Source organism: Xanthomonas sp. 3075 (assembly GCF_014197275.1).
In the GTDB taxonomy this organism is placed as follows: Bacteria; Pseudomonadota; Gammaproteobacteria; order Xanthomonadales; family Xanthomonadaceae; genus Xanthomonas; species Xanthomonas campestris_B.
Window position 1 is genome coordinate 169,805 of record NZ_JACIFI010000004.1, and the last position, 96,352, is coordinate 266,156.

A 96,352-nucleotide genomic window follows, 5' to 3' on the forward strand; every position below is an offset into this window, starting at 1 on the left:
ATGCCACACTGTTCTACAACACCGGCGGGTTGGAATTGCGTGCGGCCTACAACCGTCAGGGCAAGGCCTTGCGTTCCATCGTCAGCAACATCGACTGGCAGGATCTGTATTGGTCGCCGCGCTCGCAGCTGGATTTCACCGCGACGTATGCGATCAATAAACAACTCAGCCTGATCGGCCAGGTCAGCAACATCACCCATAGCCGCATCACCAGCGTGACTGGGCCAGGGCAGAACCTGCTCAAGGATAGTTATTCGGTGCCCACCACGTACTGGTTTGGTCTGCGCTTCACACCGACGTTCTAAGCGCAGCGCTTGAACTAACGCAGTCATCGGCCAGATACCGGTGCCGCGCTAGATCGGAAGTGCGAGCGGTGCTGACCGCATCCAGCTTGCATGTGCTTCGCCTGGCGCAGACGCCGCCAGGCGATCCGTCACCTACTTGAGAGTCGTTCAATGACACTACGTTCTGTTGCCACTGTCGCCGCCATGCTGTGCGCGACGCTCGCCAGCCCTGTGAATGCAGCGCCCACCGGGGTCGCGGCGATCCAGGCCCGCTTGACCAACCCGCAGGGCGGTATCGTGGTGGTCGCCCATCGCGGTTGCCACGCGGCCGCGCCGCAGCATGGCTTCACCGACACCGCGCCGGAGAACTCGCTGGCCGCCTTGGAGCGCTGCATCGCCATCGGCGCCGACGTGATGGAAACCGATGTGCGGCGTGCCGCCGACGGCACCCTGGTGATGCTGCACGACGCCACCGTGGACCGCACCACCGATGGCACCGGCAAGCTGTCCGAACTGACCTTGACCGATCTGCAAAAGCTGCGGCTGCGCAGCGACGAAGGCGGCGCGGAGGCGCCGCTGACCGACCAGCGCGTGGTCACGCTGGAGCAGATGCTGGCCAAGTCCAAGGGACGCATCCTGCTCAATCTTGATGTCAAGGATGCGATCTATGTGCAGGTGATCGATGCGGTCGCACGTGCTGGCATGCAGCACGAGGTGATCGTCAAGGCCGAAGCCGGCATCGCCACGCCGCCGCTGGCCGCGATGCTGCCGTTCGACAAGGTGTATTTCTTCCCGATCCTGATCAATGCGCATGGCGATGCCGATCTTGCAGCCATCGCCGCCGCGCAGACACGCAATGCGCATCCGGTTGCGTTCGAGTTGCCAAGGATGTCGCCGACGCAATTGCCCGCACTGGTGGCCGTGAGCAAAACGCACAAGGTGCGACTGATGGTCAACTCCTTGTGGGAAGGTTTTATCGCCGGCTACGGTGGCGACGCCGATGCCGAACGCGACCCGGACAAGGTCTGGGGGCGGATGTACCGCGATGGCGTGTCGATCATCCAGACCGATGCGCCGGAAGCCTTGCTGCGCTATCGCGCGAGTCTGGAGAAGCGCTGAGCGCGGCGTTACATCGCTCCATGCAGCAGGTGCGCCACGGATGCGCACTGTCGCCGCACAGCATGACCCATGGCACTGAGGGGTCCCTGCCGCCTCCGCTATAGTCAGGCGCTATTGCACGCACGGACGTCTGCATGCCACTCGATACACGCCAGCGCAAATTCAGTCCGCATGTCGTCTGGTTGGTGGTGCTGCTGGTCGCGCTGCAGATCCGCGATCTCGCCAAGGCGGTTGGCCTGCCCATCCCGAAAATTCCGCTGCCCTACGGCGGCGGGATGCTCGACAATCTGCTCAGCGTAGTGGTCGTGCTCGTTGCCGCCGCATTGCTGCGTCCGGGCACGCCAGGCGAGCTCGCGGCGCGTCTGGGGCTGCGTTGGAACGGTTTGCGCGGCCCGACGCTGACGCTGTTGGCCACACTGCCGTGCTGGCTTGGACTATGGACGCAGGCCACCTCGGTGGGCACCGACGATCTGCTCGGCCTGCTGTGGTTGGCGCTGCTGTTTCCGCTGGCCGAAGAAATCGTCTTTCGTGGTTTCGGCTTCGTGTTCGCCTGCCGCGCACTGGCCTGGCGTCCGGCGCTCGCCGCGCTGGTGCAGGCCATGGTGTTCGGCGGCGTGCATTGGCTCGGTGCAGGGGGTGGAGGCGGCGAGGCGTTATCGATCTTCGCCATCACCGGCATCGGTGCACTGCTGTTTGCCATTGTGGACGCGCAGGATGGCTACACGATCTGGAGCGGCTGGGTGTTGCATGTCTCGCTCAACGCGGCCTGGACGGTGTTTGCGGTGTCCGATTCGGCCGCCAGTGGCTGGCTCGGCATGGCATTGCGCCTGTCTGCGGTGTTGCTGGCGATGGGGTTGCTGCGGCTGTTTGTAAGGCCGCGTCGCTCGGTGCGAGCAGACCTCGCAAGCTAGGGCGCTCGTCGTCACGCAGTGCAGGAATGTGCAGGTGATCTGACCACCCGAGGCGCGTCGCTTGCAGCGCGCCACAGTGGCCGAAAAGCGTTTTGCCCTGCATGCTTCACGGAATGGACAGGCAGCAGCACGCGCAATCAAAGACCGCCCGGATGCAGAAACGCGCTGCTGGCCAGTATGGTATGGCTCGCCGCCGCCGCTGGTTGACGTGGCTGCGTTGGAGCGCAGTGGCGCTGCTGTCTGCCATCCTGCTACTGGACCTGGCCTTTCCACTGCCGCTACCCAAATCGCGCGACACCTCCACGCTGGTGGTCGCACGCGACGGCACGCCATTGCGCGCCTTCGCCGACCGCAATGGCGTGTGGCGCTATCCGGCCAGCCCGGACACGGTGTCGCCGCTGTATCTGCAGGCGTTGCTGAATTATGAAGACCGCTGGTTCTGGCGGCATCCTGGCGTCAATCCGTGGGGCCTGCTGCGTGCCGGCGGGCAGTGGCTGGGGCAGGGACGCATCGTCTCCGGCGGTTCGACGCTGACCATGCAGGTGGCGCGCATCCTTGACCCGCATACGCGCACGCCCTGGGGCAAGGCCAAACAGGTGCTGCGCGCGCTGCAGCTGGAAGCGCACTTGAGCAAGCGCGAGATTCTCACGCTGTATCTGCAGCGCGCGCCCTACGGCGGCACCATCGAAGGTGTGGAAGCGGCCAGCTGGGCGTATCTGGGCAAGCCGGCCAGGGCCTTGTCGCAGGCAGAAGCTGCGTTGTTGGCGGTGTTGCCGCAGTCGCCAAGCCGCTTGCGCCCGGATCGCCATCCCGAGGCCGCGCAACGTGCGCGCGACAAGGTGCTCGATCGCATGGTGGAACTGGGCGTGTGGTCGCGCGCGCAGGTGGACGATGCGCGCATCGAACCGGTGGTGACGCGTTCGCTCAAGCCACCGCTGCATGCGGCCTTGCTTGCACAGCGGTTGCACAGTGCCCAACCGCGTGCCGCACGCATCGTGACCACGCTGGATGTGGAATTGCAGCGCACGCTGGAAGAACGCGTGGCCACATATTTTTCGCAGTTGCCCGAGCGTACTTCCGCAGCACTGCTGGTGGTGGACAACGCCACGATGGAGGCGCGTGCGTATGTGGGCTCGGCCAGCTTCGGCGATCGCAAGCGGTTGGGGCATGTGGACATGGTGCAGGCCTGGCGCTCGCCCGGTTCCACGCTCAAGCCGTTTCTGTATGGCATGGCGCTGGACGATGGCCTGATCCATTCGGAAAGCCTGCTGGTGGATGCGCCGCAGAGTTTTGGCAGTTATCGGCCCGGTAATTTCGATGCGGCCTTCAATGGGCCGGTGAGCGCCGCGACCGCGTTGCGGTTGTCGTTGAACGTGCCGGCAGTGGACCTGCTCGATCGTATCGGCCCGGCGCGGTTTGCCGCGCGGCTGTCCAATGCCGGCATCGATCTGCGTTTTGCGCGCGGCAGCGTGCCCAATCTGGCGCTGATACTGGGCGGTACCGGCGCGCAGTTGCAGGAGTTGGTCGGTGCATTTGCCGCGCTCAATCGCGGCGGCATCGCCGGGCGCGTGCGCTATACGCCGGACGATCCGCGCATCGAGCGGCGGTTGATGTCGCCGGGTGCGGCCTGGATCGTGCGCGAGATCTTGCAGAGCAATCCGCGTCCCGGCTATGGCAGCGGCAGCTTCGACACTGCCGCGCGCCCGGGCGTGGCCTGGAAGACCGGCACCAGCTACGGCTACCGCGATGCCTGGGCGATCGGCGGGACGCGCCGTTACACGGTGGGAGTGTGGGTGGGACGGCCGGATGGCACGCCGCTACCGGGCCAGTACGGTGCAGTCACTGCATTGCCGCTGATGTTCGAAGTCATCGATGCGTTGCCGCGCAGCGCCGGCGATAGCGCGCCGGTGCCGATGCCGGCCAACGTGCAGGCGTTGGACATCTGCTGGCCGCTCGGTCGCGCAGCCGAGCAAACGCCCGCCGATCAGTGCGCGCGACGTGCCGACGCCTATGTGCTCGATGGTGCAGTCCCGCCCACCTTCGCCGAACGTGATGCGCGGCTGTGGCAGAGTGGGCAGCTGCATTTCGAGGTGGATGCGCGCAGCGGTCAGCGGCTGTCGCAGGAGTGCACGCAGCCGCATCAGCGCGTGCCGCGCGCGGTGGCGCGCTGGCCGGCATTGGTCTCGCCCTGGCTCAGCACCGCCGAACGCACTGCCGCGCAGCTGCCGCCACTGGCACCGGACTGCCTGCCGGACGGGCGCATGACCGGCGGCGGCGTGCTGCGCATCGACGGGCTGAGCGACCGCGCCACATTGGCGCGCGCAAACGCCACCGCACGCCCGGTGCGCCTGCAGTTGCGCGCGCTGGGCAGCGAGGCGCGCATCGACTGGCTGCTGGACGGTCGCTGGATTGCGCAGACCGACGGACGCCAGGGATTTCAGCGCGACTTTGCCGAAGTGGGAACGCACACGCTCACTGCCATGGCCAGTGACGGTGCATGGACCCAGGTGCGGTTCCGCGTCTTGCGTTGAAGCAGAGATTCAAGAGCGGCTGATCTGCGGCTCGGCTGCAGGGCCCTTGCCCCCCACCATCGCAGGACACGCCGCAAGTACGTCCGTGATGGCCCTTACGCGGCATCGATGCCACGTAAGGTCCGGCGACAGTGGGCTGGCAAGGACCAGTCGAGATGGTCGGCATGCATGGGTTTAAACCAAGCAACCAGCGGAGTCTCTGGTGCGGTGTCCTCGCCGCTGGCGGGACCGTGTGGCGGCATGGATGCCGCCACCGAGCCTCCATGGATGGATTCACGGCGTGTCCCGCGAGGGGCGAGGGCACCGAGCCTTCGACCCACTAGACAGTCGACATGGCATTCGACTGCATCCAAACGGCGCAACGACGCGATATCAAGGCAGGTTCGGTGCACGACACATCAACCACCATTAGCTCACTCGCCAATCCAGCCTTCCAGCAGGTCGGCGAATTCATCGGCATGCTCTTCTTCCTGCGCAAGGATGCCTTCCAGGATGCGCTTGGTGGTGGTGTCCTTGTCGCCGATGAAATCGATCATCTCGCGGTAGCTATCGATGGCGATGCGCTCGGCGATCAGGTTTTCCTTGACCATGTCGCGCAGGTCGGTGCCTTCCTTGTATTCGGCGTGAGAGCGCTTGGTCAGCGTGTCCGGGTTGAGGTCCGGTTCGCCGCCCAGCTGCACGATGCGCTCGGCCAGCTGGTGCGCGTGCGCCTGTTCCTGCTGCGCATGCTCCAGGAACTCGCCCTTGACCGCGTCGGCAAGCATGCCCTTGGCCATGAAGTAATGGCGGTAGTAACGCAGCGTGCACACGTACTCGGTGGCAAGCGCGGTGTTGAGCAGCGCGATCACCGCTTCGCGGTCGGCGTGGTAGCTCTCGGTGATGGCGCCGTCTTCGATGCGCTTGCGCGCGCGGGCGCGCAAGGTGGCGGTATCGGTGATACCTGCGGGGGTTTTGGTGGCTGGCTGATCAGACATGGCTGGCCGTTTTCCTTCTTCAGTGGGCGGGGGAATCAATGCATCAATCGGGCAGATGCTGCAGCACGTAATCGGCCGCAGACACCTTGAACTCGCCGGGCTCTTCGACAAACAACGCCTTGACCACGGCATCGTCGGCATACAGCGCGTAGCGACGCGAGCGCAGGCCCATGCCCGACCCGCTGGCGTCGATCTGCAGGCCCAGCGCGCGGGCCAGCTCGGCGTTGCCGTCGGGCAGCAGGTGCAGGCCATCGGGAACCAGCTGGCTGCGGCCCCAGGCCTGCATCACGAACGGGTCGTTGACGGCCGTGCACAGCACTTCGATGCCGCGTTTGCGGAACTGGTCGAAGTGCTCCACATAGCCCGGCAGGTGCTTGGCCGAGCAGGTCGGGGTGAATGCGCCCGGCACCGCGAACAGCAGCACCTTGCGGCCTGCGAACAGGCTGTGGGTATCGACCGCTTCGATACCCTCGCGCAGGCGCTTGAGCACGACTTCGGGAATACGGTCACCAACGTGGATGGTCATGCGGGCGGGCTCCTGTGGCTGAACGAATTCTAGAAAGGGGCGCGGAAACAGCGCGTCAACGCGCTTGAAATCCACGGCGCAACGCCTATCTGACGCACATGGCCGGCGCGAGGGCGCAACGCCGCCGCAGCCGGCCCGTCACCCAACCTTCAGGAGGCTCGCAATGAACATCGTTCGTTATCCCCAGTGGCCCACCCACGCGCTGCAGAACGAAATCAAGCATGTGTTCGACCGCTTCTTCGAGCAGAACAGCGACACCGACGAATCGGCGGTGGTCACCGCGCAGTGGGTGCCACGCGTGGACATCAAGGAAGAACCCAACCACTTCGTGTTGTACGCCGACCTGCCGGGCATCGACCCCAGCCAGATCGAGGTGCAGATGGACAAGGGCATCCTGTCGATCAAGGGCGAGCGCAACAGCGAGTCCAGCACCGAGACCGAGCGTTTCTCGCGGATCGAGCGCCGCTACGGCAGCTTCCATCGCCGCTTCGCGCTGCCCGACAGTGCCGACGCCGACGGCATCACTGCTGCCGGACACAACGGCGTGCTGGAAATCCGCATTCCCAAGCGCCCGGCAGCCACCCCGCGCCGCATTCAGGTCGGCAATGGCCAGGATGCCAGCGGTAGCACCGTGCAGTAAGCATGTTTGAAGTGCCGGCCGTGTGGTCGGCAGAGGGGCGGTGATGCGTGGAGTCGGCAGGCTGTCGCACCTGCTGCAGTTGCGCGTCTCGCCGCCCCCATGTGCGGCGGCGCACCGGCTGGTCTCCGCCGCTCAAGACAGGTGGATCTGGAGTAGCGTCATCGGCGCTTCGCTCCCCGGCGACGGCCGCACCGTAGAATAGGTGCGGTCGCCCGCCCGGCTGCGAATCGATCAGTTCTCACACCTCCTGTTCGGCCGTCAGGCCGGCGCGGCGGGTGCACGGATCGGCATGTACTCTTCGTACACTGCAGGTCCATTGCACCATCTGCGCTTCCGGCGACCGCTGGTGTCTTGGGAGCTGCTCGAACTGGCTCGTGGCCTTGGCTGCGGGCCGTTTTTTTTCCAGAGGTGATTAGATGGAATTCAAGGATTACTACGCAACGCTGGGCGTCGAGCCCAGCGCAGGCGACGCGGAGATCAAGACCGCGTACCGCCGGCTCGCGCGCAAGTACCACCCCGACGTGAGCAAGGAAGCCGGCGCGGAAGACAAATTCAAGGCCATCAACGAGGCCTATGAAGCGCTGCGCGACCCTGCCAAGCGCAAGGCCTACGACCAGCTCAAGGCGCAGGGCTTCCGCCCGGGCGACGAGTTTCAGGCCCCGCCCAATTACAACGGCGGGCAGGGCTTCGACTACGAGGAAGTGTTCGGTAACGGCGGCGCAGGCGGCGGCTTCAGCGATTTCTTCGAAAGCCTGTTCGCCGGTCAGCGCGGCGGCCGGCCGCGTGGGCCCGGTGCTGGCCCGGGCGTAGGCGCAGGTCCCGGCGCGCAGGCGCGCGGCGACACCCGCGCCAAACTGGCGGTGCCGCTGGAAGCGGTGCATGCCGGCGACAGCGTGCGCATCACCATCAATGGCAAGCAGCTGGATGTACGCGTGCCCAAGGGCGTGCAGCCCGGACAGGTGATTCGCCTGAGCGGGCAGGGCAATGGTGGCGGCAACCTGCTGCTGGAAATCGAATACGCCGCGCATCCGCAGTTCGAGGTGGACGGGCGCAATATCCTGTACACCTTGCAGGTCATGCCCTGGCAAGCCGCGCTGGGCACCACCATCAGCGTGCCGACCCTGGGCGGCTCGGTGGAGCTGAAGGTGCCGGCCGACTCGGACGCCGGCCGCAAGCTGCGCCTGCGCGGCCGCGGCCTGCCGGGCGCCACGCCGGGCGACCAGATCGTGGAACTGGAAATCCTGGCCCCGGCCCCGACCGACGACGCGCAGAAGAAGGCCTATCGCAACCTGGCCAAGGCATTCGGCGAGACAGTGTGAGGGGGCCGGGTCAGGGCAGGCGCGCGTTGGGCCTTCTTCCTGAGGGAAGGTGTGGATCGCCCGGCGCGATCGCTGCCCCCATCCGCCCTGCGGGCACCTTCCCCCGCTCGCGGGAGAAGGCCGGCGGTTGCACGCGCGCGACGGCGGGCGGTTGATGGTGCGGTCGAGCCCCACTGGCCAGCGGCAGACGAGCTTCTTGCTACGCCTGCGGGAGCCAAGCCCCCCTGTGTACGCCAGCCGGAGACAATCCCGCTCCACGCCAGCGGGAGACGGCCCCTCTCTCGCTCGCGGGAGAGGGGTTGGGGTGAGGGGTCACAAGGCAATCGGCGCATCCGTCAGGATCGACTTGCCGCTTTCCTGCTGGCCGCAGCCTCATCCGGCGCCTTCGCCACCTTCGCCTGCAGCATAAGGGGGAGCAGAACCCCGCTCGGTTGCATCCAATCGCGCCCATCCGACGTAATCCCTCAGCATGCGTCCACGGCGGACGACAACGCGCCACCCACCGCATTGCCCGGCGTCCAGCGCCCTGCCTGGCACCCGCTACCGAAAGCGCGGCTGGCGCACTACACTCGCTGCGCATACTAGGAAAAACGCATGGCACGCATTCTGATCGTCGACGACTCGCCGTCGCAGCTGCTCGGGATTCAGCGCATCGTCGAGCGTCTGGGGCACGAGACCATCACGGCCACCGACGGTGCCGCAGGGGTGGAAGCGGCCAAGTCGTCGTTGCCCGACCTGGTGCTGATGGACGTGGTCATGCCCAACCTCAACGGCTTCCAGGCCACACGCACGCTCAAGCGTGAGCCGACCACCCAGCATATTCCGGTGATCCTGGTGACCACCAAGGACCAGGACACCGACCGCATGTGGGGCATGCGTCAGGGCGCCCGCGCGTACATCACCAAGCCATTCTCCGAAGACGAACTGCTGGAAGTGATGGAGCGGGTGTTCAACCAGAAGGACGAACCACCGACTGCCTGAGCACGGCACTGGCCGGTAGCACAGGGTGTGACAGCGCGACGCGAGGCCGATGGTCGAAGGTCCAACTGCGCTGGTGGCATGCGTCATCGCGCCAACCATCGGGTGCGTCCGGCAGCGCCGCGGGTTCCAGAGGTGTCGTCGGTCGTCGTCATTCGCTCGCAGCGGTGTTACGCCCCTGCCGGTGGGCCTGTGCCGAGACCGCATCTGCGCATTCACGTGTGGGCACATGGGATCAGTTGACCGGCAACCGCTGTGTTGCCGGCAGGCACTACCGTCGCCATTTCTACCCGTGGTGGCCGCATTGCCGACATGGCCGGCTCCCGCTTCCCCGATCATCAGCGGCATATGCCGGCTGCGCGACCGCATTGCAGGCGGCCGGGAATCTTAGCGACACCTGGCTCCGGTCCACTCCCGAACCTGGCCATCCCTCCAATTCGCCTCACCGGCGAATAGCGGCTGACAAAACGACTGCGCCGCCGCCAGGCGGCTGCGGCCGGTGCTCGGAATCGGCATGTCCCACACGTACACTCCGGTTCCTCCGCGTCGTCCACACCCACCTGACCACCGCTCGCTCCGTTTTGTTAGCCGCTCTAAACCGCAACGCACCAGAACCGGACCTTTCAAAACGGCCGGTCTGCCCCATCTAGTAGAATCAGCGAATCAAACAACACGGTGGCACTGCGGGACTGGCCCGCACCGCCCCTCGATCATGGAGCGTGCATGGCCTGGAACACACCCGGCAACAAGGGCGGAGACGGCCCGGATCCCAACCGTCGCAGGTCCTGGGGCCCGCGTGGTGGTGGCAACGGTGGTGGTTGGGGCAACCTACCCGGTCCGTTGAAGGAGCTGTTCGATGGCGGCGTGGGGCGCTGGATCCTGGTCGCGGTGGTGCTGATGGTGCTGTTCTCCAGCTTCCAGCTCATTGGCGAGCAGCAGCGTGGTGTGGTGCTGCGCTTCGGCCAGTTCTCGCGCATTCTGCAGCCCGGCCCGAACTTCAAGCTGCCGTGGCCGATCGAATCGGCGCGCAAGGTCAACGCCACCGAGATCAAGACCTTCAGCAACCAGGTGCCGGTGCTGACGCGTGACGAGAACATCGTCAACGTCTCGCTCAACGTGCAGTACCGGATCAGCGACCCGCGCAAATACCTGTTTGGCTCGCGCAATGCCGATCTGGTGTTGGAGCAGGCGGCGCAGAGCGCGGTGCGTGAGCAGGTCGGTCGTTCCGATCTCAATACCGTGCTCAACAATCGCGGCCCGTTGGCGATCGCGTCCAAGGAGCGCCTGCAGGTGGCGCTGGATGCCTACAACACGGGGCTGCTGGTGACCGGTGTGACCCTACCGGACGCGCGCCCGCCGGAAGAAGTGAAGCCGGCCTTCGACGAGGTCAACGGCGCCCAACAGGTGCGTGAGCGCCTGATCAACGAAGCGCAGGCCTACGCCGCCAAGGTGGTGCCGGAAGCGCGCGGTCAGGGTGCACGCATCCGTACCGGTGCCGAAGGCTACAAGGAAGCGGTGATTTCCAAGGCCGAGGGCGACGCCGATCGCTTCACGCTGTTGCAGGAGCAGTACGCCAGTGCCCCCGAGGTCACGCGCAAGCGGCTGTGGCTGGAAACCGTGCAGAAGGTGTTGTCGGAAAACCGCAAGGTGATCGGCAGCGATGGCCGCCAGGTCATCTATGTGCCGCTGCCGGCAGACGGCAAGTCCGCCAACAGTGGTGGCAACGGCAATACGGGCAATGGCGGCATGCCGTCGATGGTGCCGCAGGATGTGCTGTTGAATCCGCCGCAGAACAGCAGCGGTAGCGAAAGCATCCGCAACCCGGAGCGCGGCCCGCGCCCGACCGGCCGTGAGGGGACCGAATAATGAAGAACTCGCTAGGTATCGGCCTGCTCGTCGTCATCCTGCTGGGCCTGATGGGCTCGGTGTTCGTGGTGCGCGAAGATCAGACCGCCATGGTGCTCAACCTCGGCCGCGTGGTGCGTGCCGACCTCAAGCCCGGTCTGCACTTCAAGATTCCAATGGTGGAATCGGTGCGTATGTTCGATCGCCGCTTCCAGGTGCTCGATACCGCCCCGGCGCGCTACTTCACCGCCGAGCAGAAAGACGTCAGCGTGGACTTCTTCGCCATCGGTTACATCTCCGATGTGCGTGCGTTCTACCGCGCCACCACCGGCGGCGACGAGAAGGTGGCCAATGCGTTGCTGACGCCGATCATCACCGACTCGCTGCGCAACCAGATCAACTCGCGCACGTTGCAGCAGCTGGTCTCCGGCGACCGTAGCGAACTGATTGCCGGCCAGCTCAAAGGCATCAACGCTGCGATCAAGGGCCTGGGCATGCAGATCACCGACCTGCGCATCAAGCAGATCGACCTGCCGACCGACAGCCAGGTGATCACCGATGTCTACGAGCGCATGCGTGCCCAGCGCAAGCAGGAAGCCAGCAAGCTGCGCGCAGAAGGTGAAGAGCAGGCGCTGACCATCCGTGCCCAGGCCGACCGCGAGAGCACCGTGATCAAGGCCGATGCCGAGCGCGATGCGCAGAAGCTGCGTGGCGAAGGCGATGCCGATGCGGCGCGTATCTATGGCCAGGCTGGCTCGAAGGATCCGTCGTTCTATGCCTTCTACCGCAGCCTGGAGGCGTACCGCGAGTCCATGGCCGACGGCAACGGCGTGGTGGTGCTCGACAAGAATGATCCGTTCCTGCAATACCTCAAGAGCGATCGTTGATTGCTCGGCGTGAGCGTGATGCGCGAGGGCTGGTCGTCGAGCGAGCGGTGAGGAATGGCCGCCTTCCGCAAGCTCAAGCTTCCGGAGGCTCTCAACTTGCGTGGCTGCGACCAATGTTGCAGATGTTGAAAATGCTCCAGATATTGAAAAAATTGTGACCACTACGCCCGCCTTCGCGGGCGTAGTCGTTCTGGCCGGGGCGTGGATGTTCGTGGAAAGACCTGGGGCGTTGCGTTGTGGTGTCTTCACTGTGTTTTCCTTTATCCGGCGGTGGTGTTGGCCCTCATCCGGCGCGTTGCGCCACCTTCTCCCGCGCGCGGGAGAAGGGCGTTTTCCGAGGGCTTCGGGATGTGCGTACCGCGCACGCGGCCCGACCCTTCTCCCGACCAGACCCTTCTCCCGCACCCGACCCGACCCGACCCTTCTCCCGCGCGCGGGAGAAGGTGCCCGAAGGGCGGATGAGGGCGAACAAGAGAAGGCAGCCAAGCCCACCCTCCACACATCAACCATCTAACCCGGGCACACTCCACGGTTCCCCAGTGCCACGGCCCCGTCGATGAATGACTTCCTCACCGCCCTGTGCCTGATCCTGGTGATCGAGGGCTTGCTGTTGCTCACCGTGCCGACCGCCTGGAAGCGCATGGTCGAGTACGTGTTCAGCCTTCCCATTGCCCAACAACGCGCCATTGGCGGCGTCACCCTGGTGCTGGGCGCAATCGCGCTGTGGATCGTGCGCCACTGAATGCCGGTCGCGGTGACATGGGTGCCACTGCCCGCCGTCGCCGTCGCCGTCGCCGTCGCAGCCGGTTCCCAGCCGGCAGCCGGTCTGCTGCGGTGGTTTGCCAGGGCTAGTGCCCGTCACCGGAAACCCGGATAATGCACAAAAGCCGGCCGGGCACGCTCCAACCAGAGCACTCGGTTCGGCTTTTTCCGTGTCAGGGCTGTCGCGCCACTGCAACGCTCCCCGATGGAGCCGCGCGCCCGGTGTCGCCGCCAGTCCTGCATCGATCCCATCCCGCGGCCCCGATGGCCGCCGCAAAACTCAGGAGTTCACCCGTCATGGGTCAATCAGTTGTCGTGCTCGGTGCCCAGTGGGGCGATGAAGGCAAAGGCAAGATCGTCGATCTGCTCACCGAAGAAATCGGTGCGGTCGTCCGCTTCCAGGGCGGCCACAACGCCGGCCATACGCTGGTTATCAACGGCAAGAAGACCGTCTTGCATCTGATTCCGTCCGGCATCCTGCGCGACGACGCGCTGTGCCTGATCGGCAATGGCGTGGTGATCTCCCCGGCCGCGCTGATCAAGGAAATCAGCGAGCTGGAAGGTGCCGGCGTGGAAGTGCGCTCGCGCCTGAAGATCTCCCCGGCCGCACCGCTGATCATGCCGTACCACATCGCCTTGGATCAGGCCCGCGAGAAGGCCGCTGGCGGCAAGGCCATCGGCACCACTGGTCGCGGTATCGGCCCGGCGTACGAGGACAAGGTCGCCCGTCGCGGTATCCGTATCGCCGACCTGCATTACCCGCCGCAGCTGGAAGAACTGCTGCGCACCGCGCTGGATTACCACAACTTCGTGCTGACCAAGTACCTGGGCGTGGAAGCAGTGGATTTCCAGAAGACCTACGACGAAGCGCTGGCCTTCGGCGACTACGTGCAGCCGATGAAGTCCGACGTCGCCGGCATCCTGCACGACCTGCGCAAGCAGGGGAAGCGGGTGCTGTTCGAAGGCGCGCAGGGCGCCTTGCTGGACATCGACCACGGCACCTATCCGTACGTCACCAGCTCCAACACCACCGTGGGCGGCGCATTGGCCGGCACCGGCGTGGGCGCTGACGCCATCGACTACGTGCTCGGCATCGCCAAGGCCTACGCCACGCGCGTGGGCGGTGGCCCGTTCCCGACCGAACTGGACGACGAAGTAGGCCAGGGCATCCGCGACCGCGGTGCCGAATACGGCGCCTCCACCGGCCGCCCGCGTCGTTGCGGCTGGATGGACATCGTCGCGCTCAAGCGTGCGGTGGCCATCAACGGCATCTCCGGCCTGTGCATCACCAAGCTCGATGTGCTCGACGGCATGGAAAAGCTCAAGGTCTGCATCGCCTACGAATACCGCGGCAAGCGCACCGAATACGCCCCGCTGGACGCGCAGGGCTGGGAAGAGTGCACCCCGGTGTACCTGGAGTTCCCGGGCTGGACCGAGAACACCCACGGCATCACCGAATGGGACAAGCTGCCCGTCGCCGCCCGTGCCTATCTGCGCGCGCTGGAAGAACTGGCCGGCTGCCCGATCAGCATCGTTTCCACCGGCCCGGATCGTGACCACACGATGGTGCTGCAGGATCCGTTTGCCTGATCGAGTGACGTCCAACACGTGATCGCACAACGGCCCGGCTTGTCCGGGCCGTTGGCGTTTGAGGATTGCTGATTTGCCATGATTTCCAGCGGTGCAGGGGCGCAGCTGGCACGCTCACGCCAGTGCATTGTTATCGTTGGGCCGGTTCGGTTACTGCGGATAGGCGCATACCTGCACTCGCTGGTTCGCGGTATGGTCCGTGCCGAGCGTTATGCACCGAGATCGGCCGAGATGGGCAGGTACGTGATCTCCGCAGCGTTGCCTTTATCCCATGCGCATCGACGCGCTCTCACGCTGCCGGTTGTCCATCTCCTGCTGCTGGCTCTGCGCCAAGGCCTGCTGGCGATCTGCGCCGGCGACTTCCAGCCGCTGCAGTGATTGCTCCACCGGCGTCTGTACGGCCACGTCGGTCGGCATGTGGGCGCGCAGGTGCGCCGGGTTGTTCAACTCGCCCTGCACCACAAACACGTTGCGGCCCGCCGGGCTGTCGGCGGTCTGTTCGCTCAGCACCACGTGGTCGGCCCGGTCCAGAGCGTTCTGGCGGGCGAGGGTCATCACGCTGGCGATGAGGCGCTCGCTGTTCTCGTCGGGCGTGCGCCCGGCTTGCGCATCGATGGCGTTGACACCCGCGCGCACCTGCTGCAGCAATGCGTAGTCCCGGTGATCAGGGCCGATATCGGCCAGTTTGGTAGGCGCGTGCGTCCGCTCGGGCAGGCCGTCGGTCGAAGCAGTGAACGGGCTGCGGGTGATGGAGCGGTGCGGATCGTCTTGGTGGAACTGCGTGGCTTTCTGCTGCCGCTCCAGGCGGACGGCGCGGGCATCGTCGAGTTCGGCGATACGGCCGGGATTTGTTTCTTCGCGCATGGAAAGATGCCCGCCGCCTGCGCTGACGTTCACCCATTTCTGCTCTTTTTCGAAGTACATCGCGTAGAAGCTGTTGCTGCCGATGACGTTGGGGTCGACGGCTGAGCGGCCTTCCAGCATCTGGATCGCCTCGGTGGTGCCGAGCTTGGCCAGGTACTGGCTGCCGGCCGCCAGTCCCATCTGCGCAAATGTCTCGTAGCCCGTGTTGCTGATACGGGCAGCGCCGGCGTACTCGTTGTCGAGCATGTTGGTCCAGATCTGTTTCACCTTCTGGGGGCCGCTTTTTTCCAGGGCTGCTTGCAGGAGCACGCGGGGCGTCCAGCAGTTGGGGTCGAGACGATGCTGCTCAAATGCGCGGTCGTGCGCGAGCATGACGGAGGCGCCCGGTAGGTTCAGTGCCAGATCTGGGCGATCTCGACGGAACCAGCTTTGCCTAAGTTCCAGGTCCTTTGTGAGTAGCGTCTGTCCGAACTCTTCCCACTGCCGCTCGGTTAGGTCAGCATTGGCAAATCGTGAGCCATTATCGTGTTGCGACCTGGCGTGGTCTTGCGCGTAACTGTTGGCGACCTGGCCGGGCAAGCTGTCGTTTCTCACTACGCCCAGCGCCAGCGTTCCGTAGCCGTCTGCACCATCTAGCTGCGAAAGATAGTTCCAATACAGCTCGCGGTTGCCTCTATCCGCATAGTTGGAAAGGATTCTGAGATCGTCCTCCGTCATCCCACTCATATTTCACTCATTGTCAATGGGCCGGTCATCTGACCTTGGTTCGTGCCAGTACGTCCTTCATCGCGTGTTCCATGCGCTCCCAGTCCTTCAGAAATGCCCGGTAGTAGTGAAGCGTGATGGACAGCTTGTTCTCTACATCGACAAGGTAGTGAGTGCAATCGGCGACAACCGGGCCTTCCTCGTCAATAACCTGGTTGCCCTCAATCCGGATGCCGTCCTTGCGAAATTTGGCGCTGTCGCATTTGATAAACGTCGTCAAATTACCGCCGTCGTCTCGTGCCACATACCAGTCATACTCAAGCGCAGGGTTGCGCGCTGGAGGCTTGCCGTAGTGGGCTTTGTACGCTTTCACATACTCATCCATCTTCTCCTCATCGATGGCATAGGGAATCAGTCCCAGTGTTTCAGGCTGTGCAATCCGGAGATCGAGTCTCTCCACAGGATTACCTCGTTCGACCCAATCAGCCTTGGTAAGCGCGTCGTTGGATGAATAACGTGCCAGCAATGCCTCAATAGGGACCCGGTCAACGTAGTCAATCGATGCGTGTATCTCCTTGCGGAAATCATTCGTACGCGGGTTGGCCCGTGCCCCGGGCGGGGTGGGGGTCATATCTGGCCATTCGATGACCAGCGTGACGCCTTCGCCCGGCCATGGTGCGATCTGGCTGTCCAGATAGTTGGCGGGGATGCGGAAGGTGTTCGGCCCCAGCTTTACGTCAACCGGCGCGTCCGAATAGGTGTGCCCGTTGATGGTGCGGCCTGTGGTAACGGTGCCTGACATGGGGGAAGTCCTTTTTTGTTCGGGTGATGGCGTCCGTGCACAGGCACTGCCGGTCACGGCGACGGCGAGTGCAAGAGCCAGGCACCGGCCGGATGACATCATGTGCATTGGTCAGTCCATTGCAGGGTTCGCCGCAACTATAGGCAACTTGGGATCAGCGCGACAGCAAGGGCCAAGCCTGCGATTGTCCTTGCCATGCGCCGCACGACATGGGAATGCGATCACGCTCTGCCGGAACGAAAGGCGCGTGGATCAAAGCGCGGGCGGTGCAACGGCAGCTCGCCACGTGTGCCGAAGAAGGACGTTTGCCGCCCTTGATCGCACTAAGTGTCGAGCTGCAACGTGGTCAACGCAGACGCCGCCGCGTCATGCTCCAAACGCACCATCGATCGTGTGCATCGCCCCGGTGACAAAGCTCGCTTCCGGGCCGGCGAGCCATGCCACCATGCCGGCCACTTCGTCGGCGCGGCCGTGGCGTTTGATCGCCATGAAGCTGTGCATCAGGTCTTTCATCGGCCCGTTTTCCGGGTTGGCGTCGGTATCGATCGGGCCCGGTTGCACCACGTTGATGGTGATGCCACGCGGCCCGAAGTCGCGTGCCAGCCCGCGTGCCAGCCCTTGCAGCGCGGATTTGCTCAGCGCGTAGGACGCCATGCCGGGCAGCGGCATGCGGTCGCCGTTGACCGAGCCGATCACGATGATCCGCCCGCCGGGTGGCATCTGCCGCGCGGCCTCCACGGCGGCGTGGTAGGGCGCGTGCACGTTGATGCGGAACAGCCGGTCCACCGCGTCCGGATCCTGGTCCAGCGCATCGCCGAACAAGGCGATGCCGGAGTTGACCACCAGCACATCCAGCGGCCCGCTGCGGCGCACCGTGGCGATGACCGCATCGCGGTCGGCGCTGTCGGCCAGCACCGCAGTGCTGCCGGTGTCACCGGCCAGGCGCTGCGCCGCCTCGGCAGAACCGGCATAGGTAAACGTCACCCGCGCGCCCTCGGCCACGAAGCGCCGCACGATGGCGGCCCCAATCCCCCGGCTGCCACCAAGCACCAACACCGACTTGTCTTTGAACGCGGACATGCACTCACCTCACAATTAATGTAGCGAGTAATACAGAATAGATTTCGTCTGCCGTCAAGGATTTTGTAACAATGACTACAAAAAACTCCCGGGCCCGCGGGCGGCCGCGGGCATTCGACCCGGACCAAGCGGTCGCCACCGCGCAGCAGCTGTTCCATGCGCGCGGCTACGACGCACTGAGCGTGGCCGACCTTACCCAGGCGCTGGGCATCAACCCGCCGAGTTTCTATGCGGCCTTCGGCAGCAAGGCCGGCCTGTATGCGCGCATCCTCGACCGCTACGCGCAGACCGGTGCCATCCCGCTGCCGCAAATTCTGGACGCCAACCGCCCGCTAGCGGACGCGCTGGCCGACGTACTGGAGCAGGCCGCCCGCTGCTACGCCGCAGACCCCGCCGCCACCGGTTGCCTGGTGCTGGAAGGCACGCGCAGCAACGACGCGCAGGCGCGCGAGGCGGCCTGCGGCTTTCATGTCGCAGCCCAGGAGTTGATCCGCTCCCACATCGCCAAGCAGTGCCCGCACGACGCAGACCGGCTGGCCGATTTCGTCAGCACCACCATGGCCGGGCTGTCCGCCAGTGCCCGGCATGGGCAGAGCCTGGAGCGACTGCTGGCCAGTGCGCGGTTGGCGGGGGAGGCGCTTCGGGCGGCGCTGCGCGGGTAAACAGGGTGCGAGCGGGCAGAGGGCTTTCGGTGGCGTGAGCGCACCTGCTCGCTAATCGAGGCGCGCTTGCCGCTACCCAGTACGTTCAACGAGATGGTCGTGATCGGCCGTCGCTCAGGGGAAGTCGTTGTCGGATGACTGGTGCGGTAAATCAGGAAGTGACGGGGCAGCGCCTGTGGGCCATCCATGGTCTAGGCTGGCTTTAACACAGGCCACTTCGACCTCTTTGTGCAATGCTGGCGATCACATGGAGCCGCACGCAGCGTGTTGGTTGAACGTTCCGAACCATCCGAATTGCTGTTCGCCCCGGACAGTCGCGCTGACTCCATACCAGGTGGCGTCTTTGCGGGATGTAGCGTCTATTTCGGTCCCGAAATGAGAGTGTCGCCGAACCGTTTTCGTCTGCGCTCAGTCACTTGACCGAGCCTGCTCATACGGCCACAGTCCGGGACGTTCGCCTCTTCGTTCAAGGATGCCCGTGAAGAAGCTGACGCATTGCATTGTGGCGACCGCGCTGGTGCCCATCATGACGCTTGGGTGTGCACGGCTTTCGATGGAACAGGCTGCTGCAAATCCCTCAAGCGCTGCACACGAAGCATCGTCTTTTCCTCAGGCGCCTGCTGCTGCGCCTTCACCTTGGGTGTCCTTCAAACTGGAACGGCAGATGGGCGCCGTCTGTGTCGACCGTACGCAATCACAGGGTTCCTCGCCTGCGCCTTTGCTAAGGGACGGGTTCTGCAAAGGCCCGGCACCTGCGCATATGGCGGCTGCATTGCTCGCCCTGCCTGCAGATGCGGGCGATGCCTCGCCGCAAACGCGCGAGGCGAGCCTGCGCGATGCGGTGTACGTGGCCGCACCCGGCCTGGGACGGCGCGCCGACTTCACCGTGGTTGCGGGTGATCTGACAATCCGTTCGTTTGAAAGTGCTGATCCCGACAAAACGGCGTACTTGGTCTGGTCGGTGAAGTGCGGTGCGGACGAGGCAGGTCTTGCGTGCCAGTCAGGCAAAGGGCGAAAGGCGTATCGCGTCACCAAGGACGGCACCGCACGCGATGTCAGTGCAGCGGTGTTTCCGCCAGCGCCTAGCCTGACTGCAGAAGATATTGCCAGGCAAAACGACCACGGCGGCTCGGAGCTTTTTCTGTTCGACGACAAGCTGCCCTTGGCGCCGACGATGCGATGGTTGATGGAATTTGACCCCGACCAGCCGCTGGCCACCGATGACCCGAAACGTGTCGGGTCTTACGCCCATTTTGGTTTTCTCCGGTGGACGGGCGAACGCTTCGAACTTGTGGAACGGGTTTCCGGGGCGCAGTGGCCATGTCGCCAGCAACGCACAGGCCAACCCGCAGGTGTGGACTCTCCTGATGGTGAGGACCGTTTCGTTTCCCATTAATGCAGCGTGGCAACACCGATTGCCAAGCGATGACGTGCGGCCTCAGGTGAACGGCTTGCGCACGGGTCGCAGCAGGCCAGAACAGTGGCCCGTGGGGCAGAGCACTACTGATGCAGTGTGATAAAAATCAGGTCGATCGTGAGCTAGGCCATCCAGACGGAAGCCAGGCCATCCAGACGGAGCAGAGCATGCATCATCGCCAATTAAACGGACTGGTCATGGGTGCCGTGCTTAGCGTCGTAGCTGGATGCGCCCAAGACAGCGCCCGCTCGGCAACACGCTCCCCTGCGACCTCACCCGCCACCGAGAATGTCTATCCCGCAGTGCCCTCGTTCTCTCCAAAGCCTTGGAAGCGCTTCGCGCTGGAGCAAGGCATGGGAGCAGCCTGTTCAACCCGATCGCAGCGAACCTCCTCTGGCCGCAGCGTCCTGTTGCCCGCTGACGAATGCATTGGCCCTGCGCCGCGTCCCCTGGCCGAGGTCATCTTGTCGCTTCCATCCGCTGATCTGGGCGTTGCCACCGAAGCACGCGGCGAGGCCTTGAAGCATGCTGCGTATGTTGCGTCTCCGGGTTTGGGCGCGCGCGCCGATTTCATGTTGGCTGCAGATGCATTCTGGGTGCGCTCGTTCGAGTCGCGCGATTCACGTCATACCGTCTACCTGGTTGGCGGGGTGAGGTGCACCGATCGGGCATTGGACTGCAAGAATTCAAGAGGCGTGCGGGCATTTCGGTATGAAGAGAAAGGCCAGCTGGTGGATGTGAGTGGAGAGGTGTTGCCCCCTGCGCCCGCATTGTCCGAAGACGAGGTCCGGCACTATCAGGCCTATGCGGAGCCGATTCCCTTCCTGGATGTATCGCGCCTGTGGCAAGTTCCCGTGTTGCGCTGGGTCATCGAGTCAGATCCGGATGCCCCGCTTGCCGATGACCCGCGCTATTACAACGACTGGGCATATCTGCACTTTGGATTTCTGGTCTGGACCGGACAACGCTTTGAGTTGATGGACAAGGTTGATCGCGCGCGATGGCCATGCAGGCCTGTGGCCGAGGGAAGGGCTGCTTGTTCGGATCCACTGGACAACAGGGGCGATCGTTTTGTCACTCCTTAATCGATGCAGGGAGAGCGCAGATGGCTCGGGTCATAGAGGTCAGTATCAAAGAGCGCGCAGACGAGGCGGTTGCGCTGTTCAACGCAAACCGTCCTGCAGATGCGGTGGCATTGCTGGAACGGCATCGGCAGGGGCAGGGGCAGCCAGAGGTCGTGCAAGAAGGCATGTATCGCGATGTCAGCAGCCAGGCCCAGCGCAGCATCGCCGCCAGTGCAGAACGCGCGCAGGTGCAGGTCACGCCCCTGGTCGGCCAATTGGTGGGCAGCATCGGAAGGTGCAGCGATGCGCACAGCGAGCGGATGAGCGCCAGCCTGGCCATTTGGCGAAGGAGCACAGGCTTGCGCGGATCCATCATGTGCTACTGAGCAACCGGACATCGCGTGCAGCGGCCGGTGCCACCGTGTTCGTGGTGCAGGGCGAACCCAGCAACCCGGCCCATCTGCGTGCCAACATGCCCACTGACGTGGCCGTCAGTACGCCGGTGGAGCAGTTGCTGGCAAAGCTGCAGGAGCTTGATGCGCGGAACTTGGCGCAAGCGCAGCGTCAGGCGCAGGAGAGAGGGGGACTACTGGAAGAGGCTGTCAAGCTGCGAAGCATTGGGTGAGGTCGTCCGTTTCCACTGTCTGACTGTAGATCAAGGCTCGGGATTCGCTTTCGAAAACGCCCGCTTGCAAAATTCGGTCGCTCGACGGATATTCCATATTCCGGAATATGGAAGAAGGTGGGTTCGGCTGTGGAACTGAAGCCACAGGATCTAGTGGTGCTGTACAAGCAGGTCGCCCAGGCGGGCCAGGTCTGGACGTATGCATCCCTTGGAGAAGCGCTGGGCATGAGCCCGTCTCAGGTGCATCGCAGCGTCAAGCGCGCGGTGGCATCCGGCTTGGCGCTGGAAAAAAGCCGTGGCGAGTGGGAGACGGTACGCACAGCGCTGCATGAATTTGCGGTCCACGGCGTGCGCTATGCCTTTCCTGCCGTCATCGGGCCGCTAAGGCGTGGCATTCCTACGGCCTTCGGCGTGCCCCCACTGTCCATTGCCATTTCCAGCTCCCCAGGGGATGCACCGGTGTGGCCAAGCGCGCAGGGCACGGCCAAAGGCCCCAGCTTGTCGCCGTTGTCGACCGGTGTGCCCAACGCTGCGCTGGCCGACCCTGCCTTGCACCAACTGCTGGCGCTGCAGGACGCCCTGCGCAGCGGGCGTGCCCGCGAGCGCACGCTGGCAGCAAGCTATCTCAAACAATTGCTGAGGCTTGGCGATGCGCTCTGACGATCCTAATTTGCCGCACCTGCTTGTGATTGCGAATGCATTGGGCGAGCTTTGCGACCACGTGGTCTTCCTCGGCGGAGCAGTTGTTGGCCTGCTGGTATCCGATCCATTGGCGGAAAACGTCCGCGCCACCTATGACGTCGATGCGGTGGTCAATCTTGATTGGTCCCGGTTCCGCGGTATCGAGGCGCGTGTGGAGTTGCAGGGCTTCGCGCGCGAGATGCAGAGCGGCGTCGTCTGCCGCTGGGTACACCAAGCGTCGGGCGTCATCTTCGACCTGATGCCGGTGGATGCCGGCGTGCTTGGCTTCTCCAACCGCTGGTACGCCCATGCTGTAGAGACGGCCCAAGTGGTTGCGTTGAGCGATCGCCTGTCCATCCGCTTGGTGACAGCGACAGCATTCGTGGCGACCAAGCTCGAAGCCTTCGTTACCCGAGGCAACAGTGACTTCCTTTCCAGTCACGACCTGGAGGACGTCCTCAATGTCGTCGATGGCCGGGCCGAGCTGGTGGAAGAGTTTGCCGTGGAGCATGCAGACCTTCGGCATTGGGTTGCCGACGTGTTCGTGGGGCTGGTGGATAACCCGGCGTTTGTGAACGCGTTGCCGGGATTGGTCGCCGAACCGGAGCGCGCAAGCGTCGTGCTTCAGCGCCTACGCACCATTGCATCAGCGTAGCCGCGACATCGTCGGCTTAGGTCTGCAAAGAAAACTTGAAGCACCGCCGCTCGCTTGCGATGATGCATCGCAATTGCAACGCACTGGGCCAGCCATGAAATCCGCATCTCTTCCATCGCTCCGGGTAGACCCGGCGCTACGCGAAGCGGCCGAGGCTGTGTTGCAGGAGGGCGAGACGCTTTCCAGCTTCGTCGAGCACTCCGTGCGCGCCCAGGTGCAGCAGCGCCAGCGGCAGGAAGCCTTCATCGCACGCGGGCTGGCCTCGCGTGACAGCGCCAAGGCATCCAACCAGTACATCGACGCGAAGGATGTGCTGGCCGGGCTGCAGTTCCAACTGGACAAGGCGCGCAAGGGCTAAGCCAAGGTGGGATTTTCCGTCCGCTTCACTCAGCAAGCGCGCGACGATCTCGCGCGTCTTTACGACTGGCTGCTACAGCGTGCCGAAGGCGACTTCACCGTGGCCGAGCGCGCGCTGCAGGCCATCCGCGACGGCGTCACCGTGCTTGAACTGGCCCCGTTGAGCTGCCGCAAGGCGGGGGTGGCAGATCCGTTCTTGCGCGAGCTCGTGATCGGCTTCGGTGCCAGCGGTTATGTACTGCTGTTTGAGGTGGAAAGCGATCAGGTCGTCACCGTTTTGGCAATCAGGCGTCAGCGTGAAGACGACTATCATTAAGCACGGCGTTCGCGGCAACGTCGCGCCACAGGGGAAGTAGATGGCCAATATCAGCAGGCGCCGCACGGGGGAACTAACCCGAGCGCTGTTCCATATCCTCAAGACCCAGCCGGAGGGCATGCGCGCCGCAGACGCGCTGGCCGCACTGGAAAAGCAGGTCGTACTCACCGAGTACGAAGCCGGCGACTACGAAACCGGCGGCCGTCGCTTCGAGAAGATCGTGCGCTTCAGCACCGTGGCGCCGGTCAAGGCCGGCTGGCTGGTCAAGGACAAAGGCATCTGGACCCTCACGCCAGAGGGCGAAGCGGCGCTGCACGCCTACCCGGATCCGGAGCAGTTCATCCGCACGGTGGGGCAGCTCTACAAGAAGTGGAAGAGCGCCCAGCCCGTCGCCGGCGAGGTCGACGATCCCGAAGGCGAGCTCACCGAGGAATCGGCCAGCATCACGCTGGAAGAAGCCGAAGAAATGGCATGGGCCGAGATCGAGGCGTACCTCGCCGCGATGCCGCCGTATGACTTCCAGGAACTCGTGGCGTCGCTGCTACGGGCGATGGGCTACCACGTCGCCTGGGTCGCACCGCCGGGCAAGGACGGTGGCACCGACATCATTGCCTACAACGACCCACTCGGCACCCGCCCGCCGCGCATCAAGGTGCAGGTCAAGCGCAATGCCAACTCGCCGCGGATCGATGTGACGGGCCTGCGCAGCTTTATGGCGGTTCTGGGGGATGGGGACGTCGGTTTGTTCGTCGCTTTGTCCGGCTTCACCAAGGACGCCGACTACGAAGCGCGGCAGTCGCATCGGCGGATCAATCTGATCGATGCGCGTCGGCTCGTCGACTTGTGGACGACGCACTATGCGCAGCTTGAAGACGTGGCGAGAACTCGTCTAGCCCTAAAGCCTGTTTGGTTCCTTGCAGCTGAAAACTGAGGAAGGTCCGAATCGTGCATAGAAGTGAAGCTCAGACGCGCTCGGAGTTGATTGATAACCAGCTCAAGCTTGCAGGCTGGAACGTCAAAGACCCAACCCAGGTTGTTGAGGAGTTCGACATTCTCACCAACTTGGCTAAAGGAGTGGCCGAACCTCGCACGCCTTACGAGGGCCACCAGTTCAGCGACTACGTCCTGCTCGGCAAAGACCGCAAGCCCCTGGCGGTAATTGAGGCCAAAAAGACCAGCCGCGATGCCGCCATTGGCCGCGAGCAAGCCAAGCAGTACTGCTACAACATTCAGAAGCAACTAGGCGGCGAACTGCCGTTCTGCTTCTACACCAACGGCCATGATCTGTACTTCTGGGACTTGGAAAACGCACCACCACGCAAGGTTGTCGGTTTCCCCACGCGCGACGATCTGGAACGCTTTGCCTATATCCGCCGCAACCGCAAGCCGCTGACGCAGGAGTTCATCAACACCTCGATTGCCGGTCGCGACTACCAGATCCGCGCCATTCGTTCGGTGCTCGAAGGTATAGAGCGGAAAAAGCGTGACTTCCTGCTGGTGATGGCTACCGGGACCGGTAAGACCCGCACCTGCATCGCCATGGTCGATGCCCTGATGCGCGCTGGCCACGCAGAGAAGGTGCTGTTCCTCGTGGATCGCATCGCGTTGCGTGAACAGGCACTGGCAGCCTTCAAGGAGCACTTGCCCAATGAGCCGCGCTGGCCCAATGTGGGTGAAAAACTGATCGCCACGGATCGTCGTGTCTATATCGCCACCTACCCGACGATGCTCAATATCATCCGGGACGAGGCGCAGCACATGTCGCCGCATTTCTTCGATTTCATCGTGGTCGATGAAAGTCACCGTTCGATCTACAACACCTTTGGCGATGTGCTCAGCTACTTCAAGACCATCACGCTGGGGCTAACGGCCACGCCGACCGACATCATTGACCACAACACTTTCCAGCTTTTCCATTGCGAAGACGGTATCCCCACGTTTGCTTACACCTACGAAGAAGCCGTAAACAACGTGCCTCCGTATCTCTGCAACTTTCAGGTCATGAAGATTCAGACCAAGTTCCAGATGGAAGGCATCAGCAAGCGCACCATTTCGCTGGAAGACCAGAAGAAGCTGATCCTGCAGGGCAGGGAGGTTGAGGACATCAACTTCGAGGGGACGCAGCTTGAAAAGCAGGTGATCAACAAGGGCACCAACACACTGATCGTCCGTGAGTTCATGGAAGAAGCCATCAAGGACGCCAATGGCGTGCTGCCGGGTAAGACCATCTTCTTTTGCGCAACAAAATCCCACGCCCGGCGCATGGAAGAAATCTTCGACAAGCTCTACCCGCAGTACCATGGTGAACTGGCCAAGGTGCTGGTGTCGGATGATCCGCGTGTTTACGGCAAGGGCGGCCTGCTCGACCAGTTCACCAGCAACGACATGCCGCGCATCGCCATCAGCGTGGACATGCTCGACACTGGTATCGACGTGCGTGAAATCGTCAACCTAGTCTTCGCCAAGCCAGTCTACTCGTACACCAAGTTCTGGCAGATGGTCGGGCGCGGCACACGTTTGCTGGAAGCCAGCAAGCCCAAGCCCTGGTGCCTTGAGAAAGATGTGTTTCTGATCCTCGACTGCTGGGACAACTTCGAATACTTCAAGCTCAACCCAAAGGGAAAGGAGCTCAAGCCGCAGTTGCCGCTGCCGGTGCGGCTGGTGGGCCTGCGGCTCGACAAGATCGAGAAGGCCAACGATGCCGGCCATACTGAAATCGCTGAGCGTGAAATCACCAAGCTCCGCCTCCAGATTGCCGCGCTACCCAAGGAGTCGGTGGTGATCAAGGAAGCCGCCGCAGCGCTGGCGCAGCTGGACGATGACAACTTCTGGATCAGTCTCAGCCACGACCGGTTGGAATTCTTGCGCGCTTCAATCAAGCCTCTGTTCCGCACGGTCTCCGACGCCGACTTCAAGGCCATGCGCTTCGAGCGCGACCTGCTCGAATATTCGCTAGCTGTATTGAATGAAGAAAAGGAACAAGCCGAAACCCTCAAGGAAGGCATTGTTGAACAAATCAGCGAATTGCCACTATCGGTGAGCTTCGTCAAGCAGGAAGAGGCCCTGATCCGCGCCGCGCAAACCAGTTACTACTGGTCCAAGGCGGATGAGGATGCCTTCGACGAATTGGTCGCCAAACTCGGCCCGCTGATGAAATTCCGCGAGCAATCTACCGGCCAGGAGCAAACCCATCTCGATCTGGCCGATGAACTGCACAAGAAAGAATTTGTGGAGTTTGGCCCGCAACACGAGGCCGTCAGCATCACCCGCTACCGCGAAATGGTGGAAACCCTGATCGCAGAACTCACCGCGCACAACGTGGTGCTGCAAAAGATCAAGAACGGCGAGGAAGTGAGCAGCGAAGAGGCAAACGACTTGGCCGAACTGCTGCACGAAGAACACCCGCACATCACCGAAGACCTGCTGCGTCAGGTCTACAAAAACCGCAAGGCGCGCTTCATACAATTCATCCGCCACATCCTGGGTATTGAAGTGCTCAGGAGCTTCCCGGACGAGGTCAGCGCAGCCTTTGACCAATTCATCCGCGCCCACACCACGCTCAGTAGCCGGCAGATGGAATTCCTCAATTTGCTGAAGGGCTTCATCATCGAGCGCGAAAAGGTGGAGAAGAAAGACCTGATCAACGCTCCCTTCACGGTCATCCACCCGCAGGGCATCCGTGGCGTGTTCGGCCCGGCCGAAATCAACGAGATCCTGCAGCTGACCGAACGGTTGGCTGCTTAAAAGGCAAGGTATCCCATGCTGCAAAACAACCCCGAACTCAAAAGCAAGATCGACCAGCTCTGGAACAAATTCTGGAGCGGCGGCATCAGCAACCCGCTCACCGCCATCGAACAGATTACCTACCTGCTGTTTATGAAGCGGCTTGACGAGCTGGACCAGAAGCGCCAGGCCGATGCCGAATGGACCAGTGAACAATACACATCCAAGTTCACCGGCACCTGGATCCCACCCGAGGAACGCAACTGGCCTGTGGCGCAACAGCGCCCGATCGACAAGCGCAGCCTGCGCTGGAGCGAATTCAAGCGCATGCGGGCCGAAGAGATGCTGCAGCACGTACAGGGCAAGGTCTTCCCCTTCCTCAAAGACCTGAACGGCGCAGAGAGTAACTTCACCCACCACATGCGCAACGCCGTGTTCATCATCCCCAAGCCAGCCCTGCTGGTGGAGGCGGTGAAGACAATCGACGACATCTTTGAAGTGATGGAGCGCGATTCCCAAGAAAAGGGGCAGGCCTTTCAGGACATCCAGGGAGACGTCTATGAATTCTTGCTTTCGGAAATTGCCACCGCCGGCAAGAACGGCCAGTTCCGCACCCCGCGCCACATCATCAAGCTTATGGCTGACTTGGTGCAGCCAGACGTTTCCGCACTGCTTCGTTCCAGCGCTACTAGGCTTTTCAAGATTGCAGACCCGGCCTGTGGGACGGGCGGCTTTTTGCTTGGCGCCTATCAATATTTGGTAACGCAGCTAGCAATTGAATCTGGCACGAATGATCTTGCAGCAGACGAAGATGGATTCAAACGAACATCAAAAGCCGCAACGCTGACCACAGCTGTGCAAGCCAAGCTTGCCGCGTCACTGTGGGGCTACGACATCGACCAGACCATGGTGCGCCTGGGGCTGATGAATCTGATGATGCACGGCATCGACGAGCCGCACATCGACTACAAAGACACCCTCAGCAAGAGCTACACCGAGGAAGCCGAATACGACATCGTGATGGCCAACCCGCCCTTTACCGGCAGCATCGACAAGGGCGACATCAACGAGCACCTGCAACTAGCCACCACCAAGACCGAGCTGTTGTTTGTCGAGAACATCTACCGCCTGCTCAAGAAGGGCGGAACCGCATGCGTAATCGTGCCGCAAGGCGTGCTGTTCGGCTCCGGCGGCGCGTTCAAGACGCTGCGTCAGATGCTGGTGGAGCGTTGCGAACTCAAGGCCGTGATCACCCTGCCCAGCGGCGTGTTCAAACCCTATGCCGGGGTCAGCACTGCCATCTTGCTGTTCACCAAAGTTTGGGGGCCGACGGACAAGGTGACGAAGCCCGCCACCGAACACGTCTGGTTTTATGAAATGGCCGCCGATGGCTATTCGCTGGACGACAAACGCAGCAAGCAGGAAGGCTTTGGCGATCTGCAAGATATCGTGGCCCAGTACCGCACTCGTAACGCCGCGAGCATTCCTGATGACAAGAGCGATCGCACTGCCAAGTGTTTCAGGGTGCCGCGCAGCGAGATTGCCGACGAGAAGAACAACTACGACCTCTCGCTCTCCCGCTACAAGCAGGATATCTTCGAGGAAGTGCACTACGACGCGCCGGGCGTGATTCTGGATCGGTTGATTCAGGCCGAGGTGGGTGATGTAGATGAAGCGGAGCTCGCCAAGGTGAAAAGCGGCATCGTGCGCAAGTTGCTCGAGTTGAAGGGGATGGTGGGATGAGATTTCGAAAGCTGTCTGAAATCGCACCTTCCGGTGCATCACCCGCCAAGCCGGCACCGGACGAAACTGTCTGGCATCTTACGCTGGACCAGATTGAATCTGGATCAGGAAAGATCTGGCGCCGCAGTTATGGACCGGCTTCGGATGCGGGTACATCTACGTTCGTATTTGATACTGGAAATGTTCTCTACTCAAAATTACGACCATATCTGAATAAAGTTATCTGCCCTGATAGCAGTGGCATTGCAACAACGGAGCTGGTCCCGCTTAGGCCAATTCCCGGCGAACTGAATCGTGAGTTTTTGTGCTTCTATCTGCGATCCCCTGAGTTCGTTTCGTGGGCAAGTGCGCAAGTGGATGGGGCAAAGATGCCACGAATGAAGATGAAATCATTCTGGGCACACGAAATGCCGCTCCCGCCTATCGACGACCAGATCCGCATTGCCCATCTGCTCGGAAGAGTGGAAGGGCTAATCGCCCAGCGCAAACAACACCTGCAACAATTGGACGACCTGCTCAAGAGCGTGTTTCTGGAGATGTTTGGCGACCCGGTGCGGAATGAGAAGAGCTGGAAGATCGGCTCTCTTGGTTCATATGGCTCGTTCAAGAATGGCCTTAACTTCGGCAAGGGCGAGAGTGGCGTAACTGTTCGCTATCTGGGCGTGGGTGATTTCAAATCCAAGGCTGCGTTAGATGATTTCGATAGCCTTGGATTCATTGAGCTCAATGAACTGCCTGCTTCGGACTATTTCCTCCATGACGGTGACCTCCTCTTTGTTCGATCAAATGGAAACAGAGAGCTAGTAGGCCGCTGCATGGCGGTGTATCCAGGAAAGGAGCGAGCCACTTACAGTGGCTTTTGCATTCGGTACCGCATTACTGATGCTTCTCTGCTAGCAATTTACGTCGCTCACCTTTTCCGCTCCGCAGCATTCCGCCGTGTTCTTTTTCAAGGCGGGCAAGGGGCGAACATTCAGAATATCAATCAACAGATTCTTTCTGGCCTACCAATCCCAATTCCCGACGAAGGCCTGCAGAACCAGTTCGCCGCAATCGTCGAAAAGGTCGAAGCTCTCAAATCCGGCTACCAACAAAGCCTCACCGATCTCGAATCCCTCTACGGTGCCCTGAGCCAGCAGGCCTTCAAGGGCGAGCTGGATTTGTCGCGGGTGGTTTTGCCTGCCGCCCCCATCGAAGGAGAAAGCCCGGTGGCCTCTTCCATGCCTGCGCCCATCACTACGCCGGTGATCGAATTGCCCGAAACCGATTTGCTGCAGCCCGCACTGCAAGACCCTGCAAAGCTTGCGCCCCTGCTGTGCTTCTGGCTGGAGGCCTATCGCACGCAGTTGGGCCGTGCGGCTTTCTCCCTCGAACGCTTCATCGCCGCCGCGCTAGCCCGGCTGGGCGAACTGCACCCGGACAATGATTTCGAATGGGCTGCCAGCGACTACGAGCCCATCAAGACCTGGGCGTTCGAGGCATTGGCCGCTGGTGCCCTGACGCAGGCGTTTGATGACGACGGCAACCGCATCGAGCTCAAAGCCTCCGCCGAGCAAAGCCTGGCATGAAGCTGCTGCGCCTCAAGATCACCGACCCTAAAGGCTTTCGCAGTTTACCTTGCGGGTTTGAGCACCACTTCCGCACCGAGTGGAGCTTGCAGGACGAGCTGGCGCAAGCGAATGCCTTTGCGCCCTTTGTCTGCGCCGGGCCCAACGGCAGCGGCAAATCCAACCTGCTCGAAGCGCTGGCGGCCATCTTCTTTCAGCTGGAAGTGCTGCGCGTGCGCCGCAGCTTTCTGCCCGAAGCCTTGCAGGACGAGGCGCCGGATGTTTCGCCCGTCGCCTTTGAGCTCGACTACCTGATCCGCGTGCCCGCCGAGTACCACAACCCGGACAGCCCGGCATGGGCGGAAGTGAGCGTGTGGAAGAACGCCGGCGAATCGGTGCGCTTTTTTTGGAAGAACCAGAGCAAATTCAGCACCGATGTGTATGAGGTGTTCAAGGGCGACCATGCCGACATCCTGCTGCCGCAGTACGTGCTGGGCTATTCGTCGGGTGAGAACGAAATCCTCAGCCTGCCCTTCTTCAAGATGCGTTTCGTGCAGTTCGACGAATACTGGAACGCGCTCGCCAAGCAACTACCCTATCCTGGTTACCCAGAAACGCGGCTGGCTTACCTCGATAACGGGTTCAGTCAGGCCATCCTGCTGTGCAATCTACTGTTTCAGGACGAGGCCACCTTGCAGCCCTTCCGCGAGGACATAGGCATTGGAGAGCTGAAGCAATTTCGTATCATTCTGCGCCGGAGTATTCCCGTCACGCGTCACCAGCTGGCAGCCTTCACATCAGGTGACTACATTATGTCCACCGAGATGCAGGACGGTCGGTTCGCGGGTACCGATGCGGTCTATCTTGATCCAGCCACCGGAGACTATCGGCTCAAGTTGTTGCACGGCTTAGAGGCGAATGAGCGAACACAAAATACCTCCATCATCGAGAAGCTCAAGCGCTGCGCCACGCTGCATTTCCACGATGAGGCGTCGGACACACTGGTCCTTGATTACTGGGTCAATGAGAACACCCAGAAAGCCTTCCGCGCCAACTTTGATGATTCGCCTCTGGCCTTGTTCCAGGCACTGCAAGTTCTCCTAGCGCTGAATCTCTATCCGGTTAGCGAAACCCTGAAGGCGGATCTCTACACCTCGACCAGTCACTACGTCAGTGAGACGGTGCCGACCTTGGCGTCCGATGAGCGCGCCATGCGCATCAAGAACTTCTACTTCACGAAGCAGGGTGTTGAGAAGCCGATGCTTCTCAAAGAGTTGTCGGATGGCGAGCACCAACTGCTGCACAGCCTCGGCTTGTGCCTGCTGTTCCGCGACACCAATAGCCTGTTCCTGCTCGACGAGCCCGAAACGCACTTCAACCCCGACTGGCGAGCTAAATTCATCAGCCGCTTACGCCAATGCCTGCCAGGCAAAGGTGAATATTCACAGGAAATGCTGATCACCACCCACACGCCTTTCCTGATCTCCGACAGCAAGCCGGATAAGGTGCTGGTGTTTGCTAAGGACAAAACCAGTGGCGCAGTCATTATCCGCCATCCTGACTACAACACGCTGGGCGCCTCGATCAACAAGATCACCATGAACACCTTCGATAAGCGCGAAACCATCGGTGGACATGCGCAAGCTTTGCTGGAGGGATTTCGTGCCCGCTTTAAGCGGGGCGGAGAAGACAAGGAAGCCCTGATCACGGAAATTCACCAGAAACTGGGTGACTCAGTGGAAAAAGTCCTACTGATCAATGCCATCCTCGACGGGGATCAGCCAAGCAATGGGGAGGCTCAGCGCTGATGCTGTTTCCATATATCTACGTGCACCACAAGATGGAGAAGATGCAGGCCTTCATCGATTTCATCTTTTATGAAGTGTGGTGCAAGGCGCCTATTGGTCTAGCCTTCCATCCGGACCTGTTTGGGGGCAATCCGGAACTGAAGGAGGTCATGGTCGAGTTCGGATTCTCCGCAAAAGCACCAACGCGTGGAAAGACGTTTTACAAAGATACGGAAGCCATCTACGAACTTTTCGCGTCGCTTACAGCGCAGCAAGTTGATCAGTTCAAGCGGTGGTATCAAAGCAACAACGATCTGGAGAAAGTTTGCGCCAATGATCCGGCAACATGCCTCGCCCGTTACACCGACATCGCCGTCAATCACCTGGGTCTTGCCGGCCAACTGGGCACCTTCTTCAAGGGTTTGTATTCGCAGTCACTCCTAGATCTGACCGCGCTGCGCGCCAAGATCGGCGAGATAGACGATCACTACCTGAAATTCGTGCAAACCAACACTTCTGGGATATGCCCGTTCTGCGGTATTAGCAATATAAAAGGCGAGCATCACAGCAAGCGGGAGGCCTATGACCACTACCTGCCTAAGTCTCTTTACCCGTTCAACTCCATCAACTTCCGCAATCTGGCTCCTGTTTGCCACGAGTGCAACAGTGCTTACAAGGGCGTGAAGGACCCTGCATACAATTCGACTGGTCGGCGCAAAGCGTTTTACTCCTTCGCAGCAGATGCGCAAGCCATCGAGATCGAGGTGGCCTTGGGGCATTTCGACATTGAGAGCCTTACGCCTGCGGACGTACGTGTGCAGTTCGGTCCCGCCGTCATCTCCGAAAAAATTGACACCTGGAAAGACGTCTATGGCATTGAAGAGCGCTACAAAGCTAAAATCTGTGGGGAGAATGGCGGCAAGTATTGGCTGATGCAGGTACTGGACGAGTGGAAGGAGGGCGGTCGAGACCCTGCTGATTTTATGGCCACGATTGCGCGGCAGTCGCAGAGGAGTCCATATGCCGACTGCAATTTCCTCAGAAAGCCTTTTCTTGATGCTTGCAAGCTGATTGGCGTTATTTGATGGCTTGACACCGGAATATTTCGGTTGCAGTCTTGCTGCACGGAGCCTCGAAACTCCCCGAACAGCGGTACCCACCTCCGACAAACCGGTGGGTTTTTTGTGCCTGCAACTTTATAGGTGCAACCGACGCGATGCCTGCGTCGGGAGGGCGGCTAATACAACACCCGCAAGGGGAATACGCCCGCCGGCTGTTCGCGGTTTCGAGCCTCCCGACTTCCCGTCCGTCGCCTTGCGGCGGGCGGGCTGATTCCATGGAATGAGGAGCAGGCCATGTCGGACGTTGTACGCGATGTGCAGTCACACCTAGGCTACTACCTGTGACCTGCCAGAAGGCGCGCAGTACCGCTTGCAGCAACTGCGCGACCATATGCGCTTTTTGGCGCGCCTTGCGCAGCCACGCACAAGGGCCGAAGAGCAGTTACGCCAGCCGGCCATCTGCATGGACGAGTTGGCGTTTTGCCTGGAGCTGCTAGCCGAGCAGGTGAATCAGGTGCTGAGCGATGTGGAGTGCCCCTCCATGCCCGATTTCCAGCCATCACTGTGAGGCGTGGCTGCCGCGTGGTTGGATGAGCCGATTAGATGTGCTGTGCTGCTCGCGTAGGTGTGCCCTGTAACCGCAACGTCGGGCAACTACGTGGGCCAGACCGTGCGCGTCGATAGCTTGGCGCAAAGCCTCATTTGCCTGCAATGACGTAGCGATCTTCCTTGTTGCATTCCGACGGTCTGTCCGTACATGGCCATAGGCGTGCAGGCACTGTGTCGCGGTTCTCGAAGTGGTCGCCGTCCCAGAGGAAAAAGCCGGCATGCACTAGCATGCCGCGATCGAAGGCGCGGGGCGCGTCTTCGGCTAGCGGTTGCTCGGGGTCGAGCTCCATTATCCAGCGACCCACAGGGACCTGGTCCAGGCGCGAGGCATCCAGGAACGCCTCGCTTGCACCGGCTGCCTGATAGCGCTTGTAAAGTTCGTGGCCCAGCGTGTCGACGGGCTGCCGGATGCTCGTGGTCACATCTTCGGCCTGGCCATTCGCAATGCGGTATGCGCGCAGACCGCCGCCTAGTCGCTGATTGCCTGGCTTTGCGCACTGTTGTCTTGCCGCATCCATCGTTTTGTCGGGCGGAAGCTGCTCAAGCTCTTTGCAGGATGTGCTGACAAGCGCAAGGTAGCCCACTACGCCCGGGGACACGCCTTGAAAAACACGTACCCATATAAAATACGCGGCGCCGGATTGCCCGGTACTGGTGATGCGGAAGTCGGAGGACGAAGTGCCATGCGGTATCTCGACAACGTAACTGCTTTCTTTCTCCAGCAGATGCTTCAGAAGCGGGCGTGGGACTTGAAGTGAGTCTGTTGGCAACGAAAGCAGCGCAGCGACGACCTCGTCGGGAATGGGGCGATAGCTGCCGTTGGCTGCAGTTCGATTGTTAGGGCTTGCGACCCCGGGCAAAGCTTGGGCAAGGTGAGGTACGTTCTTGCTGCCCGTGCTGGAGTCGGGAATTGTTGTGGTAGCCGGTGGATTGATCTTGGCAGATGACGCAGGTACTTGCTGAGAACAGCTGGTAAGCGCCAGAAACGCGAGAGCTGCGATTGCACGCAGGCAAAGGCTGCTTTGCATTTTATCTGCCTCCGATCTTAGGTTATTGATGTCGTTGCTGCCCCCAGCGCTTCGATAGCAGTTTTCTGTAACCACGCCGTCGGGCAACTCCGTGAGCCGGGCTGTACGCGCCGACAGTTATCGCGCGAATGACTCACTTGTCGGCAGTGACGTAGCGATCTTCCTTGTTGCATTCCGACGGTCTGTCCGTACACGGCCATAGGCGTGCAGGCACCGTGTCGCGGTTCTCGAAGTGGTTGCCGTTCCAGAGGAAAAAGCCGGCATGCACCAGCATGCCGCGATCGAAGGCGCGGGGCGCGTCTTCGGCTAGCGGTTGCTCGGGGTCGAGCTCCATGATCCAACGACCGACGGGGACTTGATCCAGGCGGGAGTCGTCCAGGAACGCGTCGCCTGCCCCTGCCGCCTGATAGCGGTCATAGAGTTCGGAGCCTAGCGCGTCTTTGGGCTGTCGAATGGATGCGGTCACGTCTTCCACCTTGCCGTCGACGATACGATAGGCGCGCAATCCAGTGCCTAGTCCCTTTCTGCCTGGCTTTGCGCACTCCCGCTTTGCCGCCTCTGTCGTGTCATCAGAGGGGAGGCCTACAAGTTGGCTGCAGGCCGCGCTGATATGGACGAGATAGCCTGCAATATCTGGAGATTGGCCCCGAAATGTCCGCACCCATAAGGCGTAGTCTGCCCCGGAGCTGCGGATACTGGTAATCCGGAATTCAGGCGGCGAGGAACCGCGGGAGACTTCGACCACATAGCCTTCGCGCCCCAATATCTGCTTCAGCAATGGTCGCGGTACCTGGAGTGGTGCCATTGGCAACGATAGCAGCGCAGTTGCCACCTCTGCCGGGATGGCGCGATAACGTCCGTTGGGTGCGTCTCGATTGTTGAGGTCTCCGACGCCTGGCAACCCCGGCGCCAGTTCGATGGTAGTGCCCGCCGTCTTGTTCTGATCTGAATGTGTCGCCTCAGGCGCTGGCGCTTCTTTGGGCGTCGTCGCAGGTGCTTGCTGAGAACAGCCAGCCAGTGTGGAAAATGCGAGAGCTGCGAGTATTGGAAGGCAAACGTTGCTTTGCATTTTTATCTACCTCCCATTGTCGGTTGTTGATGTTGCTCTTGTTGTTGCTGCCCCTGAACCTGGGTCTCGGCCGCAGTTTGCTGTTGCTGGTGAAGACGCTGCAGGCTTGTCTCAACTGGCGTTGCTGCAATGGTTGCCGTCTCGCTAGCGACCCGCAACGCAGCTGGATCGTTATTTTGTCCCTGAACCAAAAAAATCCTTGCGCCTTCTGCCTGGGTTCCGATTGCGTTGCTAGGAACAACATTATCAACGCGTGTCATGCCATTTGCTTTGGCTTCGTAGAGCAAGGCCAAGCTGTAGCTATCCGCATGTTGTGCATAGCGCCCGCCGAGTGCAGTCAAATGGCCGCTGATCTGCTGTTGTAGCGCATGGTCCGGGTGGCCAGGCGCTCGCGGGTCCGAGATGGTAGCGGTTGATAAATTCTCCTGCTCTTGATTCTGCTGCAATGTTTGCGTCGGGGTGACTGACGTCAATACATACTGCCAGCGGTCTTGACCAGGCGTTCCACGCACCGTGCTCACGAAGGTGTCGTACTCGTTGCCTCCGATCGTCTGGCAGCCAGCTGAGTCAGTATTGCGTCCGCTGCCGCGATGAATTTTGAATGTGTTATTGAGGTCTTGCACGCCGTGGGTGTCGCGAGCATCGAACCACCCGTCGCCATTGCTATCGCGTTCAACCCGGTGCTGCCCGTTTGCTACTGCTGCATCGGTGGGGCGCAATGCAAATTCATCTGGGTGGTTACGAAGTGGATGCGTTGTTCGTCCCATCTCCGTTGTGCCTTCCGCCAGGCGACCCAGGTCGCGGACGTTGTCGCGGTTGACATCTTCGCCTTCAGTTTTTTGCCTGACTGCCACCTGAGCAAATCCTTCGCTGCGTGGGGTCGTCTTGGCATGTCCATCGTATTGCGCTGTGGGCTCGGTTGTTGCCTGGTTGAATTCCCGGGCATGGCGTGCACCGTCCGCAGCTCTCCACAGCACCACGATGCGGTCGTCGTAGACGCCAGTGCCTCTGTTGTCGGCTTCCCTGGTCACTGGATCTCTACCCTGCGTTGTTCGATTTTCGTTGCGCAGCCCAAGAATGACCCGATCTTGCGTTGCTAGGGCTTGGTGTGCGGCATCGCTGCCACGTGTTTCGACAATACTGGCGTAGATGTCGTGTTGCTGCGCCTGAGAAAGATCGCGCGTTTCCTCAGCACCAGGGAAACGGGGTGCATTACGCGCTGCTTCCAGTCGAGTAATAACTGGCCCTACTGTCGAAGCATCTGTTGCCGGGAGCCCGCCGGGGCGCTGAAGTGCATCAATTCGCTCCGCTGCACGCGAGGCGACTGAGCGGTCCAACGCTTCTTGCACCAGTAGTGATTGGTCTTGGCGCAACGCGTCCAGCCGCATGGCCGCCTCGCGGGCCTGGCCTTGGTTGAATAGGCGTGCGACTTCGTCTGCAGATGCGTTGATATCGAGTTCCGGCATGTCTCTCTCCTTGAGGTCCTTGGACGGCGATCAGCGAACTGAACAAGTTGCCGATTTACCACCAAAGTAGCGATGATTCAATCGCTCTGCAGTTGCTGATCTGTCTGGATAGCAGTCTTGCCCGTAACGGTAAGGAATGTCTCTTCGATCTGCTGCTGACGCAGGCTTCAGATGTCGGACAAATTCGGTTGAAGATTGAACGCTTGGGCTCTCAGTCACTACACCGGCGCAGACTTCAAAATCCCCGACAGACTCTCGCGCAGGATCAACTGCAAATGCATGCGGTTGAGTTCCATGCCGCTGGTCATCACGCTGTGCAGGCCGCCGCACATGGCGGCCACGGCGAAGACGCGGGCCTGGAATTCCTGCTCGCTGCTGGCTGGGTCGGCGTGGCCGCGGAGCAGGCGCTTGAGTAGGGCGCTGAGGTGTTCGATCAGCGATGCGCTCTGCCTGCGCATGAAGGCGGCCAGCATGGGGTCGCGCAAGGTGGCCAGGTGCAGCTCCAGGTCGATGCGGGTGCGCTTGATGTTGATTTCCTGCAGCAGCCATTCTTCCAGCAGGCCAGCGATGAAATCCACCACGTGCACATTGGCCGGGCGTTCCACCAGCCACATCTGACGGATGGCGCGCATGTAGTTGCGCTCCAGCAAGGCGCGCACCAGCGCGTCCTTGTCGTCGAAGCGTTGCAGCAGACTGCCGCAGCTGACCTTGGCGCGCTCGGCGATCAGCTCGAAGCTGGTGGCGTTCAAGCCGATCTCGTCGATGCATTGCTCGGTGGCGTCCAGCACCTCTTCCAGCAGCAGTTCTTCGCGCTCTTTCGCCGTGCGCAGCAGCAGGACGTTGGACATGGGCAGCAGGGTGTCGGGGGGCTGCAGTATACCGGCGCGGCGTTACCCATCCGTTGCGTTCGCTTGTTGCTGTGCCATCAGTCATGCATGCGCGTGCGTATTGAAACACTGGTCACAGATGCGCTGGTCGACCATGTTTTCACGGCGGCTGTGCGACACGTGAGGTTGTCGTTGAGCAGGAGATGTGTGTGAGTGAGAACAGTGCGGTAGCCGGTGTATCGGCGCAGTGGCCAGCGCGGTTGTGGGTGGTGCGGCACGGGCAGAGTGCGGGCAATGTGGCGCGCGATGTAGCCGAGTCCAACGGGGCGACGCTGATCGACCTGGAGCACCGCGATGCGGATATTCCGCTGTCGTCGTTGGGCGAGCGCCAGGCCGATGCGCTAGGTGCGTGGATCGCCGGGTTGCCCGAGCAGGAGCAGCCGACCTTGATCCTGAGTTCGACCTATGTGCGTGCGCGCCAGACCGCCGCTGCGGTGGCGCGTGCGTTGGGGCAGCTACCCGATTCGGTCAGCGTGGACGAGCGCTTGCGCGAGAAGGAGTTCGGCATGCTCGATCGCTACACCACCTCCGGCATCCGCGAGACGTTTCCGGCGTTGTTCGAGCAACGCAATCTGGTGGGCAAGTTCTACTTCCGCCCACCCGGTGGCGAGAGCTGGTGCGATGTGATCTTTCGGTTGCGTAGCATTGTGGGCGATCTGCAGCGCAACCATGTGAGCGCGCGGGTACTGATCGTGGGGCATCAGGTGATCGTCAATTGCTTCCGCTATCTGATCGAGCGGATGGACGAGGCCACCATCCTGGGCATCGACCGCGAGGGCGATGTGCCCAACTGCGGCGTCACCGAGTATGCGGCTGCGGCCGATGGGCAATCGCTGGAATTGGTACGTACCAAGTTCGTCCCGCCGGAGCTGGCCGACGAGCGGGTGACCACCGAATCCGATCGTCCGGCCGGCGCGCGCTGATGGCCGCCGTGCGCATGCTCACTGCCGCTGCACTGCGGTCGATGCCGCTGCCAGCCCCTGGTGGCGCTGTGCAGCGTTGAACGAATGTTGTGCATGGTGTGAATGCGTGACCGTTGCAGCGCCGTCCGAGCACGCTTCCAGTAAATCGGGCTCTGCCAGAATTCCAGGCACTGTTTTATGATGCGACTTGCGTCCCAGAGCGGGCGCGGGAATAGCCGACCAGCGGCGAATAAGAGTAGCTAACAAAACCTAGCGAGCGCCTGTCAGTGAGTGCATTGGCTTTGTCGACCGTATCTTGGTGGATGCCGTCAGAAGTCCAGATCAAACACTGAGTGGGTCGAATGTGCGGTGCCCTCACCGCTCGCGGGACACGCCGTGAATCCATCCCTGGAGGCTCGGTGGCGGCATCCATGCCGCCACACGGTCCCGCAAGCGGCGAGGACACCGCACCAGAGACTCCGCTGGTTGCTTTGTTTAAACCCATGCATGCCGACCATCTCGACTGGTCCTTGCCCGCCCAGCGTCGCGGGACCTTATGCGGCATGGATGCCGCGTAAGAGCTTACATGGACGTACTTGCAGCGTGTCCCGCGATGGTGGGCGGGCAAGAACCCTGCAGCCAGGCCGCAGATAGCCGGCCTGCAGTAGGCTGACGCGAAGTCGTTTTGTTAGCCGCTCTAAATCAGGGGATAGGGATGTTCAAGATGCTTGCGGCCTGTGCGGTCGCTTTGGCGCTGTGCGGCTGTGTGAGTCATAAGCTGGTAAAAGCAGATCTTGCTGAGCTGGAACGCAGCAAGGCAAACAAGATCACCGTTACTCGGCACGAGGTGCCCACGTTTGTTGCCACTACCGCAGCGAACGCATCATTCGGATTGATTGGGGTCGCCGTTGCAGTCAGCGCTGGCAATGCAATCGTTCGCGAAAATCGCGTCGAAGATCCCGCTGATCATATTTCATTGCATCTTGCCCAGGCACTTTCGACGCAGCTGGAAGTGCCTGTCGTGCAAGGGCGCAGTATCAAGCCAACCTCCAGCGCTGCCGAGATGGCAAAGATGTTCCCCGATGGTGGGCTGGTGCTGGATGTGCAGACAACCAATTGGAGTTCTGCCTATTTTCCGACCGACTGGAACAACTACCGCGTCATCTATGTGGCGAAGTTGCAGTTGTTCGATACGGTAAAGAAATCCAAAGTGGCGGAGGGGCTGTGCGTCCGTTTACCGGAGTACAGAGCAGATGCACCTAGCTATAAGCAGTTGCTCGCCAATCAGGCCGCCGATTTGAAGATGCGCTTGCGCCGTTCCGCTGACGGGTGCATCCAGGAATTTGGCGACAAAGTGTTGGGCATCACTGCGGGGACGCGGACTGCGGCAACGCACACGCTGACATCCGCTTCAGCTAGCAACGTTACTACCACCGCTTCTGGAAGCGGTGCAGCCACGACGTATGCAATTGCTGAGGGCAGCCCTGCTTCGATCCAGCCTGCTGGAACGACAGCCAAGCCACTGCCTGCGGCACACGCCTCTGAGACTGGGACGTCAAGCGGCAGCCCATGGATCGACGGCTGGAACAAGCGCAGGTCTGGTGACACCAACGTCGTCGCTCCCACGGAAAAGCAGGAGCAATAACCGCAAGCAAAGGGCTGCGAATGCAGCCCTCCTCATTTCATCACCGCGCCGACATCGAGTAAGGCCGCTGCGCGGGATCGGTGGCCCATTGCGTGTTCGGCGTGGCCTGCATGCGAAAACGCAGCTCGCCGCCGGCCTGGATTTCTGCGTGCGTGAGGTAGGCGCGGGTCAGCGGCTGGCCGTTGAGGGTGGCGCTGCCGATATACGGGCGCGCCTTGCTCACGCCGTCTGCGATCACGCTGAAATGCTTGCCATTGGGCAGGTTGAGCGTGGCGCGCGGCAGGAACGGGCGGCCGATGATGTACTGATTGCTGCCCGGTGCGACCGGATAAAACCCCAGTGTGGTGAACACGTACCAGGCCGACATCTGGCCGAGGTCGTCGTTGCCGGCCAGGCCTTCCGGGCCGGCGTGGTACTGCGTGTCCATGATCTGGGTCAGGCGCGCCTGGGTGCGCCAGGGTTGCCCGGCATAGGCGTACAGATAGGCGACATGGTGGCTGGGCTCGTTGCCGTGTGCGTACCAGCCGATCAGGCCGGTGATGTCTTCCATATGCTCGAACACCTTGGGGTCGACCTTGGCGTCGAACACCGCATCCAGCCTTGCCAGCAGCTTGTCGTCGCCGCCGTGTGCGGTTGCAAGTCCGGCCACGTCCTGCGGCACGTACCAGGAGTATTGCCAGGCATTGCCTTCGGTGTAGTCGCTGCCGTAGCCGCTGGTGGACGGGTCGAACGGTTCGCGGAAATTGCCGGCGCGGGTGCGCGCGCGCATGTAGCCAGTAGCGGGATCGAAGGCGTGCTTCCAGTTGCTGGCGCGCTTGTCGAACTCGGCGGCGATGGCGGGCTTGCCGAGCTTGTCGGCCATGCGCGCGATGGTCCAGTCGTCGAAGGCGTATTCCAGCGTCTTGGAGGCGGCTTCGCCTTCTTCGTCGATGGGCACATAGCCCAGCTCGCGGTATTGCGCGATGCCGTCGTACGGGCCGTAGTTGGCGCTGGCGACCATGGCCTCCAGTGCTTCGTTCGCATCGAAGCCGCCGATGGCTTTCATGTAGGCGTCGGCGATCACCGGCACGGCGTGGTAGCCGATCATGCACCAGGTTTCCAGGCCATGGAACGCCCACACCGGCAGGATGCCGTAGGCGCTTTCGCGGCGCGAAGCGAGCAGCGAATTGACCACATCGCTGCTGCGTTGCGGTGGTTGCACCAGGGTGAGTAACGGATGCAAGGCGCGGTAGGTGTCCCACAGCGAAAAGGTGGAATAGTTGGTCCAGCCCTTGGCCTGATGCACGGCGTTGTCCGGCCCGCGGTACTGGCCATCGCTGTCCATGAACAAGGTGGGCCCGAGCAGGGTGTGATACAGCGCGGTGTAGAGCTGGGTGTGTTGTTGCGGGGTGCCTTGCGCATCGATCGCCGAGAGCGCTTGCGTCCACTGCGCGCGTGCGTCTGCGCGTACGCGGTCGAAATCGAAGTCGGGCACTTCGGCATCCAGGTTGGCGATGGCGCCGGCCTCGCTCACTGGCGAGAGCGCGACCTTGACCACCAGCGGCGTGCCATCGTTGGCGACATCGAACACGCCGACCAGTTGCCGGCCTTCGATCTGTGCGCGTTGCGCAGGGTTCTTCTCGCCCGGCGGTGGAAAGCCCTTGTACGGAATGTCCTGCTCGGTGTCGTGCAATTGCGTGGCGGTGAGCGGGCGCGAGAACCGCATGGCGAAGTACAGCTGGCGACCCGGCGCCCAGCCGCGGGTTTCGCGGAAGCCGGTGACGGTGCCGTCGCTGCGGACGCGCAGCCGCGACCACTGCACCTTGCCGGGGTAGTCGTACAGGCTGGTGCGCAGATCGACCAGCACATGCGCCGGCGTGCCTTTCGGGAACCGGTAGCGATGCACGCCCACGCGCGCGCTGGCGGTGAGTTCGGCGCGGATGTTGCGGTCTTTCAAGGTCACCGCGTAATAGCCGGGCTGGGCCTGCTCGCTGGCATGGTCGAACTGCGCGGTGTAGCCGCTGCCGGGTGTGGCGATATCGCCGCGTTCCAGCTTGACCTCGCCGGTTTGCGGCATCAGCAACACATCGCCCAGGTCCGAATGCCCGGAGCCGGAAAAATGCGTGTGCGAGAAGCCGACAATGGTGCTGTCGCTGTGCCGATAACCGGCGGCCCAGCCATAGGCGTCCTTGCGCGGCTTGATCTGCGTATCCGGGCTCAGCTGCACCATGCCGAACGGCACCGTGGCGCCGGGGTAGGTGTGGCCTTCGCCACCGGTGCCGATAAACGGATCCACCGCGTGGAAGCCCGCATCGGCCGCGCGTGGTGCTGCCGATGCGGCAGACGTCACGAGGACGGCAAACAGCGCCAGCCAGCGCAGAGGGGATAAGGCGATCGACCGATGCTGCATGCGGAAGGTTCCGGGCGGATGCAGCGCCGGACCGTAGCACAGCTGTCAGGGCTGATCGCGTGGCAGCGTGCACCTGCACCGTTGAGCTCGTTCGCAAGGACGCGGCAGGTCGCGTTGCTGCGTCACGGCATGCCAGCGTGCGCATCGAACTGCGGGCGCCCATGTCGGTTGCCTTTACGCAGGAACGAAGCTCGGTTGCAGCTGCCAGGCAGCGGACGCAGGCTGTGCTTCGCCTTGCAAGAAATCTCGGAGCCAGGATGCTGAAATCGCGCAGACCGCCCGCATATCCTGCAGATGGATCTGTTCGATGCGCCCGCCGCCCCCCTGCAACTGCTGCACGATGCACAAGGCGGCGTGCGCTATTGGCCGCAACTGCTGGCGCCTGCGGTTGCGCAGGAGTGCTTTGCCGCCCTGCGTGCGATGACCGACTGGCGCAGCCAACAGCGCGAGATGTATGACCGGGTGGTGGCGGTACCGCGCTTGCTGGCATCGTATCGGTTGGATACCGCGCTGCCGCCCCGGTTGCCGCTGCAACAGCTGCTCGCTGCCGTGCAGGCCGTGCTGCCCGCGCCGTACAACGCCGTGGGCCTGAACCTGTACCGCGATGGCCGCGACAGCGTTGCCATGCATCACGACAAGCTGCAGACGCTGCTGGCGCCGCATCCGATTGCATTGGTGTCGCTGGGCGCCACGCGCCGCATGCAGTTGCGTGCAAGGGACGCTGGCGCACCTGCGATCGGTGTGGACCTGGCAGCAGGAAGCCTGTTGGCGATGAGCCATGCTTCGCAACTCACCCACGCGCACGGAATTGCCAAGACCGCACGTGCGGTGGGCGAGCGCATCAGCGTGGTGTTTCGCGTGCGTCCGGCCGAGCGCATGGCCGCCGGCCAGCATGGCCCGCATTGGGAGCCGCTGCAGGCCTAGTGCGCACGGTCGCGGTTGCTTGCCTGGATCGAGTTTGGTGACGACGTGCATGTTCGGTAGCAGCGTCACCGCGTTATGGACAAAAAACCAGCATGCCGGTGTACTGGCGTCCGCTTGCCGCGCAGGCGGCGGCTGGCGCGCCAAGTGCTGCGAATTGGCAAGTTGCCATCGCCCTCACGGCTGGACATGCTTGCATGCACTCCCCCAATAGCGTCGCCGATCCATGTCTCTGGCCGATACCCGTCACCATCAGATGTTTCCCGAGCTGGACGCGGGCCAGCTGGCGATCGCGCGGCGCTTTGCCAGCGGCCCGGCGCAGCGCTTCGACGCAGGCGAGGTGGTGTTCGAGGTCGGCGATGCGCATGCGCCGGTGTGGGTCGTGCTGGAAGGCGCCATCGAGGTGGTGCGACGCGACGGATTGGGCAACGAAAAGCCGATCACCTTGCACACGCCTGGGCAGTTCACCGGCGAGGTCAGCCAGCTGGCCGGGCGTGCATCGCTGGCGGCCGGGCGCGCCGGGGCACGGGGCTGCCTGGCGTTGCCGTTCGATACTGCGCATCTGCGTGCGTTGATGATCAGCTCGGCCGAAGTGGGCGAGGTGGTGATGCGCGCATTGATCCTGCGCCGGGTCGGCTTGATCGAGGGCGATGCCTCGGGCTCGGTGTTGATCGGCGAGCCGGACGACCCGCATCTGACCCGGTTGCAGGGCTTTATGACCCGTAATGGTTATCCGAACACGGTGATCGATGTGTCCGACCAGGAGGGCCGCGCCTTGGTGCAGCGGTTCGGCATCCAGGACCACGAATTGCCGGTGATGGTGTGCCCCAGCAGGCGGGTGCTGCGCCAGCCCAGCGATGCCGAAGCGGCGCATTGCCTGGGCATGACGCCGGAGATCGACCCGGACAAGCGCTACGACGTGGCAATCGTCGGCGCCGGTCCGGCCGGTTTGGCCACCGCGGTGTATGCCGCTTCCGAAGGATTGTCGGTCGTGGTGCTGGATCAGCGCGCCATTGGCGGCCAGGCCGGCGCGTCGGCACGTATCGAAAATTATCTGGGTTTTCCTACCGGCATTTCCGGCCAGGCGCTGGCCGGGCGCGCGTACAACCAGGCGCTGAAATTTGGCGCCGAGCTGGCGATTCCGATCGAGGCCGGCACGCTGGAATGCGGGCGCGACGACGGTGCGCTGACGCTGGATCTGGCCGATGGCAAGCAACTGCTGGCCAGTACGGTGGTGGTTGCCTCCGGTGCGCGTTATCGGCGTCCGGAGATCGAGGGGCTGGAGCGCTTCGAAGGCCACGGCGTGTCGTACTGGGCCTCGCCGGTGGAAGCGCGCCTGTGCGAGGGCGGGGTGGTGGCACTGGTGGGCGGCGGCAATTCCGCCGGCCAGGCGGTGGCGTTTCTGGCCCCGCGGGTCAAGCAGTTGCACCTGATCATTCGCGGCGACGGTTTGGAGTCGTCGATGTCGCAATACCTGATCGACCGCATCGCCGCGCTGCCGAATGTGCAGCTGCATCCCGGCACCGAAGTGTCTGCATTGGAAGGCGACCCGGAGCGCGGTCTGCAGGCGGCGGTATTGCGTACGCGCGCCGATGGGCGGACCACGCACGTGGAGCTGCGGCATCTGTTTCTGTTCGTTGGCGCCGACCCCAATACCGGCTGGCTGCAGCAGTGCGTGGAAACCGACGCGCGCGGTTTCGTGATCACCGGCAACACGCGTGGCGATGGCGTGCCGGCGTGTCTGCCGCTGGAGACCAATCGCCCCGGTGTGTTCGCCATCGGCGATGTGCGTGCCGGCTCGGTCAAGCGGGTGGCGGCGGCGGTGGGCGAGGGCGCGGCGGTGGTGGCGCAGATCCATCAGTATCTGGCGCATCAGGCCAATCCGGTGGCTGCGTCCGAACTGGCCAGTGGCGGCCAGTGAGCGGGGATTGCGGAGTCGGGCGTCGAGATTGGTAAACGCGGTGGCTGCGCTACGTCGATGCAGCGGTCGTTGCCTTGTCGCCTGAAGTGGCGCGCCGTGCGTTCAAGCAGAGAGGGTGATCTGGCGCTGTGCGGGCGCGTGACTCACGCCGGCCAATGCACCGTTGGCAGTAGACCGATTTGCGGGCGGGCGAACAGATAGCCCTGCTGCAGGTGGATGCCCATGTCGCGCAGGGCGCGGTATTCGTCGGGGTGTTCGATGCCTTCGGCGATCACCGCGACGCCGAGTTCTTCGCACATGCGGGTGACGTGGCGCACGATCGCCTGGCGGCTGCGGTCGGCGTCGATGCCGCGTACCAGGGCGATGTCCAGCTTGAGCAGGTCCGGCTGGAAGTCGGCGAGCAGGCCGAGCCCGGAATAGCCCGCACCGAAGTCGTCGATGGCGGTCTTCAGCCCGCGCGCCTGGTAGGTGCGCATGATGTCGAGCAGATGCGCCGGTTCGGCTAGATGTTCCTGTTCGCTGACTTCGAAAATGATGGCGTCCAGCGGCCAGCCGTATTGCGCGGTGGCCGCGAGCGTGGCGCGCAGGCAGTGCTCGGGGTTGTAGACCGCGTTGGGCATGAAGTTGATCGACAGCAAGGCCGGCAGCGCGATCTGTGCGGCGCATTCGATCGCCTTGATCCGGCAGGCCTGGTCGAAGGCATAGCGGTTGCGCTCATCCACGGCGGCCAGGATGCTGCCGGCCGACTCGCCGTTGACGCCGCGCACCAGCGCTTCGCCGGCATAGATGCTGCGGGTGGAGACGTCCACGATCGGCTGGAACGCCATGGTGATGGCGGTGGGGAAGTCCTGGCCATCGCGGCAGGCGTTGCAAACGGGAAGCGTAGGCATGGTGGGGCAATCGTACGGCTTGGGGCTACCTTAGTCCTATCGGCCGAAATAGCGCGTCATTGAGGGCGCTGTGCATCCTTGCGGTATCCTCACTGCGCGGGTGGTCGGGCTCGGCGATAATGTGCCATCGCTCGCATCGGACGCCCCATGACTGCTCTTACCGAACGTTACGCACTGGCCGTGGACTACGCGCGCATCGCCCATGCCGGGCAGGTGCGCAAGGGCACGCAGATTCCGTATCTGAGCCACCTGCTGGGCGTCTCCACGCTGGTGCTGGAATGTGGCGGCGACGAAGAACAAGCCATCGCCGGGCTGCTGCACGATGTGGTGGAAGACTGCGGCGGCGGCCATGAGGCCTCGATCCGCGCGCAGTTCGGCGATGCCGTGGCCGACATCGTGATGGCGTGTACCGACGCCACGGCCGAAGACAAGGCCGATGTCGACAATACCGACGGCGCACGCAAGCGCGATTGGCGCGAGCGCAAGCTGGCCTACCTGGACCATTTGCGCAAGACGCCGGAGCGCGCGCTATTGGTATCGGGCTGCGACAAGCTCTATAACGCGCGCACCATCGTGCAGGACCTGGAAAACCCCGACGTGGGCCAGGACATCTTCAACGTGTTCACTGCCGGGCGCGAAGGCACGCTGTGGTACTACGGCGAGCTGGAAGCCATCTTCCGCACCCGCGATGCCGTCACTGCGCGGTTGTTCAGTGGCGTGGTGGCGCGCATGCAGGCATTGGCCGATACCGGCGAGCAGCCGGTGCCGGCGCATGCATTGGGGTGATCGCGTTGTAGAGCAGCTGGCAACACGACTGCGCTCACCACCAGGTGTGAGGGGCCGCAGTGTGGTTACCGTCAAAACACGACCAGGTTGCCAGGTGCGATTCACGGTGTGGATGCGTTGGTTGTAGAGCTGTAGAGCGGCTGATCTGCGGCTTGGCTGCAGGGCCCTTGCCCGCCCACCATCGCGGGACACGCCGCAAGTACGTCCTTGTAAGCTCTTACGCGGCATCCATGCCGCGTAAGGTCCCGCGACGCTGGGCGGGCAAGGACCAGTCGGGATGGTCGGTGTGCAGGGTTGCAAGCAATGCGTGGCGTCCTTCTGACTCGCTAGCTCACCTGCAGTTCTGCGACCCGCACCAGCAGGCCGCAACTCGCGAGACCACTAGCTTTTTACTCAGCGACCGACCAACTGTCTGGTGCGGTGTCCTCGCCGATTGCGGGACCGTGTGGCGGCATGGATGCCGCCACCGAGCCTACATGGAGGTACTTGCGGCGTGTCCCGCGAGCGGTGAGGGCACCGCGCCCTCGATTAACCAGGCTGTTGACTTAAAGCACTCGGCTGCACCTAAACGATGCGACGACGACATCGGCTGCATGCGCGCCGCGCTAGGCTGATGCGTTGTCGAATGTCGGTCTGGTGGTCATGTCCAACGCAAACTCGTCGTCCTCTGGCCTGGTGCATGTGCGCGGTGCGCGCGAGCACAACCTCAAGAACGTTGACGTGGACATTCCGCGCGATGCGCTGGTGGTGTTCACCGGGGTGTCCGGCTCGGGCAAGTCGTCGCTGGCGTTCGGCACCATTTTCGCTGAGGCGCAACGTCGTTATCTGGATTCGATCTCCCCATATGCGCGGCGTCTGATCGACCAGGTCGGCGTGCCGGAAGTGGATTCCATCGAAGGCCTGCCGCCGGCGGTTGCGTTGCAGCAGGCGCGCGGCGCGCCGAGTGCGCGCTCGTCGGTGGGCAGCGTCACCACCATCTCCAATTCCTTGCGCATGCTGTATTCGCGTGCGGGCAATTATCCACCGGGGCAGGAGATCATCTATGCCGATGGATTTTCGCCGAATACACCGGCCGGTGCGTGTCCGGCGTGTCATGGACTGGGGCGCATCTACGACGCCACCGAAGCGAGCATGGTGCTAGACCGTAGCCTGAGCATCCGCGATCGCGCGGTGGCAGCCTGGCCCGGTGCGTGGCACGGGCAGAACCAGCGCGACATCCTCACCACGCTGGGCCACGACGTCGATGTGCCCTGGCACACGCTGCCGAAGAAGACCCGCGACTGGATCCTCTTCACCGACGAGCAACCGGTGGTGCCGGTGTACGCCGGTTACGACCTGGACGAGGTCAAGCGCGCGCTGCGTCGCAAGGAAGAACCCAGTTACATGGGCACGTTCACCAGTGCGCGGCGCTATGTGCTGCACACCTTTGCCACCACTCAAAGCGCGCAGATGAAGAAGCGCGTGGCGCAGTACCTGATCAGCACGCAGTGCCCGCAGTGCGAGGGAAAGCGGCTGCGGCGCGAGGCGCTGTCGGTGACCTTTGCCGGGCTGGATATCGGCGAACTGTCGCGCCGGCCATTGGATGAGGTCGCCGAATTGCTGCGCCCCGCTGCCGAAGGTGGCGATGGCAAGCGCAAGCGCAACGACAGACGCACGCAGGCTGAGGCGCATCCGGAACAGGCGATCGCCGCGCAACGCATCGCCGCCGATCTGCGTGCACGGATCGAGGTGGTGCAGGCGCTGGGTCTTGGCTATCTCAGCCTGGAGCGCAGTACGCCGACATTGTCGCCGGGCGAGCTGCAACGCCTGCGGCTCGCCACGCAGATCCGCTCGCAGCTGTTCGGTGTGGTGTACGTGATGGACGAACCCTCGGCGGGCCTGCATCCGGCCGATGCGCAGGCGCTGCTGGGCGCACTGGATCAACTCAAGGCGGCAGGCAATTCGGTGTTCGTGGTCGAACACGAGGTGGATGTGATCCGCCATGCGGACTGGATCGTGGACGTCGGTCCTGCAGCAGGCGTGCATGGCGGGCAGGTGCTCTATAGCGGCCCGCCAGCGGGACTGGACGCTGTGGAGGCATCGTCCACGCGACGTTATCTGTTCGGCACGCCACCGGCGGTGCTAAGCCATGCGCGCGCCGCCACCGGTTGGCTGCAGCTGCGCGGCATCACCCGCAACAACGTGCGCGCGCTGGACGTGGATCTGCCGTTGGGTGTGTTCACCACGGTGACCGGCGTGTCCGGCTCGGGCAAGTCGTCGTTGGTGAGCCAGGCGTTGGTGGAATTGCTGGCCGCGCATCTGGGACAAACGCAGGCAGAAGACGAGGAGGCGCTCGATCCGCTGGAGCGTGGTACGCAGCTGCCGTTGGGCGGTGCGATCGTCGCCGGGCTCGACCAGGTGCGTCGCCTGGTGCGGGTGGATCAGAAACCGATCGGCCGCACGCCACGCTCCAATCTGGCCACCTACACGGGCCTGTTCGATCCGGTACGCAAGTTGTTTGCCGCAACGCCGGCCGCGCGCCGCCGCCGCTACGACCCTGGGCAGTTTTCGTTCAATGTCGCCAAGGGCCGCTGCGCCACCTGCGAGGGCGAGGGTTCGGTACACGTGGAGTTGCTGTTCATGCCCAGCGTCTACGCACCGTGCCCCGGCTGCCACGGCGCGCGCTACAACGCCAAGACGCTGGAAATCGAACTGCGTGGCCACAGCATCGCGCAGGTGCTGGCGATGACGGTGGATCAGGCAGCAGCGTTTTTTACCGACGACGCCAGCGTGTTGCGGCCGCTGCAGGTATTGCGCGAAGTGGGGCTAGGCTATCTGCGCCTTGGGCAACCGGCCACCGAGCTATCCGGTGGCGAAGCGCAGCGCATCAAGCTGGCTACCGAACTGCAGCGTGCGCAACGGCGCGACACCGTATACGTGCTGGACGAGCCCACCACCGGCCTGCATCCGGCCGACGTGGATACCTTGATGACCCAGCTGCAAGGGTTGGTGGACGCAGGCAATACGGTGATCGTGGTCGAACACGATATGCGCGTGGCCGCCAGCAGCGATTGGGTGCTGGACATGGGGCCGGGCGCGGGCGGTGCGGGTGGCAACGTTGTTGTAGCTGGTACGCCTGATGTGGTTGCACGGCATCGCGGCAGCCGCACGGCCCCGTTCCTGGCGCAGGTGTTGCGCGGGAAATAAGCGGCTAACACACCCTCTCGAACGTTGTAGCGATGGCGGGAACGTGTTGGCTGGACGCGTCTTCGCTAACGAGTGAAGTGATGCCGCCATGGCAGCGAGATTGCTCGCATCGAAGAGAGCCGCTCAGACCGCACTGCATCGCATCGCACGGCATGCACCGCTCGCAACCCTGCACACCGCCCCTCTCGACTGGTCCTTGCCCGCTCACCGTCGCGGGCGCTTACGCGGCATGGATGCCGCGTAAGCGCCCGCACGGACGTACTTGTGGCGTGTCCCGCGAGGGTGGGCGGGCAAGGGCCCTGCAGCAACGCCGCAGATCCGCTGCTCTGCCCCGAGGCATCGGCACCGTTCGATGAGCTCTCAAGACGACCGAGAGCATGAGCGTCAGCGCAGTGTGGATGTTCCCAAGCCAGCCTGGGTGCGATGCCCTCATCGCTAGCGGGACCTGCCGTACACCGATTGCGCACTGGCATGCGCAATTGCGTAACCGCGGTCAGGGCAAACGCTGCTGGACGTGGAAACATGCGTGCGCTTCTACGGAATGCTGCGCCTTGGCATGCCGTGGTGAGAGTTTGTGCTGCGTGCGGTCGCGGTCTATAGCGTGGTTTTGCTGTTGACGCGCATGACCGGCAAATGCACGCTAGGCCAGTCCACGCCGTTCGAGGTGCTGCGCCTCGTGCTGTTGGGAACTGCGGTACAGAACACGTTGATCGGAGAAGACGTCTGGCTGCTGGGCGTCATGATCCTGGCGGCAACCTCGTTGGTGTTGAACTGGCTGGTGGGCGTGCCGACCGCGCTCAGCTGCGGATCGCCAGCTGGGTGCAGGGCAAGCCCTCGCTGCTGGCGCGTGGCGGCGAGATCTACTGGAAGGAGCTGGTCCGCCATAATGTCGGCTATGCAGATTTCGAGGTGGCAAAACGCAAGGCGGATTGCCGCGACGATGCCGATAGCGACATGGCGATCCAGCAAACCTCCGGCGACACCAGTCTGCTGAAAAAACGCTGGAGCGCAGGCGGGCCAGCGCGCGGTGGGCGTGCCGCGTTCTACAACCCCGATGCCTGCAGATCGATCACGAACCGATAGTGCACATCGTTGTCGTGGACGCGTGCGAAGGCGTCGTTGATGTCCTGCATGCGGATCAACTCGATATCGGCGACGATGCCGTGCTGCTGGCAGAACGCGAGCATCGCTTTGGTATCGGCGGTGCCGCCGGTGCCGGAGCTGGTGACCTTGCGCCGGCCCATCGCCAGCATCACCGGGCGAAAATCCAGCTGGTCGGGCAGGCCCAGCGTGCACAAGGTGCCGTCCAGGTTCAGTGCCTTGAGCATGTCGTTCATCGGATAGCTGCGCGAGACGGTGTCCAGGATGAAGTCGAAACGGAAGGCCTGTGCCTGCATCTGCGCCGCATCGGTGGACAGCACCACCTCGTGCGCGCCCAGGCGCTGCGCTTCTGCCGCTTTTTTCGGCGAGGTGGTGAAGGCCACCACGTGCGCGCCCATTGCACGCGCGAACTTGATGCCCAAGTGGCCAAGCCCGCCGATGCCGACCACGCCCACGGTGTGGCCGGGGCCGATCCCGTAGCGGTGCAGCGGCGCGAAGCTGGTGATGCCGGCGCATAGCAACGGCGCGGCGGCGGCCGGGTCCAGTCCCTCGGGAAGCGGATACACAAAGCGCGCGTCGGACACATAGAACTCCGCATAGCCGCCGCGTGTGCGGCTGCCGTCGACGCGGTCCAGACCATCGAAGGTCAGCGTCGGAAACTCCCGGCAATACACTTCGTCGTGCGCCTGGCAAGGCGCGCAGTGCCGGCAGGAATCGACGATGGTGCCGATCATCACCTTCTGCCCCAGTGCAAATCCTTCGACGTCCGCACCGAGCTCGATGACTTCGCCGACGATTTCGTGGCCGGGGACCAGCGGGTATTCGCTGGCCCACTGATTCACTGAATGCAGGTCCGAATGGCAGACGCCACAAAACAGCACCTTGATCGCAACATCATTGCCGCGCACGGCGCGTCGCTCGAACTGCCATGGCACCATCGCGCCCGCTTTTTCGAGGGCGGCATAGGCGCGGGTGGGGCGGCCGTGGCCGGCGGAGGGCGTGTGGGTCGAAGTCATGGGGTGGGTGCTTTACACTCTGCGGAACGTGTAAGGTTTACCTATTTACAAATAATGTCAAGTGTAAAGTCCTCCGGGGTGCTGCCTGCGTCCGTCGCGCAGCCGGGCGCGAGCAAGGAGCAGCGCGTCATGGACGCGGCGCTGCAGCTGTTTCTGCGCCATGGCTACCGCAAGGTGAGCATGAGCGATATCGCGCAGGCCACGCAGATGTCGCGGCCGTCGCTGTACGCCGCGTTCGCCAACAAGGAGGCGATCTTTGCCGCGCAGGTGGCGCGGCAGCGTGCGCTGTGCATGGCCGAAACCGCCCAGCGCGTGCGCGATACGCAGGACCTGCAGACCCAGTTGCGGCATCTGTTCGATATCTGGGTGCTGGAGCCGGTGGCGGCGGTGATCGACTCGGACAACGGCATCGATCTGGTGGCCAACTGCGGGGTGTATGCGCCCGCCGCGCTGGATGCGTTGTACCAGCAGATGGAAACCACGCTGGTGCAGTTGCTGAGTCCGCATGTACGCGACGACAGCGCGATGTCGGCGGCCGACATTGCCTACATCCTGCGCCTGGCCACGACCAGCCTCAAGGCCTCCGCCGACAATGTCACGGTGCTGCGGCGGTTGATCGCCGGGTTGATCCACATGGCATTGGCCACCGTGGGGGCGGGGCGGGATGCATCGCCCGCTGCCACCGCCGCACCGACCGACAAGAAAAAAACCGCACGCCGTTGACGGCCGGCCAGGCGGCTGCGCGGTGATTGATTGTGGGTAACGACGAAGACGCACGGTCGTTCGCGCTGTTGCACCCGCGTGCGCACGGCGGTGCGCGCGGCGATGCGTAGGGCAACGCGTTTGCACGCCAGAACACGTATCGGGTACGCAGCGACGCGCTTCAACCAACGTCGGTTGAAACACCGACGCTGCAGCAAGACAACATGGCCACCGCGTCGGCGCCGAACCTCTGCCGTAGCAGCAGGTCTGGCGCATGCGCGCCGTTACGTGGCGACCGGCAGCTCAGCGAGCCTTGCAGAACAACGACAGGTCCACCGACGCGGCCATGCGTTGATACCCGGTATCGTTGGGATGCAGGAAGTCGCGGGTCAGGGCGGCGGGCAGCCACTCCGGCCTGGCGGGGTCGCGCAGCGCGGCGTCGAAGTCGATCACCGCATCGAATGCCTGCCCATCGCGGATGAAACCGTTGAGCGCCTGGCGTGTGGCCGCCGCCACCGGTTCGTAGCGATCGGAGTTGCCGAACGGCGTCAGCGTGGCGCCGATCACCGCGATGCCATGTTGCTGCAGCCGGGTCACGATCTGGCGATACCCCAGCACCATGTCGGCGGCATTGCGGCCGGCAATCGCATCCGGCGGACCGCTGTGGCGGATGTCGTTGATGCCTTCGAACAGGATCACCTGGTCCACGCCGGGCAGCGCCAGCACGTCGCGGTCCAGCCGCGCCAGCGCGCTGGGGCTGCGGCCATCGTCGAGCAGCTTGTTGCCGCTGATGCCGGCGTTGAGCACCACCACGCTGCCGGGGCAACGCTGCTCCAACCGCCTGGCCAACAGGGCCGGCCAATCGGCATTGGCGCCGCGCGTGGCGGTGGCGCCTTCGGTGATCGAATCGCCCAGCGCCACCACCACGGTCTGGCGGGGATGTGGCGGTTGGACGTAAAGGGCGGAGATGACGTTCTGGCGATACGCCAACGCCTTGCTGTCCGGCACCTCGGCCTGGCCCTTGACCACCCGCAATGCGGTACGGCGTACCGCCGGCCGCGCCGGCGTGGGGAAATACAGGCTGACCGCCACCTCGCCCAATGCCGGTGCGCGCAGTGGCACCGGGTCGCTGAGCAGCACGCCGCCGGGCGGCACGGTCACGCTGGCGCGGCCATCGAAGCGCAGCGGTTGCGCGGCCCCGGCGCCGCCGAGCAGGCGCGCGGTGCCCGCACCGATCGTCAGCGGTGCGGTGCCCAGCTCGTTGCTGATGCGCACGCGCAAGGCCACCGCCGCACTGCCCAGGCGCATGTCCTGGCGCACCGTTTCATCGGCAAAGTGCAGTGGCGTGTCGGCGCCGCCGTCGAGCCGGTCCGGCGTCGCCGAGGCCATCCAGGCCGGCACCCAGCGTGGTGCCGGGTGCGCAGTGGCCGGGCCAGCCAGCAAGACGCCCAGTGTCGCAGTCATCATCCATCGCCAGGCCATGCGCAAGACTCCTTTGTCGATCAGGAAAAGAACACGCCGCCGTTGACGTCCAGGTTGGCGCCATTGATGAAGCTGGCCGCATCCGATGCCAGGTACAGCGCCGCATCGGCGGCTTCGTCCGGGCGGCCTTCGCGTCGCAGCGGGGTGGCATTGGCGACGAAGGCCCGCACTTCCGGCTTGGTGAAGTCGTCGTGGAAGCGGGTGGAGATCATGCCGCAGCACAATGCGTTGACGCGGATGCCGCGCGGGCCCAGTTCCTTGGCCATCGCGCGCGAGAACGTCATCACCGCCGCCTTGGCGGTGGCGTAGATGGCTGCGCCCGGCCCGCCGCCATCGCGCCCGGCAAGCGAGGCGAAATTGACGATCGCGCCGCCTTCGCGCATATGCGGTGCCACTGCCTGGGTGGTCAGGTAGACCGATTTGAGGTTGAGGTCCATCACCTGATGGAAGAAGGCCTCGTCGATATCGGCCAGTGGCTTGCGCGCCAGCATGCCGCCGGCCACGTTGATCAGTACATCGATGTGCTGGCCGAAGGCGGTGCGCGTGGCGGTCAGCAGGCCGGCCACGGCGGTGGCGTCGGTGACGTCGGCGCGGTGCAGGATGCCCTGGCCGCCGGCGGCCTGCAGCTGCGCCAGCGTGTCGCGCGCGCTGGCGTCGTCGTTGGCGTAGTTGATGCAGACCTTGGCGCCGGCCGCAGCCAGCTTGAGCGAGATGGCGCGGCCGATATCGCGGCCACCGCCGGTGACGATGGCGACCTTGTCGTGGAAATGCATGCGGGTGTGTCCTGTTGGTGTGGGGAAAGCGGAGAAGGCAGCGGGCATGGTCAGGTGCCCGGTGCGTCGAGTCGGTGGATGCGGCCGGTGACCAACCACAGCGCGGCCAGCGAGGCCGGCACCAGCGCGGCGACCAGGATGAACATCGGGGCGTACGAGGTCGCGGTCATCACCGGCACCAGCCAGGTGGTGATCAAGGTGCCGGCCACTGCGGCCATGCCGCCGATGCCGGCCAGCGAGCCGACCGATTTGCCGGCGAACAGATCGCCGGGCAGGGTCTGGATATTGCCGATGGCGATCTGGAAGCCGAACAGCACGGCGGCAATCGTCAGCACCGCCATGCGCGGGTCGGCCGCCTGCACGGCGCCAAGCAGCGCCGGCGCCATGATCGCCCCGCCCAGGGTGATGGTCCATTTGCGCGCGCGGTCCACGCTCCAGCCGGCCGCGATCAGGCGCCCGGACAGCCAGCCTCCGCACAGGCTGCCCAGCATCGCGCCGACGAATGGCACCCAGGCGAACGCGCCGATCTGCTTGATGTCGAAGTGGAAGGTCTCGGCCAGGTAGATCGGCAGCCACGACACGAACAGCCACCAGATCGGGTCCAGGAAGAACCGCGCCAGCACGATCCCCCAGCTTTGCCGGTGCGACATCAGCTGGCGCAGCGTGGGCAGGTAGGCCGGCGGCGGCGCGCTGCCGGCGTCGGGCGCATCCAGGATCAACGCACGCTCGGCCGCGTTGACCCAGGGATGCCGGTCCGGCCCGGCGCGGTAGATCACCAGCCACGGCAGCAACCACAGCATGCCCAGCACGCCGATCAGCACGAACGTGCCCTTCCAGCCGAACGACAGGAACAGCAGCGCGATCAGCGGTGCCGAGACGATCGCGCCGATGGAGGCGCCGGCATTGAAGATGCCCTGCGCCAACGCACGCTCGCGCGCGGGAAACCATTCCGCATTGGCCTTGACCGCGCCCGGCCAGGCGCCGGCTTCGCTGATGCCCAGCAGTGCGCGCACTACCGAGAACGCCATGATGGAGTGGGTGAGGGCATGCAGCGCGATGGAGAGTGACCACACCGCGATGGACAAGGCAAAGCCGAGCCGGGTGCCGATGATGTCGAACAGCCGCCCGAACACGAACTGCCCGGCGGCATAGAACAGCATGAAGATGGTGACCAGCAGCGCGTAGTCTTCCTTGGTGGCGCCGATGTCGCGCGAGATTGCCGGCCACATCACTGCCAACGCATTGCGGTCGATGTAGTTGATCACCGTGGCCACCGCGATCAGCGCCACGATCAGCCAGCGCACCGCCGAGCGCTTGCCCGCAGGGCCGCTGCGGGTGACGCGAGTGGAGACGGTGCTCATTGCGCACCTGCGGCGCGATCGAAGCGCGCATAGCCACCGCGCCAGCTATAGCGCTGACCGGCAGCCTGTACCTGGTGGGCGCGTTGTGCATCGGCGTCGTCGGCCACCGCCAGCGCGATGCGCTTGCCGCCGACCAGGGTGAGCACGATCACCTCGGCATCGTCGCCGCGCACGCGCTCGATGGCGCGGATGCGGCTGTTGGCCCCACGCACGTATTCGGCGGTGCCGTTGTATTCGCCATGCGGTTCCAGCACGCCGAAGAAGCTGACATTGGCCTGCCCGTCGACGCGCTGGATCAGCGCCGGTTCGCGGCGCAGGTTGAAGTTCGGGTCGTTGGCGCCGCTTTCCACCAGCAACGCACGCGCAGGCATGCTGCTGCCGAAGCGGTAGCTGTAGAAACGGCCGGCGAGCAGCCAGCTCAGGCTGTGCGTGTCGGTGCTCGCGTCGCTGGAAGCATCCACCCACAGATGTTGATAACCGTTGGCCTTGCCCAGCACCGGGCGTTGCGTCAGTGCGCGTTGCGCCTTGAAGCCGACCTGCATGATCTGCCCGTTGAAGTGCAACGGCAGGTCGTAACGTGCCGGAGCGCTGGCGGTGACGCGCAGCAGGTCGACCACCACCGGCAGGCGCAGCTCCGGGTGCGACAGCAAGGCCTGGGTGCGGGTAAAGGTGACTCCGTCGTAGGCCTGCTGCATGCGCGCCGACACGATCTGGGTGTCGGCATCGCTGGCGAACAGCAGCTGCGTCGGCGCGTGTTGCTCGCCCACTTTCCAGTCGCCGTTGAAGTGGCTGGTCTCGTTCACCACCAGCGTGTTGTGCGCAACGGTCTGCTTGGCCCAGCTGGTGTTTTCCGGCAGATAGATGCCGCCGGCCTTGGCTTCCACATTCAAGAAACGCGCCGCACCGTAGTCGGTGACCACGCGCTGGCCGTTGTCGTAGAACAGCCAGTTCAACTTGTCGAAATGGCCGTGGCCCATGCCTTGCGAGGTGTTCTTCATCACCAGCGCCTGGCCGTCGTCGCCGCCGCTGCGCAGGATCGCCAGTGCGCCCTGGTCGCCCTGTGCGCCATCGCGCAGCGACACGCTGCCGAAGGCGAACGGTTGGGCGCGGCCTTGCGCGAGCGCGGTGGCCACGGCCAGGCCTTCGGGCGTGAGCAGCACGCGGCGCTGGCGTTGTGCGATGGACAGCAGCTGCGCGTTGTGGGTCTGCGCATAGGCGATGCCGATGCCGGCCACCAGTTCTTCGGTGTCCAGGCCCTTGTCGAGGATGGCGTCGTTGATCGGGAAGAAATAGCCGCCGTAGCTGCTCTGCACCAGGCTGTCCACGGCTTTGAGCAGCACGCCGTCGCGGCGCTGGAAGATGCGCTGCTGCGGCTGGTTGCGCGCGATCGCGTTGGCGAACAGCACGAACGGCGCCAACGCATAGCGTTGGTAATACGGGCCTTCGGCGTAGTAGCCGTCCGGCGAGAACAGCTGGTCCACCTGCGCCAGGAAGCCGGCCTTGCCATCGCGCTTGCTGCCGCGCAGCGCCTTGTCCACCAAGGCCTGATCGCGCAACACATAGCCGGTCATGCCGACCGCGGCCACCGCCCAGGTGGCGTGGTTGTGGATCTTGTCGAAGTTGTCGGCGCTTTCGTCGCACAGAAAGTGCGCCATGCGCGCGAACACATCGCGGTCGATGGTGGCGCGGTCCTGCGCGCTGAGCGTGTCGCGGATGGCGTCGTAGCCCTGGCTTGCGTAGACCAGCCACACCGAGTCGTTCAAGGACTGCCAGAACAGCCGCCCCGGTACCTGGCCGCGCCCGGCGGGGTGTGCGCCCAGCGTGGGATACAGGCGTGCGTAGGCCAGCAGCACGTCGCGCGCATAGTCGGCATAGGCGCGATCGCCGGTGAGCCGGTACAGCGCGCCGGCCGCCTGGATGGCCTGGTAGTTGCGTTTGTGCTGCTCGTGGCTGGCACCGCCGCCGGGATCCCTGGGCACCGGCACGTCCACGCCGGCCTTCATCGCCGCGCGCACGCTGGCTTGTGCGCGCGCCTGTTCGCGGGCGAACAACGGCAGCCTGGCGCCATCGCTGGCCATGTCGCGCCATTGCTGGGCGCTCACCAGTACCGGCGCGGCATCGGTCGCGCGCTGTTGCGGCTGCGCCGCTTGCTCGGCCGCAGGTGACGGGGCGGCGATGCAGGGCAGGGCGCTGCCGGCGCCGACCAGGACCAGCAGCAACAGGCGGGTGGAACGGGTCATAGCAGGGGCTCCGCTGCGTCGGCGCGCAACGCCGGGGTGCCGACGAACTGATTGCCGCTGGCGATGAGATGGGGCGTGCCGGTGGTGTGCTGCGCCAGGATCGCGGCGCTGTCGACGAAGCGGTTATTGCGCAGCGCAATGCGCTGCACGCCGTGCAGGCGCAGCGACGCATCCGCAGCGCGGCCGACCTGCGTGAAGTGCGAGTCGCTCACCTGCAGCACCGGGCCAAAGGTGCTTTCGTCGCGGCCACCGCGATACAGGTCCAGCACCGGCCCGGCGACGCGGTGGAACTGCGACTGCCGCACCGTCACCTGTTCGACGTTGTAGGTGCCACGGTCGTCGGTTTCGGCGCGCGCGGATAGCACCCGGCCGGAGACGTCTTCGACCAGCAGCCGGTCCAGCAGGATGTGGTCGGCCAGGCTGCCCTTGCCGAGTGCGATCACATCGAAGCCGGGGTGCGCGTCCAGATGATGCAGATGCGTGTCGCGCAGCGTGAGCTGGTACTGCGCCACCGCGGTGCCGGGCTTGGTGCGGATCACCGCATTGCCCGGCCGCGCGGGCGCGGCGCGGCCGTCGATCTCGAGCCGGGCCAGGCTGAGCGAGCCGCCGGGCGCGATCTGGAATAGCGCCGGTTGCGAAAAGCGGATCCGTGCGCGGCCGCGTGGCGGGCCTTCCAGCGTCAGCGGCCGGTCCACGTCGAGGATGTCATCGACCTGGTAGCGCCCTGCGTCCAGTTGCAGGCGATCGCCGGGGCTGGCCTGCGCCACGGCGTCGGTCAGGCTGGCCGGGCCCGGCCGCACGCGCGTGCGGCGGCCGCTGTCGGTCACTGCCTGCGCTGCCTGCTTGGGGTACCAGCTCACGCCCACCTGCGCGCGCGCGATGTAGCTCAGCGCCGGGTCGGCGCCGACGCCAGTGGCGTTGTCGGCGACCAGCAGGCCGGTGCTGGCGCGGGTCATCGTCACCTGGCGGCTGTTGACGCCGCCGGGCAGGCGGGTGGAGGCCAGCGGGCTTTGCAGGTTGCTGGCGAAGGCGATGCCGGAGAGATCGCCCAGCACGCGCACCGGGTCGTTGGCGGCCACGATCAGGTTGCCGGCAAAGCGGCTGTTGATCGGCGCGGCGGTGCGCTCGGCATCCATGCCGGCACCGAAGTACAGCTGGTTGACGGTCACGAAGGTGTTGCGCTCGATGCGCGCCTGGTCCACCTGCACGTAGCGGTTGGCGGGCGAGTTGGGCACCCCGTACATGATGCTCAGCGCCGACGAATAGCCATCGCCGGCCAGGTTTTCCAGATAGTTGTGGCGCACAGTCTGCTTGCGGTTGATCACGCGGATGCCGCCGGTGCCGGCCTTGCCGTCGCCGAAGAACACATTGCGTTCGACCAGGTTGCCATCGCCATGCCGCAGTACCAGCGCGCCGCGCGATTGCTTGAACACATTGCCACGGTAGGTATTGCCGCCGGACTTGTTGGAGACCACCTCCACCTCGCCGTCGCAGCCTTCGAACCAGTTGTTGTCCACCAGCGAGTTGGAGGCGCTGTCGGCATCGCTGCTGGTGCCGATGCGCAGCGTCTCGCCGCCATTGGCGCCCAGGTTGGGGCGTGGCCCGAACCAGTTGTGGTCGATGCGATGGCGATTGTCCAGGCCCTGGGTGGCGTCGCGCACCACCACCAGGGTGGGGCCGGCATTGGTCTTGCCGACCAGCTGGTTGTGGTCGAAGCGGTTGTCGCTGTCATACAGCGCCACCCAATTGTCCGCATCGCCGCGGGTGGGCTTGCTGAAGCCGTCCACCACCACCCCGGTGATGCGGCTGTGGCGCGCGCGTTCCTTGCTGGAGATGCGGTACGACAGCACTGCATCGCCGGGGCTGTGGCCGTCGCGGAACACCAGGTTGGACACCACCAGGTAGGTGCCGGCCATGCGCAGTTCGGAGGTGCCGCTGATGATTACCTTGCCGGGCGTCTGTGCGGTGAGGGTGATCGGCTGCTCGGCGGTGCCTTGCCCGCGCAGCACGATGGCGAAATCCCGCCACTGTCCATCGGCCAGCACGATGCGATCGCCGGCACGTAGTGCGGCCGCTGCCACGGCGTACTCGCTCTGGTCGTGCACCAGGTACGCGGTGGCCTTGGCCGAGCCGATCCAGGCAGGCGCACACAGCAGCAAAAGGCAGGCAAGGGACACGGGCGATCGCATCGGAGTGCTCCTGGACGCAGGCGCGTCGGTGATGGGCGAGAGTAGCAGTGCAGGCCGGGTCGTCAACCAAAATCGTAGTCCGGTTGGTATGCATTGAAGCCTGGAGTTCGCTCAATGTCATGCTGCGTACGCACAAAAAATCCAATGAAACTGGCCTGGTTAGGTGGCTTGTTCGGCAAATGAAAGAAATGGTTGACTTGACGTTAATCCGCATGGAGTCTCCGCATTGCTCGGTTTCGGGCATCCTTTGGGAGGAGGAATCGTGCGGTATTTGAAAGTAGTCCAATCATATAGACCAGTAAGCCGTAACATATTGGCGCAGGCGCTGATCGGCGCCCTGGCACTGGCCAGCGCACAGGCAGCCGTGGCCCAGCAGACCGATGCTGCCCCACCGGCGCCGGAACAAGCACCGACCACGCTGGACCAGGTCAAGGTCACCGGCATCCGCAGCTCGATCCAGTCGTCCATCGACAGCAAGCGCGAACAGACGGTGGTGGCTGACGTGCTGTCGGCCGAGGACATCGGCGATCTGCCGGCGCTGTCGATCGGCGAGGCGATCGAGACCATCACCGGAGCGGCCACGCACCGCGAAAAGGGTGGTGCCTCGGAGATTTCCATCCGTGGCTTGGGGCCGTTCCTGGGCTCGGCCACCTTCAACGGGCGCGAGGCCAGCAACGGCAGCGGCGACCGCTCGGTGAACTTCAACCAGTTCCCCTCCGAACTCATCAACACCGTGGCGATCTACAAGACCCAGCGCGCCGACTTCGTCGAAGGCGGCATCGCCGGCACGGTCAACATGCAGACCGTGCGGCCGCTGGAATTCGGCAAGCGCCGCGTGCAACTGGACGGGCGGGCGACCTATGCCGATGGTGACAGCAAGTTGCGCGACGCCGATGGCGTGGGTTGGCGCGGCACCGTCAGCTACCTGGACCAGTTCGACCTGCGCGGAGCAGGCAAGCTGGGGGTCTCGCTCGGCCTGCAGCGGCTGGAGGGCACCAATCCAGAAGAAGTGATGAGCAGCAGCTCTACCTGGACGGCCTGCAACGCCAATGAAGTGGTGGGCGCCAGCCGCAACTGCACCGCCGTGACCCCGGCGCAGGTGCAGGCGGGCACGCCGTACTACCTGGCGCCCGGCAGCCGCGTATACCGCCAGATCAGCGAACACGATCAACGCGACGCGGCCTTCGCTGCGCTGCAATGGCGGCCCTTCGACGGCCTGGATGTGTCGCTGGATTACCAGGACTCGCAGCGCACCGTCACCGAAGACCGCGCCGAGCTCAATTTCTCCGAGACCTTGCGCAACCTCAACAACCGCCAGGTGGGCGACAACGGCGCCTTGCTCGGCCACACCGGCAGCAGCACGGTGGAATCCTCCACCGACTACAAGGTGCGCGACGAGCAGTATCGCGGTGGCGGGCTACGCGTTGAATGGCGTCCGAACGCGGCCTGGATGCTGTCCACTGACTTGTCGTATTCGCGCACCGAGCGCAGCGAGATCGACCGCCTGATGCGGCTGCGCTCCAATGCCACCGACATCAACGGCAACCGCGTGCCCGGGATCAACGGGCAACGCGTGGACTACACCTATACCTATGCCGGCGATGTGCCGGGGATCGTGGTCAATCCCGCCTTCGACCTGAACAACCCGGACAATTTCAGCGCGGCCGCACGCGCGCGCCGCGACGAGTTGCGCCGCGAGCACACCATCCGTGCCTGGCGTTTCGATGGCGCCTTCACCCCGGAAAGCGGGCTGCTCACCTCCATCAAGGGCGGCGTGCGCCTGTCCGAGGCGACCTACCGCGACCTGGACGACCGCGTCGAGCGCAATGTCACCGATCCGGCCACGATCCGCGCCGCCAACCTGGCCTGCCGGCAACCGTTTCCGCAGGAGGATTTCCTCTCCAGCGCCAGCGGCAACACCATCCAGCAGTGGGCCACCTTCGACAGCCGCTGTCTGTTTAGCGCCGTCACCGGCGTGGACGACACCGGCCGCAACGCCGACCCGCGCGGCACCGCCGACGCCGACGTGGAAGAAAAGACCCGCGCGCTGTACGTGATGGGCGAATTCGCCAGCACGCTGTTCGGGCTGCCGGTGGATGGCAACCTGGGCGTGCGCTGGGTGCGCACCGATGTGAGCTCGCTGGGATTGCGCGGCGAACTGGACGTCATCGACAACCCCGACGGCACCATCCAGCTGGTGGAAACCGGACGTTTCGCCGCGCAGACGGTGCGCGCGTCCAACCGCGTGTTCCTGCCCAGTTTCAACGCCAACATCGGCCTCACCGAGCAGACCCAGCTGCGCTTCGGGCTGTACCGGGCCATGGCGCGCCCGGATCTGGTGGCACTGTCTGCCGGGCGCACCTTCATCCTGGAACCGGGGACCGAATTCACTACCGTCGGCGAGGCGATCGGCAGCATCACCGCCACCGGCAACCCGCGCACGCGGCCGCTGCTGTCGTCCAATGCGGACGTGTCGCTGGAGTGGTATCCCAATGCCGACTCCCTGCTCAGCGCTGCGGTGTACTACAAGCAGTTCACCGGTGGCGCGGTGCCCACGGTGGTGGACGAGCGCTTCGTCATCGACGGCACGTCGGTGGTGGTGCCGGTGGTGCAGGACGTCACCACCCGGCAAAAGAGCGATCTCACCGGGCTGGAGCTGACCGGCACCCACCGCTTCTCCTACCTGCCGGCGCCGTTCGACGGCCTGGGCGTCAAGCTGAGCTACAACTACGCCGATTCCAACTACAAGACCCAGGATCTGCGTCTGGGCGACCAGGTCGATCCGGCAACCGGCCTGGTGAGCAGCGGCATCGTCGCGCCGGCCAACATCTTCGGCCTGTCGCGGCACGTGTTCTCCGGCCAGCTGTATTACGCCATCGGCGCGCTCGACCTGCAGGCCATCTACAAGTACCGCTCCGAGTATTTCCAGAAGTTCGTCGGCGCCCCGGCGCAGAACCGCTACGTCCGCGACAGCGGCACCCTGGACCTGCGCGCCAGCTACCGCTTCAATGCGCAGCTGTCGGTGTCACTGGAGGCGTCCAACCTGACCAACGAGCCGCGCATCTCCGACATGCCGGTGCCCGGTAGCTTCCGTGAGTACAACACCTACGGGCGGCGCTATTATTTGGGAGTGCGCTACCGGTTCTAGCGTCGCCCACCGGTACGGCCTCCGTCGCGCCACCTGTCCGGCACCCGCGTGCCGGGCCGATCACCTTGAGGGTTTGAGTCGCCGATGTCCGAAAACCGCCTGTACCACTCCGTTGCCGCCAAGATCCGCGCGCTGATCGACACGGGCGAGTTCCCGGTCGGCTCGCGCCTGCCGGGCGAGCGCGAGTTGGCCGAGCGCTTCGGCGTCAGCCGCGTGACCGTGCGCGAGGCCGAGATCGCGCTGGAGGCGCAGGGCCGCATCGTGATCAAGATCGGCTCGGGCGTGTACGTCAAGCCACGCCTGGCCTCGGACGAGGGCGCATTGCCGGATGTCAGCGCGTTCGAGCTGACCGCCGCGCGCGCGGTGATCGAGGCGGAGGCGGCCGCACTGGCGGCCAGCCATATCACCGATGCGGAGCTGGACGAACTGCGCGGCATGATCCAGGCGCTGTCCGCACCGGGCCTGAGCGATGCGGCCGCTGGCGAATACGACCGCGCGTTTCACTTGGCGATTGCGCGGATCAGCGGCAACCCGGTGGTGGCGCATTGCGTGCAGTTGATCTGGCGCATGCGCAATGAATTGCCGCGCGTGCGCGAGGTGTACGCGCGGGTCTGCCACGACGACGGCGCCACCCGCGTGGACGAGCACACCGCCATCCTGCAGGCCCTGCAGCAACGTGACCCGGTGGCGGCCCGCACGGCGATGCGCAACCACTTCCAGCGCCTGTTCGAATCCATGCTGGAAGCCACCGAGAACGACGCACTGGCGGAAATCCGCCGCCGCACCCAGCAGGACCGTGCGCACTTCATGGCGGCAACGCGCACCTGAGTGCGTGCAATGTTCGGTGAGACGAGACGCGTCGACCGCCAGCGCGACACGTTTTTGTGCCGCTGACGATCGATCCTTCGGAGGACACACACTTCAACGTGAATAACGTGCTGCAGCGGCATGTCGCTGCAGCACGTCCGCCGTCAGGCAGATGGCTCCATCCGCTACGGCACGCGCCTGCAGTGCAGTGGCGTCAGTCCGCCATCACCTTGTCCGGCGTCATCGGCGTGCTGCGGATGCGTTTTCCGGTGGCATGGAAGATCGCATTGCAGATCGCCGCCGAAACACCGACCAGCCCGATTTCGCCCACGCCCTTCGCGCCCAGGCTGCTGACGATGCGGTCGTCCTCGTCGGCAAAGATCACATCGATGTCGTGGATGTCGGCGTTGGCCGAGACGTGGTACATCGCAAAATCGTGATTCATGAAACGGCCGAAACGGTGATCGGACTGGGTATGTTCGTGCAGCGCCTGGCCGATGCCCCAGACCACGCCGCCCACGATCTGGCTGCGTGCGGTGATCGGGTTGAGGATGCGCCCGGCGGCCACCGCGCTGACCACGCGCGTCACCCGCACCGTACCCAGTTCTTCGTCCACGCGCACTTCCACGAACACCGCACCGTGGGTGGCGCGGGTGTATTTGCGTTGCTTGAGCACGTTGGGCAATAGCAGGAACTTGTCTTCGATCTGTTCCAGCTGAGCGGCACGCAGCAGCTCGGTCAAGGCGATGGTGGTGCCGGCATCGGTGCGCAATGCCAGCGTGCCATCGGCGAAGACCACCTCGTCCAGCTTGGCCTTGGTAAAGCACGAATTCGGTAAGGACTGGGCCAGCCGCAGCAGCCGGGCGCGCAGCTTCGCGCAAGCGCCATCCACCGCCGAGCCCACCGTGGTCACATGCGATGAGCCGCCTTCGATCGGTGCAACCGGCAGGGTCGAATCGCCAAGCTGGAAGGTGACCTGTTCCAGCGGCAGGCCCAGCGCTTCGGCTGCGATCATCGCCATCACCGTATAGGTGCCGGTGCCGATGTCGCTGGCGGCGCTGCTCACCACCAGCCGACCGTCGGCATGCAGCACGGCGTGGGCGCGCGCAAACATCTGCATCGCATCCCATTGCCCGCTGGCCATGCCCCAGCCGACCCATTCATTGCCTTCCTTGCGCGCACGCGGTTGCAACGGGCGCTGCGCCCAGCCGAAACGCTCGGCACCTTGCGCGTAGCACGCGCGCAGCGCCTTGGTGGAATAGGGCTTGTCGTCTGCCGGATTGACCTCGGCGTAGTTCTTCAAACGTAGCGCCAGTGGATCCATGCCGAGCGCATAGGACAGCTCGTCCATCGCCACTTCCAGCGCATGCACGCCGTGTGCGGCGCCGGGTGCGCGCATGTCCATGGGGCTGAACTGATCCAGGCGCACCAGGTTGTAGCCCAGATGCACGTTGTCGCAGGCATACAACTGCCCGCTCCAGTTGACGACTACCTCGACGTAATCTTCGATGCGTGAGGTTTCGGCAATGGCTTCGTGCCAGATCGCACGCAAGGTGCCGTCGCGGTCTGCACCGAGCTTGAGCCGCTGCAATGTCTCCGGGCGATGGCCGAAAGTGAACATCTGTTGCCGCGTCAGCACCACCCGCACCGAGCGGTCGAGCAGGATCGAAGCCATCACCGCAAGCGGCAATTGATACTGCGGCCGCAGCCCCGAGCCAAACGCACCGCCGACATACGGATTGCGCACGGTGACCTTGCGTTTGCTCAAACCGAACACGTGCGATACATACCAACGGCTGTTCTGCGAGCCCTGGGTCTTGTCGTAGATGGTGAAGTGACCATCGGCGTTGCGGATCACGGTGGAGGCGAACAACTCCATCGGATTGTGGTGCTCCACACCGCTGTAATACTCGGCCTGGATCTGCACGGCAGCATCGGCGAACGCGGTGTCCGGTTTGCCCTTGTCCTTGGGCGGCGGAGAGAAACCGGCCTTCATGGCCTTGGGCTTGTGCGCACGGTCCAGGTTGGTCATCAGGTTGGTGTCGTGCGGGTCCTGCAACAGTTCCACCTCCACCAGATGCGCCGCATGGCGCGCCGCTTCGAAGGTGTCGGCAACGACCAGGGCAATCGGCTGGCCGCTGTACAGGATCTTGTTGTCGTACAAGGGGCGGAACGGCGAACCGGCAGGTGCGGTCATGTCCTTGTAGAACAGGTCCATGCCGCGCATATGCGGGCGGTTTTCATGGGTGACGATTTCCAGCACGCCGGGCACTGCACGCGCGGCGGCGAGATGGAAGGCGACGATCTCGCCCTTGGCAATGCTGCTGTTGACCACCACGCCATAGGCCAGATCCGGCACCGGCCATTCGGCGGCATAGCGCGCCTGGCCGGTGACCTTGGCACGCCCGTCGATGCGGGTGACGCCGGTGCCGGTGGGGCGATAGCCGGTGCCGCTGTCGGCAACCGGCGGGGTCAGCTCGTTGTCGGGCACATCGGTGCTGCGTGCATTCATGGCGCTTGCTCCAGCGCGCTGGTATGCCCGCGGTTGTCGATGGTGCCCTCGCGGGCAACGCTCAGTGCGCGCACGATGCTGCGGCGTGCCAGCGGAATCTTGAACGCGTTCTTGCCCTGCGGCTGCGCACCTTGCAGCAGCGCATCGGCCAGGATGCCGAAACTGTCTGCGGTGGCCGGCTTGCCCACCAACTGCGCTTCGGCGTGGGGATTACGCCACGGTTTGTGGGCCACGCCGCCCAGTGCGACGCGCACCTCGCGGATGCTGCCGTCGTCGGCCAGATCCAGTGCTGCGGCCACCGACACCAGCGCGAAGGCGTACGACAGACGCTCGCGGATTTTCAGGTAGGCGCTGTGTGCGACGAAGCGCTGCGCATCGGGCAGGTCGATATGCACGATCAGCTCGTCCGGGGCCAAGGTGCTGTCCCGTTCCGGGTGTTCGCCGGGCAGACGATGGAATTGCGCAAACGCGATGTCACGCTCGCCATCGGGGCCCTGCACGTGCACCACCGCGTCCAATGCGGCCAATGCGACGCACATGTCCGATGGATGCGTGGCGATGCACTGCGCGCTGGCGCCGAGAATGGCGTTGTACGTGGTGAGCCCGCCGATGGCCGAGCAGCCGGTACCGGGCGCACGCTTGTTGCACGGGGTGGCGTGGTCGTAGAAATACAGGCAGCGCGTACGCTGCAGCAGATTGCCGCCATTGCTGGCCATATTGCGGATCTGCGGCGAGGCACCGGCCAGAATCGCCGCGCTCAGCAAGGGGTAACGCGTTTCCACGTCCGGGTGATAAGCGGTGTCGGCATTGCGCGCGAGCGCGCCCAGGCGCAGCCCGCCATCGGGCTGGGTGGTGATGCTGTCCAGCGGCAGCCGATTGATATCGACCAGGCGGCTGGGCCGCATCAGCTGCAGCTTCATCAGGTCAGTGAGGTTGGTGCCACCGGCGATCAGGCGCACGGGAGCTTCGACAGGCAGCGGGTGCGGGTCGTTGCCGCGTATCGCCAGTGCGGTGAGCGTCGCATCGACGCTATCGGGGCGCGTATAGCTGAGCGGAATCATGCCGGCACCGTCCCGGGCGTCCACGCTGTGGCGGCGCTCTGGCTGCTGTCGCTGGGCTTGCCCATGACCTGCATCACCGCATCGGTGATCTGCGGGTAGGCGCCGCAGCGGCACAGATTGCCACTCATCAACTCGCGCACCTGGTCGCGGTCGTGTGCCTTGCCTTCGTTGAGCAGGCCCACTGCCGAACACAACTGCCCGGGCGTGCAATAGCCGCACTGGAAGGCGTCTTTTTCGATGAACGCGCGTTGCAAGGGATGCAGCTGGTCGCCGTCGGCCAGGCCTTCGACGGTGGTGATCTCGGCACCGTCCTGCATGACCGCAAGCGTCAGGCAGCTGTTGATCCGGCGTCCATCGACCAGCACGGTGCAGGCGCCGCACTGGCCGTGGTCGCAGCCCTTCTTGGTGCCGGTGAGATCGAGCCGGTCGCGCAATAGATCGAGCAGGCTGACCCAGGCTTCCAGTTGCAGTTTGTATGGCTGAGCGTTGATGCGCAGGGTGACCGGATAGGTCGGCGCAGCGGTAGCGGTTGCCGGCGCCGTGTGATCGGCAGTGGCGGGCGTGGCATTCATGCGAACCCCGTGGCGATGGCTGAGAGGAAGGGCCTCACCTTGACGCGCGTTGGGTCAAGGTGCGGTGTAGGTACGGTGTAGATATAGAGATGCTCGATCGCGCTTGCGCACGCCAATAGCAGTGCTGTGGCGCTCGCTCAGCTGCATCGCGGTGGCGTGCAATGGGCAATGGCTTGCGCAACGCAGCGGCCTGCAGTGCAGGTGCGTGCATTGCGCGTCATCGTGGTGTCACCTGAATTGGCCAGGCTATCGCGCCCAGCGCAAGGGGAGCGCGCACGATGAAAGCCAATGCCACCCGCGCGTGGACGCAGGTGTTCACGCAGCACGGATCCGTGCTGCGCGGTTTCTTCGTGCGCCGCGGCGCCAAGGAGGACGCCGAGGACCTGGTGCAGGAAACCTATCTGCGCCTGTTGCGCGCGCAGCAGGACCAGGGCGAAGGAATCGCCAACCCGGAAGCCTATCTGTACACGGTGGCGCTGAATCTGGCGCGCGAGCAGGCGGCGCGCCGCAAGCAGGCGCCGTTGCAGATCGAAGAGATGGAGCAGTTTTCGCAATTGCTGGCCGCGGCCGAGGATGTGGAGGACGCCGCGCACCGTCAGCAGCGCCAGCAACGTCTGCAGGCCTTGCTGGCCACCTTGCCGGAGCGCACCTGCGCGGTGCTGGTGATGCAGTACCGCGATGGCCTCAGCTACAAGCAGATCGCCGAGCGCATGGGCGTGTCTGCGCATATGGTCAAGAAACATGTGGTACGTGGGTTGTCGGCGTGCAGGCAGGCAGTTGCCGACAGCGGAGACAGCTGGTGAGTACGCGCATCTGGGCCGCCCGCAGCGCCGCCGGCGAGGCCGCGCACTGGCATGCACTGCAGCGCATGCAGGCGCTGGACGCACAGCAGCAAGCCAGCTTCATGCAATGGCTGACCGCATCGCCGCTGCATGTGCGCGAATACATGGCCGTGCTGCGCGTGGCTGGCGAGCTGGGCGATGCGTTGCGTGGCATGGCGCTGGATGTGGATGCCTTGCTCGATGGCGATCGCCGCATGCGTGCGGTTGCAGCCTCGCGCAATGTGATCGCGTTGCCGTTGCCGTTGCGATTGCCGCAACCACAACCACAACAGCCTAGACATGCGGCGCCGCCGGGCCGCAACGATGGCCAGCGCAGTGCGCGTGTACGCGGTTGGAGCCTGGGCCTTGCGGCGGCGCTGTGCGGCGTGGCGGTCTTGACCGGCTGGGCATGGCCGCGCACGCAGACCTATGCCACCGCGCATGGCGAGCAGCGCCGCGTGCAACTGGCCGATCGCAGCGTGGTGCATCTGAATGCGCTCAGCAGCGTGCGCGCGACCATGACGCCGTGGAGCCGCCGCCTGCAATTGCTGCAGGGTCAGGCCAGCTTTGAAGTGGCCCCGGACCGCCGTCGGTTGCAGGTGTATGCGGGCCACCTGCGTGTGGAAGATATCGGCACCACCTTCGATATCGCCTTGTATCGGCAGCAGGCACGCATCGAGGTCACCGAGGGCCGCGTGCACGTGTGGCGCGATGACCGCAAGCAGCAGCCGATGCTGGCGAACCTGGGCGCCGGGCAGAGCGCACGGATCGACGCGGCGTCCGGCCGGGTCGACGTGTCCAACGAGGATGTCGCTGCCATGCACGCGTGGTGGCAGCGGCGCATCGTGTTCCGCGATGCACCGCTGACCACCGTGGCCGAGGATTTCAATCGACTCAATCGCACCCGCCTGCTCATCGACGATGCCGCCGCCGGCGCGTTGCGGCTCACCGGTAACCTGCGCGGCGACGATGTCGCCTCGCTGCGCGCGTTTCTCGACGACCAACCCAACCTGCACGTGGTCGATGCGCCGGGCGTATTGCGCGTGAGCAGCCGGCCGGTGCAGGGCGCCGCTGCGCACTGACGACAGCGGCGGGGGTCTGGTGCGCCGGTCGGTGCCGTGGCTGCCCGGGTGACATACCGGGCACAGGTGCGTACGGCTGGGCGGCGTGGTGCGCACGCCGCGCGCCGGAATCAGCCATGCAGCTCTCAAGACTGGATAGCCGCGCACGCGCCTGCTGATGCGCCCGCATCGCGCCCGCAACGTCGTCCGCTTGCTTACCTGCGCGTGCCACCACTGCGCACGTGTCACAGAAAATTCATCAAAAAACGGTGCCCGATCGTCGCTGTCGTCCCTCGTAGTCCGGGTACAACGCAGCATTCCCACCCGTGGGTGGTGCTGCGCATTGCTTCCTCCCCCTACTGGATTCCACGATGCGCCGTACGTTGGTTCTTTCGATTGCTCTTGCCTTGCATGCCGGTACTGCCGGTGCCCAGACCACGCCCGTGGCAGTGTCGGTCGATGCAATTCCCGCCCAGCCGTTGGCGCGTGCACTCAACGCCTTGTCGCGTCAGACCGGCCTGCAATTCGTGTATGCCGCAGGTGTTGCCGGCAACCCGCAGACCCGCGCCACCAGCGCCGGTCTCGCGCCGGAGCAGGCCTTGCAGCAATTGCTTGCCGGCACCGGCCTGCGTTATCGCTACCTCAACCCGACCACGGTGACCATCGAGACGGCCCAGGACCCGGCTGGTGCGCAGCCTCAGGTGTCCCCGACGTCGGCGGCAGTGGCGAATGCGCCAGCACCGCGCGCAGACGCACCGGTGCAGGAGCTGGACAGCATCCAGGTACTCGGCAGTTATGCCGGTAGCCTCAGCGCTGCGTTGCGCCAGAAGCGCTACGCCGACAGCGTGGTGGATGTGATCGCCGCAGAGGATATCGGCAAGCTGCCGGCGCAGAACGTGGCCGAGGCGCTGCAGCGCGTGCCCGGCGTGTCGATCGTGCGCGACCGCGGCGAAGGCGTGTACGTGCGCGTGCGCGGTCTGGGCCCGAACTTCCAGGTCACCACGCTCAACGGCCAGACCATGGCGGTCAACGAGAACGTGCGCACCTCCGGCCAGACCGGGCGCCAGTTCCGCTACGACACGCTGCCGGCCGAACTGGTCTCCGGCCTGGACGTGATCAAGAGTCCCACCGCCGATCTGGACGAAGGCGCCATCGGTGGCATCGTCAATGTGCGCACGTTCCGCCCGCTGGAACTGGGCAAGACGCTGACCAACGTATCGCTGGAATCGAGCCAGGCCCAGCGCACCCAGGCCAACGATCCGCGCGTTTCCGGCCTGTTCAATTGGGTCAATGCCGAAGGTACCTTCGGCATGCTGATTTCCGGCGCGTATGCGCAACGCAGCTTGCGCCAGGACCGCGTCAACGAGGTGAGCTGGGATTACTACCGCAACGGCGTGCCCGGCGTGCCCGGCGCCACTTACGTGCCGACCGGCCTGCGCCCGACGCTGGAACTGGAAGAGCGCGAACGCACCGGCGTGGCGGCCTCGCTGCAGTGGAAGCCGAGCGCGGCGTGGGAGACCAATCTGGATCTGCTCTACGCCAAGCAGACCGTGCATTACGACGAATACAGCATGGGTGTCGGTTTCGACAGCCTGGCCAAGCTGAGCAATCTGCGCGTGGAAAACGGCGGTATCACCGGCTTCGATTATCGCAACGGCCAGGTGCAGATCTCGCGCGAAACCTCCGGCATCACCGACGACAATCGCAGTGCACGCCTGTCCAGCACCTGGAGCGGCGACCAGTGGACGCTCGGCGCAGTGGCCTTCCACTCGCAGGCGCACAGCTACGATTCGGATCCGATCCGCCGCACGCGCCTGCGCAGCGGCACCAACCTGTCGATGCGTGTGGACATGCCGCAGGCCGATGGCGAGAACGTGCCGGACTGGAGCTTCACCAACGGCTTCGATCCGACCAACCCGGCCACCGTGGCAGGACGCCGGCTGGAATGGCGCGAGATCGATGCACGCGACAAGGAAGACGCACTGCAGTTCGATGCCAAGCGTGCGCTCGACGGCAGCTTCTTCCGCGACTTCAAGGTGGGCGCCAAGTATCGCCAGCGCTCGCGCACCTATGACCGCGCCGACCTGCTGCTCAACAGCATCGCCGGGGTGCGCTTCCCGGCCAGCAACTTCACCGCATTGCCGGTGAGCGACATGCTGGCCGACGCCAACGGCAACATGCCGCGACAGTGGCTGGCGCCGATCGAATCCACGTTCTGGGGTAATTGGCCGACCAGCGCGGATCTGCGCAATACGCCCAACAGCGCGGACTTGCAGAATTCCTATGAGGTGCAGGAGAAGATCGCCTCGGCCTACGCCATGACCAATTTCGGTACCGAGCTGGCCGGCCGCGAGCTGCGCGGCAACCTCGGTGCGCGCGTGGTGCGCACCGAGCAGGCCACCGATGGTCATGCCGACGTCAACGGCACGGCGCAGCCGGTGCATTTCGAGCGCAGCTACACCAACGTGCTGCCCTCGTTCAACGCGGCCTGGGATGTGCGCGATGACATGGTGCTGCGGACCTCCGCAGCGAAGGTCATCACACGCCCGGACCTCACCGATCTGTCGTCCAAGCTCACCTTCAATTCCAGCGGCGAAATCCTCACCGCCAGCGGCGGCAATCCCGCGCTGCAGCCGTTCGAAGCATGGCAGTACGACCTGACCTTCGAGTGGTATATCGATGGCACCTCGGCGCTGACCGGCGGGGTGTTCTACAAGGATATTTCCAGCTTCATCCAGACCCAGATGTCCAACCTGGTCTACGAAGGCCAGACCTATCTGCTGTCGTCCAAGACCAACGGCAGCAAGGCGATGGTGCAGGGCGCGGAGGTGGCCTACCAGCAGGTGTTTACCGGTTTGCCGTCGCCGCTGGATGGCCTGGGCATGCAGCTCAACTACACCTGGACCGACAGCAAGGCGACCTACCACGACGGCAACAGCAGCTTCACCGACAGCCTTGAAGGCGTGGCCAAGAATACCTACAACGCCGTGCTGTTCTACGAGAAGGGCCCGCTGATGGCGCGCGTCAGTTACAGCTGGAGCGACGACATTCTCAATGCCGTCGGCACCGCCAATGTGGCCACGCTCAACAGCGACAAGTTCGGCAGCCTGGATGCCAACGTGGCCTACAAGGTCAACGACACGCTGTCGGTGTTCGTCAACGCGATCAACCTCACCGGCGAAGTGCAACGCCAGTTCGTCGGCGATCACCTGTTCGGTGGCTATACCGATTACGGCCGTACCTGGTCGGTGGGGCTGCGCGCGCGCTTTTGAGAGTAGCTGAGACCACCTGGCGAGCGGTTGTCAGGTGGGTACGGACGGCGCGCTCAGAATCTGAGTGGAGGAGTGGTACACGCCGCTCCAGCATCGGCCACGCCCGCCTGACAACTGTGCAGTTGAGTAGATCGCCGCTCCACTTTTCTGGCTGCAGCCAATGCCGCTACCGGGCGTCTGTCTGCAAGGTGCCATCTGCAATGGCGACAGCGCCCGCGATGGCGCTGTTGCCAACTGCACGTTGCGACGTATCGCGTCGTGCAGTGCATGCACCACGTTTTGAGACCATCTTCATGTCATCACTCAGTCGTATCTGTTTCGCATGTGTTGTTTCTATCATTGCCGTCGTTGCCTCGTTGCAAGCAGCCGATGCCGCTACAGCGCCGGAGACACTTGAAAAAGTCGTGGTTCTCAAACGCCACGGCGTGCGTGCAGCGATGTCCAGCCCGGAACAATTGGGTCGCTACTCCTTGCGCACCTGGCCGCGCTTCGATGTGCCGGCCGGGCACCTGACCGCGAACGGTGCACGCCTGGAAGCGCTGTTCGGCAGTTATTACCGCGCCCGTTACGCACCGCTCGGCCTGTTCGATGGCGATGGTTGCGACAAGGTGTATTACTGGGCCAACCGTACCCAGCGCACCATCGCCTCGGCACAGGCGCTGGCAAGCACGCTCACGCCGGGGTGCACGAACACGGTGCACCACGTTGCCGATGGCGCGTCCGACCCGCTGTTCGATGGCGCGCCGGCATTGCGCCAACCCGCCGCCGTCGACTTGATGCGCGCGGCCATCGCCGGCCGCGTCGGCGGCGATGTCGCGGCCTGGAATGCGGCGCAACACGATGCGATCGACACCCTGCAGCAACTGCTGTTGCAGTGCGCGCAACGGCCGTGCCCGGCGCAGGCCGGTGCCGGCAAGCAGCGTCTGGATGCAGTGCCCGCACGCATGGGCGATGCACATGACGGCATCGCCGGAGTCGAAGGCCCGGCATCGGCCGCATCGGGCATCAGCGAGAGCCTGCTGATGGGCTGGGCCGACGGCCAGGACTTTGCCGCACTGGGTTGGCAAGGCCTGGACGAAGCCAGCCTGCTGCGCGCGTTCGCACCGCACCAGGCCGAGTTCGCATTGCGCCTGCGTGCGCCGACGGTGGCGCGGATGGCCAGTTCGCCATTGGCGGCGCGGTTGTTGGCAACCTTGCAGCAAGGCAGCGACACCAACCGCAGTGCAAACGCCAATGCAGCGCACGCCACGCCAATCGGTGGGGGTGCACGGCTGGTGGTGCTGTCCGGTCACGACGGCACGCTGACCTTGCTGGCCGGCATGCTCGATCTGCATTGGCAGCTGCCGGGGTATCAGCCCGACCAGACCGTACCCGGTGGTGCGCTGGTGTTCGAGCGCTGGCGGCGTGCCGACGGGCAACGCGTGATCCGCTTGCGCTACACCGCGCAGACCCTGGCGCAACTGCGCGAACGCCGCACGCTGACACTGCAGGCGCCACCGCCATCCTCGCCGGTGTTCATTCCCGGCTGCAGCAATGCCACGCCGGAGTACGACTGCCCGCTACCGACCTTGGCGACAGTGATCGATGCGGCGATCGACCCGCATTACCTGAGCGAATGACGCTGCGCGCGCCGGCCGATGGCCGGCGCACGTGGTCGCATCGGCGTCGTGGACGCCGCTTTTCTGGCCGCCGTGCCAGCCGTTTTTCCTTTCACTGCAAGAGGTGATTCATGCTCCCGCATCTACGCACGCTCGTCAGTTTCGGAATCGCGCTAAGCCTTGCCTGTGCCAGCACTGCGCAGGCGCAGACAGACGTCGGCGTGCTCGACGTGCTGACCTACAACATCGCCGGCCTGCCCGAAGGGCTGTCAAGCGGAACGCCGGCCACCAACACCGCACTGCTGGCACCAAAACTGGCAACTTATGGCCTGGTCCATGTGCAGGAAGACTTCAACTACCACGCCACGCTGTACGCAGGCGACGCGCATCCGTACCGCACTGCCACCAGTGGTGGTGCCGCGTTCGGCGACGGGCTCAACACGCTCAGCAACTATCCCTTCAGCGACTTCACGCGGGTCAAGTGGAATCAGTGCAACGGTACCGACTGCCTGACCCCGAAGGGTTTCAGTTACATGCGTCTACGCCTGGCCGATGGCGTGTTGCTGGACGTCTACAACGCGCACCCCAATGCCGGTGTCGAAGCGGGCGATCTGTCCGCACGGCGTGCCAATATCGGCCAGCTCTCGCAGTTCATCCAGACCTGGTCGGCCGGTAACGCGGTGCTGGTGATGATGGATTCCAACACGCGCTACACCCGCAGCGACGACAACATTCGCGAGCTGATCGCCTCCAATGGGCTCACCGATGCGTGGGTGGAATTGATCAAGGGCAGCGCACCGGCGGCCGGCGCTGCGCCGCTGCTCTGCGGCACGCCGCCCACCAATAGCTGCGAGGTGGTCGACAAGATGTTGTACCGCGATGCACCGCAACTGACCCTGGTGGCCAATCGCTATCAGCTCGATGGCGGCGGCTTCTACGACAGCGCCGGCAAGCCCTTGTCCGATCATTATCCGGTGTCTGCGCAGTTCGGTTGGGCGGTGGGCGATCAACTGCGCACCAGCGACCAGTTCGGCGGCCCGCACGGTATTCCGTTCAATGACCTCGCCGGCAATCCCGGAGGCCGCTCGCTCAGTGGCGTGACCTTGCGCGGCGGTGCGCGCCTGGATGGCGTGGGTGTGATCCTGGACAGCGGCAAACTGCTGGCGCATGGCGGCAGCGGCGGGCAGGCGACGACCTTGTCGCTGGGCGCCAACGAAACGCTGTCTTCGGCCACCGTCAGTGTGGGCAAGTACAACGACCGCACCCGCGTGTTTTCGCTGAGCCTGCGCACCAACACCGGCCGCAGCGTGCAGGTGGGGACCCCGGGCAGCGAGCGCTATACGCTGACTGCGCCCAGCGGCTGGCATATCGCCGGGTTCACCGGCCGCGCCGGTGATGAGATCGACAAGTTGGGTGTGGTGTATGCGAAGGACTGAGCGCGGAAGCTCGCTGACCGCCACGCAGCTCGCGCGCCGTTTTCGGTAAGAGCGTTAGGCAGTGATGTCTGGCCATGGATGGCCATTGCGTGGAATTGTTCTGACGAACGAATCACCCGTACGTTGCCGCTGATTCGTGCACGCGGTCCTGATATCGCAATTGCAGGCGCGGGCGCAGCCACGCGGCGCACGCTGTCTCATCGAGTGAGCCATCGGCCAGGCCGATGTAGAAGCCGTAGAGCTCCAGATCATCGGCCAGCAAGGTCGCACCGTTGAGTACGATGAAGGTTTCGCAGGCGACCGCCGCAGTGCGTTTGTTGCCGTCGACAAACGGATGATTGCGGGCCAACCCATAGGCAAGACTGGCCGCTAACGCAGCCAGGTCCGGTGGTGGCTCGCCGTAGGACAGCAGTTGTTTTGGTCTGGCAAGCGCCGCGTCGAGCAGGGCGTCGTCGCGCACGCCACTTCCGCCGCCATGTTCGGCCAATTGACGATCGTGGATGGCCAGGACGAGTGGCCGTTCGATCCAGATGATCATGGTCGCGCCCTATTGCGCCAGCTTGTGCAGCAACGCGCGGCGGTTGCGCATCACCTGCTCGGCCACCTCCATCTGCGCGGCCAGGGTCGGGTCGAACGCGGTGAGCTTGATGCCGTCGGGCGTTTCCAGCGCATAGAGTTCGTCGCCCTTGCCCAGGCGTAGGCGAGCGAGCAGTTCCTTGGGCAGGATGACGCCGGCGGAATTGCCGATGGCAGTGATCTTGAGCTTCATTGCGGATCTCTCGCGTTATTACGTAAGTTATAACTCCTTGGCCGGATGGTCGCAAGCTGGCCATGGCTGAGCGACTCAGCAAGCCAATCTCGCCTGCTGCGACCGATAAGTGTACAAATGTACACCTTGTCCACGTGGTCCCCGTCTTCCATGACGTCCTTGTCCCCCAAACGTGCTGCGGTGCTGGCCTTCCTGCAGCAGCAGGCCCAGGCCGGGGTGTCGCCCAGCCTGGCCGAGATTGCGCAGGCGTTCGGCTTTGCCTCGCGCAATGCCGCGCAAAAGCATGTGCAGGCGCTGGCCGAGGCCGGGTTGATCGAGCTGCAGCCCAATCAGAAGCGTGGCATCCGCATGCCGGGCGGGGCCGCGCGCGATGCGTTGCTGGCCTTGCCGGTGTTGGGTCGGGTGGCGGCCGGTGTGCCGATCGGCGCGGATATCGGCCTGGATCGCCAACTCTGGCTGGACCGCACGCTGTTCTCGCTGCGCCCGGACTATCTGCTGCAGGTGCAAGGCGACTCGATGATTGACGACGGCATTCTGGATGGCGACCTGGTCGGCGTGCATCGCAGCAACGACGCGCGCAATGGGCAGATCGTGGTGGCGCGGGTGGATGGGGAGATCACCATCAAACGCCTGGAACGCGGCGACGCGCGCATCCGCCTGCTGCCGCGCAATCGCGCGCATGCGCCGATCGTGGTGGCGGCCGATGCCGACTTCGCGATCGAAGGGCTGTACTGCGGTCTGATCCGGCAGGGCTGAGATGAGCCAGGAGCCCGCGCGCATCAGGCAGGACGGCAACGCAGCAGTGGCCTTGCCGCTGGATGCCTTGCTGGCCGCACGCACGGTGTGGCGGGCGGGGCAGGGCACCGCTGTGGCCAACGGCGGCGAATCCACCGGGCATCCCGCATTGGATGCGCTGCTGCCCGATGGTGGCTGGCCACGGCGTGCGCTCACCGAGTTGCTGCTGCCCGCGCACGGTGTGGGCGAGATCGCCTTGCTACTGCCCACGCTGGCGCGCATGACCAGCGCCAGTAGCCGGGTGGTGCTGGTGGCCCCGCCCTGCATTCCTTACGCACCGGCCTGGCAGGCGGGCGGGGTGGTGCTGGAACATCTGGAAGTGGTACAGGCCGAACCGCGCGACGCCTTGTGGGCGTTCGAACAATGCCTGCGCAGCGGTGCCTGCGCGGCGGTATTGGGCTGGCCGCAGACCGGCGATGCGCGCGCCTTGCGGCGGCTGCAAGTCGCCGCCGACAGCGGCAACTGCTGCGCGTTCGCATTGCGCGATCGCAAGCATGCGGTCAACGCATCGCCGGCGGCGTTGCGGCTGGAATTTCTGCCCGAGCGCGATGCCTGGCAGGTGCGCAAGTGCCGCGGCGGCCAGGTGCCTTCGCAGCCGTTGCGGCTGGCGCATTGAGGCGCGCATGTTGTGGGCCTGCATCTTGCTGCCGCAGCTGGCGCTGGACGCCGTCCTTCGGCGTCTGGAAGAGCCGGACGCACCGCTGGTATTGGTGGAAGGGCCGGCGCAGTTACGCAGCCTGCATTCGGTCAATGCAGCGGCAGCAGATGCAGGGTTGAAAGCCGGCATTCGGCTGTCGGCCGCGCATGCCTTGATGGCGCAAGTACGCACCATCGATTACGACCCGCAGAACGAGGCGCGGACGCAGCGGTTTCTCGCAGCCTGGGCATACCGGCACAGTTCGTTGGTGAGCCAGCAATGGTCGCGCGCCATCGTGCTGGAAGCGGGTGCCAGTTTTCGGTTGTTCGGTCCGTGGCCGCGTTTCGAGCGCCGTCTGCGCGATGAGCTGCAGGCGCTAGGCTTCCAGCACCGGCTTGCACTGGCACCTACACCACGCGCCGCGCGCGTGCTGGCCGGGCTGCGCGATGGCATGGTGGTGACGCAGTTGCCGGCCTTGCACACCACGCTCGACAAGGTGCCGGTACGCCGCGCGGCATTGCCGGGCGATGTCGGCGAGCGTCTGCAACACATGGGCGTGCGCACGCTCGCTGCGGTACGTGCGTTGCCGCGCGACGGGCTGCGCCGGCGGTTTGGTGCCGGCCTGCTCGAGCATCTGGACCGCCTCTACGGCCAGGTCGACGACCCCCTGGAGTGTTATGCACCACCAGACCACTTCGACCAGCGTGTGGAGCTTGGCTACGAGGTGGAAATGCATCCGGCATTGCTGTTCCCGCTGCGGCGTCTGATCGGTGATCTGTGCACCTACCTCTCCATCCGCGATGGCGGCGTGCAACGTTTCTTGCTGCGGCTGGAACACGAACAAGGCGCTACCGATGTCGAGATCGGCCTGCTGACGCCGGAGCGTGCGCCGACGCTGTTGTTCGAGCTTGCGCGCAACCGGCTGGAGCGGGTGGAGATCCCACGGCCGGTGGTGGCGATGCGCCTGCTGGCGCGGCAGTTGCCGCCGTTCGTGCCGGCCATGCGCGATCTGTTCGACCAACGTGCGCAGCAATCGGTGGAGTGGCCGCAGCTGCGTGAGCGCTTGCGCGCGCGGCTGGGCGATGACGCGGTATACCGCGTGCTGCCGGCCGACGACCCGCGGCCCGAACGCGCCTGGCGGCGTGCCATCGGCGACGCCATACGCGAAACCGCTGCGCCACCGCGTCCTCCGCGCCCGACCTGGCTGTTGCCGCAACCGGTGCCGTTGCACGCGACGCAGCTGCGCATCATCTCCGGCCCGGAGCGGCTGGAAAGCGGCTGGTGGGACGACGACGAGGCACGTCGCGACTATTACGTGGTGGAAACCGCACGCGGCCGACGCGGCTGGGCGTTCGCCGCGCCCGGTCGTGTGGATGGCTGGATGTTGCATGGGTGGTTTGCATGATCCGGCGCATGCCCACGCAGCATCGGACTGCTTGCCGGGCTGGTCATCGCAGCGGTGGCGCACGCGCTCGATGCCACGCAGCGAAGGCGCAGCTGCAACGAGGTGATCGGCCGAACATTTTGCCGGCAACGCGAGGTTGAAGAGATGCGTCCATGAGCTGGGATGACGCCACCGACGGCGTGGACCGCGATACGCCCGGTGGACGCATGCCGCGCGCCTGGAACGTGGCAACACGCCTGCGTGCGGCCAATGACGACATTGCCCATGCGGCGGTCAGCGAGGGCTTGCCTGCGTATGCCGAGCTGCATTGCCTGTCGGACTTCTCGTTCCTGCGTGGCGCCTCCAGTGCCGAGCAGTTGTTCGCGCGTGCGCAACACTGCGGCTACAGCGCACTGGCCATCACCGACGAATGCTCGCTGGCGGGCATCGTGCGTGGCCTGGAAGCGGCGCGCGCCACCGGCGTGCGCCTGATCGTCGGCAGCGAATTCACCTTGGTCGATGGCACCCGCTTGGTACTGCTGGTGGAAAACGCGCAGGGTTATCCGCAGTTGTGCGCGCTGATCACCACCGCGCGGCGTGCGGCGAGCAAGGGCGCGTATCGGCTGGGGCGTCCCGAGGTGGAAGCGCAGTTTCGCGATGTTGCACCGGGCGTGTTCGCGGTGTGGTTGCCCGGTGCGCAGCCGCAGGTCGAGCAGGGCGCCTGGTTGCAGCATGTGTTCGGCGAGCGCGCCTTCCTGGCGGTGGAACTGCATCGCGAGCAGGACGATGCGGCACGGCTGCTTGCCTTGCAACTGCTGGCGCAACAGCTGGGCATGAGCGCACTGGCCAGCGGCGATGTGCATATGGCGCAGCGGCGCGAGCGCATCGTGCAGGACACCTTGACCGCCATCCGCCATACCTTGCCATTGGCCGAGTGCGGCGCGCACCTGTTCCGTAACGGCGAGCGCCATCTGCGCACGCGGCGGGCCTTGGGCAACATCTACCCGGATGCGTTGTTGCAGGCGGCCGTCGAGTTGGCGCAGCGCTGCACCTTCGATATTTCCAAGCTTGAATACACCTATCCGCGCGAACTGGTGCCGGAAGGACATACGCCGGCGAGTTATCTGCGACAGCTCACCGAAACGGGCATGCGTGAGCGGTGGCCCAATGGAACGCCGGCAAAGGTACGCGCCGACATCGAAAAGGAATTGGCGCTGATCGCGCTCAAACAGTACGAGGCCTTCTTTCTCACCGTGCAAGACGTGGTGCGATTCGCGCGCTCGCAGCACATCCTTTGCCAGGGGCGCGGTTCGTCGGCCAATTCGGCGGTGTGTTATGCGCTTGGTATCACCGCAGTCAATCCGGATGAAACCCGTTTGCTGATGGCAAGATTTCTATCCGAAAAACGCGACGAGCCACCGGACATCGACGTCGATTTCGAACACGAACGCCGGGAGGAGGTGCTGCAGTACGTCTACAGCAAGTATGGTCGTGAACGTGCGGCGCTGGCGGCGACGGTGATCTGTTATCGCGGCAAAAGCGCGGTACGCGACGTGGCCAAGGCGTTCGGCCTGCCGCCGGACCAGATCGCATTACTGGCCAATTGTTATGGCTGGGGCAATGGCGACACGCCGATGGAGCAGCGCATCGAAGAAGCCGGGTTCGATCTGGCCAACCCGCTGATCAACAAGATTCTTGCAGTCACCGAGCACTTGCGCGATCACCCGCGCCATCTGTCGCAGCATGTCGGCGGCTTCGTGATTTCCGATGAGCCGTTATCGATGCTGGTGCCGGTGGAAAACGCGGCAATGGCCAACCGCACCATCATCCAGTGGGACAAGGACGATCTGGAAACCATGAAGCTGCTCAAGGTCGATTGCCTGGCGCTGGGCATGCTCACCTGCATCCGCAAGACGCTGGACTTGGTGCGCGGGCACCGTGGGCGCGATTACAGCATCGCCACGCTGCCGGGCGAGGATGCCGCAACCTACAAGATGATCCAGCGTGCCGACACGGTGGGCGTGTTCCAGATCGAGTCGCGCGCACAGATGGCGATGTTGCCGCGGCTCAAGCCTGCGGTGTTCTACGACCTGGTGATCGAGGTGGCGATCGTGCGGCCTGGTCCGATCCAGGGCGACATGGTGCATCCGTATCTGCGCCGGCGACAGGGCCGCGAAGAGGTCAACTATCCATCGGCGGAAGTGGAAGACATCCTCAAGCCGACCCTGGGTGTGCCGTTGTTCCAGGAACAGGTGATGGAGCTGCTGATGCATGCCGCCGATTACACCGAAAGCGAAGCCGATAACCTGCGCAGGTCGATGGCCGCCTGGCGTCGCGGCGGCGATATGGAGCAGCACCGCGCGCGGGTGCGCGAGCGCATGCAGGGCAAAGGCTACGCCTCCACCTTCATCGACCAGATCTTCGAACAGATCAAGGGCTTCGGCTCCTACGGGTTCCCGCAAAGCCATGCCGCCTCGTTCGCCAAACTTGTCTACGCCAGCTGCTGGCTCAAGCGCCACGAGCCGGCGGCATTTGCCTGCGGACTGCTCAATGCGCAGCCGATGGGCTTCTACTCGGCCAGCCAGATCGTGCAGGACGCGCGGCGCGGCAGTCCCGAGCGCGCGCGCGTGGAGGTGTTGCCGGTGGATGTGCTGCATAGCGGCTGGGACAACGCGCTGGTCGGTGGCCGGCCGTGGCACAGCGACGAAGACCCTGGCGAACAACCGGCGATCCGTCTGGGCATGCGTCAGGTCGCTGGATTATCGGAAGTGGTGGCAAACCGCATCGTCGCCGCGCGCGCGCAACGCGCCTTCGCCGATATCGGCGATCTATGCCTGCGCGCGGCGCTCGACGAGAAAGCGCGCCTGGCGTTGGCCGAGGCCGGCGCCTTGCAGGGCATGGTGGGCAACCGCAATGCCGCGCGCTGGGCCATGGCCGGCGTGGAAGCGCGCCGCCCGCTGTTGCCGGGCAGCCCGCAAGAGCGCGCGGTGGAGTTTGCAGCGCCACGTGCGGGCGAAGACATCCTGGCCGACTACCGCTCTGTCGGTCTGAGTCTGCGCCAGCATCCGATGGCATTGCTGCGCCCGCAGATGCGGCAGCGACGCATCCTGGGCCTGCATGAGTTGCAAGGCCGCCGTCACGGCAGCGGCGTGCATGTCGCCGGCCTGGTCACCCAGCGCCAGCGCCCGGCCACCGCCAAGGGCACCATCTTCGTCACCCTGGAAGACGAACACGGCATGATCAACGTCATCGTCTGGTCGCACCTGGCGCTGCGCCGTCGCCGCGCACTGCTGGAATCGCGCCTGCTGGCGGTACGCGGGCGCTGGGAACGCGTGGACGGCGTGGAGCATCTCATCGCCGGCGATCTACATGATCTCAGCGACCTGCTCGGCGAGATGCAGCTGCCCTCGCGCGATTTCCATTGAGGTACAGGGGGCGCAGCAAGCGTGTCGGCGTGCTCCCTGGTGCGCCCACGCCGTGACGTAGGCCTTGTCGCGCAGCAGTTCGGTTCGATGGCGCTGCGCAACGCACCACGCTCGACAGAGGGCGATGCCGTAAAGCCGCCGCCTCGTCGCGTCTTCGGTGGAAGCGCACTGTACGGGGCTGCAGGCGATGACCCACAAGCGCGGGTGAATAAGGCCTGCCATCTGCCACCGGCAGTCAACCGGTCTGTGCTACACCATGCAGGCCGGCGCGGCCGCGCTGGCCTATTTCTTCACCCGTGAGGCGACCATGAAGTTGGAGGCGTTGTTCGATCAGTTGCACACCTTGCCCACCGTGCCCAAGGTGGCGCAGGAGCTGATTGCCCGGTTCGACGATCCGGCAACCAACATCGACGTGCTGGCGCACAGCATCGAGCGCGATCCGGTCATTGCCGCCAAGGTATTGCGGCTGGCGAATTCGGCACGCTTCCACGGCCTGCGCGATTCCACCAGCGTGGAAGACGCGGCCATGCGGCTGGGCTTCAACACGCTGCGCACCCTGGTGCTGGCGTCGGCAATGACCGGAGCGTTCCGCGCCGGCCCGGGTTTCGATCTCAAGGCCTTCTGGCGGCACAGTTTCGAGGTGGCCGGCATCTGCCGCTTGCTGGCGCGCCAGCACGGGCTCGATCCAGAGACTGCATTTACCTGCGGCATGATGCACAACATCGGCGAACTGCTGATCCAGTCCGGCGCACCGGACTACGCCAGCCGCATCAATCACGAAAGCTCCTCTGCCGCCCACGCCGCCGAAGAAACCCTCCAGCTGGGATTTGGGTATCCCGAAGTCGGTGCCGAGCTGGTGCGTCGCTGGCAGTTGCCAGCGGTCATCCAGGAAGCGATCGCCTATCAGGTCCGGCCCGCCGCCGCGCCGGACGGTGCGCGCATGCCGCTGCTGGTTGCGCAGGCAGTGCAGGTGTCCGACGTGCTGCACACGCATGGCGGCGACACTGCGGCGGCACAGGAGGCGGTACGTGGGCCGTTGATGGATGGCGTGGATCTGGATGCGCTGTTCGCGGCGCTGCCGGATGTCATCGAAGCCGATCGCGCGTTCGCCGAGTTACTTCATTGAGTAGTTGCGGTACCGGTCACCGAATGGGCGATGACCGGTACCGCTCTCGTGGTGCGGATCTGCTGCCAGCGGCCTGGCGATGTGAAGTAGCCGCCAGGTCAGTTGTCGATGCAGTTGGCAGCGCGGCGCGAGCTGGTGCCGACGCGGTATGTTGGAAGGTCGCGTGTCGCTGCTGCCTGCGCGTCTGTTGATAGCCGGAAGTGGCCGTGTGAGCGATGGCTGCGGGCGCCTCAGTGGTCCAGGCGCTGGCGAGGCTCGGCGCAAGTGCCATCTGCCGCGCACATCGCGTTATCGATCCAAGCGATGTATCGCGATACACGGACGTTGTATGCCATCTGACCATAGAAGCCAGCCTCCAGGGCGTGCTCCGGAACCGCAGAGATCCAAGACGCTAACCCGACGAGTTGCCAAGCGCTCTGGACCCGCACAACGACTGGGCCACCGCTGTCGCCGCTTCCAAGCATGCCCTCCAGAGACAGGCCATGCGTGGGGGGATCGAATCGATACCACAGGTAACGGACATTGGCTCCGGTGATGACGTTGTAGGCCCGCCTCAGCACGCCACGATGCGGACTGTCGGGAAGCTGCCCGTGGTCGCCGTTGCCGGTAGCCCCTTTCCCGACCAGCATGGCGACTTGGGTGACTTCGTCACTGCCGCGATAAAGCATCACTGGTGCAACCTGCTCTACCGGCGATTCCAGTTCGATCAAGGCGATGTCGTCCGAGTTCGCTAGAAAGGCATGAATCTTGGACGGGTCGCCGGACCTCAGGGCTTGCTGCGCTAGCGCATCCGGCAGTGGCCTGTAGCCGGGGTGGACCACGACGTGCGCAACTTTGTAGGCATTCCCATTGACAGTCACCTCTGCAGCCGTGCCTTCCATGGGAGCCGCGTGAGCGGCGGTGACGACCCATCTCGGCGCGATGAGAACACCATGCCCTTCGCCTGGCAGGTCGGCCAGTGCCGGAAATTCTGAGCCATCGATCCGATATTTCGAATCGTCAACATCGCCCCGGATAACAACGCCTTTCGCCGCAAATGACAGGCTGATAAAAGCAAGAAAAAGCCAGCGACCCATGTGCTACCACTCCCTTGATCCGTCGAACGGATGTCGCGTCCGCAACGTGCCGTGAATGCTTCCGCAAGATAGCGGTGCAGTTTTCAAACTGAAACCCGCGTCTGACCAAGCGAAGTGGGAGGCGACGAAACCCCGGAAACCAAGACTCAAAAGCCCTTGCGCTTGTCCCCTCGCTCCACTGCCGTTCTGGGTTGAAGACAAGGTCAAGGCAGTCGCCTGCCGCAACGGGAGGCGCAGTGCGCCGAAGGCGATGAGCGATAACGTTTCCGGGCCACTTGAGGGAAAGGGCTGGCGACTCTCCGGAACTGGATTCCAACTCGCCATGCCAGGTCGACAACCCACCCCTCGAGTTAGTGCGCTCGCGTCTTCTACGGAGTCAATCGGCCACAGCACGCACACTGTCACGCCGCGGCGCAGCTGGACGGAACTTCGCGTAAGCGCTAGCGTGGTACGGATTTTTTGCCACAGGGGAACCGCCCATGCGCCATGCCGCGCAACCGCGCCAGCTCACCTTCCGCGCCATCGTGCTGGCCATCGTGCTGGCGGTGGTGCTTTCGGCCGCCAACGCCTATCTGGGCCTGTTCGCCGGCCTGACCATCGCCACCGCCATTCCGGCCGCGGTGGTGTCGATGGGCGTGCTGCGCCTGCTTGGCGGCGGCACCATCCTGGAAAACAACATCGTCCAGACCGGCGCCTCGGCCGGCTCGTCGATCGCGGCCGGGGTGATCTTCACCATCCCCGCGCTGGTGATCATGGGCTACTGGCCGGACTTCAAGTACTGGTGGGTGCTCGGCATCGCCGGCATGGGCGGCCTGCTCGGCGTGCTGTTCTCGGTGCCGCTGCGGCGCTCGATGATCGTCGAGGATCCGCTGCCGTTTCCCGAGGGCAAGGCCGCAGCCGAAGTGCTCAAGGCCGGCGACAACCCCGGCCCGGGTCTGAAGATCCTGGCCATGTCCGGCGCCATCGGTGCGCTAGTCAAGCTGGGCGCGGCCAGCGGCCTGCGGGTGATTCCCGATACCTGGGCGCAGGCCACATATCTGGGCAGCAGCCGGCTGGTCGGCTATCTGGGCACCAACCTGTCGCCGGCACTGCTGGGCGTGGGCTACATCGTCGGCTTGAACGTCGGCATCGTGGTGCTGTCCGGCTCGATCCTGTCCTGGCATATCGCCATTCCGCTGTATCAGCAGTTTTTCATGGGCTCGGACCCGGCATTGGCGCAGAGCCTGGTCGATGCGCCGGCAGCCGATGCGGCGTTCGGCATCTGGGGCGCGAAGATCCGCTACCTGGGTGTCGGCGCGATGCTGATCGGCGGCGTGTGGACGCTGTTCTCGCTGCGCAAGTCGCTGCTATCCGGCGTCAAGAGCGGCTTCGCCGCCGCACGCAAGAGCGGTGGCGGTGTGGTCGCCGAGACCGAACGCGACCTGCCGATGAAGTGGATGCTGGTGGCGCTGGTGCTGTGCACCCTTCCGCTGCTCGGCCTGTACCAGGCCATCGTGCAGCAGTGGCACGTGTCGATCCCGATGACCATCATCATGGTCGTGGCCGGCTTTCTGTTCGTGTCGGTGTCCGGCTATCTGGCCGGGTTGATCGGCTCGTCCAACAACCCGGTCTCGGGCATCACCATTTCCACGATCCTGTTCGCCTCGGCGGTGCTGGTGCTGCTGCTCGGCAAGGACGGGTTGGTGCCGGTCGGCATCGGCGCGGCGCCGTTGGGCGCGGTGGCGGCAATTATGATCGGCGCGGTCGTGTGCTGCGCGGCGGCGGTGGGCGGCGACAACCTGCAGGATCTCAAGGCCGGCTATCTGGTCGGCGCCACGCCGTGGAAGCAGCAGCTGATGCTGGCCATCGGTGCGTTCTCCTGCGCGCTGATCATGGCGCCGGTGTTGAACCTGCTCGCGCAGGCCTACGGCATCGGCCCGGCCACGCCGCAGCATCCCAACTCGCTCGCTGCGCCGCAGGCCACGTTGATGGCTTCGGTCGCCAAGGGGCTGTTCGGCGGCCAGCTGCCGTGGTCGATGATCGCCATCGGTGCCGGCGTCGGGGCGGCCATCATCGCGCTGGACGAGTGGTTGAAGGCCACCGGCAAGCGCTTCCGCGTGCCGGTGCTGGCTGCCGCGATCGGTATCTATCTGCCGTTGGAACTGATGGTGCCGATCTTTGTCGGTGGCCTGATCGCGCATCTGGTGGAGCGCTTCCACAAGATCCGTGCCGATGACGAAGACGGCCGCGACCGCGTGCATCGTCCGGGCGTGCTGTTTGCTGCCGGCCTGATCACTGGCGAGGCGTTGATGGGTATCGCGATCGCGGTGCCGATCGTGCTGTCCAGTCGTGCCGATGTGCTGGCGCTGCCGGCCAGCCTGCAGCTCAACCAATGGTTCGGCCTGGCCATTCTCGCCCTGGTCGGCTGGCTGCTGTATCGCGTCGGCAAGCGCGGCGAACAGGCGGCCTGAGCCTTTGACAGACACGGCGCATGCGATGCATGCGCCGTCCTGGCAGGCGCGCAAGGCGACCTGCCCGCAGCGCATGCCGCTGCCATCTGTCCCTACCCACGCACCGCCGCCGCAGACCCATCGACTGTCCCTGACCGCACTTCGTCGTCTGCAGCCTGTCTTTGCGCCGGCTTTATGCCAGATCCAGCGCTCATGCATAGCGCCTTTATGCCGCCGCTCCGTATCGTGCCGTCTCCCGCACGGATGATGCGTTACGGCTGCCGCATGCCTCGATCGACCCGCTGATCTCCGCGCCGTAGGCCATCGCGCCGCCGCTGCTGCCGACAAAAAACGTTAGCCCAATCACACTGCGTCTCTTCCAACGTGCGGTTGCGGCCGCTTTTTGTCTTGTGAGCTCGACAGTTCGATAGGATCGACCAGACGCTGCCATTCCGGCGTCGTGCAGTCGATCCACCTCTCCACGCGCACCCCCACCCACCCACTCACTGCTGGTTTGTCGTGTCATCGATCCAGCGCTCTGCCATGGAGTTACTGCAATGCTGACTGTTATTCCCCGTTCCTCTTCCCGCGCACCGCGCATCCCTGTGCTGGCCATCGCCATGGCCGGCGTGCTGTGCGGCCTGGCCACGCAAGCGCAGGCGCAAGACGCCACCGAAGCGGCGCTGTGCACCGACCGGCCGACCAAGGCCAATTCCACCTGTACCGTGCCGACCGGCGCCTGGCAGCTGGAAACCGACATCGGCAGCTACACCCGTGACAGCCAGCCCGGCACACGCATCGAAACCTCGGTGTTCACCAATCCCACGCTCAAATACGGCGTCAGCGACCGCATCGATCTGCAGCTCAACTGGGCGCCGCAGCTGCAGGTCAAGACCACCGATCGCGCCACTGGCGCACGCAGCAGCCTGAGTGGCGGTGGCGACATCTATCTGCGCATGAAGGCGCGGTTCTACGAGAGCGATACCGCCACCGTCGCGGTGCTGCCGTTCGTCAAGGCGCCTACCGCGCGCACCGGCCTGGGCAACGACGAGTGGGAAGGCGGCATCGCGCTGCCGATCAACTTCGCCTTGCCCAACAGCTTCTCGTTGACCTTCGGCCCGGAGGTCGACTGGCTGGCCGACAGCGATGGCAGCGGCAATCACATCGCGGTGATCAATGCGATCAACCTGGCGCGCCCGCTGACGCCCAAGCTGTCGATGGCGGTTGAAGTGTGGTCCTCGATCAATCGCGACCCTGCCGGAACCATCGAACAGTATTCGGCTGACATCGCCGCTGCGTATCTGATCAACCCGCTGTTGCAACTGGACGTGGGCGCCAACTTCGGCCTCAACGACCGCACCCCGGATGCGCAGGTGTATGTAGGGTTGGCGCACCGCTTCTGATGCGTGTGGTGCGTCAGGGCAGGGTGAGTTGCCGGGACGTGCACACTGCTTGAGACGCATGGTCAAGGTTGCGAGGCGCCAGCTCGGTTGGCGCCTCGCAACACCCGTACGCGGCACGCCGGCGCTGCCGATGCTTGAACAACGCCGAGCGGGAGCGGCCGCATGGGAAGCCCTTCTCAACGTAGCGGCGACTGTTGCAATCACCCATCCAACGCAGCGCGCACGCGTCAAGCGTGTCTGGCTGGTGTCATCAGCTTGCTGGCCGCATGCCCCATGCCGCCACGCGCGACGGCCATGCGCGTTCGACAGCACACGCCTCGGCTTCCGGTCGCGGCGCTGACGCGCGTGATTCCATGCACGAGGCGACGCCCACGCGACCGCGCAGGCAGACGCAAGCGCAAGTCTTTGCGCGTGCGCCGCAGCAACGCCTACCATCGACGTTTTGCCGTTGCAGGAACTCTCGATGAAGCTTCGTTACGCCGTGCTGCCCCTGTGTCTGTTGACTGCCTTGCCAAGCCTGGCCGCCGCGCGCGGTTTCGATGTGCGCGACATGGTGGCGATGGACCGGGTGTCCTCGCCCACGCTCAGCCCCGATGGCAGTGTGCTGGTGTTCGCCAAGCGCCAAGCCAAGAGCGGCAATGGCAAGCCGGCCACCGGCCTGTGGATGCGCAACCTGCGCACCCGCGATGCGGCGCCGCCCAAGCGGCTGACCCCCGAGGGCTGGAACGTCAACAGCCCGGCGCTGTCGCCGGACGGCAAGACGGTGTACTTCCTCAGCAGTAAATCCGGTACCCAGCAGCTGTACGCGCAGCCGCTGGCCGGCGGCACCCCGCAGCAGCTGACCGCCTTTGCGGTGGACCTGGACAGCTACAAGCTCGCGCCGGACGGCAAGCGCATCGCCTTCAGTGCCGCGGTGTTCCAGGACTGCGGCTCGGACCTGGGCTGCACCAAGACCAAGCTCGCTAGCGTCAAGAACGCCAAGGCCAGCGGTGTGGTGTACGACCAGTTATTCGTGCGGCATTGGGATACCTGGAACGACGGCCGCCGCAACACGCTGTTTGTCGCCGACCTGCCCGTTGCCGGTGCCAAGCCGGTCGTCGGTGCCTCGGCGATCAGCGCCACGCTGGCCGGCGATGCGCCGTCCAAGCCGTTCGGCGGCAACGACGATTACGCCTGGTCGCCGGATGGCAGCAGCGTGGTCGCCAGCGTGCGCGTGCCGCAGGCATTCGGCCCCGGCACCTCGAAGAAGGCCCAGGCCGGCGGCAAGGCCACCGGCAACGACGAGCCATGGCAGACCAACTTCGACCTGTACCGCCTGGATGCCGGCGGCAAGGCTGCCCCGGTCAATCTGACCGCGTCCAACCCGGCCTGGGATGCCGGCCCGGTGTTCAGTGCCGACGGCAAGACGCTGTACTACCGCGCGATGAAGCGCCCCGGTTTCGAAGCCGACCGCTTCGGCCTGATGGCGATGGAGCTGGCCAGCGGCAAGACCCGCGAGATCGCGCCCAAGTGGGACCGTTCGGCCGGCGAGATCGTGTTGAGCGACGATGGCGCCAGTCTCTACACCAGTGCCGACGACCTGGGCGAGCATCCGCTGTTCAAGATCGATATCGCCAGCGGCGAGGCGACCAAGCTGGTGGGCGAGGGCAGCGTGCATGCGCCGACCCTGGCCGGCAATACGCTGGCGTTTACGCGCAATTCGCTCAAGAGCGGCGACCAGGTCTTTGTCAGCGACGTGCAGGGCCAGGGCCTGCGTGCGATCACCCAGAGCGCGAGTGAACTGCTGCCGGACGTGCAGTTCGGCGACTACGAGCAATTCCAGTTCAAGGGCTGGAACAACGACACCGTGCACGGCTACGTGGTCAAGCCGTACAACTACCAGGAAGGCAAGACCTACCCGGTGGCGTTCCTGATCCACGGCGGACCGCAGGGCAGCTTTGGCAACGGCTGGAGCAATCGCTGGAATCCGCAGACCTATGCCGGGCAGGGCTACGCAGTGGTGATGATCGACTTCCACGGCTCCACCGGCTACGGCCAGGACTTCACCGATGCGATCAGCCAGCATTGGGGCGACCGCCCGCTGGAAGACCTGCAAAAAGGCTGGGCCGCCGCGCAGAAACAATACGGCTTCCTCAACGGCGACAAGGCCTGTGCGCTGGGCGCCAGCTACGGCGGCTACATGGTCTATTGGATGGCCGGCAACTGGAACCAGCCGTGGAAGTGCCTGGTCGATCACGACGGCGTGTTCGACAACCGCACCATGGGCTACGCCACCGAGGAACTGTGGTTCAGCGAATGGGAAAACGGCGGCACGCCGTGGCAGAACCCGGCCGGCTACGAGAAGTTCAACCCGGTGCTGCACGTGGACAAGTGGAAGGTGCCGATGCTGGTGATCCACGGCCAGCAGGATTTCCGCATCCCGGTCGAGCAGGGCCTTGCCGCCTTCACCGCGCTGCAGCGCAAGGGCATCGACTCCAAGTTCCTGTACTTCCCGGACGAGAACCACTGGGTGCTCAAGCCGGACAACAGCGTGCTGTGGCACGACACCGTCAACAGCTGGCTGAAGCAGCATATCGGTCAGTGAGGCCATGATCGGCACGTCGCCCGGAGCGGCGTGCCGATGGGTGAGCTTATGACGCGTGACGGCCTGGTCTGTACTGCGTGTCGCAAGGCGTTCGTTCGGCTTGCTCAGTTCGGCAGCTGATCGCGTTTGGCTAACTGGCCTTCCACGATGTGCAGGATCTCCGCCACGGCGATCCCGAACGAGCCGGCATTGCCGGCGTCGAAGGCGGCTTTCCATTCTGCATGGCCCGGCAGGTAATCCTGATTGGGCGCGGCATTGCCGACGTGTTCGGCAGCGCTGCGCTCCAGGGCCTGCGCGATCATCGGGATGTGCGGCAGCGTGTCGAGAATCCCATCGGGCAATCCTGCGTGACGCACCTGGATGTCGCTGATACTCACGTGCAGGATCTGGCCGCCGTGGGGATGCACATCGATCTGGTTGATCAGCACCAGCGGCATCTCCGTCGCGGTACGCCCACGGCAGCGCCAGAGCTGGCCGACCGCATATGCGGGAGAGGTGGTATCGAGCATCGGGTACTCCACGGTCAAACCACAAGGATGCAACGCGCCTGCGGAGATGGCGACTCTGCGCTGTGTCAGCCTTGGATCGGGATGGTTCGGACTTCGACCTGAGGCATGCGCCGGGTAGTCGTGCACTGCCCGCCAGACGATGTTCGGAGGGACAGGTGCGCTGAGGTCGACGGCGCCTTTTAAAGCATGCGTCCGCTTGCGGCAGGCCGAGGTGGCCTGGTTCAACGCATCTGGCTGAATGCCAGCAGGAGACAGCGGTGCCGCAGCAAGCAAGCCATGTCAAAATAGCGATTCCTTAACTTCCTCAGTTCCCTGCCAGGATCGCAAGGACCGTTTGCATGCGCATGTTGTTCCGCCCCTCATTGTGGGCGCTCGCCCTAATCTGTAGTCCTGCCCTGAATGCCGCATCGCGGCCCACGGCCGTTGCTGCGCGTGCCCCCGTGTCTGCGGCTGCCGCTGTCGGCACCGATGCGGCGGTCAGCGATCCGGGGGTGCCGCTGCCGGCCACGCTGAAGTCCGGCATGGGCTACCGCGCGTTCGCGCAGGCGGTGATGGAGCAAGGCTGGCAGCTCGTGGATCCGCTCGCCGCCGACAGCTGCATGGCCGCCGGCGATTGCGCCATCGAGTTCATTGCGCCCGGCGGCAGTGCGCGCCTGCAGGTGCAGATCGGCTCGCAGTCCGGTGCGGCGGTTGTCAGTGGCTGGCGCGCGCAGCAGGTGCCGTTGGATCGCATCGGCAACACCACTGCAGCGGCGGTGGACAGCAAGGCTGCGCCGGCTGCGTCCAACGTGGCCGACAACCCGCGCTGAGGCAGTGCGCCGGCGTCTGCCGCGCGCGGCGTATCATGGCGCTGCGGCCTGCATCGGTGGCGCGCGTCATCGCCAGCTGCGTCTTTCCTGATCCCGAGTCCCGTCCTGCATGACCTCCTGCATGAAGAGCATCGACCCTGCCGATCTGGAAGCGTTGTTCGATGCCGTGCCGGACGTGCTGTTCTTCGTCAAGGATCGCGAGGGCCGCTATACCCACGTCAACCAGACCATGCTGCGGCGGTTGGGCCTGAAATCGCGCAAGGAACTGATCGGCAAGCGCGTTGCCGAGGTGTATCCCAGCGGGCTGGGCGCCAACTACGCCAATCAGGACGAGCAGGTGCTGGCCGGTGCGGTCATCGACAACCTGTTGGAGCTGCACCTGTTCGCCAACCGCGAACCGGGCTGGTGCCTGACCTGCAAACGTCCGCTGCTGGTCGACGGCAAGGTGCAGGGCATCATCGGCATCTCGCGCGATCTGGGGCCGCAGGACGGGCACGCATCGCAGTATGAAAAACTGCGGCTTGCGCTGGCGTACCTCAACGCCAACTACGCGCAGAACGTACGCATGCAGGCGCTGGTGGAAATCACCGGGTTTTCGATGTCCAAGTTGCAGCGCTCGTTCCGTAAGGTGTTCCAGCTGACTCCGCAACAGGTGCTGGCCAAGCTGCGCCTGCAGATGGCGATGCATCTGCTGCACGGGAACAAGAGTCTCACCGAGATCGGGCATGCCTGTGGTTTCAGCGACCAGAGCGCCTTTGCGCGGCAATTCAAGCTGGCGGCCGGCATGACGCCGCGCGAGTACCGCGCGCTGGCGAACGCTGCGCAGTTTCCTGCAGAACCGGCTTAGCTTGTCTGACAAGACGACTGCTCAGCAGCTGAGTTAGTCGAGCACGCGGTCCTCTTACCGCTTGCCGAGCACTGCGTGAATCCATCGAGATTCCAGGTTGCACTCTCGTTTGGTGGATGCAGCCAAAAGCCTGGTTCGTCGAGTGTGCGGTGCCCCCACCGCTCGCGGGACACGCCGTGAATCCGTCCGTGGAGGCTCGGTGGCGGCATCCATGCCGCCACACGGTCCCGCAAGCGGCGAGGACACCGCACCA

General features: G+C 64.2%; 75 protein-coding genes, 1 other RNA gene and 1 pseudogene (1 of these 77 only partly in view). 52 read left to right on the forward strand and 25 right to left on the reverse strand.

Translation table 11 applies throughout. The annotated features are described in order from the left end of the window. From GGR62_RS05740 to pbpC, 4 genes are all read left to right on the forward strand, one after another. Window positions 1–305, forward strand: partial view of a TonB-dependent receptor gene (locus GGR62_RS05740; RefSeq protein WP_184406962.1) — the final stretch only. 2,617 nt of this gene lie to the left of the window's left edge; the window shows 305 of its 2,922 coding nt (coding positions 2,618–2,922); the start codon falls outside the window, past its left edge; its stop codon occupies window positions 303–305. Between the two features lie 150 nt (window positions 306–455). Continuing rightward, window positions 456–1,403, forward strand: coding sequence for a glycerophosphodiester phosphodiesterase family protein (locus tag GGR62_RS05745; RefSeq protein WP_184406963.1), 948 nt, complete (start codon window positions 456–458; stop codon window positions 1,401–1,403). Between the two features lie 134 nt (window positions 1,404–1,537). After that, window positions 1,538–2,314 (forward strand): CPBP family glutamic-type intramembrane protease, encoded by a 777-nt coding sequence (locus GGR62_RS05750; protein ID WP_184406964.1) that lies wholly within the window; start codon window positions 1,538–1,540, stop codon window positions 2,312–2,314. Window positions 2,315–2,466: 152 nt separating this feature from the next. Then, window positions 2,467–4,845, forward strand: coding sequence for a penicillin-binding protein 1C (gene pbpC / locus GGR62_RS05755; protein ID WP_184406965.1), 2,379 nt, complete (start codon window positions 2,467–2,469; stop codon window positions 4,843–4,845). Window positions 4,846–5,258: 413 nt separating this feature from the next. Here pbpC and GGR62_RS05760 read toward each other — a convergent pair whose 3' ends face one another. Next, entirely contained in the window at window positions 5,259–5,819 is a 561-nt protein-coding gene (locus GGR62_RS05760; RefSeq protein ID WP_184406966.1) for a ferritin-like domain-containing protein, read from the reverse strand. Between the two features lie 43 nt (window positions 5,820–5,862). Continuing rightward, window positions 5,863–6,345 carry a peroxiredoxin gene (locus tag GGR62_RS05765; RefSeq protein WP_184406967.1) on the reverse strand — a complete coding sequence of 161 codons (483 nt, stop codon included), beginning with the start codon at window positions 6,343–6,345 and terminating at the stop codon, window positions 5,863–5,865. 163 nt (window positions 6,346–6,508) lie between these two features. Here GGR62_RS05765 and GGR62_RS05770 point away from each other — a divergent pair, with 163 nt between their 5' ends. From GGR62_RS05770 to GGR62_RS05805, 8 genes are all read left to right on the forward strand, one after another. After that, complete coding sequence (locus GGR62_RS05770) at window positions 6,509–6,985, forward strand: Hsp20/alpha crystallin family protein (RefSeq protein ID WP_184406968.1); 477 nt, start codon at window positions 6,509–6,511, stop codon at window positions 6,983–6,985. Between the two features lie 416 nt (window positions 6,986–7,401). Beyond that, a complete protein-coding gene (locus GGR62_RS05775; protein WP_184406969.1) occupies window positions 7,402–8,304 on the forward strand; it encodes a DnaJ C-terminal domain-containing protein in 903 nt (300 codons plus the stop codon). A 594-nt stretch (window positions 8,305–8,898) separates the two neighbouring features. Beyond that, on the forward strand, window positions 8,899–9,285 hold the full coding sequence (gene pilH / locus GGR62_RS05780) for a twitching motility response regulator PilH (RefSeq protein ID WP_184406970.1): 387 nt from the start codon (window positions 8,899–8,901) through the stop codon (window positions 9,283–9,285). A 511-nt stretch (window positions 9,286–9,796) separates the two neighbouring features. Then, window positions 9,797–9,872, forward strand: a non-coding RNA gene (locus GGR62_RS05785) — sX9 sRNA. A 133-nt stretch (window positions 9,873–10,005) separates the two neighbouring features. Continuing rightward, the gene (gene hflK, locus GGR62_RS05790; RefSeq protein ID WP_184406971.1) at window positions 10,006–11,148 is read left to right on the forward strand and encodes an FtsH protease activity modulator HflK; all 1,143 of its coding nucleotides are present in this window, start codon (window positions 10,006–10,008) and stop codon (window positions 11,146–11,148) included. Continuing rightward, window positions 11,148–12,014: a protease modulator HflC gene (locus tag GGR62_RS05795; RefSeq protein ID WP_184406972.1), complete on the forward strand. Its 867-nt coding sequence runs from the start codon at window positions 11,148–11,150 to the stop codon at window positions 12,012–12,014. Before hflK ends, GGR62_RS05795 begins: the two co-directional genes overlap by 1 nt. Window positions 12,015–12,570: 556 nt before the next feature. Further along, window positions 12,571–12,756 carry a DUF2065 family protein gene (locus GGR62_RS05800; RefSeq protein WP_184406973.1) on the forward strand — a complete coding sequence of 62 codons (186 nt, stop codon included), beginning with the start codon at window positions 12,571–12,573 and terminating at the stop codon, window positions 12,754–12,756. A gap of 317 nt (window positions 12,757–13,073) precedes the next feature. Continuing rightward, window positions 13,074–14,366 (forward strand): adenylosuccinate synthase, encoded by a 1,293-nt coding sequence (locus GGR62_RS05805; RefSeq protein ID WP_179454894.1) that lies wholly within the window; start codon window positions 13,074–13,076, stop codon window positions 14,364–14,366. 264 nt (window positions 14,367–14,630) lie between these two features. Here GGR62_RS05805 and GGR62_RS05810 read toward each other — a convergent pair whose 3' ends face one another. The 3 genes from GGR62_RS05810 to bdcA all read right to left on the reverse strand — a co-directional run bounded on the left by GGR62_RS05810 (window position 14,631) and on the right by bdcA (window position 17,817). Continuing rightward, window positions 14,631–15,956 (reverse strand): XVIPCD domain-containing protein, encoded by a 1,326-nt coding sequence (locus GGR62_RS05810; protein WP_184406974.1) that lies wholly within the window; start codon window positions 15,954–15,956, stop codon window positions 14,631–14,633. A 25-nt stretch (window positions 15,957–15,981) separates the two neighbouring features. Next, window positions 15,982–16,845: a hypothetical protein gene (locus tag GGR62_RS05815; RefSeq protein WP_184406975.1), complete on the reverse strand. Its 864-nt coding sequence runs from the start codon at window positions 16,843–16,845 to the stop codon at window positions 15,982–15,984. Window positions 16,846–17,103: 258 nt separating this feature from the next. After that, on the reverse strand, window positions 17,104–17,817 hold the full coding sequence (bdcA, locus tag GGR62_RS05820; RefSeq protein ID WP_047128275.1) for an SDR family oxidoreductase: 714 nt from the start codon (window positions 17,815–17,817) through the stop codon (window positions 17,104–17,106). A 71-nt stretch (window positions 17,818–17,888) separates the two neighbouring features. On the opposite strand from bdcA, the gene GGR62_RS05825 reads away from it, so the two are divergent. From GGR62_RS05825 to GGR62_RS05835, 3 genes are all read left to right on the forward strand, one after another. Beyond that, window positions 17,889–18,479, forward strand: a complete 591-nt coding sequence (locus GGR62_RS05825; protein ID WP_184406976.1) for a TetR/AcrR family transcriptional regulator — start codon at window positions 17,889–17,891, stop codon at window positions 18,477–18,479. A 478-nt stretch (window positions 18,480–18,957) separates the two neighbouring features. After that, window positions 18,958–19,875 (forward strand): hypothetical protein, encoded by a 918-nt coding sequence (locus GGR62_RS05830; RefSeq protein WP_184406977.1) that lies wholly within the window; start codon window positions 18,958–18,960, stop codon window positions 19,873–19,875. A 485-nt stretch (window positions 19,876–20,360) separates the two neighbouring features. Further along, window positions 20,361–20,981, forward strand: coding sequence for a hypothetical protein (locus GGR62_RS05835; RefSeq protein ID WP_260305534.1), 621 nt, complete (start codon window positions 20,361–20,363; stop codon window positions 20,979–20,981). Here the strand turns inward: GGR62_RS05835 and GGR62_RS21405 are convergent. Then, a complete protein-coding gene (locus GGR62_RS21405) occupies window positions 20,978–21,271 on the reverse strand; it encodes a hypothetical protein (protein ID WP_326520239.1) in 294 nt (97 codons plus the stop codon). The two genes, GGR62_RS05835 and GGR62_RS21405, sit on opposite strands and share 4 nt — an antisense overlap. A gap of 65 nt (window positions 21,272–21,336) precedes the next feature. Here GGR62_RS21405 and GGR62_RS05845 point away from each other — a divergent pair, with 65 nt between their 5' ends. From GGR62_RS05845 to GGR62_RS05900, 12 genes and pseudogenes are all read left to right on the forward strand, one after another. Then, the gene (locus GGR62_RS05845) at window positions 21,337–21,585 is read left to right on the forward strand and encodes an XVIPCD domain-containing protein (protein ID WP_326520241.1); all 249 of its coding nucleotides are present in this window, start codon (window positions 21,337–21,339) and stop codon (window positions 21,583–21,585) included. A gap of 129 nt (window positions 21,586–21,714) precedes the next feature. Next, on the forward strand, window positions 21,715–22,245 hold the full coding sequence (locus GGR62_RS05850) for a MarR family transcriptional regulator (protein WP_184406978.1): 531 nt from the start codon (window positions 21,715–21,717) through the stop codon (window positions 22,243–22,245). Next, window positions 22,235–22,921 (forward strand): hypothetical protein, encoded by a 687-nt coding sequence (locus GGR62_RS05855; RefSeq protein WP_260305535.1) that lies wholly within the window; start codon window positions 22,235–22,237, stop codon window positions 22,919–22,921. Before GGR62_RS05850 ends, GGR62_RS05855 begins: the two co-directional genes overlap by 11 nt. A 94-nt stretch (window positions 22,922–23,015) precedes the next feature. Continuing rightward, the gene (locus tag GGR62_RS05860; protein ID WP_184406979.1) at window positions 23,016–23,279 is read left to right on the forward strand and encodes a YlcI/YnfO family protein; all 264 of its coding nucleotides are present in this window, start codon (window positions 23,016–23,018) and stop codon (window positions 23,277–23,279) included. A 6-nt stretch (window positions 23,280–23,285) separates the two neighbouring features. Then, entirely contained in the window at window positions 23,286–23,594 is a 309-nt protein-coding gene (locus GGR62_RS05865; protein ID WP_184406980.1) for a type II toxin-antitoxin system RelE/ParE family toxin, read from the forward strand. Between the two features lie 40 nt (window positions 23,595–23,634). Then, complete coding sequence (locus tag GGR62_RS05870) at window positions 23,635–24,525, forward strand: restriction endonuclease (protein ID WP_184406981.1); 891 nt, start codon at window positions 23,635–23,637, stop codon at window positions 24,523–24,525. A 14-nt stretch (window positions 24,526–24,539) separates the two neighbouring features. Further along, entirely contained in the window at window positions 24,540–27,338 is a 2,799-nt protein-coding gene (locus GGR62_RS05875; protein WP_184406982.1) for a DEAD/DEAH box helicase family protein, read from the forward strand. 15 nt (window positions 27,339–27,353) lie between these two features. Further along, entirely contained in the window at window positions 27,354–29,060 is a 1,707-nt protein-coding gene (locus GGR62_RS05880) for a class I SAM-dependent DNA methyltransferase (RefSeq protein ID WP_184406983.1), read from the forward strand. Continuing rightward, on the forward strand, window positions 29,057–30,628 hold the full coding sequence (locus GGR62_RS05885; RefSeq protein ID WP_184406984.1) for a restriction endonuclease subunit S: 1,572 nt from the start codon (window positions 29,057–29,059) through the stop codon (window positions 30,626–30,628). The genes GGR62_RS05880 and GGR62_RS05885 overlap by 4 nt, the downstream gene beginning before the upstream one ends. Continuing rightward, window positions 30,625–32,415, forward strand: a complete 1,791-nt coding sequence (locus tag GGR62_RS05890; protein ID WP_184406985.1) for a restriction system-associated AAA family ATPase — start codon at window positions 30,625–30,627, stop codon at window positions 32,413–32,415. The genes GGR62_RS05885 and GGR62_RS05890 overlap by 4 nt, the downstream gene beginning before the upstream one ends. Next, window positions 32,415–33,479 carry a hypothetical protein gene (locus GGR62_RS05895; protein WP_184406986.1) on the forward strand — a complete coding sequence of 355 codons (1,065 nt, stop codon included), beginning with the start codon at window positions 32,415–32,417 and terminating at the stop codon, window positions 33,477–33,479. Before GGR62_RS05890 ends, GGR62_RS05895 begins: the two co-directional genes overlap by 1 nt. Before the next feature lie 270 nt (window positions 33,480–33,749). Continuing rightward, window positions 33,750–34,023 (forward strand): annotated as a pseudogene (locus tag GGR62_RS05900) (hypothetical protein). A 130-nt stretch (window positions 34,024–34,153) separates the two neighbouring features. Here GGR62_RS05900 and GGR62_RS05905 read toward each other — a convergent pair. The 4 genes from GGR62_RS05905 to GGR62_RS05920 all read right to left on the reverse strand — a co-directional run bounded on the left by GGR62_RS05905 (window position 34,154) and on the right by GGR62_RS05920 (window position 38,475). Continuing rightward, window positions 34,154–35,167: a hypothetical protein gene (locus GGR62_RS05905; RefSeq protein ID WP_184406987.1), complete on the reverse strand. Its 1,014-nt coding sequence runs from the start codon at window positions 35,165–35,167 to the stop codon at window positions 34,154–34,156. 58 nt (window positions 35,168–35,225) lie between these two features. After that, window positions 35,226–36,161 (reverse strand): hypothetical protein, encoded by a 936-nt coding sequence (locus GGR62_RS05910; RefSeq protein ID WP_184406988.1) that lies wholly within the window; start codon window positions 36,159–36,161, stop codon window positions 35,226–35,228. Window positions 36,162–36,163: 2 nt separating this feature from the next. Continuing rightward, window positions 36,164–37,627 (reverse strand): XVIPCD domain-containing protein, encoded by a 1,464-nt coding sequence (locus tag GGR62_RS05915; protein WP_184406989.1) that lies wholly within the window; start codon window positions 37,625–37,627, stop codon window positions 36,164–36,166. Window positions 37,628–37,845: 218 nt separating this feature from the next. Further along, window positions 37,846–38,475, reverse strand: coding sequence for a TetR/AcrR family transcriptional regulator (locus tag GGR62_RS05920; protein WP_184406990.1), 630 nt, complete (start codon window positions 38,473–38,475; stop codon window positions 37,846–37,848). A 182-nt stretch (window positions 38,476–38,657) separates the two neighbouring features. Here GGR62_RS05920 and GGR62_RS05925 point away from each other — a divergent pair, with 182 nt between their 5' ends. Together GGR62_RS05925 and GGR62_RS05930 are read left to right on the forward strand one after the other, a co-directional pair. Then, window positions 38,658–39,437: a histidine phosphatase family protein gene (locus GGR62_RS05925; RefSeq protein WP_184406991.1), complete on the forward strand. Its 780-nt coding sequence runs from the start codon at window positions 38,658–38,660 to the stop codon at window positions 39,435–39,437. Window positions 39,438–40,131: 694 nt separating this feature from the next. Further along, window positions 40,132–41,061, forward strand: coding sequence for a hypothetical protein (locus tag GGR62_RS05930; protein WP_184406992.1), 930 nt, complete (start codon window positions 40,132–40,134; stop codon window positions 41,059–41,061). Between the two features lie 40 nt (window positions 41,062–41,101). Here GGR62_RS05930 and GGR62_RS05935 read toward each other — a convergent pair whose 3' ends face one another. Then, on the reverse strand, window positions 41,102–43,450 hold the full coding sequence (locus GGR62_RS05935) for a GH92 family glycosyl hydrolase (protein WP_184406993.1): 2,349 nt from the start codon (window positions 43,448–43,450) through the stop codon (window positions 41,102–41,104). A gap of 294 nt (window positions 43,451–43,744) precedes the next feature. Here GGR62_RS05935 and GGR62_RS05940 point away from each other — a divergent pair, with 294 nt between their 5' ends. After that, window positions 43,745–44,374, forward strand: coding sequence for an alpha-ketoglutarate-dependent dioxygenase AlkB (locus GGR62_RS05940; RefSeq protein ID WP_184406994.1), 630 nt, complete (start codon window positions 43,745–43,747; stop codon window positions 44,372–44,374). A gap of 223 nt (window positions 44,375–44,597) precedes the next feature. Continuing rightward, entirely contained in the window at window positions 44,598–46,292 is a 1,695-nt protein-coding gene (locus tag GGR62_RS05945) for an FAD-dependent oxidoreductase (protein WP_184406995.1), read from the forward strand. A gap of 143 nt (window positions 46,293–46,435) precedes the next feature. Here the strand turns inward: GGR62_RS05945 and GGR62_RS05950 are convergent, their stop codons facing one another. Next, window positions 46,436–47,182 (reverse strand): EAL domain-containing protein, encoded by a 747-nt coding sequence (locus GGR62_RS05950; RefSeq protein WP_184406996.1) that lies wholly within the window; start codon window positions 47,180–47,182, stop codon window positions 46,436–46,438. Window positions 47,183–47,329: 147 nt separating this feature from the next. On the opposite strand from GGR62_RS05950, the gene GGR62_RS05955 reads away from it, so the two are divergent. The 3 genes from GGR62_RS05955 (at window position 47,330) to GGR62_RS21120 (ending at window position 52,237) form a co-directional block, all read left to right on the forward strand. Continuing rightward, window positions 47,330–47,968, forward strand: a complete 639-nt coding sequence (locus GGR62_RS05955; RefSeq protein ID WP_184406997.1) for an HD domain-containing protein — start codon at window positions 47,330–47,332, stop codon at window positions 47,966–47,968. A gap of 642 nt (window positions 47,969–48,610) precedes the next feature. Beyond that, on the forward strand, window positions 48,611–51,154 hold the full coding sequence (locus GGR62_RS05960; RefSeq protein WP_184406998.1) for an excinuclease ABC subunit UvrA: 2,544 nt from the start codon (window positions 48,611–48,613) through the stop codon (window positions 51,152–51,154). 819 nt (window positions 51,155–51,973) lie between these two features. After that, window positions 51,974–52,237 carry a hypothetical protein gene (locus GGR62_RS21120; RefSeq protein ID WP_260305538.1) on the forward strand — a complete coding sequence of 88 codons (264 nt, stop codon included), beginning with the start codon at window positions 51,974–51,976 and terminating at the stop codon, window positions 52,235–52,237. Here GGR62_RS21120 and GGR62_RS05970 read toward each other — a convergent pair. Next, on the reverse strand, window positions 52,198–53,271 hold the full coding sequence (locus tag GGR62_RS05970; RefSeq protein ID WP_184406999.1) for an NAD(P)-dependent alcohol dehydrogenase: 1,074 nt from the start codon (window positions 53,269–53,271) through the stop codon (window positions 52,198–52,200). The two genes, GGR62_RS21120 and GGR62_RS05970, sit on opposite strands and share 40 nt — an antisense overlap. A 129-nt stretch (window positions 53,272–53,400) precedes the next feature. Between GGR62_RS05970 and GGR62_RS05975 the strand changes: the two genes are divergently transcribed. Then, window positions 53,401–53,994: a TetR/AcrR family transcriptional regulator gene (locus tag GGR62_RS05975; protein ID WP_260305539.1), complete on the forward strand. Its 594-nt coding sequence runs from the start codon at window positions 53,401–53,403 to the stop codon at window positions 53,992–53,994. Window positions 53,995–54,276: 282 nt separating this feature from the next. Here the strand turns inward: GGR62_RS05975 and GGR62_RS05980 are convergent, their stop codons facing one another. The 5 genes from GGR62_RS05980 to GGR62_RS06000 are packed head-to-tail and all read right to left on the reverse strand — an operon-like array spanning window position 54,277 to window position 62,018. After that, entirely contained in the window at window positions 54,277–55,455 is a 1,179-nt protein-coding gene (locus GGR62_RS05980; protein ID WP_260305540.1) for an SGNH/GDSL hydrolase family protein, read from the reverse strand. Window positions 55,456–55,475: 20 nt separating this feature from the next. Then, window positions 55,476–56,228: a glucose 1-dehydrogenase gene (locus GGR62_RS05985; protein ID WP_055819023.1), complete on the reverse strand. Its 753-nt coding sequence runs from the start codon at window positions 56,226–56,228 to the stop codon at window positions 55,476–55,478. Between the two features lie 50 nt (window positions 56,229–56,278). Then, window positions 56,279–57,589, reverse strand: coding sequence for an MFS transporter (locus GGR62_RS05990; protein WP_184407001.1), 1,311 nt, complete (start codon window positions 57,587–57,589; stop codon window positions 56,279–56,281). Beyond that, window positions 57,586–59,829, reverse strand: coding sequence for an oligoalginate lyase (locus GGR62_RS05995; protein ID WP_184407002.1), 2,244 nt, complete (start codon window positions 59,827–59,829; stop codon window positions 57,586–57,588). Before GGR62_RS05995 ends, GGR62_RS05990 begins: the two co-directional genes overlap by 4 nt. Beyond that, on the reverse strand, window positions 59,826–62,018 hold the full coding sequence (locus tag GGR62_RS06000; protein ID WP_260305544.1) for a polysaccharide lyase 6 family protein: 2,193 nt from the start codon (window positions 62,016–62,018) through the stop codon (window positions 59,826–59,828). Before GGR62_RS06000 ends, GGR62_RS05995 begins: the two co-directional genes overlap by 4 nt. A 313-nt stretch (window positions 62,019–62,331) precedes the next feature. Here GGR62_RS06000 and GGR62_RS06005 point away from each other — a divergent pair, with 313 nt between their 5' ends. Beyond that, entirely contained in the window at window positions 62,332–65,166 is a 2,835-nt protein-coding gene (locus tag GGR62_RS06005) for a TonB-dependent receptor (protein WP_260305545.1), read from the forward strand. Between the two features lie 84 nt (window positions 65,167–65,250). Then, the gene (locus GGR62_RS06010; RefSeq protein ID WP_184407004.1) at window positions 65,251–65,994 is read left to right on the forward strand and encodes an FCD domain-containing protein; all 744 of its coding nucleotides are present in this window, start codon (window positions 65,251–65,253) and stop codon (window positions 65,992–65,994) included. Between the two features lie 193 nt (window positions 65,995–66,187). Here GGR62_RS06010 and GGR62_RS06015 read toward each other — a convergent pair whose 3' ends face one another. Genes GGR62_RS06015 through GGR62_RS06025 form a run of 3 tightly spaced genes read right to left on the reverse strand, consistent with a single transcriptional unit; the run spans window position 66,188 to window position 70,118 of the window. Beyond that, a complete protein-coding gene (locus GGR62_RS06015; RefSeq protein WP_184407005.1) occupies window positions 66,188–68,485 on the reverse strand; it encodes a xanthine dehydrogenase family protein molybdopterin-binding subunit in 2,298 nt (765 codons plus the stop codon). Next, window positions 68,482–69,570: a xanthine dehydrogenase family protein subunit M gene (locus tag GGR62_RS06020; RefSeq protein WP_184407006.1), complete on the reverse strand. Its 1,089-nt coding sequence runs from the start codon at window positions 69,568–69,570 to the stop codon at window positions 68,482–68,484. The genes GGR62_RS06015 and GGR62_RS06020 overlap by 4 nt, the downstream gene beginning before the upstream one ends. Further along, window positions 69,543–70,118 (reverse strand): 2Fe-2S iron-sulfur cluster-binding protein, encoded by a 576-nt coding sequence (locus tag GGR62_RS06025; protein ID WP_184407007.1) that lies wholly within the window; start codon window positions 70,116–70,118, stop codon window positions 69,543–69,545. The genes GGR62_RS06020 and GGR62_RS06025 overlap by 28 nt, the downstream gene beginning before the upstream one ends. Window positions 70,119–70,396: 278 nt before the next feature. Here GGR62_RS06025 and GGR62_RS06030 point away from each other — a divergent pair, with 278 nt between their 5' ends. The 5 genes from GGR62_RS06030 to GGR62_RS06050 all read left to right on the forward strand — a co-directional run bounded on the left by GGR62_RS06030 (window position 70,397) and on the right by GGR62_RS06050 (window position 78,306). Next, window positions 70,397–70,921, forward strand: a complete 525-nt coding sequence (locus GGR62_RS06030; protein ID WP_184407008.1) for an RNA polymerase sigma factor — start codon at window positions 70,397–70,399, stop codon at window positions 70,919–70,921. Further along, window positions 70,918–72,021 (forward strand): FecR domain-containing protein, encoded by a 1,104-nt coding sequence (locus GGR62_RS06035; RefSeq protein WP_326520240.1) that lies wholly within the window; start codon window positions 70,918–70,920, stop codon window positions 72,019–72,021. Before GGR62_RS06030 ends, GGR62_RS06035 begins: the two co-directional genes overlap by 4 nt. Before the next feature lie 350 nt (window positions 72,022–72,371). Beyond that, entirely contained in the window at window positions 72,372–75,272 is a 2,901-nt protein-coding gene (locus GGR62_RS06040; protein WP_184407009.1) for a TonB-dependent receptor, read from the forward strand. Window positions 75,273–75,565: 293 nt separating this feature from the next. Next, complete coding sequence (locus GGR62_RS06045) at window positions 75,566–76,891, forward strand: histidine-type phosphatase (protein ID WP_260286818.1); 1,326 nt, start codon at window positions 75,566–75,568, stop codon at window positions 76,889–76,891. A 110-nt stretch (window positions 76,892–77,001) separates the two neighbouring features. Continuing rightward, window positions 77,002–78,306 (forward strand): jacalin-like lectin, encoded by a 1,305-nt coding sequence (locus tag GGR62_RS06050; protein ID WP_184407011.1) that lies wholly within the window; start codon window positions 77,002–77,004, stop codon window positions 78,304–78,306. A 112-nt stretch (window positions 78,307–78,418) separates the two neighbouring features. Here GGR62_RS06050 and GGR62_RS06055 read toward each other — a convergent pair whose 3' ends face one another. Further along, window positions 78,419–78,844: a type II toxin-antitoxin system death-on-curing family toxin gene (locus GGR62_RS06055; RefSeq protein ID WP_184407012.1), complete on the reverse strand. Its 426-nt coding sequence runs from the start codon at window positions 78,842–78,844 to the stop codon at window positions 78,419–78,421. Between the two features lie 9 nt (window positions 78,845–78,853). Further along, entirely contained in the window at window positions 78,854–79,075 is a 222-nt protein-coding gene (locus tag GGR62_RS06060) for an AbrB/MazE/SpoVT family DNA-binding domain-containing protein (RefSeq protein WP_184407013.1), read from the reverse strand. Window positions 79,076–79,225: 150 nt separating this feature from the next. Between GGR62_RS06060 and lexA the strand changes: the two genes are divergently transcribed. From lexA to GGR62_RS06085, 5 genes are all read left to right on the forward strand, one after another. Then, a complete protein-coding gene (lexA, locus tag GGR62_RS06065) occupies window positions 79,226–79,831 on the forward strand; it encodes a transcriptional repressor LexA (protein ID WP_184407014.1) in 606 nt (201 codons plus the stop codon). A gap of 1 nt (window position 79,832) precedes the next feature. Next, window positions 79,833–80,486 (forward strand): translesion DNA synthesis-associated protein ImuA, encoded by a 654-nt coding sequence (gene imuA / locus GGR62_RS06070; RefSeq protein ID WP_184407015.1) that lies wholly within the window; start codon window positions 79,833–79,835, stop codon window positions 80,484–80,486. Window positions 80,487–80,493: 7 nt separating this feature from the next. Continuing rightward, entirely contained in the window at window positions 80,494–81,912 is a 1,419-nt protein-coding gene (locus GGR62_RS06075; RefSeq protein WP_184407016.1) for a DNA polymerase Y family protein, read from the forward strand. Between the two features lie 152 nt (window positions 81,913–82,064). Beyond that, window positions 82,065–85,316 carry an error-prone DNA polymerase gene (locus GGR62_RS06080; protein WP_184407017.1) on the forward strand — a complete coding sequence of 1,084 codons (3,252 nt, stop codon included), beginning with the start codon at window positions 82,065–82,067 and terminating at the stop codon, window positions 85,314–85,316. 307 nt (window positions 85,317–85,623) lie between these two features. Continuing rightward, window positions 85,624–86,442: an HDOD domain-containing protein gene (locus GGR62_RS06085; RefSeq protein ID WP_184407039.1), complete on the forward strand. Its 819-nt coding sequence runs from the start codon at window positions 85,624–85,626 to the stop codon at window positions 86,440–86,442. 230 nt (window positions 86,443–86,672) lie between these two features. On the opposite strand, the gene GGR62_RS06090 is transcribed toward GGR62_RS06085, so the two are convergent. After that, the gene (locus tag GGR62_RS06090) at window positions 86,673–87,518 is read right to left on the reverse strand and encodes a trypsin-like serine protease (RefSeq protein ID WP_184407018.1); all 846 of its coding nucleotides are present in this window, start codon (window positions 87,516–87,518) and stop codon (window positions 86,673–86,675) included. Window positions 87,519–87,997: 479 nt separating this feature from the next. On the opposite strand from GGR62_RS06090, the gene GGR62_RS06095 reads away from it, so the two are divergent. From GGR62_RS06095 to GGR62_RS06105, 3 genes are all read left to right on the forward strand, one after another. Further along, entirely contained in the window at window positions 87,998–89,968 is a 1,971-nt protein-coding gene (locus GGR62_RS06095; protein WP_184407019.1) for an oligopeptide transporter, OPT family, read from the forward strand. Window positions 89,969–90,504: 536 nt separating this feature from the next. After that, entirely contained in the window at window positions 90,505–91,350 is an 846-nt protein-coding gene (locus GGR62_RS06100; protein WP_184407020.1) for a transporter, read from the forward strand. Between the two features lie 463 nt (window positions 91,351–91,813). After that, the gene (locus GGR62_RS06105) at window positions 91,814–93,934 is read left to right on the forward strand and encodes a S9 family peptidase (protein ID WP_184407021.1); all 2,121 of its coding nucleotides are present in this window, start codon (window positions 91,814–91,816) and stop codon (window positions 93,932–93,934) included. 104 nt (window positions 93,935–94,038) lie between these two features. On the opposite strand, the gene GGR62_RS06110 is transcribed toward GGR62_RS06105, so the two are convergent. Next, window positions 94,039–94,443 carry a hypothetical protein gene (locus GGR62_RS06110; RefSeq protein WP_260305553.1) on the reverse strand — a complete coding sequence of 135 codons (405 nt, stop codon included), beginning with the start codon at window positions 94,441–94,443 and terminating at the stop codon, window positions 94,039–94,041. A 338-nt stretch (window positions 94,444–94,781) separates the two neighbouring features. On the opposite strand from GGR62_RS06110, the gene GGR62_RS06115 reads away from it, so the two are divergent. Continuing rightward, a complete protein-coding gene (locus GGR62_RS06115) occupies window positions 94,782–95,252 on the forward strand; it encodes a hypothetical protein (protein ID WP_184407022.1) in 471 nt (156 codons plus the stop codon). Between the two features lie 121 nt (window positions 95,253–95,373). Then, window positions 95,374–96,099 carry an AraC family transcriptional regulator gene (locus tag GGR62_RS06120; RefSeq protein WP_184407023.1) on the forward strand — a complete coding sequence of 242 codons (726 nt, stop codon included), beginning with the start codon at window positions 95,374–95,376 and terminating at the stop codon, window positions 96,097–96,099. Window positions 96,100–96,352 lie beyond the last annotated feature (253 nt).

Excerpts from the sequence above, each read along its gene's own strand:
- GGR62_RS05745 (WP_184406963.1), top strand. The coding sequence starts at position 456 with ATGACACTACGTTCTGTTGCCACTGTCGCCGCCATGCTGTGCGCGACG.
- GGR62_RS05750 (WP_184406964.1), top strand. The coding sequence starts at position 1,538 with ATGCCACTCGATACACGCCAGCGCAAATTCAGTCCGCATGTCGTCTGG.
- pbpC (WP_184406965.1), top strand. The coding sequence starts at position 2,467 with ATGCAGAAACGCGCTGCTGGCCAGTATGGTATGGCTCGCCGCCGCCGC.
- GGR62_RS05760 (WP_184406966.1), bottom strand. The coding sequence starts at position 5,819 with ATGTCTGATCAGCCAGCCACCAAAACCCCCGCAGGTATCACCGATACC.
- GGR62_RS05765 (WP_184406967.1), bottom strand. The coding sequence starts at position 6,345 with ATGACCATCCACGTTGGTGACCGTATTCCCGAAGTCGTGCTCAAGCGC.
- GGR62_RS05770 (WP_184406968.1), top strand. The coding sequence starts at position 6,509 with ATGAACATCGTTCGTTATCCCCAGTGGCCCACCCACGCGCTGCAGAAC.
- GGR62_RS05775 (WP_184406969.1), top strand. The coding sequence starts at position 7,402 with ATGGAATTCAAGGATTACTACGCAACGCTGGGCGTCGAGCCCAGCGCA.
- pilH (WP_184406970.1), top strand. The coding sequence starts at position 8,899 with ATGGCACGCATTCTGATCGTCGACGACTCGCCGTCGCAGCTGCTCGGG.
- hflK (WP_184406971.1), top strand. The coding sequence starts at position 10,006 with ATGGCCTGGAACACACCCGGCAACAAGGGCGGAGACGGCCCGGATCCC.
- GGR62_RS05795 (WP_184406972.1), top strand. The coding sequence starts at position 11,148 with ATGAAGAACTCGCTAGGTATCGGCCTGCTCGTCGTCATCCTGCTGGGC.
- GGR62_RS05800 (WP_184406973.1), top strand. The coding sequence starts at position 12,571 with ATGAATGACTTCCTCACCGCCCTGTGCCTGATCCTGGTGATCGAGGGC.
- GGR62_RS05805 (WP_179454894.1), top strand. The coding sequence starts at position 13,074 with ATGGGTCAATCAGTTGTCGTGCTCGGTGCCCAGTGGGGCGATGAAGGC.
- GGR62_RS05810 (WP_184406974.1), bottom strand. The coding sequence starts at position 15,956 with ATGAGTGGGATGACGGAGGACGATCTCAGAATCCTTTCCAACTATGCG.
- GGR62_RS05815 (WP_184406975.1), bottom strand. The coding sequence starts at position 16,845 with ATGCACATGATGTCATCCGGCCGGTGCCTGGCTCTTGCACTCGCCGTC.
- bdcA (WP_047128275.1), bottom strand. The coding sequence starts at position 17,817 with ATGTCCGCGTTCAAAGACAAGTCGGTGTTGGTGCTTGGTGGCAGCCGG.
- GGR62_RS05825 (WP_184406976.1), top strand. The coding sequence starts at position 17,889 with ATGACTACAAAAAACTCCCGGGCCCGCGGGCGGCCGCGGGCATTCGAC.
- GGR62_RS05855 (WP_260305535.1), top strand. The coding sequence starts at position 22,235 with ATGCGCTCTGACGATCCTAATTTGCCGCACCTGCTTGTGATTGCGAAT.
- GGR62_RS05860 (WP_184406979.1), top strand. The coding sequence starts at position 23,016 with ATGAAATCCGCATCTCTTCCATCGCTCCGGGTAGACCCGGCGCTACGC.
- GGR62_RS05870 (WP_184406981.1), top strand. The coding sequence starts at position 23,635 with ATGGCCAATATCAGCAGGCGCCGCACGGGGGAACTAACCCGAGCGCTG.
- GGR62_RS05880 (WP_184406983.1), top strand. The coding sequence starts at position 27,354 with ATGCTGCAAAACAACCCCGAACTCAAAAGCAAGATCGACCAGCTCTGG.
- GGR62_RS05885 (WP_184406984.1), top strand. The coding sequence starts at position 29,057 with ATGAGATTTCGAAAGCTGTCTGAAATCGCACCTTCCGGTGCATCACCC.
- GGR62_RS05890 (WP_184406985.1), top strand. The coding sequence starts at position 30,625 with ATGAAGCTGCTGCGCCTCAAGATCACCGACCCTAAAGGCTTTCGCAGT.
- GGR62_RS05895 (WP_184406986.1), top strand. The coding sequence starts at position 32,415 with ATGCTGTTTCCATATATCTACGTGCACCACAAGATGGAGAAGATGCAG.
- GGR62_RS05910 (WP_184406988.1), bottom strand. The coding sequence starts at position 36,161 with ATGCAAAGCAACGTTTGCCTTCCAATACTCGCAGCTCTCGCATTTTCC.
- GGR62_RS05915 (WP_184406989.1), bottom strand. The coding sequence starts at position 37,627 with ATGCCGGAACTCGATATCAACGCATCTGCAGACGAAGTCGCACGCCTA.
- GGR62_RS05920 (WP_184406990.1), bottom strand. The coding sequence starts at position 38,475 with ATGTCCAACGTCCTGCTGCTGCGCACGGCGAAAGAGCGCGAAGAACTG.
- GGR62_RS05925 (WP_184406991.1), top strand. The coding sequence starts at position 38,658 with ATGTGTGTGAGTGAGAACAGTGCGGTAGCCGGTGTATCGGCGCAGTGG.
- GGR62_RS05930 (WP_184406992.1), top strand. The coding sequence starts at position 40,132 with ATGTTCAAGATGCTTGCGGCCTGTGCGGTCGCTTTGGCGCTGTGCGGC.
- GGR62_RS05935 (WP_184406993.1), bottom strand. The coding sequence starts at position 43,450 with ATGCAGCATCGGTCGATCGCCTTATCCCCTCTGCGCTGGCTGGCGCTG.
- GGR62_RS05940 (WP_184406994.1), top strand. The coding sequence starts at position 43,745 with ATGGATCTGTTCGATGCGCCCGCCGCCCCCCTGCAACTGCTGCACGAT.
- GGR62_RS05945 (WP_184406995.1), top strand. The coding sequence starts at position 44,598 with ATGTCTCTGGCCGATACCCGTCACCATCAGATGTTTCCCGAGCTGGAC.
- GGR62_RS05950 (WP_184406996.1), bottom strand. The coding sequence starts at position 47,182 with ATGCCTACGCTTCCCGTTTGCAACGCCTGCCGCGATGGCCAGGACTTC.
- GGR62_RS05955 (WP_184406997.1), top strand. The coding sequence starts at position 47,330 with ATGACTGCTCTTACCGAACGTTACGCACTGGCCGTGGACTACGCGCGC.
- GGR62_RS05960 (WP_184406998.1), top strand. The coding sequence starts at position 48,611 with ATGTCCAACGCAAACTCGTCGTCCTCTGGCCTGGTGCATGTGCGCGGT.
- GGR62_RS05970 (WP_184406999.1), bottom strand. The coding sequence starts at position 53,271 with ATGACTTCGACCCACACGCCCTCCGCCGGCCACGGCCGCCCCACCCGC.
- GGR62_RS05975 (WP_260305539.1), top strand. The coding sequence starts at position 53,401 with ATGGACGCGGCGCTGCAGCTGTTTCTGCGCCATGGCTACCGCAAGGTG.
- GGR62_RS05980 (WP_260305540.1), bottom strand. The coding sequence starts at position 55,455 with ATGGCCTGGCGATGGATGATGACTGCGACACTGGGCGTCTTGCTGGCT.
- GGR62_RS05985 (WP_055819023.1), bottom strand. The coding sequence starts at position 56,228 with ATGCATTTCCACGACAAGGTCGCCATCGTCACCGGCGGTGGCCGCGAT.
- GGR62_RS05990 (WP_184407001.1), bottom strand. The coding sequence starts at position 57,589 with ATGAGCACCGTCTCCACTCGCGTCACCCGCAGCGGCCCTGCGGGCAAG.
- GGR62_RS05995 (WP_184407002.1), bottom strand. The coding sequence starts at position 59,829 with ATGACCCGTTCCACCCGCCTGTTGCTGCTGGTCCTGGTCGGCGCCGGC.
- GGR62_RS06000 (WP_260305544.1), bottom strand. The coding sequence starts at position 62,018 with ATGCGATCGCCCGTGTCCCTTGCCTGCCTTTTGCTGCTGTGTGCGCCT.
- GGR62_RS06010 (WP_184407004.1), top strand. The coding sequence starts at position 65,251 with ATGTCCGAAAACCGCCTGTACCACTCCGTTGCCGCCAAGATCCGCGCG.
- GGR62_RS06015 (WP_184407005.1), bottom strand. The coding sequence starts at position 68,485 with ATGAATGCACGCAGCACCGATGTGCCCGACAACGAGCTGACCCCGCCG.
- GGR62_RS06025 (WP_184407007.1), bottom strand. The coding sequence starts at position 70,118 with ATGAATGCCACGCCCGCCACTGCCGATCACACGGCGCCGGCAACCGCT.
- GGR62_RS06030 (WP_184407008.1), top strand. The coding sequence starts at position 70,397 with ATGAAAGCCAATGCCACCCGCGCGTGGACGCAGGTGTTCACGCAGCAC.
- GGR62_RS06040 (WP_184407009.1), top strand. The coding sequence starts at position 72,372 with ATGCGCCGTACGTTGGTTCTTTCGATTGCTCTTGCCTTGCATGCCGGT.
- GGR62_RS06045 (WP_260286818.1), top strand. The coding sequence starts at position 75,566 with ATGTCATCACTCAGTCGTATCTGTTTCGCATGTGTTGTTTCTATCATT.
- GGR62_RS06050 (WP_184407011.1), top strand. The coding sequence starts at position 77,002 with ATGCTCCCGCATCTACGCACGCTCGTCAGTTTCGGAATCGCGCTAAGC.
- GGR62_RS06055 (WP_184407012.1), bottom strand. The coding sequence starts at position 78,844 with ATGATCATCTGGATCGAACGGCCACTCGTCCTGGCCATCCACGATCGT.
- GGR62_RS06060 (WP_184407013.1), bottom strand. The coding sequence starts at position 79,075 with ATGAAGCTCAAGATCACTGCCATCGGCAATTCCGCCGGCGTCATCCTG.
- lexA (WP_184407014.1), top strand. The coding sequence starts at position 79,226 with ATGACGTCCTTGTCCCCCAAACGTGCTGCGGTGCTGGCCTTCCTGCAG.
- imuA (WP_184407015.1), top strand. The coding sequence starts at position 79,833 with ATGAGCCAGGAGCCCGCGCGCATCAGGCAGGACGGCAACGCAGCAGTG.
- GGR62_RS06075 (WP_184407016.1), top strand. The coding sequence starts at position 80,494 with ATGTTGTGGGCCTGCATCTTGCTGCCGCAGCTGGCGCTGGACGCCGTC.
- GGR62_RS06080 (WP_184407017.1), top strand. The coding sequence starts at position 82,065 with ATGAGCTGGGATGACGCCACCGACGGCGTGGACCGCGATACGCCCGGT.
- GGR62_RS06085 (WP_184407039.1), top strand. The coding sequence starts at position 85,624 with ATGAAGTTGGAGGCGTTGTTCGATCAGTTGCACACCTTGCCCACCGTG.
- GGR62_RS06090 (WP_184407018.1), bottom strand. The coding sequence starts at position 87,518 with ATGGGTCGCTGGCTTTTTCTTGCTTTTATCAGCCTGTCATTTGCGGCG.
- GGR62_RS06095 (WP_184407019.1), top strand. The coding sequence starts at position 87,998 with ATGCGCCATGCCGCGCAACCGCGCCAGCTCACCTTCCGCGCCATCGTG.
- GGR62_RS06100 (WP_184407020.1), top strand. The coding sequence starts at position 90,505 with ATGCTGACTGTTATTCCCCGTTCCTCTTCCCGCGCACCGCGCATCCCT.
- GGR62_RS06105 (WP_184407021.1), top strand. The coding sequence starts at position 91,814 with ATGAAGCTTCGTTACGCCGTGCTGCCCCTGTGTCTGTTGACTGCCTTG.
- GGR62_RS06110 (WP_260305553.1), bottom strand. The coding sequence starts at position 94,443 with ATGCTCGATACCACCTCTCCCGCATATGCGGTCGGCCAGCTCTGGCGC.
- GGR62_RS06115 (WP_184407022.1), top strand. The coding sequence starts at position 94,782 with ATGCGCATGTTGTTCCGCCCCTCATTGTGGGCGCTCGCCCTAATCTGT.
- GGR62_RS06120 (WP_184407023.1), top strand. The coding sequence starts at position 95,374 with ATGAAGAGCATCGACCCTGCCGATCTGGAAGCGTTGTTCGATGCCGTG.